The sequence below is a fragment of the Pseudoleptotrichia sp. genome (assembly GCF_057270515.1).
Window position 1 is genome coordinate 115,343 of sequence record NZ_DBHIXS010000003.1, and the last position, 115,343, is coordinate 230,685.

100 protein-coding genes and 1 tRNA gene (1 of these 101 cut by a window edge) are annotated in these 115,343 nt (G+C 31.7%); 11 read left to right on the forward strand and 90 right to left on the reverse strand.

Translation table 11 applies throughout. The annotated features are described in order from the left end of the window. From secF to ACO5J6_RS03675, 9 genes are all read right to left on the reverse strand, one after another. A protein-coding gene (gene secF, locus ACO5J6_RS03635; RefSeq protein WP_485642131.1) for a protein translocase subunit SecF crosses the window boundary here: on the reverse strand, positions 1-488 show its 5' portion. It extends 469 nt beyond the left edge of the window; only the first 488 of its 957 coding nucleotides appear in the window; the start codon lies at positions 486-488; its stop codon lies beyond the left edge, outside the window. After that, the gene (gene secD, locus ACO5J6_RS03640) at positions 488-1,690 is read right to left on the reverse strand and encodes a protein translocase subunit SecD (RefSeq protein WP_485642132.1); all 1,203 of its coding nucleotides are present in this window, start codon (positions 1,688-1,690) and stop codon (positions 488-490) included. Before secD ends, secF begins: the two co-directional genes overlap by 1 nt. Before the next feature lie 171 nt (positions 1,691-1,861). After that, positions 1,862-2,278 carry a Holliday junction resolvase RuvX gene (ruvX, locus tag ACO5J6_RS03645; RefSeq protein WP_485642133.1) on the reverse strand — a complete coding sequence of 139 codons (417 nt, stop codon included), beginning with the start codon at positions 2,276-2,278 and terminating at the stop codon, positions 1,862-1,864. An 84-nt stretch (positions 2,279-2,362) separates the two neighbouring features. Next, positions 2,363-4,978, reverse strand: coding sequence for an alanine--tRNA ligase (alaS, locus tag ACO5J6_RS03650; protein WP_485642134.1), 2,616 nt, complete (start codon positions 4,976-4,978; stop codon positions 2,363-2,365). A 184-nt stretch (positions 4,979-5,162) separates the two neighbouring features. Then, positions 5,163-5,897, reverse strand: coding sequence for an LPS export ABC transporter ATP-binding protein (lptB, locus tag ACO5J6_RS03655; RefSeq protein ID WP_485642135.1), 735 nt, complete (start codon positions 5,895-5,897; stop codon positions 5,163-5,165). Positions 5,898-5,925: 28 nt separating this feature from the next. Next, positions 5,926-8,103 carry an LptA/OstA family protein gene (locus ACO5J6_RS03660; protein ID WP_485642136.1) on the reverse strand — a complete coding sequence of 726 codons (2,178 nt, stop codon included), beginning with the start codon at positions 8,101-8,103 and terminating at the stop codon, positions 5,926-5,928. Further along, positions 8,103-10,736, reverse strand: coding sequence for a DNA mismatch repair protein MutS (gene mutS, locus ACO5J6_RS03665; RefSeq protein ID WP_485642137.1), 2,634 nt, complete (start codon positions 10,734-10,736; stop codon positions 8,103-8,105). The genes ACO5J6_RS03660 and mutS overlap by 1 nt, the downstream gene beginning before the upstream one ends. Before the next feature lie 237 nt (positions 10,737-10,973). Then, the gene (locus ACO5J6_RS03670; RefSeq protein ID WP_485642138.1) at positions 10,974-11,225 is read right to left on the reverse strand and encodes a hypothetical protein; all 252 of its coding nucleotides are present in this window, start codon (positions 11,223-11,225) and stop codon (positions 10,974-10,976) included. Positions 11,226-11,246: 21 nt separating this feature from the next. Then, positions 11,247-12,131: a tetratricopeptide repeat protein gene (locus ACO5J6_RS03675; protein ID WP_485642139.1), complete on the reverse strand. Its 885-nt coding sequence runs from the start codon at positions 12,129-12,131 to the stop codon at positions 11,247-11,249. A 156-nt stretch (positions 12,132-12,287) separates the two neighbouring features. On the opposite strand from ACO5J6_RS03675, the gene ACO5J6_RS03680 reads away from it, so the two are divergent. The 4 genes from ACO5J6_RS03680 (at position 12,288) to ACO5J6_RS03695 (ending at position 15,478) form a co-directional block, all read left to right on the forward strand. Beyond that, complete coding sequence (locus tag ACO5J6_RS03680) at positions 12,288-13,523, forward strand: DUF1576 domain-containing protein (protein WP_485642140.1); 1,236 nt, start codon at positions 12,288-12,290, stop codon at positions 13,521-13,523. Position 13,524: 1 nt separating this feature from the next. Then, positions 13,525-13,863 carry a hypothetical protein gene (locus ACO5J6_RS03685; RefSeq protein WP_485642141.1) on the forward strand — a complete coding sequence of 113 codons (339 nt, stop codon included), beginning with the start codon at positions 13,525-13,527 and terminating at the stop codon, positions 13,861-13,863. Positions 13,864-14,132: 269 nt separating this feature from the next. Next, complete coding sequence (gene ahpC, locus ACO5J6_RS03690; protein ID WP_485642142.1) at positions 14,133-14,699, forward strand: alkyl hydroperoxide reductase subunit C; 567 nt, start codon at positions 14,133-14,135, stop codon at positions 14,697-14,699. A gap of 146 nt (positions 14,700-14,845) precedes the next feature. After that, positions 14,846-15,478 (forward strand): thioredoxin family protein, encoded by a 633-nt coding sequence (locus tag ACO5J6_RS03695; RefSeq protein ID WP_485642143.1) that lies wholly within the window; start codon positions 14,846-14,848, stop codon positions 15,476-15,478. Positions 15,479-15,923: 445 nt separating this feature from the next. Here the strand turns inward: ACO5J6_RS03695 and ACO5J6_RS03700 are convergent, their stop codons facing one another. From ACO5J6_RS03700 to ACO5J6_RS03750, 11 genes are all read right to left on the reverse strand, one after another. Then, the gene (locus ACO5J6_RS03700; RefSeq protein ID WP_485642144.1) at positions 15,924-16,994 is read right to left on the reverse strand and encodes a MupG family TIM beta-alpha barrel fold protein; all 1,071 of its coding nucleotides are present in this window, start codon (positions 16,992-16,994) and stop codon (positions 15,924-15,926) included. Between the two features lie 142 nt (positions 16,995-17,136). Next, positions 17,137-18,942, reverse strand: a complete 1,806-nt coding sequence (gene pbp4b, locus ACO5J6_RS03705) for a penicillin binding protein PBP4B (protein ID WP_485642145.1) — start codon at positions 18,940-18,942, stop codon at positions 17,137-17,139. A gap of 139 nt (positions 18,943-19,081) precedes the next feature. After that, positions 19,082-19,870 (reverse strand): alpha/beta hydrolase, encoded by a 789-nt coding sequence (locus tag ACO5J6_RS03710; RefSeq protein ID WP_485642146.1) that lies wholly within the window; start codon positions 19,868-19,870, stop codon positions 19,082-19,084. A 5-nt stretch (positions 19,871-19,875) separates the two neighbouring features. Beyond that, the gene (locus ACO5J6_RS03715; protein ID WP_485642147.1) at positions 19,876-21,300 is read right to left on the reverse strand and encodes a PTS transporter subunit EIIC; all 1,425 of its coding nucleotides are present in this window, start codon (positions 21,298-21,300) and stop codon (positions 19,876-19,878) included. Positions 21,301-21,684: 384 nt separating this feature from the next. Continuing rightward, the gene (gene murQ, locus ACO5J6_RS03720; RefSeq protein ID WP_485642148.1) at positions 21,685-22,605 is read right to left on the reverse strand and encodes an N-acetylmuramic acid 6-phosphate etherase; all 921 of its coding nucleotides are present in this window, start codon (positions 22,603-22,605) and stop codon (positions 21,685-21,687) included. Between the two features lie 204 nt (positions 22,606-22,809). Continuing rightward, positions 22,810-23,541 carry a hypothetical protein gene (locus tag ACO5J6_RS03725; RefSeq protein WP_485642149.1) on the reverse strand — a complete coding sequence of 244 codons (732 nt, stop codon included), beginning with the start codon at positions 23,539-23,541 and terminating at the stop codon, positions 22,810-22,812. Between the two features lie 241 nt (positions 23,542-23,782). Continuing rightward, the gene (locus ACO5J6_RS03730; RefSeq protein WP_485642150.1) at positions 23,783-24,391 is read right to left on the reverse strand and encodes a DJ-1/PfpI family protein; all 609 of its coding nucleotides are present in this window, start codon (positions 24,389-24,391) and stop codon (positions 23,783-23,785) included. Positions 24,392-24,528: 137 nt separating this feature from the next. After that, on the reverse strand, positions 24,529-25,047 hold the full coding sequence (locus tag ACO5J6_RS03735; RefSeq protein WP_485642151.1) for a ClbS/DfsB family four-helix bundle protein: 519 nt from the start codon (positions 25,045-25,047) through the stop codon (positions 24,529-24,531). Between the two features lie 10 nt (positions 25,048-25,057). After that, complete coding sequence (locus ACO5J6_RS03740; RefSeq protein WP_485642152.1) at positions 25,058-25,690, reverse strand: GyrI-like domain-containing protein; 633 nt, start codon at positions 25,688-25,690, stop codon at positions 25,058-25,060. A gap of 18 nt (positions 25,691-25,708) precedes the next feature. Continuing rightward, positions 25,709-26,203 (reverse strand): GyrI-like domain-containing protein, encoded by a 495-nt coding sequence (locus ACO5J6_RS03745; RefSeq protein ID WP_485642153.1) that lies wholly within the window; start codon positions 26,201-26,203, stop codon positions 25,709-25,711. A gap of 392 nt (positions 26,204-26,595) precedes the next feature. Continuing rightward, positions 26,596-27,489 (reverse strand): helix-turn-helix transcriptional regulator, encoded by an 894-nt coding sequence (locus tag ACO5J6_RS03750; RefSeq protein WP_485642154.1) that lies wholly within the window; start codon positions 27,487-27,489, stop codon positions 26,596-26,598. 216 nt (positions 27,490-27,705) lie between these two features. Here ACO5J6_RS03750 and ACO5J6_RS03755 point away from each other — a divergent pair, with 216 nt between their 5' ends. The 3 genes from ACO5J6_RS03755 to ACO5J6_RS03765 all read left to right on the forward strand — a co-directional run bounded on the left by ACO5J6_RS03755 (position 27,706) and on the right by ACO5J6_RS03765 (position 31,792). Further along, positions 27,706-29,430 carry an ABC transporter ATP-binding protein gene (locus ACO5J6_RS03755; RefSeq protein ID WP_485642155.1) on the forward strand — a complete coding sequence of 575 codons (1,725 nt, stop codon included), beginning with the start codon at positions 27,706-27,708 and terminating at the stop codon, positions 29,428-29,430. Positions 29,431-29,527: 97 nt separating this feature from the next. Then, positions 29,528-31,261, forward strand: a complete 1,734-nt coding sequence (locus tag ACO5J6_RS03760) for an ABC transporter ATP-binding protein (RefSeq protein WP_485642156.1) — start codon at positions 29,528-29,530, stop codon at positions 31,259-31,261. Between the two features lie 117 nt (positions 31,262-31,378). Next, positions 31,379-31,792, forward strand: coding sequence for a hypothetical protein (locus ACO5J6_RS03765; protein ID WP_485642157.1), 414 nt, complete (start codon positions 31,379-31,381; stop codon positions 31,790-31,792). Between the two features lie 235 nt (positions 31,793-32,027). On the opposite strand, the gene mnmA is transcribed toward ACO5J6_RS03765, so the two are convergent. Then, a complete protein-coding gene (gene mnmA, locus ACO5J6_RS03770; RefSeq protein WP_485642158.1) occupies positions 32,028-33,125 on the reverse strand; it encodes a tRNA 2-thiouridine(34) synthase MnmA in 1,098 nt (365 codons plus the stop codon). A gap of 156 nt (positions 33,126-33,281) precedes the next feature. Here mnmA and ACO5J6_RS03775 point away from each other — a divergent pair, with 156 nt between their 5' ends. Beyond that, positions 33,282-33,857 (forward strand): TetR/AcrR family transcriptional regulator, encoded by a 576-nt coding sequence (locus ACO5J6_RS03775; protein ID WP_485642159.1) that lies wholly within the window; start codon positions 33,282-33,284, stop codon positions 33,855-33,857. Positions 33,858-33,978: 121 nt separating this feature from the next. Here ACO5J6_RS03775 and ACO5J6_RS03780 read toward each other — a convergent pair whose 3' ends face one another. The 30 genes from ACO5J6_RS03780 to ACO5J6_RS03925 all read right to left on the reverse strand — a co-directional run bounded on the left by ACO5J6_RS03780 (position 33,979) and on the right by ACO5J6_RS03925 (position 70,468). Further along, complete coding sequence (locus ACO5J6_RS03780; RefSeq protein WP_485642160.1) at positions 33,979-34,293, reverse strand: hypothetical protein; 315 nt, start codon at positions 34,291-34,293, stop codon at positions 33,979-33,981. After that, positions 34,293-34,505 carry a hypothetical protein gene (locus tag ACO5J6_RS03785; protein ID WP_485642161.1) on the reverse strand — a complete coding sequence of 71 codons (213 nt, stop codon included), beginning with the start codon at positions 34,503-34,505 and terminating at the stop codon, positions 34,293-34,295. The genes ACO5J6_RS03780 and ACO5J6_RS03785 overlap by 1 nt, the downstream gene beginning before the upstream one ends. Positions 34,506-34,628: 123 nt before the next feature. Further along, positions 34,629-35,651, reverse strand: coding sequence for a DHH family phosphoesterase (locus ACO5J6_RS03790; RefSeq protein ID WP_485642163.1), 1,023 nt, complete (start codon positions 35,649-35,651; stop codon positions 34,629-34,631). A 3-nt stretch (positions 35,652-35,654) separates the two neighbouring features. Next, the gene (locus tag ACO5J6_RS03795) at positions 35,655-36,320 is read right to left on the reverse strand and encodes a hypothetical protein (protein WP_485642165.1); all 666 of its coding nucleotides are present in this window, start codon (positions 36,318-36,320) and stop codon (positions 35,655-35,657) included. Positions 36,321-36,452: 132 nt separating this feature from the next. Continuing rightward, complete coding sequence (locus ACO5J6_RS03800; RefSeq protein ID WP_485642166.1) at positions 36,453-37,130, reverse strand: 5'-methylthioadenosine/adenosylhomocysteine nucleosidase; 678 nt, start codon at positions 37,128-37,130, stop codon at positions 36,453-36,455. Between the two features lie 217 nt (positions 37,131-37,347). Continuing rightward, positions 37,348-37,803 carry an FxLYD domain-containing protein gene (locus ACO5J6_RS03805; protein WP_485642168.1) on the reverse strand — a complete coding sequence of 152 codons (456 nt, stop codon included), beginning with the start codon at positions 37,801-37,803 and terminating at the stop codon, positions 37,348-37,350. 477 nt (positions 37,804-38,280) lie between these two features. Then, entirely contained in the window at positions 38,281-38,613 is a 333-nt protein-coding gene (locus ACO5J6_RS03810) for a hypothetical protein (protein ID WP_485642170.1), read from the reverse strand. A gap of 221 nt (positions 38,614-38,834) precedes the next feature. Next, a complete protein-coding gene (gene glmS / locus ACO5J6_RS03815; RefSeq protein ID WP_485642172.1) occupies positions 38,835-40,664 on the reverse strand; it encodes a glutamine--fructose-6-phosphate transaminase (isomerizing) in 1,830 nt (609 codons plus the stop codon). Positions 40,665-41,101: 437 nt separating this feature from the next. Continuing rightward, entirely contained in the window at positions 41,102-45,976 is a 4,875-nt protein-coding gene (locus ACO5J6_RS03820) for an autotransporter domain-containing protein (protein ID WP_485642173.1), read from the reverse strand. A 309-nt stretch (positions 45,977-46,285) separates the two neighbouring features. Next, positions 46,286-47,911 carry an autotransporter-associated N-terminal domain-containing protein gene (locus ACO5J6_RS03825; RefSeq protein ID WP_485642174.1) on the reverse strand — a complete coding sequence of 542 codons (1,626 nt, stop codon included), beginning with the start codon at positions 47,909-47,911 and terminating at the stop codon, positions 46,286-46,288. Between the two features lie 988 nt (positions 47,912-48,899). Further along, on the reverse strand, positions 48,900-50,537 hold the full coding sequence (locus ACO5J6_RS03830; RefSeq protein WP_485642176.1) for a malolactic enzyme: 1,638 nt from the start codon (positions 50,535-50,537) through the stop codon (positions 48,900-48,902). Between the two features lie 116 nt (positions 50,538-50,653). Next, a complete protein-coding gene (locus ACO5J6_RS03835) occupies positions 50,654-51,604 on the reverse strand; it encodes an AEC family transporter (protein WP_485642177.1) in 951 nt (316 codons plus the stop codon). 281 nt (positions 51,605-51,885) lie between these two features. Then, positions 51,886-52,896 (reverse strand): ketol-acid reductoisomerase, encoded by a 1,011-nt coding sequence (gene ilvC, locus ACO5J6_RS03840; protein ID WP_485642179.1) that lies wholly within the window; start codon positions 52,894-52,896, stop codon positions 51,886-51,888. A 164-nt stretch (positions 52,897-53,060) separates the two neighbouring features. Continuing rightward, on the reverse strand, positions 53,061-53,849 hold the full coding sequence (locus ACO5J6_RS03845; RefSeq protein WP_485642181.1) for an ABC transporter ATP-binding protein: 789 nt from the start codon (positions 53,847-53,849) through the stop codon (positions 53,061-53,063). Positions 53,850-53,930: 81 nt separating this feature from the next. Next, positions 53,931-54,989 (reverse strand): 3-isopropylmalate dehydrogenase, encoded by a 1,059-nt coding sequence (leuB, locus tag ACO5J6_RS03850; RefSeq protein ID WP_485642183.1) that lies wholly within the window; start codon positions 54,987-54,989, stop codon positions 53,931-53,933. A gap of 208 nt (positions 54,990-55,197) precedes the next feature. Further along, the gene (leuD, locus tag ACO5J6_RS03855) at positions 55,198-55,773 is read right to left on the reverse strand and encodes a 3-isopropylmalate dehydratase small subunit (protein ID WP_485642185.1); all 576 of its coding nucleotides are present in this window, start codon (positions 55,771-55,773) and stop codon (positions 55,198-55,200) included. A gap of 96 nt (positions 55,774-55,869) precedes the next feature. Then, positions 55,870-57,273: a 3-isopropylmalate dehydratase large subunit gene (gene leuC / locus ACO5J6_RS03860; RefSeq protein ID WP_485642186.1), complete on the reverse strand. Its 1,404-nt coding sequence runs from the start codon at positions 57,271-57,273 to the stop codon at positions 55,870-55,872. A 74-nt stretch (positions 57,274-57,347) separates the two neighbouring features. Next, on the reverse strand, positions 57,348-57,728 hold the full coding sequence (locus ACO5J6_RS03865) for a RidA family protein (RefSeq protein WP_485642187.1): 381 nt from the start codon (positions 57,726-57,728) through the stop codon (positions 57,348-57,350). 115 nt (positions 57,729-57,843) lie between these two features. Further along, entirely contained in the window at positions 57,844-58,686 is an 843-nt protein-coding gene (locus ACO5J6_RS03870; protein ID WP_485642188.1) for a metallophosphoesterase, read from the reverse strand. Positions 58,687-58,872: 186 nt separating this feature from the next. Continuing rightward, entirely contained in the window at positions 58,873-59,379 is a 507-nt protein-coding gene (locus ACO5J6_RS03875) for a DUF4865 family protein (protein ID WP_485642189.1), read from the reverse strand. Positions 59,380-59,404: 25 nt separating this feature from the next. After that, positions 59,405-60,913, reverse strand: a complete 1,509-nt coding sequence (locus ACO5J6_RS03880) for a 2-isopropylmalate synthase (RefSeq protein WP_485642190.1) — start codon at positions 60,911-60,913, stop codon at positions 59,405-59,407. A gap of 144 nt (positions 60,914-61,057) precedes the next feature. Continuing rightward, positions 61,058-61,765: an aspartate/glutamate racemase family protein gene (locus ACO5J6_RS03885; RefSeq protein ID WP_485642258.1), complete on the reverse strand. Its 708-nt coding sequence runs from the start codon at positions 61,763-61,765 to the stop codon at positions 61,058-61,060. 22 nt (positions 61,766-61,787) lie between these two features. Then, positions 61,788-62,537, reverse strand: a complete 750-nt coding sequence (locus ACO5J6_RS03890) for a class I SAM-dependent methyltransferase (protein WP_147004995.1) — start codon at positions 62,535-62,537, stop codon at positions 61,788-61,790. Between the two features lie 183 nt (positions 62,538-62,720). After that, positions 62,721-63,209, reverse strand: a complete 489-nt coding sequence (gene ilvN, locus ACO5J6_RS03895; RefSeq protein WP_485642191.1) for an acetolactate synthase small subunit — start codon at positions 63,207-63,209, stop codon at positions 62,721-62,723. Continuing rightward, positions 63,202-64,920: a biosynthetic-type acetolactate synthase large subunit gene (gene ilvB, locus ACO5J6_RS03900; protein WP_485642192.1), complete on the reverse strand. Its 1,719-nt coding sequence runs from the start codon at positions 64,918-64,920 to the stop codon at positions 63,202-63,204. The genes ilvN and ilvB overlap by 8 nt, the downstream gene beginning before the upstream one ends. 120 nt (positions 64,921-65,040) lie before the next feature. Next, positions 65,041-66,264: a threonine ammonia-lyase gene (gene ilvA, locus ACO5J6_RS03905; protein ID WP_485642193.1), complete on the reverse strand. Its 1,224-nt coding sequence runs from the start codon at positions 66,262-66,264 to the stop codon at positions 65,041-65,043. A 142-nt stretch (positions 66,265-66,406) separates the two neighbouring features. Beyond that, entirely contained in the window at positions 66,407-68,074 is a 1,668-nt protein-coding gene (gene ilvD / locus ACO5J6_RS03910) for a dihydroxy-acid dehydratase (RefSeq protein ID WP_485642194.1), read from the reverse strand. A 189-nt stretch (positions 68,075-68,263) separates the two neighbouring features. Beyond that, a complete protein-coding gene (locus ACO5J6_RS03915; protein WP_485642195.1) occupies positions 68,264-68,419 on the reverse strand; it encodes a LemA family protein in 156 nt (51 codons plus the stop codon). A gap of 251 nt (positions 68,420-68,670) precedes the next feature. After that, a complete protein-coding gene (locus ACO5J6_RS03920; protein ID WP_485642196.1) occupies positions 68,671-69,537 on the reverse strand; it encodes a CPBP family intramembrane glutamic endopeptidase in 867 nt (288 codons plus the stop codon). 289 nt (positions 69,538-69,826) lie between these two features. Next, complete coding sequence (locus ACO5J6_RS03925) at positions 69,827-70,468, reverse strand: YiaD family glycine zipper/OmpA-like lipoprotein (protein ID WP_485642197.1); 642 nt, start codon at positions 70,466-70,468, stop codon at positions 69,827-69,829. Between the two features lie 138 nt (positions 70,469-70,606). Here ACO5J6_RS03925 and ACO5J6_RS03930 point away from each other — a divergent pair, with 138 nt between their 5' ends. Continuing rightward, positions 70,607-71,542 carry a tRNA dihydrouridine synthase gene (locus ACO5J6_RS03930; RefSeq protein WP_485642198.1) on the forward strand — a complete coding sequence of 312 codons (936 nt, stop codon included), beginning with the start codon at positions 70,607-70,609 and terminating at the stop codon, positions 71,540-71,542. A gap of 68 nt (positions 71,543-71,610) precedes the next feature. Here ACO5J6_RS03930 and ACO5J6_RS03935 read toward each other — a convergent pair whose 3' ends face one another. The 4 genes from ACO5J6_RS03935 to guaB all read right to left on the reverse strand — a co-directional run bounded on the left by ACO5J6_RS03935 (position 71,611) and on the right by guaB (position 75,886). After that, positions 71,611-72,657, reverse strand: coding sequence for a 2,3-butanediol dehydrogenase (locus tag ACO5J6_RS03935; RefSeq protein WP_485642199.1), 1,047 nt, complete (start codon positions 72,655-72,657; stop codon positions 71,611-71,613). Between the two features lie 365 nt (positions 72,658-73,022). Continuing rightward, positions 73,023-73,733: a B3/B4 domain-containing protein gene (locus ACO5J6_RS03940; protein ID WP_485642200.1), complete on the reverse strand. Its 711-nt coding sequence runs from the start codon at positions 73,731-73,733 to the stop codon at positions 73,023-73,025. 45 nt (positions 73,734-73,778) lie between these two features. Beyond that, a complete protein-coding gene (locus ACO5J6_RS03945) occupies positions 73,779-74,375 on the reverse strand; it encodes a viral A-type inclusion protein (RefSeq protein ID WP_485642201.1) in 597 nt (198 codons plus the stop codon). A 41-nt stretch (positions 74,376-74,416) separates the two neighbouring features. Then, entirely contained in the window at positions 74,417-75,886 is a 1,470-nt protein-coding gene (gene guaB / locus ACO5J6_RS03950) for an IMP dehydrogenase (RefSeq protein ID WP_485642202.1), read from the reverse strand. Positions 75,887-76,509: 623 nt separating this feature from the next. Between guaB and ACO5J6_RS03955 the strand changes: the two genes are divergently transcribed. After that, on the forward strand, positions 76,510-77,364 hold the full coding sequence (locus ACO5J6_RS03955; protein WP_485642203.1) for a YitT family protein: 855 nt from the start codon (positions 76,510-76,512) through the stop codon (positions 77,362-77,364). 452 nt (positions 77,365-77,816) lie between these two features. On the opposite strand, the gene pepT is transcribed toward ACO5J6_RS03955, so the two are convergent. The 9 genes from pepT to ACO5J6_RS04000 all read right to left on the reverse strand — a co-directional run bounded on the left by pepT (position 77,817) and on the right by ACO5J6_RS04000 (position 87,903). After that, a complete protein-coding gene (gene pepT, locus ACO5J6_RS03960) occupies positions 77,817-79,046 on the reverse strand; it encodes a peptidase T (protein ID WP_485642204.1) in 1,230 nt (409 codons plus the stop codon). Between the two features lie 24 nt (positions 79,047-79,070). Beyond that, positions 79,071-80,465: a murein hydrolase activator EnvC family protein gene (locus ACO5J6_RS03965; RefSeq protein ID WP_485642205.1), complete on the reverse strand. Its 1,395-nt coding sequence runs from the start codon at positions 80,463-80,465 to the stop codon at positions 79,071-79,073. 9 nt (positions 80,466-80,474) lie between these two features. Continuing rightward, entirely contained in the window at positions 80,475-81,461 is a 987-nt protein-coding gene (locus ACO5J6_RS03970) for a cell division protein FtsX (RefSeq protein ID WP_485642206.1), read from the reverse strand. A 231-nt stretch (positions 81,462-81,692) separates the two neighbouring features. Continuing rightward, positions 81,693-82,619: a transketolase family protein gene (locus ACO5J6_RS03975; RefSeq protein WP_485642207.1), complete on the reverse strand. Its 927-nt coding sequence runs from the start codon at positions 82,617-82,619 to the stop codon at positions 81,693-81,695. Between the two features lie 12 nt (positions 82,620-82,631). After that, positions 82,632-83,441, reverse strand: coding sequence for a transketolase (locus ACO5J6_RS03980; protein ID WP_485642208.1), 810 nt, complete (start codon positions 83,439-83,441; stop codon positions 82,632-82,634). Between the two features lie 18 nt (positions 83,442-83,459). Further along, on the reverse strand, positions 83,460-84,773 hold the full coding sequence (locus tag ACO5J6_RS03985) for an MFS transporter (RefSeq protein ID WP_485642209.1): 1,314 nt from the start codon (positions 84,771-84,773) through the stop codon (positions 83,460-83,462). 77 nt (positions 84,774-84,850) lie between these two features. Beyond that, positions 84,851-85,939, reverse strand: a complete 1,089-nt coding sequence (locus tag ACO5J6_RS03990) for an alpha/beta hydrolase (RefSeq protein WP_485642210.1) — start codon at positions 85,937-85,939, stop codon at positions 84,851-84,853. 33 nt (positions 85,940-85,972) lie between these two features. Continuing rightward, positions 85,973-87,202 (reverse strand): nucleotidyltransferase family protein, encoded by a 1,230-nt coding sequence (locus ACO5J6_RS03995; protein WP_485642211.1) that lies wholly within the window; start codon positions 87,200-87,202, stop codon positions 85,973-85,975. Between the two features lie 419 nt (positions 87,203-87,621). Continuing rightward, positions 87,622-87,903, reverse strand: coding sequence for a cupin domain-containing protein (locus ACO5J6_RS04000; protein WP_485642212.1), 282 nt, complete (start codon positions 87,901-87,903; stop codon positions 87,622-87,624). A gap of 467 nt (positions 87,904-88,370) precedes the next feature. Here ACO5J6_RS04000 and ACO5J6_RS04005 point away from each other — a divergent pair, with 467 nt between their 5' ends. Beyond that, positions 88,371-88,901 (forward strand): outer membrane beta-barrel protein, encoded by a 531-nt coding sequence (locus tag ACO5J6_RS04005; protein ID WP_485642213.1) that lies wholly within the window; start codon positions 88,371-88,373, stop codon positions 88,899-88,901. Between the two features lie 404 nt (positions 88,902-89,305). Here ACO5J6_RS04005 and ACO5J6_RS04010 read toward each other — a convergent pair whose 3' ends face one another. The 26 genes from ACO5J6_RS04010 to ACO5J6_RS04135 form a co-directional block, all read right to left on the reverse strand. After that, complete coding sequence (locus tag ACO5J6_RS04010; RefSeq protein ID WP_485642214.1) at positions 89,306-89,860, reverse strand: hypothetical protein; 555 nt, start codon at positions 89,858-89,860, stop codon at positions 89,306-89,308. 2 nt (positions 89,861-89,862) lie between these two features. Beyond that, positions 89,863-90,975: a hypothetical protein gene (locus ACO5J6_RS04015; RefSeq protein ID WP_485642215.1), complete on the reverse strand. Its 1,113-nt coding sequence runs from the start codon at positions 90,973-90,975 to the stop codon at positions 89,863-89,865. Between the two features lie 409 nt (positions 90,976-91,384). Next, positions 91,385-93,292: a DUF2207 domain-containing protein gene (locus tag ACO5J6_RS04020; RefSeq protein WP_485642216.1), complete on the reverse strand. Its 1,908-nt coding sequence runs from the start codon at positions 93,290-93,292 to the stop codon at positions 91,385-91,387. A gap of 31 nt (positions 93,293-93,323) precedes the next feature. After that, on the reverse strand, positions 93,324-93,908 hold the full coding sequence (locus ACO5J6_RS04025; protein WP_485642217.1) for a LemA family protein: 585 nt from the start codon (positions 93,906-93,908) through the stop codon (positions 93,324-93,326). Between the two features lie 17 nt (positions 93,909-93,925). Next, a complete protein-coding gene (yihA, locus tag ACO5J6_RS04030; RefSeq protein WP_485642218.1) occupies positions 93,926-94,519 on the reverse strand; it encodes a ribosome biogenesis GTP-binding protein YihA/YsxC in 594 nt (197 codons plus the stop codon). A gap of 152 nt (positions 94,520-94,671) precedes the next feature. After that, positions 94,672-95,466 (reverse strand): LCP family protein, encoded by a 795-nt coding sequence (locus ACO5J6_RS04035; protein ID WP_485642219.1) that lies wholly within the window; start codon positions 95,464-95,466, stop codon positions 94,672-94,674. A 225-nt stretch (positions 95,467-95,691) separates the two neighbouring features. Next, positions 95,692-96,324: a dephospho-CoA kinase gene (gene coaE, locus ACO5J6_RS04040; RefSeq protein ID WP_485642220.1), complete on the reverse strand. Its 633-nt coding sequence runs from the start codon at positions 96,322-96,324 to the stop codon at positions 95,692-95,694. Between the two features lie 36 nt (positions 96,325-96,360). Further along, positions 96,361-97,842, reverse strand: a complete 1,482-nt coding sequence (locus ACO5J6_RS04045) for a tetratricopeptide repeat protein (RefSeq protein WP_485642221.1) — start codon at positions 97,840-97,842, stop codon at positions 96,361-96,363. A gap of 373 nt (positions 97,843-98,215) precedes the next feature. Further along, positions 98,216-99,256, reverse strand: a complete 1,041-nt coding sequence (gene mreB, locus ACO5J6_RS04050; RefSeq protein WP_485642222.1) for a rod shape-determining protein MreB — start codon at positions 99,254-99,256, stop codon at positions 98,216-98,218. Between the two features lie 47 nt (positions 99,257-99,303). Further along, positions 99,304-99,861 (reverse strand): ribosome recycling factor, encoded by a 558-nt coding sequence (frr, locus tag ACO5J6_RS04055; RefSeq protein WP_485642223.1) that lies wholly within the window; start codon positions 99,859-99,861, stop codon positions 99,304-99,306. A gap of 125 nt (positions 99,862-99,986) precedes the next feature. Beyond that, a complete protein-coding gene (gene pyrH / locus ACO5J6_RS04060; protein ID WP_485642224.1) occupies positions 99,987-100,700 on the reverse strand; it encodes a UMP kinase in 714 nt (237 codons plus the stop codon). A 47-nt stretch (positions 100,701-100,747) separates the two neighbouring features. After that, on the reverse strand, positions 100,748-101,629 hold the full coding sequence (gene tsf / locus ACO5J6_RS04065; protein WP_485642225.1) for a translation elongation factor Ts: 882 nt from the start codon (positions 101,627-101,629) through the stop codon (positions 100,748-100,750). A gap of 44 nt (positions 101,630-101,673) precedes the next feature. Next, entirely contained in the window at positions 101,674-102,330 is a 657-nt protein-coding gene (locus tag ACO5J6_RS04070; protein WP_485642226.1) for a tetratricopeptide repeat protein, read from the reverse strand. A gap of 163 nt (positions 102,331-102,493) precedes the next feature. Then, positions 102,494-103,294 carry a 30S ribosomal protein S2 gene (rpsB, locus tag ACO5J6_RS04075; protein ID WP_485642227.1) on the reverse strand — a complete coding sequence of 267 codons (801 nt, stop codon included), beginning with the start codon at positions 103,292-103,294 and terminating at the stop codon, positions 102,494-102,496. A gap of 492 nt (positions 103,295-103,786) precedes the next feature. Continuing rightward, positions 103,787-104,887, reverse strand: coding sequence for a succinate dehydrogenase/fumarate reductase iron-sulfur subunit (locus ACO5J6_RS04080; RefSeq protein WP_485642229.1), 1,101 nt, complete (start codon positions 104,885-104,887; stop codon positions 103,787-103,789). A gap of 538 nt (positions 104,888-105,425) precedes the next feature. Further along, positions 105,426-106,610, reverse strand: coding sequence for an elongation factor Tu (gene tuf, locus ACO5J6_RS04085; protein WP_485642231.1), 1,185 nt, complete (start codon positions 106,608-106,610; stop codon positions 105,426-105,428). 98 nt (positions 106,611-106,708) lie between these two features. After that, positions 106,709-106,784 (reverse strand) — tRNA-Thr (locus tag ACO5J6_RS04090). Between the two features lie 74 nt (positions 106,785-106,858). Continuing rightward, entirely contained in the window at positions 106,859-107,521 is a 663-nt protein-coding gene (locus tag ACO5J6_RS04095; RefSeq protein WP_485642233.1) for an HAD family hydrolase, read from the reverse strand. Between the two features lie 399 nt (positions 107,522-107,920). Next, positions 107,921-109,027 carry a GspE/PulE family protein gene (locus ACO5J6_RS04100; RefSeq protein ID WP_485642234.1) on the reverse strand — a complete coding sequence of 369 codons (1,107 nt, stop codon included), beginning with the start codon at positions 109,025-109,027 and terminating at the stop codon, positions 107,921-107,923. A 42-nt stretch (positions 109,028-109,069) separates the two neighbouring features. Then, positions 109,070-109,540: a viral A-type inclusion protein gene (locus tag ACO5J6_RS04105; RefSeq protein ID WP_485642236.1), complete on the reverse strand. Its 471-nt coding sequence runs from the start codon at positions 109,538-109,540 to the stop codon at positions 109,070-109,072. 10 nt (positions 109,541-109,550) lie between these two features. Further along, complete coding sequence (locus tag ACO5J6_RS04110; protein ID WP_485642238.1) at positions 109,551-110,156, reverse strand: L-threonylcarbamoyladenylate synthase; 606 nt, start codon at positions 110,154-110,156, stop codon at positions 109,551-109,553. Continuing rightward, the gene (locus tag ACO5J6_RS04115; protein ID WP_485642240.1) at positions 110,149-111,138 is read right to left on the reverse strand and encodes a ribose-phosphate diphosphokinase; all 990 of its coding nucleotides are present in this window, start codon (positions 111,136-111,138) and stop codon (positions 110,149-110,151) included. The genes ACO5J6_RS04110 and ACO5J6_RS04115 overlap by 8 nt, the downstream gene beginning before the upstream one ends. After that, positions 111,139-112,479, reverse strand: a complete 1,341-nt coding sequence (gene glmU, locus ACO5J6_RS04120; RefSeq protein WP_485642242.1) for a bifunctional UDP-N-acetylglucosamine diphosphorylase/glucosamine-1-phosphate N-acetyltransferase GlmU — start codon at positions 112,477-112,479, stop codon at positions 111,139-111,141. A 131-nt stretch (positions 112,480-112,610) separates the two neighbouring features. After that, on the reverse strand, positions 112,611-113,444 hold the full coding sequence (locus ACO5J6_RS04125) for a tRNA lysidine(34) synthetase (protein WP_485642243.1): 834 nt from the start codon (positions 113,442-113,444) through the stop codon (positions 112,611-112,613). 286 nt (positions 113,445-113,730) lie between these two features. Further along, positions 113,731-114,360: a tetratricopeptide repeat protein gene (locus ACO5J6_RS04130; protein ID WP_485642244.1), complete on the reverse strand. Its 630-nt coding sequence runs from the start codon at positions 114,358-114,360 to the stop codon at positions 113,731-113,733. 91 nt (positions 114,361-114,451) lie between these two features. Further along, positions 114,452-115,285, reverse strand: coding sequence for a helix-turn-helix domain-containing protein (locus ACO5J6_RS04135; protein ID WP_485642245.1), 834 nt, complete (start codon positions 115,283-115,285; stop codon positions 114,452-114,454). Positions 115,286-115,343: the final 58 nt, after the last annotated feature.

A 115,343-nucleotide genomic window follows, 5' to 3' on the forward strand; every position in this document is an offset into this window, starting at 1 on the left:
TGCAATACTGCCGCTACCCCTGCAATCGCATAGACAAACTCAAATCTTATAGTTATATAGACGATTATGAGTAAACTTCCTATAAGTAATGCAGTAAGAGCATTGGAAGTCAGTTCTTTCCCTATTGTAGGTCCTACAGTATCATATTTCACAAGCTCATATTTTCCCGTTTTTTCTGTCAATTTACTCAAAACAGTATTTTTCTGAGCGTCCGTCAACTGTTCCGTTCTAAGGACTATTGTATTATCTTCGGAATACTGAAGTCTTCGATTTTTCAACTGCGGCACTTCGTTCACAAGACTGTCCAATGTACTGTTTAATGCGTCTTTATTTATAGTTTGAGCGTACTGGAGCTGTAACAAATCTCCTCCTTTAAAATCAACTCCTAAATTCAGTTTTATTGTAAAGAAGAAAATAATTGAAATTAAAACCATTATTGCCGAAAAACCTAAATAATATTTTTTTAACTGTATAACTCTTAAATTCATTATTTTACTCCTTTCCAGAACAGCTGTTCTTTTTTTACTTTAAATAAAGATATTACAAGCTTAAATAATACTTTTGTTATAAACAGTGCAGTAACTATAGTAATAAGCACTCCCAGTGTAAGAGTAACTGCAAACCCCTTTACAGGTCCTGTACCGAAAAAGAATAATACGGAGGCCACAAGTAATGTAGTTATATTTCCGTCCAATATGGCAGGCAGTCCATTTTTAAATCCATGTTCCACGGAATCCTCAAGGGAATAACCTTTTCTAAGCTCTTCTTTTATCCTTTCAAAAGTAATGACATTTGCATCGACTGCCATTCCTAAAGTCAGTATAAATCCTGCTATTCCCGGCAATGTCAATGTAGCTCCTATCATACTGAAAGAAGCCAATACCAAAAATCCGTATATAGCCAATACTATATCGGCTATCAGTCCGGGTATTTTATAAACTCCGAACATAAATAAGGAAATTGCAATCATAGCTATTATACCTGCAAGTTTTGTCTGCTGTATGGACTCATTTCCTAATGTAGCTCCTACTGTTCTTGTCTCAAGTATTTTTATGTTTACAGGCAATGCTCCTGATTTCAACAGATTTGTCAATGCTTTTGCGTCTTCGACATCGGTCGTAGTTATAACTCCCTTTCCTCCGGGTATTTCCGAATTTATTTTTGGTGCAGACTGTTCTTTTCCGTCAAGCATTATTGCCAGCTGTCTGCCGATATTTTCCCTTGTTATTTTTGCAAACGTTTCAGCACCGCTATTATCTAATTCAAAAGCCACTTCAGGCTGTCCAAACTGTCCCTGCACGAGATTAGCATTTTTTATGGCAGAACCTTCGAGCAAAGTCGGTCCATACGTTCCGTCCTCATTTTTTATTTTAAATTCCAGTTTAGCAGTAGTACCTATCAAATCTATGGCTTTCTGAGGGTCTTTTATTCCTGCCAGTTCCACTATCAGCCTGTCAGTTCCGTTTATCTGAATTACAGGTTCCGAAACTCCCAGACTGTCTATTCTTCTTTCCACTATATCCCTTACTTTGTCCATAGTATCAGTCTCAACTTTTCCCTGAGCCTGTAATACTACGTAAGTTCCACCTCTTAAATCAAGTCCTAATTTTATTTTATTAGTGTATAATATCGCTCCCGGAATGATAATTATAGCTAATAATAAAATATAATGTATTGTTCTATTCTTCATTACTCGCCTTTCCACAAATATAAATTTGTTAATTTTCTTTGCTTTGTTTTAGTTGTTTGTTTTAATTATTTATTTTAATTTTATTGTTACTTTGATATATCTAAAATCTTTATATATCTGAAATCCTGTTTCCAAATCTTTTCATATTTGTTTTTTGTTTTATTTTTTATATTATTTTACTGTATCCAAATATTTCTGAAGTATTATTGATGCGGCTACCATATCTACAACTTTCCGTCTTTCTTTCCCATTTTTCTTTGAATAATTTTTGAGATAATGTTCGGCTTCGGTAGTTGTATATCTTTCATCTACCATAAATACTTCAATATTCGGAATATTTTTTTTCATCTCTTCGACAAATTCCTCCACTTTTTCAACTTGACGTTTTTTTGTTCCGTCAAGGCTTTTAGGAAGCCCTACGACTATTTTTTTAGTTCCCTCATCGTCTAATATCTCTTTTATTCTTTCAACAGGATTTACAAGATTTCTGTCTATCACTTCAAGGGCAGTCGCCAAAATACCCAAAGGGTCGGACTTTGCAACTCCTATCCTTACATCACCCACATCAAGTCCTATAAATTTTTTCATATTATTCCTCATTAATTTTTATCAATCTTTTTGCTAATTAATCTTTTCCAATTTCAATTAAATTTTTTATTAATTAGCTTTTTCTTATTGTGAAAGCTGTGAAACAATATATTCCTTACTTTTTTCAACCGCTTCTTTTACAGCCTGCCCGTTCTTACCTCCTGCCTGTGCAAAGTCAGGTCGACCGCCGCCATTTCCGTCGGCTGCCTGTGCTGCAACTTTTACAATATCTCCGGCTTTTATTTTTGAAATCAGATCTTTTGTAACTCCTGCTACAAATACCGCTTTTCCATTGTCAGAACCGAGAATAATTATACCGCTCTGGAGCTTTTCTTTTCCTCTGTCCACTATCTCTTTCAATTCATCAATGTTTTTATTTTCAAATGAAGCCTTTAATATTTTTATACCATTTACCGTTTCGACTTTTTCAAGTAATTCATTAATTTCGTATTTCACCAATTTTGTCTGTAATTGTTCATAAGCCTTGATGGCAGTTTTTGCTTCCACGATATATTTTTCTATGATATCTATGACACTCTTGTCATCTGTCTTAAGCATTTCCGCTATTTTGCCTATTTTTTCTTCCAGTCTGTTTACATAGCTCAAACTTTTATGTCCTGTAGTTGCCGTAATTCTTCTTACTCCCGAAGATATCCCTGTTTCAGACTCTATATTAAAGAGTCCAATTTCTCCCGTAGACTGAACGTGGGCTCCTCCGCAAAGTTCTATTGAAAAGCCCGGAATTTCGACTACCCTTACTATATCTCCATATTTATCCGAAAATAATGCCATAGCTCCTCTATTTTTTGCGTCCTGAATATTTTCATAATCTATTTTTGTTTTTATATTTGAAAGTATTACGTTATTTACTTCGGCTTCTATTTCTTCAATCATTTCCTTAGATATAGGCTCATAGTGAGAAAAATCAAATCTCAGTTTTTCATTATCTACGAGGGAACCTGATTGTTCTACATGAGTTCCCAGTTTTTCTCTCAACACTTTATGAAGAATGTGAGTGGCAGTATGATTTCTCTGAATGTCTTTTCTTCTTTCCACATCAATCATAAGATTTACAGATGTATTTTCCACAGGTACAATCCCTTTTATGACTTCTATCTGATGAATAAAGACATCTCTCTTTTTGACAACGTCCACGACTCTACCTTCAAATTCTCCGGCAGTTATTTTTCCTGTATCTGCGACCTGTCCTCCTGACTCAGCATAAAACGGAGTTCTGTCAAATATCATTTCATATCCGCTCATTCCCTCGCTTTTAGCCACATAAAGCACTTTTCCTTCATCTTCAAATTTTTCATATCCTGTAAATTCTGTTTTTCCATGTTTTTCAAAAAATTCATCTATAAAGTCGTCCTTAATCATATCAGAAATAGTAATTCTGCTTCGTTGAGACCTTGCAACCTGTTCTTCCAGTCTTTTTTCAAAATCTTCTTCCGATACTTCTATCCCCTCGTTATTTAGTATCAGTTTTGTCAGTTCAAAAGGAAATCCGAATGTATCATATAATTTGAAAGAAATTTCCGAAGACAGCTTTTTCCTGTTTTCCTTTTTTAGCTTTTCTATTTCTTCTGAAAGCATTTCAGTACCATTTTTCAATGTTGTTGAAAATCTTTCTTCCTCTATTTTTATTACTTTTTCTATATATTCTTTTTTCCCGACCAAATCAGGATAGCCCTCTTTCATGGTTTCCACAACATAATCTACCAGTCTGTAAAGAAATATGTCCTCTTTTTCAAATACTTTTCCTTTAGCTACACTCCCCACTCCGAAAGCTCTTCTTATTATTTTTCTCAGTATATATCCTCTTCCCTCATTGGACGGCAATACTCCGTCCCCTATTAGAAATACTGAAGCTCTTATGTGGTCAGCTATTATTTTTACAGCTTCATCGTGTTCTTCTTTTTTTATATCCAGAATTTTTTCAATCCCTTTTATGATAGGCATAAATAAATCTGTTTCAAAATTACTGCTTTTATTTTGAATAACTGAAGCTATTCTTTCAATCCCTGCTCCCGTATCTATATTTTTTTCAGGCAAAGGAACTAATGTACCGTCTTCAAGTCTATTCCATTCGGTAAAAACCAAATTCCATATTTCTAAAAACCTGTCTCCCTCATCTCCAGGCTTGGAGTTTATTTCTTCATTATTTTTTCCCATATTTTTCGTATCATAATAAATCTCGCTGCATGGTCCGCACGAACCTATAGGTCCTGCTGCCCACCAGTTGTCATCTTCTCCCAGTCTTACAAGTCTTTCTTTAGGAATACCTATTTCCTCATTCCATATTTTGTAAGCCTCATCGTCAGTTTCAAAAACCGAGACCCATAATCTTTCTTTATCAAGTTTCAGAACTTTTGTTATATATTCCCATGACCACTCGATAGCTTCCCTCTTAAAATAATCTCCAAAAGAGAAATTTCCCAACATTTCAAAAAAAGTATGATGTCTCGGTGTCTTTCCGACATTTTCCAAATCGTTTGTTCTTATACATTTCTGATATGTAGTTATTCTTTTAAAAGGGGCTTCCTTTTCACCTAAAAAAAATGGTTTAAAAGGTACCATTCCTGCTACCGTGAGCAATAAACTCTTATCGTCGGGTATTAACGAAGCACTTTCAAAATGCTTATGTTCTTTTGATTTAAAAAAATCAACAAAACTTTTTCTTAGCTCATTCCCTGTCATTTACTTTTCGAGATTATTATTTTATTGATTAAATTATAAAGATACTTTATTCAATATAAAATAATCCCGTCTCCTTTCTTTTATTTTTACTCTATTATTTTTTCTTCTATTTTTACAAGCATCTTAGATTTTACAAGTATTTTAAATTATAGCCCATTTCCCTTTTTTCTTCAAGATATTTTCTCTAATCCAATTTAAAGTTATCTCCCAAATAGACTTTCCTTGCTGTTTCATTATTGGCTATTTCTTCGCCTGTTCCTGATATAAGTATCGTTCCTTCCGCCATAATATAAGCTCTTTCAGTAATTCTCAACGTTTCCCTTACATTGTGGTCGGTTATGAGTATCCCAAGCCCTTTTTTCTGCAATTGTATAATGATATTTTGTATATCTTCCACTGCAATAGGGTCAACTCCTGCAAAAGGTTCGTCAAGAAGTATAAAATCAGGATTTGTAGAAATCGTCCTTGCTATCTCCACACGCCGTCTTTCTCCTCCAGAAAGGGCATATCCTAAACTTTTTGCCACATGAGACAGTTTGAACTCTTCTATCAGGCTGTTCATTTTAGCTATTCTTTCTTTTTTAGGAATTCCTCTCATTTCAAGCACTGAAACGATATTTTCTTCGACAGTCAGATTTCTAAAAACGGAAGCTTCCTGCGGAAGATAGCCGAGTCCAAGTCTTGCCCTTTTGTACATAGGAAAATTTGTAATATCTTCGCCATTATATGAAACTCTGCCGTTATTAGGTTTTATAATTCCCGTTATCATATAAAAAGTGGTCGTCTTTCCCGCACCGTTAGGTCCCAAAAGTCCTACTACTTCACCTTTTTCCATACTTAGACTGACATTTTTTACTACTTCCCTATTTTTATATATTTTTTTTAAATTATTCGCTTCTATGCTGATTTTTCTACCCATTATATCTCCCATTTCCACATTTTCATATCTAAAATTGTTTTTTATATTCAGTATTTTGATATTTCAGTATTGCTGTAAGCCCTTTTCCGTCAGAACCTGCCTTTGACCATGTTACCGGCACATCAATAGTACCTTTAGCTATATTGACTTTGACCGTATTCGGCAAATTCGCCCCTGTTTCAGACACATAAATATTTTTTGCTGCTCTTTCAAGCATTTCATTCACTGTTTCCACAGGAATATTTATATTAAAGACTTTTTCCCTTTCTTCGGAACCTGCCCTTAATACAGCTTTCAAAGTTACACTTCTCCCATTTCCGCCTAAAAACTCCTTATTAACCTTTCCCGTAACAGGCAGAAAATTCGAATTTGACGAAATCCATTTAATATTTACATTAGTTCCGTTAGAAGCGGTCATCGCTCTCAAAAGGTCTATTTTCCCTTTAGTGTTTACGTCATTCTGGGATACTGACAGTTTCTTTGTTATTTCTTCCACTGCTGCAACATCTGCGGCATTCGTCTTATTTGTGGCGACTGCACTGTTCTGAACATGATATTCCATTTTAATACTTCCGTCATTTTCAAGTATTTTTTTATTGATGTCATATACAGCTTTTTTGGAAGATATTTTTGTTTTTCCCTGATAAGAAACTACATTTCCGAGCAGAGTTACCATTTTATCTTTCATATTTACCGTTGCTTTATCCGCACTTGTATTCAGATTTACAAGTTGCGGTAATTTACTTACTATTTTTACGTTATTTTGGGCATTCCCTATTTCACTGTTCAAATCAAGATATAGAAAATTTGACGTCATCTGTGTTTCGTTTCTAAAATCAAGTATTACCTGATCTCTTGCCAGCACAAGATTTTTTGAAGTATCTATTTCATTATATTGAGAGTAGAGGTTCAGCTGTTTGTACACCATATGAACGTTTTCCTTGATTTCACTTCTTGTAATACTCATATCATTGTTACTGTGAGAAATAAAGTATACTTTTGCCGTATTCCCCTTAAAATGAACGGCTTCCGAATCTACAAGCTTTGTCGGATTATTCACAAAATCCTTTACATTCCCTCTTATTTTCCCGTTAATATTTCCGTCAAATCTAAATTCTTTTTTTTCAAAACTTCCCTGTCCTGTCTTTGAGTTTATTATATCTCCCTGAACACTCGTCATCACCATATTATTGGCAAATATATCTTTCGCTATCGTATTCATTGTTCCGTTTGAGCCTCTGACTGTAAAGTTCTGTTTTGTTACCGCGAAATTAGCCGTAAATGTCGTATCTCCCGTTTTAAACTGGTAAACAAGTCCGTTTCCGTTCATTTTATAGTCATCATAATTCATAGTATAATGCTGAGTTGTAGTCAAAACTTCATTTGCAAGGTCATATACCCCGCTCTGAAATGTTCCTGTAGAATTTCTCGGAAAATAAGTAAATTTACCGTTTCCGTCAGCATTGGCTATCTGTTTCAGTTCATCATAAAATACATGATTTGCCTTTACGTTCAAATCTTTGTTTTTATAATCCACATTTCCCGTAGCATCCACCTGTTTTTTCTCAATAAAATAAACGCCTTTATTTGCAGCAATATCACTTTTTTCATCTTTATATTTTACATTTCCTTCGGCTTCAGCCCTTTTATCTATGTCGTTATATACAACTTTGTCAGACTTTAGTTCTCTCGTTTCTTTTTTATATATTACATTTCCTGTACCTGTTATTTCCTGAAAACTCACGGTAGTTTGCACCTTATCCGCTTCCAGTTCGGTTTTATCTTCATTATTTACAACTTTTGTTCTCGTATTGGAAATAATAAGGTCTCCCTCTTTTTTATAGTCCACATTCTCTGTGAATATATTCCATTTATTGTCCTTTGTTCTTCCTACTACATTATTTTTCAAAGTAATATCCGACGTCGCTGTATTTACTTCGGCGTCTTTTGCGGATATAAGCATATTTTTTTTAAGTAAATCTATTATAACTCCTTTAAATCTTATAATTCCGCCACTCTGAGCCCCTCCAATCTGCTCATCTGCATATATGACAGCATCATCTTTTAATTTATATACAACGTTTTTTGCTTTCATTTCCTGTTTCATTTTTTCGACAGGAGTATTATCTATTTTTTTAAAAAATACTGCATATAAGAAATATAATAAGATAATCAGCAAGCCCCCGTAGGCTATTTTCTTCCACATTATTTTTTCTCCTCTAATTTTGCTTTTATTTCAGATAAAAATTTTAATGCTTCCATAGGTGTGATATTGTTTATATCTTTATTTTCAATACTGTATATGATTTCATCTGCAATCTCGTCCCGTTTATCTTCTATATAAAAATTAGAATTTGATTTTTCATAATCTTCTTCTATTTCAGAAATCTGACCGAAAAGAGAAAGCTGCTGAACGTCAATCGCTTTTTCCATTTGTTCTTTTCTCTGCTCAAGTTTGTGAAGTATCTTTTTGCTTTCGAGAAGTATCTCTTTAGGAATTCCCGCAAGCCTTGCTACTTCTATACCGTAAGATTTATCGGCTCCCCCTTTGACAATGTTTCTCAAAAACATTACTTTTCCTGACTTTTCTTCGACTTCTATACGGTAATTTACAATATTTTCATATCTGTTTTCCAAGTCCGTAAGCTCGTGATAATGGGTTGCAAATATTGTTTTTGCTCTTATTTTTTCATGTATATATTCTGAAATGGCAGTAGCTATCGAAACACCGTCAAACGTTGACGTTCCTCTTCCGACTTCATCTAGAATAATAAGGCTTTTTTCTGTAGCATTATTTATAATATTTGATACTTCGCTCATTTCAACCATAAATGTACTCTGACCTGTAAGAATATCGTCAGAAGCCCCTATTCTTGTAAGATATTTATCCACAATCGACAGTCTGGCTCCCGACGCAGGAACATATGAACCTATCTGTGCCATTATTGATATTAGTGCGACCTGCTTCATATAAGTGGATTTACCCGACATATTAGGTCCTGTAAGTACCGTAAATCTTTCTTTTTCAGTCAGCAGTGTATCATTTGATACAAAATCGGATCTGCCTATGAGCTTTTCCACGACAGGATGTCTGCCGTCCTTTATATCAATGGAAAAATCATCTGTAATTTCAGGTCTTATATAGTCATTTTCTATTGCTACCGTTGAAAATGATACAATCACATCAAGATAAGCCAGTTTTTCTGCAAGTTTTGTAAAATCTGCCTTATGTTCTTTTATTTTCCCGCTCACTTCTTTGAATAAATAATACTCTAAATCTTCTATTTTTGCCTTAGAATTTATAATAGTATCTTCATATTTTTTCAGTTCGGGAGTAATAAACCTTTCTGCATTGCTCAAAGTCTGTTTTCTAATATATGTATCAGGAACCATATGAAGATTTGATTTCGTAATTTCTATGAAATAACCGAAAACTTTGTTATATTTGATTTTCATAGTTTTTATCCCGGTAGCTTCTCTTTCCTTTTTTTCAATTTCTAAAAGAAAATCTTTTCCGGAATTCATTATACTGTGTATCTCATCAAGTTCAGCATTGTATCCTTTCTTGATTATGCCTCCCTCTCTGACTGTAAATGGTGCATTCTCATCTATACTCTCTTCAAGCAAATTGTAAATATCCGTCAGCACATCAGTGTTTATTTCATCCGAAAAATGAGTATTTCTCAATATATTCATTATTTCTATTGAAGCTTTTACCGTATTTTTCAAAGCGATTAAATCTTTCCCGTTTTCATTTCCGAATATTATTTTTCCCATAAGCCTTTCAAGGTCATAGACATTCTCAAGCTTTTCCTTCAAATCTTCACGCATAAGAATATTATCAATAAAAAATTGGACATCATTCTGTCTTTTGATAATCTCATCAATATCGAGCAACGGATTATTAATATATCTTTTTAAAAGTCTTGTTCCCATTGAAGATTTGCATTTATCAAGAACCCATAAAAGAGAACCGTAAAAAGTTTTCTCCCTCTGATTTTTAACAAGTTCCAGATTTTTTGCCGTTATGGCATTTATCTCCGCATAGTTGGAAACATTTAAATATTCTATCTTTTCAACTGTAAGGTCATTTTCTATCTGCATTGACATGGCATAGTCCAAAGCAATGGCAGCAGCCTCTATTACTGCTTTTTTATCTTTTATTCCGTAACTCTCAAGGGAAACTATATTAAAATAGTCCGCCAGCAGTTTTTCCGAATCACGCACCTTACTCACAATACTTACCGTTGCATTATTTTTTTGCACAAAATCATCAAGTTTTTCTTTTATAGTTTCATAAAAAGAATTTGTTACGAGTATTTCTTTCGGCTCTATTTTATTCAGCTCATTAAAAAGTCTGATACATTCAGGACTTTCTTCAATTTCCGTAACTTTAAATTCCCCCGTGGTAATGTCTATATATGCTATCCCTATTTTATCTTCATCTACCCTTATACTCAAAAGGTAGTTATTACTTTTGGAATCAAGGGAATCCACATCGATAATCGTTCCGGGAGTAATAATTTTTGTTACTTCCCTTTTCACTATTCCTTTTGCAAGCTTCGGGTCTTCAACCTGATCACAGATTGCAACTTTATATCCTTTGGAAATTAATTTTGCTATATAGGAATTTACCGAATGATATGGAACTCCCGCCATAGGAACATCCTCATCTTTTTCCCTGTTTCTCGACGTCAGTGTAATACCGAGTTCTTTTGAAGTTTTGATTGCATCTTCATAAAATACTTCATAAAAATCGCCCAGTCTAAAAAAAAGTATGGAATCCTGATGTTCGGATTTTATATCTTTATACTGTTTCATTAATGGGGTCTGTGCCATTATTTATACCTCTATTTCTAACTTGTTTTTATCATATAAGTATAGCATAAATTGTCTATTATTTCCACTGTATAGCTGAATTTTAAATTTTACAGCAAAAAAATTTTCCAATAAAAAATAATGCAGAAAAATAATAATCCATAAATGATATTTCTTAATATTTTTTACATTATTTTTATTTTTAAAAATCAGCTAACAAAACAAATCCATATCAAAGTTAAAATTAGATAACCGATCTTAATACAAGAGCGGAACATACCGATTTTTCCAATAAGAAGGAGGATAATTAAACATAATAGCCGCTCCCCATACAAAAGCCATTATTGAGAATATCATTCCCGCAATTGCTATTTCTTTCCGTTTTTCATTTTCTTTTCCTAAAAAACCTAACATTATACCGCTTCCCGCCAAAATAAGTCCGCCTGTACCCTTAGTAAAAAAAGTTATAAGTAATGAAATAATTCCTAAAATTAATGACGCAATTTCCATAATTTTTCTCCTTGAATTTTTTTATATCCCCAATTCTTTAAATTTTTTCAGATTTTCCTCATATAATTTTTTGTCTGAAGATTTTATCTTCAAATTTGCTTCCTTGACTGTAGTTATAATACTGTTTTTCATATCGTCTGCGGGATTTCCGTCAATATTCAGTTTTTTTATATAAGAATAATTATCAATAATATATTTCACAGTTTTTTCGTTATTTTCTAAATATTTATAATAAATCCACATATTCTGTTCAATAAGCTCCATAACACCGTAATCATCATAATAGCTGTAATATTCGGATTTTTCCGTTCCGGCAGTTTTATCCTTTTTATATTTTTTTATTGACATTTCGGCATTTCTTATAGACTCTTCAAATTTCCCCATTTTGCTGTATACGTTTGCTAAACCGCTATATCCTGTGGGAGATTCGGGAAACAATTTCACTATTTTTTCATAAATATCTTTGGAACGGGAATAATCACTATAAATTTCATAGTATATAAATGCCAAATCAAGATACAGACTCTGTTTTTTAGGATTAGCTTTTATAGCATTTTCATATGCTTCCGCTCCGTCAGGAAAATCATTATTCATCATATAATAATCGCCTAAAGCTTTCCATGCCATATAATTTCTTTTATCCAGTCTGACAGCTTCTAAATATATTTTCTTCAATTCTTCACTTTTCCAGTTTCTTTCTGTCATACTTTCTCCCCGTAAATAAGTATCTATAGACTTTCTATTTACTTTATACTGAATAAGTTCTTTTTTATCCTTTGAAAGATTGTCGGAAAATATTCCAAAACTTGTTAATATAAATATGATCATTATAATAAATTTTAAGCCTATTTTTTTGCCTTTTCCTTTTTCAGCGGTGAATTTTTGGATATTTTCTATCATTTTCATCACTTCCTCTTTAAGATTTATATTTCAATATTATCAGACAAACATTAAAGAAAAATGAGAAAAATATCGTCATATTGGCATTTCGATAAAATAATGCTATACTTAATAGTCAAAAATCGGAGAAACTAAGCTCAGGAAAGGAGAAAATCGGAATTTATGACAAAAGAAAAAAAACAGGAATATCTTATCATTACACTTTTGCCTTTTATTATGCTGATTTATTCTATTGTTTTATCAACTCCCTACAAATTAATCGAAGGAATGAAAAATATTCTTCTGTCTGACGGAATACTCATTACAGATTATTTTTTTGTGGGAGGAAAAGAAGCAGCTCTTTTGAATGCTTCTATTATTACACTTATAAACATTTACCTTTTATATAAAATGGATATGAAAATAAACGGACTGGTTATATCGGGAATATTCCTTATGCTCGGATTTTCCCTAATGGGAAAAAATATACTGAATATAATACCGTTCTATATCGGAGCATACTTATACGCAAAAATGAATAAAAAAACTTTTAAATCAGTTGCAATAGTATGTATGTTCTCTACTTCTCTTTCACCTTTTGTAAGTGTTATAGCCGAATTTTTCGGATATTCATTATTAGGGATTGCTGTTGCTCTTATTTCAGGTATAATTTTAGGATTTGTCATTCCTCCTATTTCCGCCCATGTTTTACATATACACGGAGGATTTAGCCTTTATAATACGGGATTTGCAGCAGGACTTGTCGCAATAGTGTCCTATTCTATCCTAAAAGCAGCAAAAGTCGAGGTTTCTTTTAAAAAAGACTTTACGGAAACAATGGATTATAGACTGTTAATACTGTTTTCAGCAATCTTTTTATTTTATATTATTTACGGATTTATAAAAAACGGATATTCTTTCAGTGGACTGAAAAGCCTAATCTCCCATTCGGGAAGGCTTGTCAGTGATTTTACCGTTACAGAGGGATTTTCTGTCGTTGTTATAAATATGGGAATACTCGGATTTTTATGTCTGGGACTTATTCTCATACTGTTTCCTATGTTCAACGGTCCTATTCTGTCAGGAATGATTACCGTTATAGCTTTTGCAGGTTTCGGAAAACATATAAAAAATATTTCCCCTGTAATAGTCGGTGTTATTATTGCATTTTACTTATTCAGGCAAAATACATCTCTTACAGCTTTTGCTATCACACTGTTTTTTTCTACTACTCTTGCCCCAATCAGCGGGAAATTCGGCATTTTTCCGGGAATAATTGCAGGCTTTCTGAATTACTGCCTTGTCTCAAATATAGGCTCTGCACATGGAGGATTAAATTTATACAATACGGGACTGGCAGCAGGTATCGTAGCAAGTATAAGTGTTCCCATACTTAATCTTTTTCAGAAAGGAGAATGAAATGAAAAAAACAAAAATAATTTCAAAAATAGTAAATGAGATAACTTCTTTTTATCTGGAAAAAGGAACTGAAAATTTTCAGATTAAAGTTGACAAAGCTCCTGAAAAAAATCAATACACTGTTTTTTCATACGGGCTGATAAGTCTATCCGAGAAAGAATATGAAAAAATAAAGAAAATGACAGCTATACACCATGATGTTGAATATGATGAATATTGGGAACTTATGGGAGAAGGAGAAAATTCCGATGAGCTTATTCTTGTTTCAAGAATTTGCGATTCTATTGAAATTAAATATGAAAACAGCATACTGGAGCTGATTTTAAAGAAAAATATATAAATATAAAATATTCTATTTAATTATTTTATTCAATTATAGCTTTTAAATATAACTTTTAACTATATAGTTTCTTTATAAAATATATGTTATTCAAAAGATTTATTATTCAAAATTTTATAATAAAAAATAGAAAATAGATATTATAAAAAATAGAAAATTAGCTAAAATATAAAATTAATTGACAAAAAGACTATTTTTATATATAATGTATTCAAAAGATTTTTGTAATCATTTTAAATTAAAAATAATAACATATAGGAGGAATTATAATGTCTTTAATCGGAAAAAAATTGGAAAACTTTACAGTACAGGCATATCATAATGAAGAATTTAAGGAACTGTCTTTTGAAAAAGATATGTTAGGAAAATGGAATGTTTTTGTATTCTATCCTGCCGACTTTACATTTGTATGTCCTACAGAGCTGGAGGACTTGGAAGATAATCACGAAGAACTGAAAAAATTAGGATTTAATGTTTATTCGGTAAGTACAGATACTCATTTTACTCACAAAGCGTGGCACGACCATTCCGACGCAATCAGAAAAGTTACTTATGCTATGATAGGAGACCCTACAATGGCTGTATCAAGAATGTTTGAAGTATTGAACGAAGAAACTGGACTTGCATTCAGAGGTACTTTCATAGTAAATCCCGAAGGAAAAATCGTCGCTTATGAAATAAATGACGAAGGAATTGGAAGAGACGCAGCAGAACTGGTAAGAAGAGCAAAAGCTGCAAAATTTGTCGCTGACAATCCGGGATTGGTATGTCCTGCCAAATGGAAAGAGGGAGAAGCTACATTAAAACCGGGACTGGATTTAGTAGGAAAAATTTAGTTGTTATTCAATAATAAATATTATAATAGTAAATATTATAACTGAACCGAAAATATTTTTTAAATTCATTTAATACTGATAATAAAGTTTGGATATAGAGAATATTTTCGGATTTTATTTAAAAAAAAAACTATAAGGAGAAAATTATGGCATTTTTAGATACTAATATAGTTGAACAGTTAAAAGGATATTTTGATAAGATTTCAGAGCCTGTGGAAATAGTGTCTTTTCTTGACGACAGCCAGAAATCATTGGAACTCAAAGCTTTTTTAACTGAGATAGATGAAATATCCGACAAAGTAAATTATACTGAAAAATCTTTTGGAGAAGATACTTCCCTCGAAGAAAAAGCGGGAATAACAAGACCTGTTTCATTTACTCTGCTTAAAAATAATGAAAAAACAGGGATAAATTTTTACGGTATTCCGGGAGGACATGAGTTTAACAGCTTTATTCTTGCAATTTTAGGACTTGCAGGATTAGGAAAAAAATTGGAAGAAGAACAGATAAACAGAGTTTTATCAGTCAATAAATCTTTAAATATCGAGACATTTATTTCATTATCATGTACTAAATGTCCTGAAGTGGTACAGGCGTTAAATCTTATCTCGTTAAGTAATCCTAATATTACCGCTTCATTAGTAGACGGAGGAGTATATCCAGAAGAAGTCGCGGAAAAAAATATTCAGGGAGTTCCTGTTGTATATATAAACGGAAAACAGGCTGCCGTAGGAGAGCAGACTGTTGAACAGCTTATCAATTTAGTTGTTAATGCTTAAAAAATTTGTAGGTGAATAATCATTACGTTTCTATAATTATTATGTTTATTATATTTTTTGTATTTTTTTAGCTGTTTCTTTTTTGCTTTTTATATATACTATCTTATGTTATAACAAGAAGTTACTTCTCCTTTTTTTATTCTAACATACAGACAAAAATTAGGCAAAAAAACTACACCCTCTATCTTGTGTCCAAGATTTTGGGTGCAGTTTATTTTGCTTTTTTTAAATTGCCAAATATATTTATATTTAATCAATCTATATTTTTGTAAATTTTTAAAAACAAATTTACTTTCCTTATGCTATTTGCAAACTTTTATAGCTGCTGAAATCATTTATAATAAAGATTTATAATAAAAATAATACTGAAAATATTTATTTACAAAATTTTACTCATTTGCTTAAATTATATATTCTTGAATTATACATTATTATACACTTTATTCTATATATTTTTTATAAATTCAAATTTTTTCAATATACTTATATAATCGAGTAATTCTATATCTTCTTCAACAACTTTTGATATGATACATCTTTTCTCATCTATTCCCAGATTTTTAAGAGCTATTTCCAGTTCTCCCTCGTATCTCATATATTTACTGTTACTTACAAGTATATCTCCTCTTTTTATAGGATTTTCAGTTGAAATTTTTTCTATGTCTATCTTGTATTTTGCGAGTTCTTTCGTTATATATTCACAAAATTTTTTTCTTGTTTCTCCTATATTTCCGTCAGAAACTGCTCTTACAACATATTCAGATGAATCTGTTCTATCCTGAAATATCCTGTCTGTCAGTATATCGCAACTATTTCTTAGAGGTATCACCCCCTTATTGAAATAACTGAATTCTTTCCAATGTTCACAAGACAAACCTATATCTCCTATCAGAATTATATCAGTATTCAAAGACAGCAAATCAAGGCATGATTTGAGAAATCTCATTTTACGGTGTTCTTCCACGGTAGGAAGTCCTTCGTATATAGGTTTTCTCAACTCATCTCCTTTTACAAACGCCATTGTTTTTATCCCGTATTTTTTATATTTTAAATTCTGTTCCAGCAAATATTCCCTTGAAACACCTGTAAATCTCTTAGGATAAAAATTATGCAGACTAAGTACATTGGAAAAATCTATTCCCTGTTTTTCCAAATATTTCAAATCTTCTTCCGTTACTGTACTCGCATTCAATACTATTTTATTCTTCTCCGAAAGTTTTAAAATCTCATCAGCAGTCAGTCCGTCATCTATTCTAAGATATATATTTTCCAAATTCAGATTTATTATATCTTTAGTCGTACTGTTTATATCCACTATCAGATTTAATTTTTTTTCAGTACAGAGCCTGATTATTTTTTCAAGCTCTGACTGTTTGTCAATTTTTTCTTCGGATATATTCAAAGAAGTAAATACATATTCAGCTCCTGATTTCACCGCTTTTTCTATAATATTTTCATTTTTCCCGATATCTGTACTTAGATAAACTGAAAATCCTGTTTCCACAATTTTTTTCATATTTATTTTTCCCATTTATTTTTTATTTTTTCTAACTTTTATTTCTTGGAATATTTTTTTATCTATTAATTTTGATATTTCCAATATAGAACAAAAAACATTTCAAAAAATATAAAATTATTGAAAATTTATATTTTTTATTCTATTTACTCAAATTCATTTTTTCAAGTTCTTCTTTTATCTGTCTGTATTCAGGGCTGATTTTTCCTGTTCTTTTATTTAACAGATTTATCAGTTCGACCGTATCTCTTACGTCGGCATTATTTCTATATTCAGGGTCAGTTTTTATAAGGTTGTATTTTCCTTTTATTAAATCTTCAAGAAGTCCGTTCATTCTCAAATCTGTATCCTTTTTACCGTTTTTATTTGAAAATGCGTCTATTATTATGGAACTTATTACGCCGTAATTAGTAGTATAGTAGTGATTTCCATAAAAATCATTAGGTTTTTTTGCAGGGTCTATTACTCTTGAATTTTTTGCATTTGTCAACAAAACAATAACTAAATTTTGCGACGGCTCTATAACTGTAAGCGTACCTGTCCAGCCTGTATGCCCTACCGTCTCTCTTGAAGCCAGTCCTGAAAATGCCCATTTATAAATAAAGTCTCCCTGTCTTCTCCAGCCCAGACCAAAACTTGAGTTTATATCTTTAGGTTTTGTAAAATTATCCAGTGTCGTTTTATCAAAAAATCTAATGTTGTCATATCCGCCCTCATTCACAATAATTTGTGCCAATTTTGCAACTTCATAGGCATTGGAAAATAATCCCGCATGTCCTGACACACCTTTCATTGAATAATAAGCTTTTTCATCGTGGACTTCTCCCTGAATGGTATATTTTCTCGCATTTATGAAATCTATCGTATTATCCCTTGTATTACCGTTTAATTCAGTTGCAGCAGTTTCATTTTTATTGATACCGTTTTTCAGCGGATTAAATGTCGTTCTTTTCAAGTTCAGTTTATTATAAAAATTTTCTTTTAAGTAAGTATCCAAATCTTGAGAAGTAACTTTTTCAACTATAAGCCCTAAAAGCATATAATCCACATCCGAATATTTTGTTGAAGTTTTCGGTTCATATATCAAAGGAGTTTTCATTATTGCTTTTACCACATTTTCCTTACCTATGGCATATAAGTCATTTTTCCCGTTGGGAATTCCGTCATCCTTATCGTACTTATCATTGAAATATTGAGGGTCAGGCGGAAATCCCGCCTGATGTTTCAATAAATCGCTTATTTGCACTTTTTCTTTATTATTTCCTTTAAATTCGGGATAAAATTTATAAACATAGTCATCAAGGTTCAGTTTTTTCTCCGATACCAGCTTCATTATAGCATAATTTACGGCATACATTTTTGTATTGCTCGCCAAATCATAGACAGTTTTATCGGTAACTTTCACTTTATCCTTTATTTCCGTACCGTCCTGATTATAGTTATTTACATAACCGTAACTGGATAATATTTCAAGGTTTCCGTCTTTTATGACCGCTATTTGAGCCGACGGAAGTCCCGCTTTTACTTCTGCCTTTATAAATTCATCAAGAAATTTTACAGTTTCATCATTATAGCTTTTTTCCTTTTTATTTTCAGTAATTGTCGGATAAGGAATTTTTACATTTACTTTACCGTTTAAATTACTAATCTGAAAAATATTCTTGTCATTTTTAGTTATTTTTGAAATATCTATTTTTTTTGTTCCTTTTCCTTTTAAATCATCGGTTTTTAATCTGATTCCGTTTATATAAATATCGGCATTATCAAAATTTTCATATTCTAAAATTATATATCCCTGATTTTTAAAAGCTTTAAATTCAAACATCTGGTTTGTAAGTATGGAGTCGTCAAAATTTTCCTTACTTACAGGAAAGCTTTTTTCTATCTGATAAGAATATATATTCAGAAATATCAGCATATTAATCAATATAAAAAATATTTTTCTCATAAAATGCACCTCCTGCTTTCCTAACTTATTTTTTGCTGAATTATAAGATTAATACTAAATTTTCAGAAAACATTTCACTTTTTTGAATTATTTCTATCGAACTTTTATATAAATCTTATCAGCTCCTGCCTGATATATCCTATTTTCGATTAAACATCTGATTGAAAAAATAAGTCTGGCTTTTTATGGAATTATCCCAATATTCCCAAGTATGTGCTCCGGGTCTTTCAATATATTCATGTTTTATATTCAACTCAAGAAGCTTTTTGTGCAGCTCTCTGTTAGGCTCTATGAAGAAGTCATCTACTCCGCAGTCTATTATAATATTGGATTTTGTTCCTATAAGTTGGTGAGATATATCTTTTATATTATATTCTTTCCAGTCGCTGTTCAGAACTTTTTCTATTCCCCAGTTGCCTTTATACTGTTCGGGGTCCATTCCGCCGCTCATACTTCCGATATTTCCGAAAACATCCTGATTTTTGATACCTATATAGAAAGCTCCGAACCCTCCCATACTCAATCCTGTTATTGCCCTGTGTTCCTTAGTCTTTGAAGTTGTATAATTTGTATCGATATAATTAACTAACTCTTTTGATACAAAAGTATAGTATTTTGAATCCTTTTTTATAGGACTGTCTATATACCAGCTGTCATAATTTCCGTCGGGTGAAACATAAATAATGTTATACTGGTCAGCCAATTTTCCTATGGAAGTTTTTTCAGGATAATTTTTATTATTTCCTGACCAGCCGTGCAAAACATATATAGTATTATAGCTTTTTCCTGCGGAATATCCTTTTGGTAAGATTACCGTTACAGGTATATCCTTTCTCATTGATTTACTGTATATTTTTATATCCTGTTCAACAAAGGCAAATCCTAAAAGTGAACAGAGAAAAAGTAAAAAGGCTATTATTTTTTTCATTTTCATCACTCTCCATATATTTCTTCTATTCTTTCATCATCCACTCCAAAGAAATAAGTTAAAACAAATCCTCCTGCATATGCTCCAAGCATTGCTATTATAAAGTATAGCCATGTTCCAGGAACTACTATCAGTAATCCGAACAATCCTGAAACTCCTTGGGATATAGTACCTAAATGAAATAATACCGCTAAAAATCCTCCTATACCTGAACCTAAACATGCTGTAATAAACGGTTTTCCTAAAGGCAGTGTTACTGCATACATCAGAGGTTCTCCTATTCCCAATATTCCTACAGGCAGAGCGTCCCTTGTCATATTTTTGAGTTTCTGACTTTTAGTTTTCATATAAATTGCAATTCCTGCACCAACCTGTCCTCCACCTGCCATCATAAGTATAGGCAATAAATAGTTAATTCCTTTTGTAGGTCCTTCAGGATTATTAAGCAATGTATGAATAGGTGTCAAAGCCTGATGTAGTCCAACTGAAACTAATGGTAAAAAACCTGCCGCAAGAATATATCCTCCCAATATTCCTAATTTATTATACGCAAAATCAAGAATACTAAATATTCCCGCTGTTATAAATGTTCCTACAGGCTGAATTATGAGTAAGGCTATAAACACACTTATAATCAAAGTCAAAAGTGGAGTAAGGAATGTATCAAGTATTACAGGAACTATTTTTCTAACCTGTTTTTCCAGATATGCCACTATTATACCCATAAATAATGAAGCAAGCAGTCCTCCTATACCGGGAGTAAAAGGTTTACCTGTAAAAGGGAGTATAACCGCACTCTTGTCCTCGACTTTTAAAAGTAAGGGAAGTACAGGATTTGCAACAAATATTGAACCTATAATTCCACCAAGTACTGCTGTTCCTCCAAATTCCTTAGCTGCATTCATTCCTACATATATGGCAAGATATCCGAACATAACAAAACCGACACTTTTTATGGCTGCAAACCACCATACGGTACTGTACGCATTTTTTGTCATAACATTTATAACATTTGTCAGTCCCATTATCAGTCCTGCCGCTATTATTCCGGGAAGCAGCGGAACAAATATATTTGCTATTTTTTGAAGAAATCTCTGAACAGGACCGTTATGTTTCTGTTTATTGACTTTTTTATTCTCATTAGCCACATCTTTTACATTAATGTCCGAATTATCGGAAAATCCCAAGGAAATCCCTGTAAGTTTTGAAAATTCATCGCCTACCGAATTTACTTTTCCCGGCCCTAAGACTATTTGTAAAGTATCGGCTTCCACAACATTCAGTACTCCCTCAACTTTTTTCAGTTTTTCTATATTTACTCCCTGTTTGACTTTCACTCTAAGCCTTGTCATACAGACCGCATTTGAAATGATATTTTCCTTTCCTCCTAAAATTTCGTAAATCTCTTTTGCAGTTTTTTTAGCATCCATAATCTTCTTCTCCTTTTTCTGAATTTTATTTAATTTTTTGCTTTTATTATTGCCTCTTACAATATATTTTTATCCCAATAATTTTAAATTTTATTTATTTTTGACTTTTATTATTTTGATTTTTTATCATTACATTTTTTAATTTCAATATTATCAACTATCATATGATATAATTTCTGTCATAATATATAAGAATATTATAATAATCAATAGGGTTGTCTCATAAAGTAAATAAAATTACCAAATCATAAATTCTATATATTTTACTATATTTATAAAATCAATAAAAATAATATCTGTTGATTTTTAAAAATATATAACATTTATGTTAGTAAAATTATTTTTGACTTATGAGACATCCTCATTATATTTTCAGCAAACTCCTTATTTTTTTTCATTTTTATCGGAATACTCATGTATTAATTTTGCTACATTGTTATCGTATTTTTCAAGCTTTTCCGTTGCAGTTTCCCTGTCTATGTCCAAGAGTATCATAGCTATAGCTGCTTTTACATCATTAGACGCCGCTGCCAGAATTTTTTCTGACGTTTCATAATCACTGCCTGTCGTTTTCATTATTATTCTTTTAGCTCTTTCAATTAATTTACTATTGGAAGTTTTTACATCAACCATATATCCCGAAAATACTTTTCCCATTTTTATCATAATGGCTGTTGAAATCATATTCAGTATCATTTTTTGAGCTGTTCCCGCTTTCATCCTTGTAGATCCCGTAACAATTTCAGGTCCTACGGTAACTTCTATAGGATACTGGCTCACTTTAGACAAATCGGAATTTTCCGAACAGGTTATACTCCCTGTAACTGCTCCTATACTGTTTGCATATTCTACCGCTCCAAGCACGTAAGGCGTTCTCCCTGAAGCTGCCAGTCCGATGACAGCGTCATTTTCAGTAAGGTTCAGACTGATTAAATCCTGTTTACCCTGCTCCTTATTATCTTCAGCATTTTCCTGAGCCTTAAATATAGCTTCATTTCCACCTGCTATTATTCCCTGAAATTTTTCAAATGAAACTCCGTATGTGGGAGGACATTCAGAAGCGTCGAGTATCCCCAGTCTTCCTGATGTTCCCGCTCCCACGTATATCACTCTCGTATCTTTCGTGTATTTTGAAAGTATAGCGTCTATCAGTCGGGAAATACTTGATAACTTTTTTTCCACACAAAATGCGACTTTTTTATCTTCTTCATTTATCCTTTTTATAATTTCGAAACTATCCTGTAATTCAATGTTTTTGCTGTTAGGATTGTTTTCTTCAGTAGACAGTTTACTAAGGTCAATCATTTTTATCACTCCTTCCATAATATTATAACCCGATTTTTGTTAAATGGAAGTCTTTTTGAAAATGATTTTCAAAAATTACAAAATAAAAAAGCCTATTTTTTTCAAAATAATAAAAAAAGGAATAGACATTTCATCTATTCCTAAGAAATACATTTTGTATCATTAAATAAAAGATTGAAAAATTTCAGTCCTTTTTATCTCAATTTATTGACTAAATTCATTCACTTCAATTTCTTCTATAGTCTCACTTTTTTTACTTTTCATTTTTTTGAATATTACTGTTCCTATGATTCCTAATACTGCCAATACTGCTACTCCAAAAATTATTCCTGTCAAGCCGTTTCCTGATTTATATTTGAACTGTATTTTGTCGCCCTCATAAAATGTAATTTCTTTCTTGGAATCAGCTATTTCTCCTGACTGATTTTCTTCGGAAATTATCTTTCCATTTACTTTAATTGTCAATTTTGCAATTTTAGAAGTTCCCATATCTACAATTATTTCGCCTTTTTCTTTTGTAAATATTTTTTTTGCTTCTACTTTGCTATCTTTATTTTCTCCATTTTTTCCCGAATTTTGACTTTGCTGACCTGAAAGATTTCCTGTAATATTAGAATTCTTTCCTCCTGTACCTATAAATTTAAGGATTTTTCTCAAATCATCTTCCGTTTTCCAGTTAATATCAACAGTATATCTGTCAGTCTCTTCATCACTGCTTTTCTCTTTTTTTAATGTATATTTTTCAATTCCCAGTTTGGATATCTCAATTTTTAACTGCTCTTCAGTTATTGCACCTTTCACTATCGCTATTTTTGAATTAGTAGTCCCTGAAAAATCCGAATTTATATTCATATCAGTTTCCACAGTTATACAGCTCTGTACTAAAAATATAATCATTGTAAGTAATGATAATTTCAAAATCTTTTTAAAATTCATAATTCAACCCTTTCATTATTAATTATTTGTATAAATCAAGATAATACATAATCTTTCATTGGTTTAATTATATCAAAAATAATCTAAAAAATAAAGAGCATAATTAATATGTTGATACATATATTATTTAGTTAAAAATTGTCTTAAAATTTTGAAATTTTACAATAAATACAGAAAAAATATATGTGTTGTTATCACTGCTATTATAACTTTTTTATTTCTAAATAATATACTATATCAATTATTTTTTCATCATCGCCTTATCAAACCCTATTGTATAAATATTATAAAATATCTCTATCATTTCTTCAGAAATATCTCCCAAAGCTTTCATTACATTGGCTGCAAAATGTACAGGACTGTCTCCTTTTGCAGTTACTATTTTCTTATCAATAACTGACTCTATATCTGTCTTTATATAATTTTGGGAATTTGTATAATTTTCATCATCTTTTATTTCTTCAAGGCTGTTTACAGTATGTCTACAGTCATTTAACAACCCGTTTACTGCAAGAAAATAAGCACCGTCGCAGATTGCACCTATTGTTTTTCCGTTATTCTTAATTTTTTTAACAAGATTAATGATTTTTTTGCTTATCCCTTTATCTAAATTTCTCCATGACTTGTCCGCTCCTATCAAAATAAGTCCTGCAACATTTTCAGATATTTCATCTATTGTAATATCAGGCAACACCTTTAAATTTCCAATTGATGTCTTTATTTTCTTATCATTTGAAGCATAACTGACAGTATAATTTTCAGTTATTGCCCTGTTATTTAATGCTGCTGCCAGAAATGCACTTTCCCAATCTGCAAATTTATCTAAAATTATAAAAACTATATTTTTCATCTATTGTTTTATCCTTTCTTATTATAATAAATAGTCCGTTTTAAAACTAAATAAAATTATTTTTGTAATAATTTTATTTTAAAAAACTATAAAAGAATTTGAAATATTATAAACTATACTATAAAAAAGTCAAATTTTTAATTTTTTTGATTTAATTTTTTCCATTTTCTTATTTTTGTCCTGAAAGTTTTAAAAGGAGCAACCGTATTTATGTGTATCCATTTCCAGACAGGCCAGTTACTTGATGTGGAAGAAGCCCATTGCCTTGCTCCTGTTTCAAACAACTCTTTTTCAGTATAGCTTTCTACTAAATCAATCATTTTTTCCACTGATATATTAAATTCTGTCATCAGTTTTTCCATAGAATAATCTTTATATTCCTCATAAAAGGACTTATAAAGATCTCCTAATTTATTCCATTTATATCCCTCCTTGGGAGTAACCACTTTTCCCCCTTTCTTTTCCTTTTCCTCCCATAAAAGTACAAGTTTCATCCAACCCAGCTGATAAGCTATCATCTGTGCAGGACTTCTATCCACTCCTTCTACCAAAGTATCTTTATTTTCATCTGTTATCTTTTCAAATTCGTCGATAAACAGTTTTGCTCTTTTATTTATCTCATTTATCAGTTCTTTTCTATTCAAATATTCCTGCATAATTATCTCCTTATTTTTTAACAGGTTGTCTTATCACTGTCTTTAATTTATCACTATTTGCCTTTCTTGGGTCGCTCAAATAAATTTCATGGTGATATCTTTCACCTGTTAAATCAATACTATATCCGCATTTTTGTGCAAAGTCATTCATTCTTTGAATAGTTTCAGGTTCATCATTATAAGAACCGATGTGCATACACTGTACACAAAGTCCTTCATCATAACTGAAAAACTCAACTTTTGAAAAATCCTTTTTCTTTTTTTCAGTTGCACACTTTATAGCCCATTTTACATCTTCCTTTTTAATAAAATCAGGCACTCTAATTAAAGAAATCCAGTTAAATAATTCCTTGTTTAACAGATAATTTTCATGCTTTACATTTTCCTGCCACCAGAGCCCTTCCAACGGAGGAACAACATATTCAAAGAAACCCTCAATCCTATATTCTGTTTTATAACTCATTTTAAGAGTATAGGCAACTCCATATAACATTTCAACTGCTTTCTGATATTCCCCCTCTTTTTCATTAGGATTTCCTTTTCCCCGTACTGCTATAAAATTTATTTTAGGAATTTCTATAATTTCAGGATTTCCCGACGGTTTATAAAATTTTTTAAATTCCTTTTTAAAATCAAATGCCATAGTTATCATCTCCTAATATTATTTTATGCTGATATAAATGTGAATTTCCATATTTTCATAGCTTTCACCTGATATTTCATAGTTGTCTTTAGTTATATATTCTTCAAAATCATAAGTATAATTTCTTATATCAGATTTTTCCTTTCCAAATTCTTCCCAAAATTTATACCAAAATTCTCCAACAGCCTTTTCAGGATTTCCAAAAATAACAAACTTTGCATATTTTCCCTCAGGAATTTCTATTTTTATCATATTTTCAGGAATTTCATCAGCTATACCTTTTACTTCACAACCTGTAAGACAGTCATATTCAAAGCCATTTTCATTACTGTAGTTATAATAAACTCCCATAAGATTACCGTTTTTTCTATCTTTTACATTTTTGACACCTTTTTCAGAATACAAATCTTTCCATAAATTCCAGATTGTATCATGTGCTGTTTTCTCTTCCTTTATTCTCGCCTTTAATCCAACAAGAGTTTTTTTACTGATTTCCACTATTTCATATTTCATAATTATACCACCTTTATTAATTTATTATTCCTCATTTTTTCTTTCTAACAATATATTCATATTTTTATCTATAATTGCTATCTCAAAGTTGCTCTTATGTTTCAAACTGATATACCAATCACTGACAAATGTTTCTTTAAAATTAAAATACTTTTTTATAAAATTTCCTATTTTTCTATGTTATTACCTAAAATTACGGGATAAAAGCTATTTCCTGTAATATTGAACTGATAAATTTTTATAGAAATGAAGTAACTGAAATCTTCCAGTTTTATCTTAAATCAGTTTCATTATAAAATAAATATCTCTCCTTTCTAAAATTTTCTATAATTATTATAATACAAAAAATATGACACCAGTGTGTCATATTCAAAATTTTATTTATAATTTTTTTACAAATAATTCTCTCTCATCTTTTCAATCTTATCTGATAAAATCTTCTTTATTCTTTCGGGTTCCTTTACTTTCAAATATTCTCCGAAAGAAAGCAAATATCCGTAAACCCATTCACTTTCAGGATTTTCTATTATAACTTCAAAATTTCCGTCTTTCATTTTATTTATATTTTCTTCCGAAAATTCATCATAGACACGATATGCCTGTGATTTATCTATCTCGACTATAACTTTTACTCTCTTTACTGCTTCCTTTTCATCATTTATCTCAAAATCTTCCATTGATTTATCAAAATGTTCTTCTGTTAAAGTCAGCTCTTTTATCCTGTTTATTTTAAACTGTCTGATACTTTTCTTCTCATGACAATATGCAAACAGATACCACGCCTTTTCTTTAAACCATATTTTCAGCGGGTCGGCAGTTCTTCGGGATTTTTCCCCTTTTGTATTATGGTATGTAAAATTGACCGTTTTTTTATTTAATATCGCTTTTTTTATATTTTCAAATAGGGTACTGTCCTCAGCTCCATATCTGGAAAAATCGATTTCTATCCAGTTATCTGATGATTTATTAAAAATCAGACTCATTTTTTCAAGAATTTCTTCCACTTCGGGATAACTGGCAGCTTTTAGACTTTGTAATGCGTACAATATTTCATTTTGTTCATCCTGAGAAATCAGAGTTTTATTTAAAACATAGCTTTCGAGCAGTCTAATTCCTCCATTTTTACCCCTTGAGGAATATACGGGTATCCCTGCAAAAGTTAGAGTTTCGATATCTCTGTACACAGTTCTTATAGAAACTTCAAAATGTTCAGCCAATTCTTTGGCAGTTACATTTTTCTTATTCAGTAATATATGAACCATTTCAAATAATCTGTTTATCTGCATATTTTTCTCCTAATATCGTTATATTCATATTAGATTATACCACATAAATACTTTATATTGACAAAATTCTGACAAATTTCTTACATATTTTTATTTTTTGAAAGTTTTTTTATTATACATCTACATTTTTTAATAAATATGAGGTATAATTTTAGTAGAAAATATTTTGATAATCAAAATATTAAAAAGAGCCTTTTAGTGAATGGAGATTTTTTTATGAACAATCTAAAATTTTTATTGAAACTTTCAGGACAGCATAAAATTAAACTTATCATTGCTGCCTTATTCAGTATAATCAGCACTACTTTATCAGCAATTCCTTATATTCTTGTATACAGGATTATTCTCGAACTTTTTAACGATAAAATTGATTACAGGAATATACAGTCTTTAGTATTCAAAGCCATATTTTTCATCATTTTAGGTGTCGCCGCACGTATTTTATCGGGAATATTCTCCCACATTTCGGCATTCAATATCCTTTATAAAATAAGGATTGACCTTATCGAACATATGTCAGGACTGAATATGGGTTTTTTTAAAAAAAGTATGACAGGAAAACTGAAAAAAATTATTAATGAAGATGTGGAAAAACTTGAAAACTTTATCGCCCATCAAATTCCTGATTTATCTTCGGCTTTTGTAACTCCGCTGATTTTTTTCGGAATTATGCTTTATTTTAACTGGAAGCTGTCATTAGTACTATTTATCCCTGTTATTTTAGGGATACTCGCCCAAAGCGGTATGTTTAAAAACTATATGGGAAAAGTGGACCATTTTTACAAACTTGTAGCAAAACTGAACTCTACAATTATGGAATATATAAATGCCATGAATGTTATGAAAGCATTTAATCTCACGGCAAAATCCTTTAAAGACTACAGGGACAACACTCAGGAATATGCAGATTACTGGGTAGAGCTTACGGAACTCGCAGTACCTTATTATTCAGCATTTCTCTGTCTTGTAGATACGGGAATGCTCTTTATTATCCCTATTGGTGGGATTATGCTCCTGAACAGTCGAATAACTGTTCCCGTCTATATTCTGTTTCTCTTGATGAGTACGATATTCTTAAATTCATTAAAGTCATTATTTGAACTTTCTCAAAATCTTTCTTTCCTTTTGAAAGGAATGGAAAAAATCATCGAAATTTTTGATGAAAAAGAACAGACATCAGGAAATATCAAATTTCCTCAAAATTTTTCCCAAGGTCTAAAATATGAAAACATTACATTTGCATACAATAAAGCTAAAGTTATAAATGACTTTACCTTAAATATTAAGGCAGGTGCTACAACAGCTCTTGTAGGTCCGTCAGGCTCGGGAAAAACTACAATAGGACTTTTAGCAGGAAGATTTTGGGACACAGATGAGGGAAAAATAACTATCGACGGCATAAATGTAAAGGATATTTCCTATGAAAGCCTTATGGATAATGTATCCTTTGTCTTTCAGGATACTTTTATGCTTCACGATACAATATATGAAAATATTCTAATGGGAAAAAATTATACCCGTGACGAAGTCGAAAACGCTGCTAAAAAAGCTCAAATTCATGATTTTATTATGTCATTGCCTGATAAATATGAAACAAAAATAGGTGAAGGCGGAATAAAATTAAGCGGAGGAGAAAAACAGAGAATTTCCATTGCCCGTGCCATTTTGAAAAATACCCCTATTGTCATACTTGACGAAGTAACATCTTATTCCGACATTGAAAATGAAGCTAAAATTCAGTCAGCTTTAAAAACTTTACTGAAAGGAAAAACTGCATTGATTATTGCCCATAGACTTTATACTATTAAAAATGCCGATAACATTGTTTTTATGAATAAAGGGAAAATTATGGAACAGGGAACTCACGATGAGCTTCTTAAAAACCGAGCCGATTATTGGCATTTATGGTCTCTATATAATGAAGAAAAACAGGAAAATTGACAGTACTAAACAGAGCTAAATAGAATGGATAAAATATTCAGATTATACTTTCAAAAAAATATTTCCATAAAAATTTTATAAAAAAAGGAGATAAAAAATGTTTAATGATATAAAAACCCTTTCAGGTAAGGAATTTAAACGTCTAAAAAAACCGATATTCTTCCTTGTTATAGACTCACTATTTTATATGATGAATTATATGATGTTCTATTTTACGATAGTCGACCTCATAACAAATATATTTACACTTCATAAAATTATAATTTACACTGTTATAATGCTCATTGCAAATATACTTAGATACCTATTCAACCGTGTCGGATATACAGGAATACAAAGTCAGGGAGCAAGAATTATTCAGGATTTGAGGCTTCGTATGGGAGATCATTTGAGAAACCTGAATTTAGGATATTTCAGCAAACATAATATAGGAAATGTTATAAATATTATAACTAATGATTTACAGGATTTTGAACATGTACTTACCCATAGTACATCCGAGCTTATAAAACTTTCCATATTGTCAGTATATTTATTATTGATTACTTTTGTCATTTCTCCGATTTTAGGGTTTTTTCAGATTGCTATTGCAGGATTTGGAGCTGTATTTATAACTCTCGGAATGAAAAAAAGCTCCAAAATAGCCTTAAATAAAAAACATACTATGGACAATGTCGTTTCACGTATGGTCGAATACATTTCGGGAATGGAGCTGTTCAAATCCTATAATCTTGCAGGGGAAAAGTTTAAAAGACTGACAAACAGCTTCAATGATTTAAAAAAAGAAAGTATCAATACTGAAATCGCTTTAGCTCCCTATATTCTTATTTTTCAACTAACCGTGGATATTTCCTTTGCCCTGCTTCTTTTACTTTCTACGCGACTGTTTATAGGCGGCTCCATTACTAAAATAATGTTTTTCTCATATATCATAATAGGACTTTCCCTTTCAAATATTTTAAAGGCATTTTCAGCCCAGTATGTACTCTTCCGATATATGAAGCTTGCAACCGACAAACTTATAAATGTATACAACGAAAAGGAAATTTCTTACGAATACGAAGTTATTCCTTTTAAAGATTATACTGTAAAATTTGATAATGTAAGTTTTGCTTATGAAAAGGACAAACCTGTACTGAAAAATATCAGTTTTGAAGCGAAACAGGGTACCACAACAGCTCTCGTAGGTTCTTCAGGTTCAGGAAAGACAACTGTTACAAACCTGATTGCAAGATTTTGGGACTGTCAATCGGGAGTTATCACCATTGACGGAGTTGATATCAGGAAAGTCTATCCCGAAGAACTGCTCACAAATATAAGTATGATTTTTCAGGATGTCTATCTTGTAAATGATACTATAGAAAACAACATAAAACTGGGAAAACCTGACGCAACCCGTGAAGAAGTTATTGAAGCCGCTAAAAATGCCAACTGCCACGAATTTATAACAGAACTGGAAAACGGTTATGATACTGTTGTAGGTGAAGGCGGTTCCACACTTTCAGGGGGAGAAAAACAGAGAATTTCCATTGCCAGAGCTTTACTTAAAGATACTCCGATTATTTTGCTTGACGAAGCTACCGCTTCCCTTGATGCCGACAACGAGTATGAAATAAGAAAATCTCTAAATAAATTGATCGAAAATAAAACAGTAATTACTATAGCCCACAAACTCAATACTATCAGGAATTATGACCATATAATAGTAATGTCGGACGGTATTATAGAAGAAAAAGGTACTCATGAAGAATTAATGGAAAATAAAGGCAGATATTATCATATGTACACCGAAATGAAAAAAGCACAAAGTGAAGAATACAGCCTAATTTGATAAAGCTCTAATTTTTTTCTGAATTACTTTGCCCGATAAACTGTAACTGACTATTGACAAATAAACTCTTTTATATTATCATAATAAAATAAAAATACAGAATAAGGAGAAGTATAAATGAAAAAAATAATCTTAATATGCTTATTTATGTTTGCTATGCTCAGTTTTTCAGCACCTGAAAGAGATAACAGGGGAGTTCTTATCATGGAGCCTGACGAATGGTTTCAAATGTTCGGAGACAATGCTAAAACAAATGGAAGATGTTCTTTTATCGGAGCTTCGATTATGCAGCTGGCTTATACAAGTGAAGGTAAAATGAAAGTATCTCAGGATGAAGTCTTTAATAATTTATCAGCGGTAAATGCTATGTTATATGACGAGGGATTACGTCATCCTTCAGGAGATAACAGCTTACTTTTTGAATACTACTATTTTAAAAATTGTCGTAAACTCACTGATAAAGACTTTAATTTAGTTGCTTCACCCAGCTTCAAAAAAGTATTTAGTGAAATTTATTCAACTTATAAATAAAAACATACGAAAAACATATTATTCATTTTATTCATTTGAAAAAAAATTATAATTATGTTTTTGTATTATTTCATCTATTTTTTTATAACGTTTTATAAAAAAAGGGGTTGTCTCATAAAGTAAATAAAATTACCAAATCATAAATTCTATATATTTTACTATATTTATAAAATCAATAAAAATATATAACATTTATGTTAGCAAAATTATTTTTGACTTATGAAACAACCCCTTTTTACTTTATAATCTTATCGATTACTCCTCCACCCAGACATTTTTCTCCGTTATAAGCAACGACTATCTGTCCTAATGTAACAGCTTTTTGAGGCTTGTCAAATATTACTTCGTATTCATTTTCATTAAGTTTATTAATCACAGCCTTTGAATCATCCTGCCTATATCTGTATTTTACCGTACAGTTTAACGGAAAAGTGATTTCATCTTTATTTATAAAATTAAAGTCTGTGGCTATCAACCCTTTAGAATACAGCACTAAATTATCCCCTTGAGTTACAACAAGTTCATTTTTCTCAAGGTCTTTATCCACGACAAACCACGGCTCTCCTGTCCCCTCTTTTGTGTTTCCTATACCTATCCCTTTTCGCTGTCCTATCGTATAGTACATCAGTCCGTTATGTCGACCTAATATCTTTCCTTCAGTATTTACAATATTCCCTTTTTTAGCGGGAAGATATTTACTCAAAAATTCATTGAAATTTCTTTCTCCGATAAAGCATATACCTGTACTGTCTTTTTTCTTTGCAGTTTTCAGATTATATTTTTCAGCTATTTCTCTAATTTGAGGCTTTGTATAGTTTCCCAGAGGAAACAGAACTTTTTCAAGCTGTTCCTGATTTAACTGACATAAAAAATAAGTCTGGTCTTTGTTGTCATCTACTCCCCTAAGCATCACGGACTTTATATTTCCGTCTTTTTCTTCGTGGATTATTCTTGCATAATGTCCTGTCGCCACATAATCTGCACCTATTTTCATGGCATAGTCCAAAAATGCCCTGAATTTTATTTCTTTATTACACATCACATCGGGATTTGGTGTTCTACCTCTTTTATATTCATTCAGAAAGTATGTAAAAACCTTATCCCAGTATTCTTTTACAAAATTTACCGAATAATAAGGGATCTCGAGCTGTTCAGCCACTGCAATAACGTCTTTATAGTCTTCTTCAGAAAGACAGACACCGTTATCATCTTTTTCTTCCCAGTTTTTCATAAATACACCTATTACATCATATCCCTGTTCTTTTAATAAAATCGCGGCAACAGAAGAATCCACACCTCCTGACATCCCCAATACTACTTTCTTATTTTTCATTTATTCTCCTATTCTTTATATAAATATTACTCCAACCAGCAAATTCAAAAATTAATCAAATGCAAATAAATCAAAATTAATTTATTCATAAAATGGTTGACAAACACATTCATTAAATTATAAAATTACTTAAAATACAATTTTAAGAGGCTGATAATGGATAAAATAACTGTTAAAAAAAACAATGTTATAAAAAAAAGTGCCAAACTTTTTTATTATAAAGGATATAAAAATACTGGACTTATAGATATTTTAAACGAATGTAAAATACCCAAAGGATCTTTTTACTATTATTTCAAAAACAAGGAAGAGCTCCTTTTAAGTGTTATCAGGTATCATACCGATAATCTTATAAAATTTTTTGCTCTCACTGTTGATGACCTTTCTATTTTTAAACTAAAAACCTTTTTTTATCAATATTTCACAAACATAGAGCATAATAAATTTCATGGAGGCAGTCCCCTCGGAAATCTCGCCATTGAGCTTGGAGATATAAACGAAACTGTGAGAAGCGAACTTTCAAAGTCTTATAATAAAATTGAAATCCGTTTTTCCTACTTTCTTTCTTCTTTAAAAATGGCTTATCCACGTAAATATTCAAATATAGAGCCTGAAATTTATGCAAGAATTCTGATTTCCCTCCTTGAAGGAACTATGCTGAAAATCAAAATTGAAAAAAATAATAATGCTATTAATGATTTTCTTGCTTTTTTTGACAAAATTTTTAAATAATATAAAAATTATGCTTATAATTTTTTTGTTAATTTGCTAAATTATAAACATTTTTTTATTGTATTTTATAATTTTTATATTTTATTTTTTATATTTTATAATTTTTGAAACAATTTTTTTATTAATAACTTCCTTTTTCTATTGAAACTATTTTACCGTCTTCCGTTATATGGGCAAGATAAAAATTATTTTTGCCGTACAGGATTACTTTCCAATTTCTATAACCTTTTTTGTATATTCCGACATTTTCAGAATATACGGTTTCTCCAAATTTTTTTTCTACTCCCTGAATTCCTATCTGAACTATAGAGTCCTTTGGTAAAACTTCGGAATCAGGCACTGTTCTTTTTCCTACTGACGAACAGCTGACCAAAAAAAGAAAAATAAATAAAAATATAAATTTTCTTATATTTAATAACTGATTTCTAATATTCATTAGTTATTTATCACCTCAAAATCTACATCAAAATGTATCTGATTTTTATTTTCATCTAAATAAGAAATTTTAATTTCTTTTAAAACCGTTCCCGGATTTTCAATAAGAAGTCTGTTAATATTTTCATTCATTTCATCAATTTTTTCAAAATGTCTTTTCAGTTCAGAATTGTTAAATCCTTTTAACTGCAAGTAATTAAACATATTAAACATACTTTCTCCTTCAGAATTGTTTCCAATTCTTTTTCTGTTTATTAACTTTTTATCACTTTTTTCTATGTATATTATAGCATTTTTAAAATTAATAAACAATCTCTAAATATAATTATTCAACTTTTATCCGACTTCATATTTTTCAAGTTTTTTCAGAATTTTTTCCAAAATCTCCGCAAATGGTAAATCTGTTTTAAATCCTGCCGCTTTTATATGTCCGCCGCCATTAAATATCGAAGCAATCTCATTTACATTGTATCTATCATTACATCTGAGACTTCCTTTAAATGTTCCGTTTTCTTCTTCTCTTATAAACAATGACAATTCGGAATCTTCTATTTTTAGGAGTAATTCCGCTATACCGTCCGTATCTTCTTTTTCTATTCCAAAACTTTTCATTTTTTCCTGAGACAGATAATAATAAATAAAATTATATTTTTCAATCATTTTATTATTTTTATACACATCTCCAAAAAGACTGACTTTTTTCCTTCCCATGGCAAAAATAATATTTGCAACTCTATGATTGTCTGCTCCTGCTTTCATTAATTCAGAACAGACTTTAAAAGTATTTGAGGTAACATTGTCATGCCTGAAATTTCCTGTATCGTTTATAATCCCCAAATATATAAAATCAGCGATTTCCTTAGTAAGTCCTATATCAAACAACTCTAAAAACTGATAAATCAGCTCTCCTGTGGAGGAAACATCTTCCACATAATTGAGATCCGCATGTTCAGTATTACTAATATGATGATCAATGTTTACAGATTTTTTACAATTTTTCTTTATTTCCAATACTCTGCCATATCTCTCAACGTTAGCACAGTCTAAACTTATAAATAAATCTGCTTTTTCATTTATCAAAGTATCATCATATCTTTCTATTAGTGAACTTTTCTCAAATTTTTCTATATATTTAGGTAATTCATCGTCTATTATTATTCTTATTTTTTTCATATCCGACAGATTTTTTATAAATTTTTTATTATATTCTTCCAACATCAATAAAAAAGCCAACACTGACCCTAAAGCATCTCCGTCAGGATTAGTGTGTGCTGTCAGAATTATATTTTTTGCCTTTAATATTTCATTTTTAATTTCTTCAAGTGTAACATTGCCCCTGTATTTTTTATCACTTAACATATTCTATTTTCCTGCCGTTCTCACTATATATTTATATGAAGCACCGAATTTACTTTTCACCTGTGCTTCCATTGCACTCAATGTCTGGGCATTATCCGTACTGGATGAAATCACTCTGTACATTGTTTTACCCGATGTTCCTTTTATAGCCTGTACTGAAAAATCCCCCCCCAGTTGAGCTGCAACTTTTTTGGCAGCTTCTTCTGTCTGTAAAGTTGCAACTTGAAGAAATTTTTTGTTTGTCATTTTCTGAGCCGTATTTTCTTTAGCTTTCTTAGCAGCTTCTTCTTTAGCTTTTTTATTAGCTTCTATTTCTTTATTTTTTTGTGCCAGCAAATCATTTTGTATCTTCTGGGCTTCTAAATCTTTCTTTTTTTGCTCTTCGGCTTTTTTAAGGGCGTCAGCTTTTTCCTTAGCTTCTTTTTCTGCTTGCTGCTGAGAAGCAGTCCCTGTTTTCTGCTCATCGGTTTTATTTGTATTATTCGGAGTTTCAGTAGTTCCGTTAGTGTTTTCAACGGTTTGGGTCTGCGTTACAGGCGGATTTACAGCTTTTATATCAGTTTGAGTATTTTCTGTTTTCTTGCCTTTATTTTCCGAATTATGAAAGTCATCCTTTCTTATATCGAATGTTTTAGTTACTTTTTCGGTATTTTTATTTTTTTCTTTCAAAAACTGCTTTCCTATTGAAAAAGCATATATAATAAAAGCAATTATCACTATCAGTCTGAGTATTTTAAAAAAATTCAAACGAAATCGCATATACATTTGAGGTCATCTTATAAGTTACCTCATCCTCCTTTTTTATTTTAATATTTCTTTCAATATCTCTTTGGAATTATTTGCCGCAAGCTCTACAAATGTATTGTACTCCATTCCCGCTTCATCAGACGGAGTATCCGAAATAGACCTTATAATAAGAAAATCTTTATCCAGTCTGTAACATACCTGTGCAACGGCAGCACTTTCCATATCTACACATAGAGCTTCAAATTCCTTACCAAGCTCTATTTTTCGTTCTTTTTCACCTATGAACTGTTCTCCTGTCAAAATTCTCCCGAAAAATGTTTTAAATTTATCATTTTTTATATTTTGAGCTTTTTCAAGCAATCTTGGGTTCGACTCAAAAGACCATACTTTCATTTGAGGAATTTGCCCCATTCTATAACCAAATTCAGTAGCATCAACATCATGATGAACAATGTCCGTTCCTATAACTACATCTCCCACTTTTATCTTTTTATCAAGAGACCCCGCAACCCCGGAAAATATTACCGTATTTATGTCATATCTGTATAACAGAGTAGTAGCCGTCATTGCGGCATTTACTTTACATATTCCCGACTGGACAAACACAATATCTTTACCACAAAATTTCCCTTTGAAAAAAGTCATTCCTGCCACTGTTTCTTCAATAATATCTGTCATTTCTTTTTTTACAGCTTCCGCTTCCTGTATTGTCGCTCCAATAATTCCTATCATTTTTTCTCCTATTTTTTTATATTATATTTATATATGTACTATATTTATCTCTATCTTTTATATCTGTCTCTATTTTCACTTTAATAATTTTATCAGTAATAATTTTATCAATTTCATTATTTTTTTTACTTTTTCTATATTTCTTCTATATTTCTTATTGTATCTTTATTTCAGTTTTGAAATTTATCTTTTATGACTTTTCTTCTTTTATCTCTTATTATTCAGCATATACGTATGCGTCTTTTACTTTGCAGGCTTTCACATCTCCGGTATTCAATACTGCTCTGAACTCCCATTTTTTATTTTTTTCAATAACGTCCGTACTGTCTATCGCATCTCCTACTTTTTCACCGTCTTTGTTAAAACACGGAATTTGAATACTTACATTTTCTTTTTTACTTCCGTTATGGGATAATGTTCCTATTACTACTGTTTTATTTCCGTCATTTTCGACTTTTGTTTTTGAAAACTTGTATTTTACACCTTTAGCTTCTATTTCTCCGTCATTTCCTCCGATAATTCCGCCTATTATATTGCCCGTAGCCTTGACTACCGCTCCCGTAACAGTTCCCGCTGCTTTGACTGTGCCTCCTACAACACTTCCCGCTGCTCCTACTACTCCGCATGAAGAAAGAAGTAAAACTATCCCTGCTACTGTCATCATTTTTTTCATATATACCAAATCCTTTCATTATTCACATAAAGTTTTTGGTTTATTTTATCATTTTTAGTATATAATTTTTATTTTATAATTCTTATTTTAATATTATAATAAAAATATTACTTTAAGTAAATATGTTTTTTCAAAATATTTTCCATATAAAAAGGATATGAAAAGAGACTGTTTCAAAAAAGAAAAAATAAAAATAAAATATATGAAAAATATATTTATTCATATTATTTTTAAGTTTTCCTTCTGAAACAGTCTCAATATTAAAATTTTACACTGATTACTCTTTTAAATCTATCTTGTATATTTTGAGATAATTTAAATCTATAAACATAAAAATTTAACTATAATATCTCAAGTTTTTCGATATGGTGCATACCTAAAGTTATGATTACTTCTGAAAAGGGTATTTCATATCAATCCATGAATTTTTCTCCCTTTTCTATATTTTGTCTTACTTCAGATATTTTTTACATAAATTTATTTTTTAAATTTATCAGTTACTTTATCAGCTAAGTCTTTTGCGCCTTCCACTGTTTTATGTAAAGTATCTTCTGCTCCCTTTTTTATATCCTGTACTATTTTGCTGTCTCCTAATTTTTTTGCCTCATCAACAGCTTTATCAGCCAAATCTTTTGCTCCCTCAACCGTTTTATTTATAACGTCCTCAGTCCCTTTCTTTATATTTTGAGCAACTTCACTTTCTGCAAATTCTTTTGTTTTATCAATAGCCTTATCAGCCAAGTCCTTTGCACCTTCCACTGTTTTATGTAAAGTATCTTCTGCCCCTTTTTTTAAATCATCAAAATTCATAAATATCCCTCCTATTTTTATCACTTCATTTTTATGTACTAATATTATACCTTATTTTTCTATTTTTTTAAACAGATTTTTTATAAACTATTACCGAACCGTTATTTTTTAAAATTAAACCATTCGGAATTTTAAATAATATAAGCAGCGAATAAAATAAATCTAAATACAACGCTCCTGCATTTAAAACACATAAAAATATTATAAATACACTTTTTATTTTATTCCACAGTTACCGACTTAGCCAAATTTCTCGGTTTATCGACATCATTTCCTTTGAGCCTTGATAAATGATATGCCAACAACTGATGAATTATTATTGAAAGAAATCCTGTATAGTCATCTTCTACATCAGAAATATAGAATACTTCGTCAGCTACTTCTTCTACCAGTGTATTTCCCTCTTTGGCGATAGCTATAACATAGGCACCCCTTGCAGTAACTTCTTTTATATTTGATACCGATTTTTCAAATAAATCGGACTGGGTAACATTAATTATCACAGGTACTCCGTCTTCAATCAAAGCTATCGTCCCGTGCTTCAGTTCCCCTGACGCAAAAGCTTCCGAATGAATATATGAAATTTCTTTTGATTTTAAAGCTCCTTCCACAGCAATGACATAATCAAGCCCTCTCCCTAAATAAAACATACTTGTTTGATTTTTAATCCTGTCAGCTACTGCTTCTATCCTGTCGGAATATTCCAACATCTTTTTTATATCTTTTTTCAGTCTGTATAGAGATTTTATATTATGCTCGTATTCTTCCCTTTTAATTTTTCCAAATTTATAAGCCATATCTGTAGCCAGCAAATAAAGAATTATCATTTGTGTAGTATACGCCTTTGTAGAAGCTACAGCAATCTCAGGCCCTGCCCATGTGTAAATCACGTGATCCGCTTCCCTTGCTATTGATGAACCCACAACATTTGTTATAGCTACAACTCTCGCACCATTTGTCTTAGCTTCTTTCAATGCCTCAAGCGTATCAAGAGTTTCTCCTGACTGACTTAATACTATTACAAGAGTCTTATCGTCGACAACAGGATTTCTGTATCTGAATTCAGAAGCAATATCCACGTCCACTTTTACTCTCGTTTTCTTTTCAATTATAAATTTTCCTACCAATCCCGCGTGATATGCCGTTCCGCAAGCAACAATATAAATACTGTTTATTCCTTGTAAATATTCTTTTGTAAGTCCTGCGTCATCAAAATTTATATTATTATTCTCATCCACTCTGCTGTTCAGTGTTTCAATCAATACTTCGGGCTGTTCATGAATTTCTTTTTCCATAAAAAATTCATATCCGCCTTTTGAGGCAGCTTCCATATCCCATTCAATATGTGTAATATCTCTTTCTATCTCCTGTCCTTCGGTATTCATAATTTTGACAGAATCTTTTTTTACTTCGACTATTTCATTATTTTCAATCAAATACACATCTCTCGTGTATTTCAATATAGCAGGTATATCCGACGCTATATAGTTTTCTCCTTTTCCAAGTCCAATAATAAGAGGACTTTCCTTTCTTACTGCTATTATCCTGTCAGGCTCATTCACGGACATAATTCCCAGTGCATAAGCTCCTTTTATAATCTTTATCAGCTTTTTCACGGCTTCAAGTAAATCCCCCTCATAAAGCTCATCCAGCAGATGAGTTACAACTTCGGTGTCCGTTTCCGAATTAAACTTGTATCCTTTTGCAATCAGCTCTTTTTTCAGCTCCAAATAATTTTCGATAATACCGTTATGAACTACAACCAATGTTTCATCTCTGTTAAAATGAGGATGCGAATTTTCATCAGAGGGTTTTCCGTGAGTTGCCCACCTTGTATGACCTATCGCCATTGTTCCTTTTAACGGCTCTTTATCCAATATATTAGCCAAATTTTTCAGTCTTCCCACTTTTTTTACTATGGAAAATTTTTTATCCCCCGTATTTACAGCTATTCCAGCTGAATCATATCCTCTATATTCGAGTTTTTCCAATCCGTCTAATACAAAATCTTGGGCGTTTTGCGACCCAATGTAACCTACTATTCCGCACATAGTCTACTCTCCTTATATAAAAAATTATGGAGAATAATCACTACAGTAATTTTGTTATTATGATTGCTCATAACTTTTGTATACTGTTGAGGTTGTGATAACCTAAAGAGCATCCGCCGATTATTTCGATAACTCTTTTCCCTCGTCGCCTTTTATTGAAAAAGGTCTGGCGCTTCTATTTATTTTTATTCTCCGATTGAGTTATTATAACAGAACCGCTGAAATTTTTCAACTTGGAAATGTTATATTTTAAAAGAAACTCCACTTTATGCATACGACGAAAACGGGAAACGGAAACTTGGAAATATTATATTTTAAAAAAAACTATCCTAAAAATAGAAATTTTTTCTATTTTCAGAATAGTTTCTTTTTTCTTTTTTATGTATGAGTAATAACATTAAAAAGTATATTTAGCCTCATAGTCCCCTTTTATATCCTTAGTATATAAGTCTGAAGCCTAAGCCTCCTCTTACATTTTTACCTTTAGTATCATATCCTGCATTCAGCGTTACTCCGAATTTTGAGTTATCCAGACCGATAGTCAAATCAGACTTAAAGTTTCCTCTTCTGTCTTCCTTATCCCTTCTTAAATCGTACCAGTCTGCCGTAGTTCCGGCTACTTTAGCTTTATTTTTCAGGCTGTCTACTTTTCCTAATTCCGTTTCATAGCCTAATCCTAAACCTGCTGTAAATGTAGCTTCTCTACCGAATGCTTTCTTAAAGTTGAATTCTATTCCTGCTTCAGGCTTGATTGAGTAATATCCGTCCGCCTTAACTTCCAGTCTCATTTCACCTGATTTTTCTTTTATTTTTCCTATTCTGCCGTATTCCAGCTTCAAGCTGCTGTAAGGTCTTATTACAAAATTTTCTCCTGTTCTGAATGATTTTGAAACTTCATTTTTCACTGCAACACCATAGCTGTTATAATTTGCTTTGGCATTAAAGATTTCATCAACAACAAGATATTTTCTGTCCATTTCATGTCTTGTAATATATCCCTCTGCCGATACTGTCCAATTCAGGCTGTTATTATGATCAAACGGTACAGATTTGTATACTCCGGCTTTCACCATTGTTTGATTTTCTTTTGATTTTCCAATGTCTTTAAATTTAAATCTGTTATTTACCGCTCCTGCATACCAACCTGATTTTTCTCCAAGTTTCACTGTTTCATTATCATGTATATAAGCTACACCGTAAGCATTATTTGTATAGTCTATAATACCTGCCGTATCACTGTTATATTCACCTTTTGCACCAAATGTCGTAATCTTGTTGGCTTTTTTGGATAGTGTTGACCAGTTTCTATTCAGCTTGTCAATTTCTTTATTCAGGATTTCATTTGTTGCAAACAGTCTTCTCTGCGTATTTGCATATTGATGACCTTTCATTTCATCCACAGCCTGTGCCAGAATATGACCTTCTCCTTTACCTAAATCATTTAACTTAGTAAAGATTTTCCATTCCCTGCTCTGCATGTTTTCTACTCCGTATCTTTGTTCAAGACCGTCCATAAAGTTATATGTGTTCTGCTCTTTAGCGAATGAAGTATAAGGTATTTTCGACAAGTATAATCTTGCAAAAGTATAGTTCGTATTTTGTGTAGGTGTTGCCATCCATGTCAAGCTGCTTGCTTTAGGAGTCCACTTAATTTCTCCTCCTGAGCTTCTACGGCTCACTTCCAGTATCGCCTCATTGTATGGAGCCAGAATATTCTGTCCTATTTCTATATCTTTGCTGTTTGAATATCTCGTAGCTTCCACTCCGAAAATCAGATTTACCCTTTTTAGTCCTGTCAAATGCTCAATTCCACGTATAGGATTTGTAAATCTTACCCCTGAAGTATCTACGTACATTCCGATTTCCGCCTGTCCTCCTCCAAGATTAGGTGTATGAATGTCGTAATCGGCTATATTCAGTACTGTATTTCCTACAGTTACCTGTGTAGCGTCAGGAGAATTTACCGTAGTATCTACTGTCGTCGGAGTAACTACATTACCCAGTCTTGTAATTGTTCCTACTGTATTTCCTCCTCCCGGAGTATAGATTTCCAGTCCTCTGACAGTTTTTCTTGTAGAAGTCAGAACCGTAGTTCTTGTTCTTTCAGAATTATCACCTGATACAGTAATGCTACTTCCAGGATGTTCTTCAAGAGAACCTCCTTTATAATAAACTCCAACACTGTCAGGAGCATTGATGATTATCTGTCCGTAATTTTTCAGAACGGAACCATTGAATGCGACTACACCTACGATACCCGTATTTTGTGGATTAGGTACAGTTTTAATCACACCGTAATTTTCTCCCACGGCATTATTATCAAGGTACATTCCCACTGTCTTTTTACCACTTAATTCGATTGTTCCTCTATTTATTGCCCTCGAACCTGAACCGCTGGCATACATTCCTATACTTTCATCGCCTGTTACCTGTATTGTTCCAAAATTTTCAACGGTACCGCTGCTTCTATCCAGATAACCTGCCGCCATTCCTATTCCGTAATATGATGTACTTGGGTCGGAAATCAGGTCAGAACCTCCTACTTTTATTGTAGGATGTATTCCCATTGTCGGGTCTCCATTTTGAGCGTAACCTGACACAGCGTAAATACCTACGTTTCCTTGAGTTGATCCAAAGTCAATATTTGCTAAGTTCTTCGTAGTTCCACTTGTATAAAGTCCATAGTTTTTACCGCCTGTAGCAGTCAGATTTGTATGGTTTACCACATTTGAGCTGTTATCTGCTACATAGGCAAATACTGCGTCTGTACCGAGTGTAGTACCGTTAGCGTCATTTATATCCAGCTGTGTTCCGTTTCCACGTACTACAAATCCGTATGAACTGTCGCCGATATTTAAATCAGCTGTACTGTTTATTGTCTGATTTGTTCCGTTTGAGAACAATCCTACAGACTGATTATTTCCAACAGTGATATTTCCTCCCAGTGTTACGTTTCCTCCTTGCGAGAATACTCCCATACCGTTATTTCCTGTCGAGATACTTCCTGTATTGTTTACACCGTAACCGTATATACCTATGGAATTGTTTCCTACTGAAATATTGCTCAAGTTTCTTACTGCATTATCCGTTTTTGTGTATATTCCTACATTGGCATTGTTTAAACTTGCAGGATTCCCTGACAATGTTATCGGATTTCTGTTTTCTATATCAGTATTTTCAGACATTATCCCGACTTCACTGAATGCTCCCGAACCTGTAATATTTCCTTTATTTGTAAACAGTCCACCGCCTTTAGTATATATTCCTACCATACCGCCTGTAGTATTTGTACTGTTATTCAGATTTATTTTTGCGTTATTTTCAGTGTTAGGCGTATCAGTCAATATTGCGATACCTGTACCGTTATTCGCTCCCGAATATTTATAGTTCAGAGTTCCTGAACCGTTGATTACAGTGCCACCGCCTGCATAAACTCCTACACCGTTTTCTTTAGTATCAAAACCGTAGTCGGTATTCAGATTGATAATACTTCTTTCAGCGTAAACACCTATTCCATTTGAGCCTACAGTAATATCGTCGTTACCTGTTCCTGATACGTTTATGATACCTCCGTTGCTTCCTTTTACTGCTATACCTACACCACTATTTCCCGTGGACACTCTACCTGTGTTATTTACCGTTATATCTCCCTGTGCTGCTCCGTCATTACTGTTGGCAAATATTCCAATAGAGTTGTCTCCTCCTGTTACAGTTCCGTTATTTGTTATGGAGATTTTCTTATTACCGTAAGTTACGGTACCTTTACTTACTCCCGCGATACCTGCTCCCGCACCTGATAAAGTTACGGTTCCGTTATTTATAATTTCACTTCCGTTTGCACCGTTCAGTCCTGCACCGTTATCTACGTTTACATTTCCTTCATTGACTATTTGTCCGTAGCTGACATTTATTCCCGCTACTCCTGCTGAAGATGTACCGCCTGTAACATTTACAGTACCTTTATTTATAAATCCTGATTCAGTATTTGACGCAGCATCCGAATTTGAACCCATTGAAAGACCTTTACCGTTTCCTGTAACTGTTTTTCCTGCGTTTATTGTTACTTTTTCTCTTTCCATAAGGATTTCATTAAATCTATCATTGACATCATTCAGATTTACATCGGCATTTACATCCAGTTCACCTTCCATAAGAGTACTCTTGAACTTGTTATTATTAGTAACAATATTCATATGGTGAAAATTCTGTAATCCTGCAAGATATGTCGCCATACCGCTGTTTCCTGTCCATACTACTTTTTCAGAACCTCTCAGTCCTTTGAATATACCTAAGTTGATATTACTACTTCTCAGCTGTACAGTTATGTTGCTCATACCCTGATATCTGTTTGAGCCTCCCGTACCTGCCGTATAGTCATTTTTCGCACCGTAAACCAGTATCCCGTCATGCATTTCGATTGTCGTTGCACCGTTAAATATTATTTTTCCTTCTTTTGCATAAAACGGTGCAGTATTTATATGGTCATTTTCCGTTGCTGCCAGTCCACGTGCCGCAGCATTATTTTTATTTGTAATAGTTCCTCCGCCAAAGTTTATAGTTCCTTTGTCAGCGTATAAGGCACCATTTGGTCCTGTATTTATAATATTGTTTGATCCGCTCAATGTTACCTGTGAGTTTTCTCCTTTAGCTATGGCAGCTATACCGTTTATTTTGAGATTATCCGCCATTTCTACTTTGGCTGTCTGTCCTGTAGCAGTTGTCAGAGCATATGCTCCTATGTTTTCAAACAGAGATTTTTTAACCTCGGCATTAGTTGTATCTGCCCATTCTTCCGTTGCTGTAACTGCACCTACAGTTTTTACGCTACTGTCTCCTTTAGCGTAAGCCACTATTGACTTATACCCTTTTACGTCAGTTTTCTTTTCAGCGGTAATTTTTCCTCCGTCTACCGCTGCATAAGCGATAGGATAAGAGTCAAATTCGCTCGTGATGTTTCCGCTCGGATCTCTGTATACAAAATGTTTATATCTTCCTGAAAGCAAGACGTCTACACCTATATTTACCTCACTTGCCTTACCGTCAAGAGCTGCCTGTGTGGCTGATGACATAGTCAGATTTTTATTTTTATTCCATTTTCCTGCGGAATATGCAATGATAGTCCCTGTCGCAGCTTCGTTTGCGTTATCATCATCAGTAATTTTGATAGAAGTAGCAGTACCTAAATAATCTTTTAAAGTAGTAGTCTTTATAGGTACGGTAGTATTTCCCGTTTCATCCGAGTTTGCATTTGTATGATGACTGTTCTGTGTACGTGCCACATCCATTATAGTTCCGTCACCCGCAGCGAGCATAACTCCGTTTCTTGAGTATTTTCCGAACTGTATGTCTATGTCATTTATCTGCAACGAATGTATAGGGTCAAAATTATATTGAGTAGTCCATGCTCCTGACGGATCTGCTCCTAAATCTTCCTGCGGCTTGATCCCGGGACGCTGTCCTGTTGTGGAGTATATACCTACGTTATTTTCTACGTATTTATTGTCTCCCCCTGCAAGGTTTCCCTCAGCTGTCTGCTCTGTACCTCCTGCTATGTTCAGTTTGTTACCGATAATACCTTTTGCTCTTATTTCTCCCTGATATATTCCTATTACGGATTTATCCTAGAAGTTATGACCTCCATTATTCTCCCATATATATCTGTTTGGTGCGTTGGCAGTATCATTTCCGAAGAACATTATCATATTTTTATCTCCGTAAGATTCAGGAGCTACATTTAGCTTAAATGACGGTGTCATCCCGTTTTCACGTGTGTTGTCAGGTTCTATTACTCCTACTCCTGTCTTGCTTTTCAACAGGTTTGCATAGTTTGCGGCATATCCCAGTCCTGAAAGCACAACGTTTTCAGCTCCTTCCAGTCTATATGTACCCTGACTGTCTATATTGAATGTGCCCTGTGCCCCTACAAATGAATATACCATATTTTTTCTTGTTTTCAAGTCCGCATCCACTTTACCTAACAGTGCTCCACGCTGTCTTCTTCCCCAGTAATCTGTATTGACCCTGTTTATCGCCTCATAAGATGACGGGAAGATAAGAAATACTGTATTTTCATTTCCCCTAATATCTACCGAAACATTATTTAGTCTTAATTTTCCTGCCTGCCATGTTTCTATAGAAATAAAGGCGGCTCTTCCTCCAAGATATCCTTTTACGTTATCGATAGTACCATTCCATACTGTATGGATAGCTACTTGTCCATCTCTATTATTTTCTGTTTTTCCGGCTCCTCCTACATTACCTGCAGCGTATATTGTAAAATCTTTTAAAACAAACCCATGAGGAGCCCATTTATCATTAGCATAAAGAAGGGATTGAAAACGCGGATTTTCAGGCAACACCCCTCTTAAATCATCTCCCTGTCTATCTGTATATTCCAATTCTCCTGTTACCGCATTAGGTCTGTATCCTCCATATATCATACTTAATTTTCTGGGTGCCCATTCAGTAGTAAGCGGTCCGTCATTTGTACGTCCATATGCAATATTACGGTTAATAGTGAATCCAAAATCCGTAAACGGATTTGCTATAGGTGCAGGCAAATCTACAGGGCTTATAGTTACATTTACCGGAGATGGATTTAATGGTGCCGGAGACGGTAAGTTTACATTCAGTGCAGGTAAAGCAGGTGAATTTATCGGCGGTAAATTTAGATTTGGTGCCTGTTTATTTACATCTTTAGGCACTATTCCCGCACTTACAGTGATTTCCACTGTAGGCTCTGCCGTATTTTCAAGGTCAAGCTCTGTCAGGTTGTATTTATTATTCAGACTGTTCTGAAAATACCTTGCCGCTCCTGTGGCTCTTTGAAACATTCTGTTTTCATTTTCCCTGTTTTTATCATTTTTTCCTTTGTATGTACCTCTCCAGTTGTTATAAGTATAACCCGTTCCCCATTGCCAAGTATTCCATGGCATTTTTATTACCTGATCTCCTTGTTCCATTAACTGTATCAGCTCAAGATTTGCATTTCTGAGCAGTCTGCTGTTTTCCTTTTTTGTCCTCCTGAACGTGTTACGCATATCGCCTATTGACGCATTCAGGTCTTTTCTTGTTTGACTTATCGCACTTTCCGTATTTTTTACCTGAGGCGATGTCAATGTATCTGAAAATGACAGCATTCCCATTAATAGAAAACTTAAGAGTAATCCTTTTGTATATTTTACATTTTTACTTTTTTTGGCAAAAGCTCTCAAATCTTTCTCCATTTTTTTGAGATTATTACTCATCTTTTTCACTCCCTTTCAAAAGAATTATTTATTATAAAAATTAAACAACTAATTTAACGAGATCTCATATATATTATTAACTTTAATGTATTGCCTGTTTAAATATAAACTTATTTCATATGATTTATTAATAGAATTGGATAACAGAATTTATATATACTATTGTAAATTTTAAATTACTTAGTTTTTTCGTTTTATTTTCTTAGTATAATTTTATTAAGATTATACCAAAAAAAATGAAAAATACAAACTAATTAAAAATTTTATGAAAATTTCTCTTAAACATTCAATTTTACTAACTTTTTATCTAATAATATATATCCTTTTTTTAAATTTAGCTCTTTATTTTAAAAAAAAATTTTGGAATTTTCAAGTTTTTTTATTCACATAATATAGTCATATAATATAATATTTATGAGGTGTATAATACATACCTTCATCTATTAAATTCAATATAATATTGAGAAATTTAAAATAATTTGTTATAGTTAGAAACAATTCACTATCTATATCATATAAATTAATTATTTTTAAAACAAACTATTTTTTAAACTTATAAAATAGTTTCATTATAATTTCTTTTTATGTGATATTTAACTATATTTCTTATTGCTTTTCTATTGTTCTTTCTATCTTTTTATCTATCTTAATTTTTTTATCAGAAAATATTTTTTTTATTTATTTTTGGAATTACTGTATATACAAAAATATTTCTTCTATTTATATTCAAGCTATATTCAAAAAATTTTTATATAAAAAAGTACTTTTATGATTATATTTAGATTTTTATATACACAGAAATATTTTTTCTATTTATATTCAAAAAATTCTTATATATAAAAAAACATCTCTTAGGAGATGTTTCTAATTTTTATAAATATTTTTTATCTTAACTCATTCAAAACTTATTCAAATTCAAAGATTTTATTATTTTATTTATATTTCGGGGTATATCTAAATTTTTATTTTAGAGATTTTACCATTTCTTTTATTTTTCAGAAGTATACTCAGGTTTCCATTTCAAAGATTTTATCGCCTGTTTTATATCTTCCACGGGTTCTTTGTTCAATTTTTCCTCCAAAGCACATTTTCCTACTGCCAATGCCACAGTTTCTGAAAATTCCGCCAATCCTGATACAGGTGGAAGGACTGCTGCCCCCTTTTTAGAAAAGTCTACTATTCCTGTTATAGAGTGAGCTGCCGCAGAAATCATTTTATCGGTCAAAATTTTTGCCTTTGAAGCAAGCACCCCAAGACCTAATCCGGGATAAATTAAAGCATTATTTGCCTGTCCGATCTCATAAGTTATCCCTTTATATTCGATAGGATTGTAAGGCGTTCCCGTAGCGATAAGAGCTTTTCCGTCTGTCCATTCGAGTAAATCCTGAGCCGTAGCCTCTGCCAGTTTGGTAGGATTACTCAAAGGAAATATAATAGGACGCTCTTTATAGGAAGTCATTTCCTGTACAATCTCTTTTGTAAACGCACCTGAAACAGTGGAAGTCCCCACTAAAATTGTAGGACATATTGCTTTCACAGCTTCCGTAAGATTAGTTAACTCATTCGCATTGGAAAATTCCGAACGTTTACGGGCAAAAGGTTTCTGCTCGGGTGTCAAATCATCCATATCATCAAACAATAACCCTGCTCTATCGACTAAATAAAATCTTTTATAAGCCTCTTCTTCCGAAAGCCCCTCCTGAACCATTTCATCAAAAATACGTTTTACAATTCCTGTTCCCGCACTTCCTGCACCGTAACACATATATATCTGATCTGCAAGTTTTTCTCCTGTAATATTCAATGCTCCTAAAATCCCTGCCAATGTTACAATTCCTGTTCCCTGAATGTCGTCATTAAAAGTAGCTATTTTATCTTTATATTTATTTAAGATATTTGCAGCATTGGAGCGACCAAAATCCTCCCAGTGAAGATATAAATCGGGAAACATTTTTACTGAAGTTTGCACAAACTTATCCACAAAATCATAATATTTATCTCCTCTGACACGTTTATGACGATTTCCCAGATATAGAGGATTATTAAGTAAAGTTTCTCGGTCTGTTCCCACATCAAGGATTACAGGAAGCACATTTTCAGGATTTATTCCTGCGGCAACAGTATAAACTATAAGTTTACCGACAGAAATATCAACACCGTTTACTCCCCAATCTCCTATCCCCAATATTCCTTCAGCATCGGTAGCTACTATCAGTCTTATATCTCTATCATCTGCGGCATTTCTCAATGTTTCTTCTATATTTTCAGGCTCATTTATAGAGAGAAAAGCTGCATTTTGAGGATTTATAAATAACTCGCTATAATTTTCAATGCTTTCCGCAATCAAAGGAGTGTAAATAATAGGCATAAATTCCACAATATGCTTACTGAACAGATAATAAAACAATGTTCTGTTAGTATTGAAAATCTCCATTAAGAAATGACGCTTTTCAATAAGGGTACTCTTTTTCTGAAACTGCCCGTAGGCTTGCTCTGCCTGTTCTTCTATAGTCTGTATATATGGAGGTAATAAACCTGTTAAACCAAATTTAGCTCTTTCTTCTTTTGTAAAAGCCGTTCCTTTGTTCAGGAAAGGATTATTTAGTATTTCATATGACTTTTTCATATTTTCATCTCCTTATATATTTAACATATATTTTAATTTTTTATCATTTTAAAAATTATTATTTTTAGTTTTTCTAAATTTTATATTCTCAAGTCATATATTTTAATTTTTTATTATTATTTTAAAAACATCATCAGAACGGGTATAATCAATGCAAATAAAATTGTACTCGTAGTTACCACATTTGTAGCGTATTTCACATCTCCGCCCGATTCATTTGCCAAGATAGGCAATACAGCAAATACAGGTGCTGCCGACTGTATTACATAAGTCTTTGTATCAAGGTCGGTTAGATTTCCTCCCAAACTGCTGCCTATCATGAGTAATAATATCATTACAGCAGGAGATAATATAAATCTTCCCACAAGAGCGAGAATTGTATCTTTATCAAACCTTATATTTCTAAGTCGTGCGTCAGCGAGGACAATACCTATATACATCAGCGACAGCGGAGTAACTATATTTCCTATGTACTGCATTGTCGAATTAATCATTTTAGGCATTTTAATATTAAAGGCTAAAAGCAATAATGCTACTATAAACCCTATTAATGGAGGAGAAAATATCTTTTTCCAGTTTACACCCTTTTTTTTGTCATCCACATCGGGAGTATCATTTGAAACGAGAAACGCTCCAAAAGTCCATATAGATACTGTGTTTGTTATATAATACATAAGATAATAAGGTAAGCTCTGTTCCCCAAACAGCTCAATATTCAGAGGCATTCCTATAAATATTGTGTTCGCATTTACAAAAGCGTTTATAAATATCCCCTTTCTGCCTGTTTTTATCCTAAACACTTTGACCATTATAATTGCGATTATGTAACCTATTATAAATGAAGCAAAAGTATATACAAGCCTGTCCGACATTGAAAATAAAGTATCCAATGTCAAATTACGTGAAACAGCAACGTATATTGAAGCAGGAAGAGCAATATTTGTTATCACTTTTGAAACATTTTCACTAAAACTGTCATGAAACCAGTCTTTTTTCCTCAATATATATCCTATTGCAATCATAAAAATTATAGGAAATATACTTTCCAGAGACTTAAAAAAAACCATTTTACTATTAACTCCTTTCTATATTATTAATTTAACTATTTTTCTATCTTTGATTGCTCCAACATTTTAATTGTTTTATTATTACAGTATATTATACTAAAAAAGACTGAAAAAAGTCCAGTCTAATTTATTTTATAACTTTTATTTGTATTTTTCGACTATAATTCAATTGTAATATTTTATCAAAGCCCTTTTATTATAGTGTCTTATAAAATATATTACAAGTTCATTTACAATATTAATGTTTTTTCGCCTTTTTATTTGCAATACTCACAGAAATATTATTTCTTGATCCAGCTCATGAGTTTTCTAAGCTCTGCTCCTACTTTCTCCACATCATGTTTAGCAAATTCTTCCCTTTTGGCTTTCAGGAAAGGCTGCCCTGCTTTAGAGTCGGCAAGAAAATCATCAGCAAACTTACCTGACTGAATATCTGCCAATATTCCCTGCATTGCTTTTTTAGTTTCAGGAGTGATAATCTTAGGCCCTGTAATGTAATCTCCATATTCCGCCGTATTTGAAATGGAATTTCTCATTGTAGCAAGCCCTCCCTCGTAAATCAGGTCTACTATCAGTTTCATTTCGTGTAAGCATTCAAAATAAGCATTTACAGGGTCGTATCCTGCTTCTACCAGTACTTCAAATCCTGTTTTCATCAGCTCAACAACTCCACCGCATAAAACTGCCTGTTCTCCAAATAAATCTGTCTCTGTTTCCTGCTTATAAGTAGTTTCAAGTATCCCCGATCTTCCTCCTCCGATACCCGAAGCCCACGCGAGAGCAATATCTTTAGTATCTCCGCTCGGATCCTTTTCGACTGCAATAAGGCAAGGTACTCCGCTTCCTTCCTGAAAAGTTCTTCTTACAAGATGTCCCGGTCCTTTAGGAGCTACCATAAATACATTTATATCTTCTCTCGGTTTTATTTTTCCGAAATGTATGTTAAATCCATGTCCAAATCCTAAATATGCTCCCTGTTTCAAATTAGGTGCCACATCTTTTGCATAAGTGTCAGCCTGTAATTCATCAGGAATTAAAATCATAACTACATCTGCGTCTTTTACAGCTTCAGAAGTCTCTTTCACTGTAAATCCTGCTTCTTCAGCCTGATTCCATGACTTTGAACCTTTTCTAAGCCCCACTGTTACATCCATACCGTTTTCTTTCAAGTTTAATGCATGTGCATGCCCCTGTGAACCGTACCCCAAAATTGTTATTTTTTTCCCTGTCAATTTGTTCAAATCACAGTCCTTGTCATAATACACCGTTGTTCCTAAAATATTTCCTGCCATTTCTAAATCCTCCTAAATTTATTTTTTATTATTTTATACTTATGAAATTTGTCTAATTTATTGACGATTATTCCATTCATATAAATATTATAAGTGTTATAGTTTAAAAAGTCAACAATCTAAACCATATATGTTTTTGTTATTCAATATAAACAATATATATACTATCTTATAATTAACCATGGTCTTTCATTTTCCCATTCAACTCTGACATTCATTCCAAACATTTCTGACAATAGAGTTTCTGTCAGTATTTCTTTTTTCTTTCCTTGAGCCATAATTTTCCCATTATTCAATAATGCCACATGAGTTACCGAGGATATAATTTCCTCTATCTGATGAGTTACATATATAAAAGGTGTGCTGTTTTCTTTTTTAGAGTTTTCTTCAAGGACTGATAAAAAGTATTCTCTCGATTTTATATCAAGGCCCGAACACGGCTCATCGAGTATCAGCAAATCAGGCTCATTCATAAATGCCCTTGCAAGCAGAGTTCTCCTCTGTTCTCCTTGGGATAATGTTGAAAAATAGCTGTCTTTTATATATGAGATTTTAAAATCTTCTATTATCTTTTCAGCTTTTTTCCTGTCTTCTTCGGTTACTTCCTCGTATATCCCTATAGAGCTGAATTTTCCTGATATTACCACATCTTTCAGTTTTTCTCTGTTCAATGTCCCGAGAAAATTATTAAGAGAAGAACTTACAAACCCTACTCTTCTTTTTATATTTTTCCATACATAATTTCCAAATTTATGACCGAAAACTCTTATTTCTCCTGTTGTCGGAAATATATATGCAGGTATCATTCCCAAAATTGTTGATTTTCCCGAACCGTTTAATCCCAACAAAGCCCAGTTTTCATCTTTATTTATATGCCAGTTTATTCCATTTAGAATGATTTTTCCGTCTCTTTTAAATGTAACATTTTCATAATGCACTATTTCTTTACTCATTATTTTTCCTTTTCTGAAAATATCTTTTTTATATCAAAATAACATCGAAATTTGGGAAATTTTTATAATAACTCAAATCGTCTAAATTCTTTCAACTATTTCGTCTCCCATTTCTTTTGTCCCGACTTTTTTCATTCCTTCCGTATAAATATCCGCTGTCCGATAACCGTCTTTCAATGTTTCTTTCACAGCATTTTCTATTGCACGGGCTTCATCAGGCAAATCAAAGGAATATCTCAACATCATTGCGGCAGAGAGTATCGTAGCAATAGGATTTGCAATATCTTTTCCCGCTATATCAGGAGCCGAGCCATGACTCGGTTCGTAAAGACCTATTTTTCCGTCTCCTAAACTTGCTGACGGCAGCATTCCGAGCGAGCCTGTCAGCATTGAAGCCTCATCGGATAAAATGTCTCCGAACATATTTTCAGTCAGAATTACATCAAACTGTTTAGGATTGGCAATCAGCTGCATTGCAGCATTATCAACATACATATGAGAGATTTCAACTTCAGGATAATTTTTTCCAACTTCCTCTACAATCTTTCTCCACAATTTTGAAGTGTCAAGGACATTGTGTTTATCCACACTTGTCAGCTTTCCGTTTCTTAATTTTGCTATTTCAAATGCTTTTATAGCAATTCTTTTGATTTCCTCTCTTGTATAAGATAAAGTGTCATAGGCCTTTTCTTCGGAATATTCCCTCTGTCCGAAATATAGTCCTCCTGTAAGCTCTCTTACTATCATAATATCAAGACCGTTTCCAACTATTTCCTCTTTTAAAGGGCTGGCATTTTTCAATGACTCAAATAAAATTGCAGGTCTTAAATTAGTGTACACTCCTAATTCTTTTCTTATAGCAAGAAGTCCTCTTTCGGGTCTTTTCTGCGGGTCAATATTATCCCATTTATATCCTCCGATTGCCCCCAGTAAAACTGCATCGCTATCTCTACACACCTGAATTGTCTCATCAGATAATGGAATACCGTACTTGTCTATAGACTCACCGCCTAAATATCCCCGAATATACTCAAATTTATGATTGAACTTTTTTCCGATTTCATCTAAGACTTTCATTGCCTCATCGACTATTTCGGGACCTATTCCGTCCCCTTTTAATATTGCAATTTTATATTCCATTTTTACCGCTCCTTTCATATTTTAAAATTTTATTAATCTATTTTTATACTATCATATTATTTTTTAAGTTTCAATTTCTAATTCATTATTTATACTTCACAATTTCTTTAGAAATTTCATCAATATTCTTTTAGTAGGCATAACATTTATTTTTTCACATATAATATTAAATACTTACTAAAATTAGTATTATTTCCTATATTAAAATTTATTTATGACTCTCCTCATACTTCCTGATCTCGTCTTCATGTTCCAGCGTCAGTCCAATTGAATCAAGTCCCTTGAGTAATCTCTGTTTCCAGCTTTCTTCCAGTTCAAAGAAATAATCCTTTCCATTTGCGGTAAGTTTATTATTTTCCAAATCCACAGTGATTTCCGTATCACCCGAAAGTGCAGCTAACTCAAGCCTGTCGGCTAAAGGCAATGTTATCGGTAAATGTCCGTTATTCAGCCAGTTCATATAAAATATTCCCGAATATCCTCCAGCCACAATCACATGAAAACCGTAATCCTGCAACGCCCATGCCGCATGTTCCCTACTCGAACCGCAACCAAAATTTTCTCCTGTAATCAGGATTGTTCCATTTTTATATTCAGGTTTGTTTAAATTAAAGTCCATATTGTCGGTTCTGTCCTCGTTATATCTCCATTCATCAAACACATATTGTCCAAACCCCGTTTTTTCAATACTTTTTAAATATTGCTTCGGAATCAGCTGGTCAGTATCAATGTTATCATTCATAATGGGGACTATCGTTCCTGTATATTTCGTAAAAGGCTTCATCTTTTTTCTCCTTATTTCTATTGATATTTATCATTTTTAAATTTAAAAATATATCATCTTGATATTTTTCGGATACACTTTAATCTTTATAAAAAATCATTTTACTTCGTCAAGATTTCTTACATCTACAAATCTACCGTAAATCGCTGCCGCAGCTGCCATTGCAGGACTTACCAGATGAGTTCTGGCTCCTTTTCCCTGACGTCCTTCAAAATTTCTGTTGGAAGTCGAAGCACAGTGTTCTCCCGACGGTATCAAGTCGGGGTTCATCCCAAGACAAGTAGAACAGCCCGCTTCCCTCCACTGAAATCCCGCATCTTTCAGTATTTGAGCAATCCCGTTTTTTTCGGCAGCCCTCTTGACTACCTGTGAACCCGGAACTACAACTGCTGTGATATTCGGAGCAACTTTTTTTCCTTTTACTATTTTTGCAACAATTTCCAGATCGCTTAATCTTCCATTTGTACACGAACCGATAAATACATGCTTCAACGGTATATCAAATGGAGAACCTCCCGGCTTAAGCCCCATATATTCATATGCTTTTTTATCATTATGGTCTTTTATTTCAGGAAATACATCCGTTATATTTATCCCCATTTCAGGATTTGTACCCCACGTTACTTGCGGAGCCAATTCAGATACGTCTATCTTTATATGTTTGTCAAAGGCTTCTACAGTATCCGTATACAGTTCTTTCCATTCGGCAACTTTTTTTTCAAAGTCCTCTCCTTTTGGAGCAAATCTTCTCCCTTTCACATATTCAAAAGTAGTTTCATCAGGTGCTATAATTCCTGATTTACCACCTCCTTCAATGGCCATATTGCAAATAGTCATTCTTTCTTCCATTGAAAGATTTCTTATTGTATCTCCAAAAAACTCAAAGGCATATCCGTTTCCAAGTCCGATACCGTACGTTTTTATAATATGCAGGATTATATCTTTTGCGTATACGCCTTTCTGTAATTTCCCTGTTATCTCTATCCCCATAGTTTTAGGTTTTTTTTGCCAGATTGTCTGGGTCGCGAGAACGTGTTCGACTTCACTCGTCCCTATCCCGAAAGCTATCGCACCGAATGCACCGTGAGTAGCGGTATGACTGTCTCCACAAACTACCGTCTTACATGGCTGTGTAAGTCCCTGTTCAGGTCCCACCATATGGACAATTCCGTTATTTTCATTGAACATATCTACAAGTTCAATGCCAAATTCTTTACAATTGACAGCAAGTGCGTCCAATTGAGCTTTGGATATTTTATCGCGTATGTTCATCCTTTGGGACATTATTGTCGGAGTATTGTGGTCCATTGTACCGAATGTCAAATCAGGTCTTCTCACTTTACGTCCTGCTATTCTTAATCCTGAAAAAGCCTGCGGAGAAGTTACTTCATGAATTAAATGCAAATCTATATAAAGTAACTGAGCTTCTCCCGATTTTCCCGTAATTACATGTTTCTCCCATACTTTATCAAATAAAGTTTTAGGTTCCCCTGCTGTCATTTATTTTTCCCTCCAAATTTTTCTCTATAAGTTTTTTCTCTAATTTTTTTTGTTTATAAATTTTTATTTATTACCTAATCAATAACTGCACTCACTTCTATTTCTATCATTAATTCCTTATCAATTAACGATGATACCTCTACCATTGTTGCAACCGGTTTAATATTCCTAAAAAATTCTCCGTGTGCCTTTCCATATTCTTCCCATTTTGAAATATCCGTAACAAACATTCTTGTTCTAACGACATTTTCTAATCCCAATCCTTCCTTTTTAAGAATTTTTTTTATAATTTCAAGAATATATTTTGTCTGTTCATAAGCATTCCCTATTGCATAAGGCTTTCCGTCCTTGATAGCTGTTGTTCCTGCTATTTCAAAAACATTTCCTATTCTTACTGCTCTGGAATATCCTACAATGTCCTCCCACGGAGAATTTCCACTTATATTTTTTCTCATTAATTTAACTCCCTTCAAATTCTTATACTCCTCTTACTTTTTCAATAATAATACCTATATTAATAATATCCACATTCTACTTTTTTAAAAATATCATAATAAGACTTTCTCTTTTTTAGGCTCTTTTCAGCTCAAATATGACTATTTCAGGTTGCGCAAAAAACCTTATGAACATCTCAAGAAAAGCTCCTCCCAATCCTGAAGTAATATAGATTTTATGTCCGCCATACTCTTTCATTCCATATCCGTATTTCTTTTTATTTTTTATCGCCGAAACAACGATTTTTCCAAAAAACGTTACTTGTCCGCCGTGAGTATGTCCCGCTAAAGTTATATCGGATTTTCCTTTCTGTTCATCAGTCATATCTTCAAAATATTCAGGATTATGTGTCATAAATATTACAAAATCTTCTTTTTTTGTACCTTCAAGAGCCTTTTCAGCATCAGGATTTCCGTGCCACAAATCTTCCACTCCTGCGATATATATACTTTGACCGTTTACAGTAATTTTCCTATTTTCATTTGTAAGAAGATTAAAACCGAGTTTCTGCATATTAGCAGCTGTTTCTTCCGTACCGGGATACTCATGATTTCCGTATATTGCATACACTCCCAGTTCGGGAACTTTTATATCCTTAGCATCCTCATAAAACTTAGGAATATTCTTCTCCCAAGTAGCATAGTCTCCGCCTAAAAGGATCATATCCTTTTTTTGTTTATTAATAAGCTCAATCGCTTTTTTCTCCTGCCTTGCATTGTACCTTGCCATTGTATCATACTGAAAATCGGCGACGAACAGTATCCTTTTCCCGTCAAATGCTTCGGGAATATCTTTGGATTTTATCTCTATTGTCCTTATTTTTATATTTCGATATTCATAATGTGAATACACCAAAAATATCACAATTAATCCTAAAAAACCATATAAAATTCTAAGAATCCAGCTTTTTATTTTCATTTTTTCTCCTTTTAGCTTTTTATCTATATTAAAACTATAATAAAAACTAAATTTAAGTTCTTAATATATAGATATAGATTAATATTTTTACTCTTAAAATTTATTATAAATTTATATTTACTGTTTTTATAATACTTATTCTATAATACTCATTCTTTGTTAATATTATAATCTTATTTCCAATTATCATTGAGAAATATGCAATACCTCGTATAATTTTGAATTTTCTTTTTCATAAGGAATATCCTCAAAAAAATAATATTCTGTATATTTCCATTTTTCAGGATTATATATTAGTGCTTTTCCAATAATTTTATTATCTGATATAGAAAATTCCATTTTTTTCATTTTTTCCATTGGTTTTATTTCGCTTTCTATCTCCAATAAATATTTTGCTTTAGAAAAGTTATCTTTAAACTCTTGTAGTAATGGTATCCCTATATTTATAGTTTGCCAACCAAAAGAATTTAAAATATTATCATAAAATCCGTCAAATATAAATTTATTCATTCCTTTATTATCTTTCCAAATATATAATGGAGAATATTCTTTATTTTTTTCAGATATTAAATACGTTTTAAAAAGCAAATCTTCAAATCTATCTGTCTTAAAACCATTTTCTTTTACTCTTTTTCTAATATTATTCATATCAAAATCATTAGGAAGTTTGATTTTATATTGCATCATTATCATATCTTTTGTTCTCCAATATTTTAAATTAATTATTATATAATCTGTTTATACCATTTATATATGCCTCTATACTTGCCTCTACTACATCCGTACTTTGTCCTCTACCGATAAATCTGTTTCCGTTTTTTTCAATAATTACAACTACTTGTGCCTGAGCGTCGGTATCTCCCGTTATTGACTCCAGTTTGTATTCTTCCAGTACAAATGTATCATTTACAGCCAAGTTTATCGCATTATATGCAGCGTCTACAGGACCGTCTCCAAGAGCTTCCTTGACTTCCGTTTTTCCGTCCAATGTAACGGTTACTTCGGCTTTTGGCTTTCTGCCCTCTTTTCTCGAAATTTCAAAATGATTTAATATTATTCTTCCCTCGATTTTTGCCGCTTCTCCTGCTACCAATGCTATTATATCCTCATCTAACACATATTTTTTCTTATCTGCCAACTTTTTAAATTCGGAAAATAAATCTTCTATCTTTTTTTCCTCAATGTGATTAAATCCTAATGAATTCAGCTTTTGAACAAAAGCGTGTTTTCCTGAATGTTTTCCAAGTACCAGACTGTCAGTGTTTCTTCCTACCGTTTCAGGCTTCATAATTTCATAAGTTTCAGGATTTGCCAAAACTCCATGCTGATGAATTCCCGACTCATGGGCAAAGGCATTTGCTCCGACTATTGCCTTATTAGGCTGCGTAGAAACTCCCGTCAGCAGACTGACCAATTTGCTTGTAGGATAAATCTGTTTTGTATCGATATTTGTATAATATTCTTCAAATAAATCTTTTCTCGTCTTTAAAATCATTACTATTTCTTCGAGAGAAGTATTTCCCGCTCTTTCTCCGAGACCATTTACTGTACACTCAATCTGTGTCGCTCCTGCCTGAATGGAAGCTACCGAATTTGCTACCGACAAACCTAAATCATCATGACAGTGTACGGAAATATCCACATTCTCAATTCCTTTTACATTTTCCCTCAAATATTTTATAAGCTCGGACATTTCATTCGGTGTTCTGTATCCTACAGTATCAGGTACATTAAGGGTAGTCGCCCCTGCCTTTATTGCTTCCTCATACACTTCCACCAAAAATTCTTTTTCAGTCCTTGTAGCATCTTCCGAAGAAAACTCAACATCATTTACGAAAGATTTTGCATAAGCTACCATTTCCCTAACTCTGTCAAGTATTTCCTCTTTTGTCATTTTCAGTTTATATTCCCTGTGTATCGGAGAAGTTGCAATAAACGTATGTATTCTTGGTTTTTTTGCATTTTTCAGAGCTTCCGCCGCAGTTTCTATATCTTTTTTTACGGCTCTTGCCAGACTTGTTACTATTGAGTTATTTACATTTTCGGCAATCAGTTTCACTGCCTCAAAATCTCCGGGAGAAGCCACCGCAAAGCCCGCTTCTATTATATTCACACCCAGACTTTCGAGCTGTTTTGCAATCCTCAGTTTTTCCTGTGCATTAAGGTTTACTCTCGGTGTCTGTTCTCCGTCTCTCAATGTCGTATCAAATATTTTTATCTGTTTCATACTTAGCTCCTTTCATTTTTTACCAAATCTTAAACTTCTATCACAATTTTGCAATATTCAATATAATTTATGCTAACTTACATTCCCAATAAAAATATTTTCTCTATTATATATCAGATTATTTATTAACTGTTAATACTCTTCCTAATTTTCATTTTTATAATCTTTTATGGAATAGATTGCCGCCTGTTCCGCATGAATGAGTGCCGTATCAAATAGCGGAACATCGGTATCCTCATTTTTTATGAGAAGACCGATTTCAGTACAGCCCAGTATTATCCCCTCGGCTCCTTTCTGTTTAAGAGTTTTCACAATTTCTAAATATTTTACCTTTGATTCAGGATTTATAATTCCAAGACAAAGTTCATCGTATATTACCTTATTTATAATTTCTATATCATTTTTATCAGGAATTATAACATTTATTCCCTTTTCAATAAGTTTTGATTTATAAAAATCCTGCTCCATTGTATATTTTGTACCAAGTAATGCTATGTTTTTCATTTTCTTTTCCAATATTTTTTCTGCTGTCATTTCAGCAATGTGTAATACGGGAATGGAAATTCTCTCTTTAATCTGATTAATAACCTTGTGCATTGTGTTTGTGCAGATAACTATAAAATCTGCCCCCGCTTTTTCCAAATTATATGCAGCCTCTCCCAAGATTTCTCCACTTTTTTCCCAGTTTCCGTTTGCCTGACATTTTTCTATATCATAAAAATCCACACTATACATTATACATTTTGCTGAATGAAGCCCTCCCAGTTTGTTCTTAACAGTTTCATTTATTACTTTATAGTAAGTCATACTGCTTTCCCAGCTCATTCCTCCTATTAATCCTATAGTTTTCAAATTCATCTTCCTTTCAAATTATCTATTCTTTTACAGCCTCAAATCTCAATCTCACATAATCAGCCAAAATTTGTCCATTTTCGTTTCTTTCCAGTTCTTTTTCAACTTTTTCAGTTATTTCATCAATCAGTTTTTCATGCATTTCCACCGGAACGTTTACAAGAGCAGGTGCAGAAAAAGTTTGCAGCCATCCTTTTATCCCGGTTGGAAGCAAAGTAGGACGGGGAAAGCTTATCATTCTTTTTACTTTCAGTCCATATTTTTCAAGTAATTCCGTTTTTTCTTCCGGAGTTGGAAAAAACCAGCATTTTTTAGCTTTCAAGTTATGTTTTTCTACAGTTTCAAAAATAGCATTTTCTATTTTTTCCACGTTTCCTTTACGACCTGTCTCGGCTACAAAACGTCCGCCTTTTTTCAAGGCTCGAGCTACTCCTTCCATCACTTTCTCTGGATTAGTCATCCAATGTAGCGCCGCATTGGAAAAAATCGCATCAAACTCATTTTCAAATTTCATATTCTGTGCATCTCCCTGTATGGCTTCAATCCCAATTTTTCTTGCCGCTTCAACAAATTTCTGACTTCCATCAAGTCCTAAAACTTTGCACCCATATTCAGTAATTTTCTTAGTCAATACTCCATCTCCACAACCTAAATCCAAGATATACTCATCTTTTTGAGGATTTAACCATTCAATCAGGTCTTCTCCATAAGTTGATACAAAACGTGCATTTTTCTCATATTTTTCTTTTTCCCAATGTTGACTTATTTTCATTTTACTCAATTCCTTTCCGTTTTTGTTTTTTATACTTTTCAGCAACACTTGATGCTAAACTCATTTTAAAAACAGAAATAAGATTTTATGATATTTATATTGAACTCTATAAAAAACTGCTTTAACTTATATCCTTTGTTTAAATAGGAAATAGTATAAAATAATTAAAAATATAAACACTAACTACATCTTTTCTCCCCTGCTCATTGCAGTAACTCCTGTCTTTGCCATTTCCAGTATTCCGTAATTTCTCATTATTTCCACAAAACCTCTTAATTTCTGAACATCTCCAGTAAGCTCTATTATTAGGGAAGTTGGCGAAACATCTAATATTTTTCCCCTATAAATATCAGCTATCTGGACTATCTGAGACCTTGTTTCGCTGTCAGATTTTACTTTTATGAGCATGAGCTCCCGTCTTATCACATTTTCAACAGGAAACACTTTTACTTTTACTACGTCTACTATTTTATACACCTGTTTTTGTATCTGGTCAAGAGATTTTGCATCTCCGTCCACGGTTAACGTGAGTCTCGCATATCCTGCCTTATTTGTTACACCTGCTGTCATCTTATTTACAAAATAACCTCTTCTATTAAATAATGACATTATTCTGGCAACTATTCCATTAGTATTTTTTGCAATTATAAGAATTTCATGTTCCTTATTCATTTTCAAGCACCCCTCTCTTGCCTACCATTTGAGCTACACTTGTCCCCGCAGGTATCATCGGATATACATTTTCTTCTTTTTCCACTATACAGTCTATCAATACACCTTCATCACTGTTTATAAGGTCTTTCAACTTATTTTTCAAATCTTGCTTAGTTTTCAGCTGTACTGATTTAATCCCATACGCTTCACCTATTTTTATAAAATCAGGGTTGTAGTCCAGATTTACAAAAGAATATCTTCTGTCATTGAATATTTCCTGCCATTGTCTTACCATTCCTAAGAATGAGTTATTTATAATCAAAATTTTTACAGGAAGTTTATACTGTTTTATCATCATAAGTTCCTGAAAAGTCATCTGAAACCCACCGTCTCCAACTACAAGCACGACTTTTTTATGAGGCATTGCCACTTGGGCACCTATTGCGGCAGGAAGCCCAAATCCCATAGTTCCCGCTCCACCTGACGTTACTATCGTATCAGGATTTGTATAAGTGATAAATTGAGCAGCCCACATCTGATGTTGACCTACATCGGTTACAATTATTGCATCTCCTTTAAGTATATTGTTCAACTCCTCTAATACTTCCTGCGGAATGAGCTTATCTTGAGAAACTTCCCTGTATACAAGAGGATATTCTTTTTTCCATTCTTTTATTTTATCCACCCACTCTTTATGTTTTAACTGCTCCAGTTCCTTATTCAGCTCAGTTAATACATTCTTCAAATCTCCGACTATAGGTACATCTGCTCTTTTGTTTTTCTCTATTTCAGCAGGGTCAATATCTATATGTATGATTTTTGCTTTAGGGCAGAATTTTTCAGGATTTCCCGTAATTCTGTCATCAAATCTTATTCCTGCGGCAATTATAAGGTCTGCTTCATCAGTAGCATAATTGGCATATACCGTTCCGTGCATTCCCAGCATTCCGAGTGATAATTCATGGTTACCCGAAAATGTTCCCAATCCGAGCAGTGTCATTGTAACAGGAGTATCCGTCTTTTCTGCAAACTCCCTCAAATCTTCCGAAGCTTTTGCTTTCAAAATTCCTGCTCCCGCTATTATCAGCGGTTTTTTAGCTTCCTTTATCAATTTTAAAGCTCTTTTTATCTGACCTTGATGTCCTTTATATGTAGGGTCATACCCTTCAAGATTAAATTTTTTTTCATATAATTTTTCAAATTCCTGATAAGTTATTTTCTGTAATTGAATATCTCTCGGAATATCAATCAGTACCGGTCCGGGTCTTCCTGTAACCGCTATATAATATGCTTCTTTTATAATTCTCGGTAAGTCCTTTATATCCTGTATTAGATAGTTCATTTTTGTTATAGGTACTGTTATTCCTACTATATCACTTTCCTGAAATGCGTCTTTTCCCAATAAGGAACTACTGACTTGCCCTGTTATGGCAAGCATGGGAATAGAATCCATATGTGCTGTCATTATTCCGGTAACAAGATTTGTCGCTCCCGGTCCTGATGTGGCAAGACATACTCCAATTTTCCCTGATACTCTCGCGTATCCGTCAGCTTCGTGGGCTGCTCCCTGCTCATGCCTTGCAAAATAATGGTTTATCTTATCGTATTTATAAATTTCATCATAAATGGGAATTACTGCACCTCCCGGATATCCGAATATATCTTTTACACCCAGTCTGTGCAAACATTCCAGTACAATTCTCGCACCGCTAATCGTTTCAGTACTCATTTTTTCAACCACCTTTCAGTTAAATGTTTATTATATTATTTCCTTTTTTTATTTTTATTCTTATACTTTATTCTTATACTTTATTTTTTTCTGATGTTTATTCCTGTTTCATTTTATTCATTATTCTTCTACCGTTTCCTGTGAATTTAGCCTTTTCACTTCGTAGCCTTCTTTTTTAAAACTTTCTATTATTTTCTTTATATGCTCTTCTCCGTTTGTCTCGACTGTTACTTGCAGCTCCACTTCATGAAATCTGTCAAGATTCTTAAACTGATTGTGATCAAGCCTTATTACGTTGGCATTTTCCTTAGCAAGTATTTGGGATACTGCTACAAGTTGTCCCGGTTTATCAGGCAAATCCACTGAAAATTTAAATATTCTCCCTCTTACTACAAGTCCTTTATTTATCATTGATGATATTGTCAGAACATCAATATTTCCACCACTTAGTATGGAAATAATCTTTTTCCCTTTTTCTTTCAGTTTTTTCAATCCTGCAACAGATAAAATCCCCGCATTTTCAGCAACAATTTTATGTTTTTCAACTAAAAGCAGAAAAGCTTCCATTAATTCATAATCCGACACTGTTATAATCTCGTCTACATACTTTTTTATATAATCAAAATCAATATTTCCTATCCTTTTTACAGCTGCACCGTCTGCAATGGTACTGGCTTCTTTCAATTCGGTAACTTTTCCTTTTTCAATGGATTTCAATGCACTGGCAGCTCCCTCAGGTTCCACCCCTACTATTTTTATTTGCGGATTTTTCATTTTTGCCGCCGCTGCAACACCCGAAATCAGTCCTCCCCCACCGAGAGGCACCATTATAATGTCTGTATCAGGTAATTCTTCCAGCACTTCGAGGGCTATTGTTCCCTGTCCCTCTATCACATCTTCATCATCAAAAGGGTGTATAAATATATATCCCTCTTTTTCCTGAAGTTCTTTAGCTTTCTGAAATGCTTCATCATAGACCTCTCCCGATAAGATTACTTCTGCTCCGTATTTCCTTGTAGCTTCTACTTTTATGAGAGGGGTATGTTTCGGCATTACTATTACAGCTTTTATCCCTAATTTCTGCGCTGCGAGTGCCACTCCTTGAGCATGATTTCCGGCTGAAGAGGCTATAACTCCCTTTTTTTTCTCCTCTTCCGTAAGTTTCGATATTTTATTATAAGCCCCCCTTATTTTAAAGGACCCTGTTCTCTGTAAATTTTCAGGTTTTATATAGACCTCATTTCCTGTTTCTTCTGAAAATACACTGCTATGTATCAGTTTTGTTTTTACTATTACAGTTCCCAGTCTTTCCCTTGCTTCCATAAATTCATACAATTTATGCATCTCTTCACCTCTTACATATCTCTTATTTATTTTTTCTAAAAATTATACTTTCTTAAGTAAAATTCCATATGTCCCGTAATTCTTACACATATATCTTATATGCATATATATTAGATATACTTCTATTTTTAAATTTATCGGCTTAATCTTCAAATACTTCTATTGCACCTTCAGCCGCTGATGATACGTGCATTGCGTATTTTCTCAAATAACCTTTTAAATTTGGTTTATAAGGTTTCAGTTCGGATTTTCTTCTTGCTATTTCTTCATCTGACAGCTTTACATTCAGTTTTCTTGCGGGTATGTCTATTTCTATTATATCTCCGTCCTGTACTATTCCTATTGTTCCTCCCGAAGCAGCTTCAGGCGACACATGTCCTATGGAAGCTCCCCTTGTAGCTCCTGAAAATCTTCCGTCAGTGATAAGGGCTACGTCCTTATCAAGTCCCATTCCGGCTATCATCGCAGTAGGTGCCAGCATTTCTCTCATGCCCGGTCCTCCTTTGGGACCTTCATATCTTATGACTACTACATCTCCTGCCACTATCTTTCCTGTTTTTATAGCTTCTACAGCGTCTTCCTCGCAATCGAAAACTTTGGCAGGTCCCGAATGAACAAGCATTTCCCTATCAACTGCACCCTCTTTTACTACACTTCCGTCTACTGCAAGATTTCCTTTAAGTACGGCTATTCCTCCTGTTTCATAAGCAGGATTGTCCCACGGCCTTATTACATCATCATCATTTATAAAGGCTTCTTTTGCGAGTTCTCCCTGTGTCTGTAATGCTACCGTTTTAGCATCTGCATGAAGTCTCCCGTTTTCGAGCATTCTTTTCATTACTCCTGTAACTCCTCCCGCTCTGTAAAGGTCCTCTATAAAGTATTCTCCTGACGGTGAGAGTTTGCATAGCTGTGGAGTTTTCTTAGCTATTTCATTAAAATCATCAAGTGTCAGTTTTACTCCCGCTTCATGAGCTATCGCAGGAAGATGTAATGCCGTATTTGATGACCCTCCAAGAGCCATATCCATTGCAACTGCATTTTCAAATGCTTCCTTTGTCATTATATCTTTAGGTCTTAAATCCTTTTTCAACACTTGAACTATCTGCATTCCCGCTTTTTTTGCCAGTCTCAGTCTTTCAGAAAACACCGCAGGTACCGTCCCATTTCCGGGAAGTCCCATTCCAAGTGCCTCTGTCAGACAGTTCATAGTATTTGCAGTATACATTCCTGAACACGACCCGCACGTAGGGCATGCCATATCTTCGACTATATTCAATTCTTTTCTTGTTATAAGCCCTGCCTCATATTCTCCTACAGCTTCAAAAACATTGCTCAAACCGACTTTCTTGCCTTTATACACTCCTGCCAGCATTGCTCCTCCACTTACAAACAATGACGGTATATTGAGCCTCGCAGCTGCTATAAGCATTCCCGGTACTACTTTATCACAGTTAGGCATAAATACTATTGCGTCAAAAGGTGTTGCCATTGCAGTTGCTTCTATAGAGTCTGCTATTATATTTCTCGTTACAAGGGAATATTTCATTCCTATATGGTTCATCGCAAGTCCGTCGCATATACCTATAGTATTAAATTCCATAGGTACGCCTCCTGCATTTCTTATGCCGTCTTTCACATACTGAACCAGTGTTTTCAGATGAATATGCCCGGGTATTATCTCATTAAATGAATTGGCTATACCTATCAGAGGTTTTTCCATTTCATCACTCGTAAATCCGAGCCCTTTCAACAGCGACCTGTGTGGAGCTCTTGCTGCTCCTTTAGTTAAATTGTTACTTCTTGACATTGATTTCACTCTCCTAAAAATTTTTATGTAATTTTTTATTTTTTAAACAAGGTTTTTCTAAAACAAAAGGCGACTTATTCAAATCGCCTTAAAAGTTTTATACTAAGATTTTTATACTTTCCAAGAATTTGTTGAAATTATGCTTGTAATTTATAAATTACTTTTTCGGTTTTATCTCATTAACATCTTTTAATAGTAGTCTTTTTTCTTTATTACCGATTTCATTTCAAAATCATTCTCGGAAACTTTCAAGGCTGAAAATTGTAATTTTTTCACGACTATGAGTCCTAGAATTTGAATAATAATTATCAGTAATAATATGACTAAAATTGATGTTAAAAACATTCTTCTCTCCTTACTTTGTAATTTACTTTATTTTTTACAAAATTATTCTATCAGAAATAAATATTAATGTAAAATATAGGTTTTTTATATTATAGATATATATTATAAATAAATAATTTGATTTATTATTATTTTCTTTTATTTTCAATTTTCAAAAAATCATTATGTTTTTTAAAAATTTATAGTCTATTCTATTCACAATCTATTTTATTTTCTTTAAATCTTTCCTTTTTTATTCTGACACACACAATTTATAAATACCACAAATAGAAATTAGTAAGAAAGATTACTAATATCATAATAAGAAATATAGCATTATTCTTTAAGAATAAAGTCATATTTTTTTTATCTTCTATGCTCAATCTGAATATGGAAAATATCATAATATATTTCTTTTTTATTATTCCAAAAATAGAAATTACAATTAACGCTAATGATAAAACAGCTACAAACCATATTATCATTTCATCAGGCATTTTATTATAATAGAATATACTTCCCATACTGGAATTCAAATTCCACACCATATGCAATAAAACAGAATATCTTAACGAATATCTATATGCAACATAGGAAAAAATTATTCCTAAAAAAATTGTTATTATAACTTTTTCTATCTCTGTATGTGCCAAACCAAATAATACTGAGTTTATTATTATTGCAGTTTTATACCCATACTCTTTTAAATCATTCATTATTACGCCACGAAATATCATCTCTTCTATAATAGGTGCTATTATTATGGTTGAAAACAAAGTCATATTAACATAAAGTGTAGGATAATCAGGTAAAATACTATTGTCGTTACTTTCTATTTTTAATTTAAATACAAAAAATACTATACCTATTATTGCCGTAATTAACGCCATTAGTGCAAAACATCCAATAAAACTTCCTATATTCATTTTTTCTTTAGTTACAAAATATTTTTTCTTTTTATTATTCCTTATAAAATAATAAATCATTGGAATATCTAATATATATGCCGTTGATCTATAAATTATAGCTAAAGTAATCTTATCTGAAGAACCTGTCATTTTCTCTATTACAAATCCAACTATAACTCTTAAAAAATCTATTGTAATCAAAAACATAGAAATATTAACTATCTTTTTCATTCCACTTTTCAACCCCTTTTTTTCATATATATCTTTGTTCTAATATTTTTTTATTTTTAACAAATTATCGTTTGTTATTTTCATCCCAATAATATATCAAAAAACAAAAACAGTCAATATTTCTTTTAAAAAATTTGACTGTTTTTTATATTCTATTATTATTGTAATGCTAAATACGGCTTTATTTTATCATAATAATACAATAATTAATTACAATTAAAAATCAGTTATGATTAGGGGAATTTAATTTCTCAAATTTTGTATTGTTATTATTAAAATATAATTTTTATTACTGCTTTGCAACTATTTTTATTTCAACTCTTCTGTTTTGAGCTCTTCCGTTTGCTGTGGAATTACTTGCAACAGGCTGTTTACTTCCATATCCTACTGAAGTTACTCTCGAACCTGCAACTCCCGCTCCTACTAAGTAAGCTTTTACCGCTGCTGCTCTGTTTACCGAGAGAGGATTATTTATAGAATCATTACCTGTACTGTCAGTATGCCCTGAAACTACTATATTTGAATCAGGATATTTTTTCAACACGTCAGCTACTGAATTAAGCGAACCTGTAAATCTTGATTTTATTACGCTGCTGTTTGTATCAAATGTAATATTTTCAGGTGCAGTAAGTTTGATTTCCCCTTCTCCTGTTCTTTCTACTTTTACTCCTGAACCGTCCAGTTTATTTTTCAGTTCTTTTTCCTGTCTATCGAAAATATTACCGATTACAGCTCCTACTGCTGCTCCTCCTGCTGTTCCTATAAGTGTTCCTTTAGTATCTTTTCCTATTGCTTGTCCTATTACCGCACCGGCAGCAGCTCCAATTCCTGCTCCTATTCCTGTTTTACTTACTTTTTTCGTACCGTCAGGTGCTGTTGTACATGAAATAGCTAATAAAGTCATCATTAATAATGCTAATATTTTTTTCATTATTTTTCCCTCCTATGTCATTTTTAAGTTTATTCCTCTTATTCAAGATGATTATATAAGATAAAACGGATTATTCTTATTTGATTTGACTTTGAAAACAATTTGTGATATAAAGCTAATGAAAGGAAAAATATAAAAATGAAAATATATACATCTCCTATGGCAGGATACACGGATTACTCCTATAGAAAAATATTGAAAAAATTCAATCCTGACCTTATTTTTACAGAAATGATAAACGCTCATCTGTTAAATGAAAATGATAAAACTACGGAAAAAGAGCTTTTAAAATGTGATGATAAAACAAATGAAGGAGTTCAAGTATTCGGCAGTGATAAAAATGAGATTATAACCGCTTTTCTTAAACTGGAAGATATGGGTTTTAAAAACATCAATCTGAATATGGGTTGCCCTCAAACTAAGATTATAAAAAACGGAGCAGGTTCGGCATTATTGCCTCAAGTCGATTTTATTGATGATTTGCTGAATGAACTGAAAAATAAATTAAATAGTAAAACAAAACTGTCAATTAAAATTCGTATCGGATACAGAGATTTTTCCTCTCCTGAACTGTATATTGATTTAGCAGGAAAATATCATCTTGATTTTATCTGTATCCATGGAAGGACGAGAGAACAGCTTTATACAGGCAATGCCGACTGGGATAAAATTTCTAAGCTTAGTCATCGCCCCAGAAACACGGATTTTATAGGCAATGGAGATTTATTTGATACTGAAACGGTTATTTTTTTTATGAAAAAATCAAATCTCGACGGTATTATGCTATCTCGAGGGATTATCGGAAATCCATGGCTTATTTCTCAAATAAGAGAAACTCTCAACGGCGGTAAAATAACTACTTTTCCTGATTTTAAAACCGTAAAAAATACTATACTTGAACATATTTCTCATTTAATAGAAAATAAAGGAGAAATAGTAGCCGCCCTTGAGATAAATAAATTTCTCCAGCCTTATTTTAAAAATTTTATGACGGAAAGCTTCAGAAAGAAATTGAAAGAAATTATTATCGAAAAAAATATAAAGAAAAAAATCATAAGTATCTCCGAACTTTAAAATATAAATAGGACTGTTTCAAAAAAGAACAGCCCTATTTTTTTGTATTCCAAATTATGCTTCAATCTCTATTTGGGAGACACGAGGATTTTAACTTGACTTTTTTCTTTAACTAAAGCCTCAAATCCTTCGTTTACTATATCGTCTACTTTAATATGTTTTGTTACAAGCAAGTCTTTTGAGAAATATCCTTGACCCATCAACTGTAATACATTAGGGAATACATCACGATAAGCGATAACTCCTTTCACTGTTTTTTCCTGAATTACAATTTCATTAGGATGTATAGGAGCTGTAGTTTCCCATATACTTACAACCATTAATTCTCCGTCTTTTTGAGGTACTTCTAAAGCCTGCTGCAATACTTTAGGCACTCCTGTAACTTCATAAGAAACGTCTACTCCGCCATTTGTTTTTTCTCTTATTTCTTTTACTGCATCAACTTTTGAAGGATCTACAATTATTGCACCCAATTTTTTAGCTTTTTCCTGTCTTTCAGGAGAAAGTTCCACGGCGTAAATTTCTGTTGCTCCTCCTGCTCTTAATGCGTCTACGATTAAAAGTCCTATAGGACCGCATCCGAATACTGCCACTTTATCTCCTGCTCTAAATTTACTTTGACGTACTGCATACAAAGCAACTGCTGCCGGCTCAGTCAATGCTCCCTGTTCATAGTCTATATTATCAGGAAGTTTATGCGCCTGGTCTTCATTAACTACCACGAATTCGGAAAATCCTCCTCCTCCGCCTCCAAGTCCGATAAATGTAAGGTTAGGATCTAAATTATATTTACCTTTCAATCCGTCCTTAGCAACAATCGGCTCTACGGTTACACGGTCTCCTACTTTGAATTTTGTAATACCTGCTCCTGTTTCTACAACTTCTCCACTAAATTCATGTCCCATAGTTATAGGTGCCACTTCTTTAGTATAAGGATGTGGAGTTCCTACAGGAATAAAAATAGGTCCTCCTAAATATTCGTGCAAATCACTTCCGCAAATTCCGCAATATTTTACGGCAATTTTAATTTGCTGTTCTCCCACTTTAGGAATTTCCACTTCTTCAACACGTACATCTTTCTGTTTGTACCATCTTGCAGCTTTCATTTTTGACATTTTGTATTCCTCCATTCAAAATTTATTTATTAATATATTATACCTTGATTTTTCCAAGTTTCAATATTTAAAATCAAATTACTTTTTTCATTTTGATATGCTGTTTTATATAATTTGGTATTAATTCTTTAAAATTGGCTGAATTATTACTGTTACTAAATTTTCGTGATTAAATTTTAAATGTTTTTAGTACTAATTTTCTTATAGAACCTTTTTTTGAAGTTTTATTTTTCCTTCTTCAATACGATATTTTAAACTTTATATTTATTCCGTTTCTGTAATATTTTATGTAATATTTTATGTAAAATCCTCATTTTTTTATTTTTATTATTTTTGTCAAGTTTTATCAAACTTCATCAGAAATTTTAAATCAGTTCTATAGTATCTTCGTTTTTAGTCAACAGCTTTAATGCTGCTATTTTTGCTCCAAGTTCCTTTTCCGAATATTCAGCTATCATTTTCAGTGCCTTTTCAATATCTTCATTTCTTTCAGAGTTCACATATTCTATTACTACAAAAGCTTTCTTTGTATTTTCGGTAATCATTGTTCTTTGACCGTCTCTCCAGTTAAAACAACGACATACAGCTCCCTTATCATCTCTGTAACATACTTCCCCGTCCAGAGTAGGAGAATTTTCAGTATCTCCAAGGGCGTAAAATTCATCATTTCCCGCAGTTACTCCAAGTACAAGGTTCCCTTCAAAAGTTTCTATATCTTCAGCACCTACAGGCAGTCCATATTTTAGCGAAGCAGAATTATAAATATCGACTAAAGGACTGATAGTAGAAATTCCCGCTCCTTTTTCCACCCTTTTTAATAGTGCTTCAATACTGGAACGAACTCCTTTTTTAGTTTTAAATTTCTGGTATGCTTCCCTCCAAACTGAAATAGCCGGATTTTGGCTTAACTGAGCTTCTGTAAGATGTTTTTTGGCTTCTTCGTTACTTTCTTTTAAAAGTTTTATTACATTTTCAGAAGATGCTCCCGAATTATCGACGTTATCAAGCAGCAGTACGCCCACATTTGCTTCAGGGAAAATTTCCCAAAAAGACTTATCTACAATAAATTTACTCATAATTTTATCAAGACCTGTAAAAAGCCCTTCTCCTTTCCAAAAAATTTAATAGCTGTCTACAACCTTTCTCTGTTCTTCATTCAAGACTTCCCGTATTTTTTCATTTCTGACATTTTTTAAACTGTCATATCGGGATACAAAATCACTTTCAGACAGACGTTCATCTTTCAGTTTATTGACTTCCCTCTTAAAGTCCCTATCCTGCTTCAGGATTTCGGATTTCTGTTCATTTGTCAGATTTAAATTATCCAGCAGATTTTTAATCTTGTCATTTTTTTCTTCAAATTCTAATTTTTTTCCATTTATATATTTATTAAAAGCTGTTAATTGCTCAAAAGATAAAACTTCCGCAACTTTCATATATCTTTCCTTTTCTATTTTTCCTATCTGTTCTTTTTTCCCTTCAAAAGATTTCAACTGTTTTTCTATTTTTTCCGCTTTTCTCTGGTAATTATCAAATATTTCCGATAATTTTTTCTGCTGTTTTTGATTTGCATTTACTGCCTTAAATATATCTTTTTTAGAAATTTTTACAATATAGACTTTGTTATAATAATCCTCATAAGAATATGATAAATTTCCGATACTTAAAATCAATATTGCTAAAAATAATATCTTTCTTAAATTTTTAGTATTCTTCATTATAATTCCTCTTTCAATAGTTTTTCTTTTAATAATTCCGATTAGTTTGAAGTATTGTAATTAGGTGCTTCTTTTGTAATAATGACGTCATGAGGATGACTTTCTTTCAATCCTGCATTTGTTATTTTTACAAATTTTCCGTCTTCTTTCAGTTTTTCTATAGTAGGTGTTCCGCAATAACCCATTCCTGACCTTAGTCCACCACACAATTGATAAATCGTATCTTTTAGCGCTCCCTTAAAAGGCACCATTGATTCAATCCCTTCAGGAACCAGTTTTTCAGTTGCAGACTCCAGCTGAAAATATCTGTCGCTGCTTCCTCTTTTCATTGCTGCGAGAGAACCCATTCCCGCATATGTTTTAAATTTTCTTCCGTTATAGATTATTTCTTCTCCAGGTGCTTCATTTGTTCCCGCCAGAAGTCCTCCGAGCATTACGCAGTCGGCTCCTGCCGCTATTGCTTTTACTATATCTCCTGACAGTTTTATTCCACCGTCGGCTATAAGTCCTATAGATTTTTTTTCACAGACTTCTGCTATTTCAAGTATAGCACTTATTTGGGGAACCCCTACCCCTGATACTACCCTTGTAGTACATATTGATCCCGGTCCTACGCCTACTTTTACAGCATTTACTCCTGCTTTTATAAGGTCAAGGGCAGCTTCTTTGGTTACTATATTTCCGCCAATCAAATCCAAATCGGGAAAAGCTTTTCTTATCTCTTTTATTTTATTTACCACTCCTTTAGAATGTCCATGAGCCGAGTCTACAGTAATTATATCTACCCCTGCTTCTATCAGTGCTTCTACTCTTTTCAGAGTATCACTTCCTATTCCTACAGCAGCCCCTACTCTCAATCTTCCATGAGTATCTTTACACGCATTAGGATAGTTTATTTTATTATCTATATCTTTTATAGTTATCAGACCTTTGAGCTTTTTCCCCTGAACAATAGGCAATTTTTCAATTCTATGTTCAAGCAGAATCGCTTTTGCTTCGTCAAGAGTAGTACCTACAGGAGCAGTTATGAGATTTTCTTTTGTCATCACTTCTTCCACTTTTAATGACAAATCTTCTCTGTATTTCAAGTCCCTGTTAGTAATAATCCCTTTCAGATTACCTTTCTTATCAATGACAGGCAATCCAGAAATTTTATAAGTTCTCATCAAATTATTTGCTTCCTGTAATATTGAATGTTCCTCTAAAGTTACAGGATTTGTTATCATTCCGCTTTCATATCTTTTTACTTTTTCGACTTCATCCGCCTGTCTTTCGATTGTCATATTTTTATGAATAAAGCCTATTCCACCTTCTCTGGCAATGGCAATAGCCAGTTGGGATTCAGTTACCGTATCCATAGCCGCACTCATAATCGGAATATTTAGTTCCAGTTTTTTTGTAACTTTAGTTTTTAGAGACACTTCATGAGGTAAAACATCCGACGCCTGAGGAATTAACAGAACATCATCGAAAGTTAATCCGTCCATTACTACTTTAGATTTTTGACCCATTTTATTTTCCTCCTTCTAATTTTTCTGTCTGTATTTTCTTATTTCGGGTACTGTTATACTATATATTATAGTATTATAGCATAAATAATACGGAAAATACAAAAATTTTATTTCCTGTTTTTATAATTTTTTTCTATCTTTATCTCATTTTTTATTCCATATCTTATTTTATAATTCTAATTTTATAATTTTTCTCTATTTTTTCATTTCATATTCTACTTTTCTTATTTTGTATCTTATTTTATAATTCTATAATTCTAATTTTATAATTTTTCTCTATTTTTTCATTTCATATTCTGCTTTTCTTATTTTGTATCTTATTTTTATAATTTTTTCCTGCTTTTTTCAGTCTATAAGTCTATATATTATTTATATACTATTATTTATACACTATTTTTTAGCGGATTTTTCTTAATTTTTTCCAATGTTATAACAATATCTATTATCTACATGCTATATATTATTTTTTCAATATTCCAATTCTATTTTTCATTTTTTTTGTTTTATTTATATTTTATCAATTTTTTATCATAAATTTCGAAAAATTTCCTTGACATTAAAGGCTTAAATCAATATAATACTATATCAGAATATTATAATAAATAACAGGAGTTAATAAATTTATGGATAAGAAATTTTTTAAGGTTTTTAAAGAATATTTATTTATAGGAATTGGAGTTATTCTGCTTTCTTTCGGGCTTCATTTTTTTTTATTCCCTAATAAAATAGCCAGCGGTGGAATTACTGGATTTGCCTTGATTATAAATCATATTTTTGGAATATCGAACAGTCTTATTGTAACTATAGGAAATATTATACTATTTACGCTTGGATTTATGCTTATTAGCGGTAATTTTGGAATAAAAAGTATTTATGCTGCTATCCTTTTGTCAGTCGTACTTCTAATTTTTGAAAAATTTTTCCCTCATCATTCCTTGACAAATAATTTGACTCTTGCCACTATTTTCGGGAGTGTATTCGGGGCATTAGGCTCAACAATAGTCTTTACTTATGATGCTTCCACAGGAGGTACGTCCATTATTGGAAAAATAATAAACAAATATTTTGGTTTGCGGCTTGGAATGTCTAATTTTATAGCCGATGCATTTGTTACTGTTCTGGCTATGTTTGCTTTTGGAGTGGAGCTTGCTCTTTTCGGTTTGTTGAGTGTGTATATATCAGGATATATGGTCGATAAATTTATAGACGGGTTCAATTCGAGAAAACAGATTTTCATAGTTACTGAAAATAAAGAAATTATTGTAGAATATATTTTGAGAGATTTTAACAGAGGGTGTACCGTATTCAGCGGAAAAGGGGGCTATTCGGGAGTTTCAAGAGATGTGTTGATGACGATACTCGACAGAAGACAGTTCATTCATCTTAGAAAATTTTTAAAAGTCAATGACCCCACTGCTTTTGTAACAGTTACTGAAACTACAAAAGTGTTTGGATTAGGCTTTGACCCGTTAAAATAATTAAATTGGAATAATTTAAGAATTATTTTTGAAGTTACTGTAAAATGATTTCAAAATTCAAATTATAAAATTAAAATTTAATAATTAAGTGGAAATAGTCTAATTTTTTTAAATTTGTCAAAATTAGAAATTATAAAGTTAAAACTTGCAGTTATAATAAAAACATCTTTCTTTTATTCTAAGAATTTTACTTATAAAAAACAATTATTTGTTATTGAAAAAATGAAAACTCACTATTACTTAGACAGTCTATTTTTTCCATAATTTATTTTATGTCTTATGTTCGTAAAATTTAAAACAATTTCAGAAAAATGTTTTTATTATTGATTTTTTTATTAAAACTTTTTTTATTTCTGTATTTCCTTTTTATTTCGATTGTATTTCATTCCGTTATATTTCTGTTCTTTAATTTCTTTCAAGTTAATTTTTCCTGAATTATATTTCTAATTCAATTAATTTTTTTCAGCAGTCAGTTTTACTATTTCTATAATCGTATCGGTAGCTTTCACCATACTTTCAAGTGCCACAAACTCGTATTTCCCGTGGAAATTTTCCCCTCCTGCAAATATATTAGGTGTCGGAAGTCCCATAAAGGAGATTATGGAGCCGTCAGTACCTCCTCTTATAGGTTTTATAATAGGTTTAATATTCAGATTTTCCAATGCTTCTCTTGCAATATCCACGACATACATATGGTCTTTGATAATATCTCCCATATTGTAATACTGGTCTTTGATAATGACTTCCACAGTATTTTGACCGTATTTTTTATTTATCTTTTCTGCCACTTTCCTTGCAAATTCTTTTTTATCTTCAAATTTCTTCTTATCATGGTCTCTTAAAATATAAGTCAGTTCCGCATCTTCGCAATTGGAAGTTATTCCGTCTAAGAGATAAAAACCTTCATACCCTTCGGTTTTTTCAGGAACTTCATCTTCAGGAAACATAGAAGCTAAATCAATTGCTATCAAACTTGCATTTTTCATTTTTCCTTTGGCTGTTCCGGGGTGTACACTTTTCCCTTTTATTTTATAAACTGCCGATGCCGCATTAAAGCTTTCATATTCAAGCTCTCCAACAGGTCCTCCGTCCATTGTATAAGCAAAATCGGCACCAAATTCTTCTACGTTAAAATTATCTGCTCCTCTTCCTATTTCTTCATCAGGTCCAAAAGCCACTTTCACTGTTCCGTGTTTTATTTCAGGATGATTTACAAGATATTTCATCGCTTCCATTATTTCTACGATACCCGATTTATCATCGGCTCCGAGTAAAGTCGTCCCGTCTGTAGTAATTACCGTCTGTGAAATATATTTTTTCAGGTCGGGAAAATCTTCCACAGACATTGTAATTCCTAATTCCTTATTTAATATTATATCTTTTCCGTCATAGTTTTCTATAATTTGAGGATTTACATTTACAGCATTGAAATCCGCTGTATCCATATGAGCCAAAAATCCCACTACAGGAACTTTTTTATCGATATTTGAGGGTAATGTACCATTTACAAAACAGAAATCGTTTATATATACGTTTTCAAGTCCTATTTCTTCCAGTTCTTTTTTCAACAATTTCGCAAACTCAGTCTGTGAAGGTGTAGACGGTATAGTCTCACTTTTTTCATCGGATCTTGTTTCAAATTTTACATATCTTAAAAATCTTTCTTTCAAAGTATCATACATTGTTATTCCCTTCTTTCTTTTATTTTATAGATAACCCATTGGATTTACTATATTTACTCCTCTACGAGTTTCAAAGTAAAGATTAGGCTGATGAGTAGTCTGGTCTCTTCCTAAAGAACCTATAGTTTGACCTTTATTTACTTTTGTACCTTTAGATACTGATACTCCTGCCAAATTTCCGTAAACTGTTACGAGTCCCCCATGATCTATTATGACAACTCCTCCCAGATTATTCAATGAACCTGCATATATTACCACACCACTGTCAGCAGCTTTTACTGCCTGTCCTGCCGAACCTCTTATCTCAATACCGTTACTTTTCAATCCTGCCACTTTCTCCTGTCCGTAGCCTACGACTATGGAGCCTTTGATAGGCATCATGAGATTTCCGGTTCCTTTAGGTACCTGAACTGCCGGCGTTTTGGAAGTAGATGTCGATCCCGTATTTGTTTTATTACTTGCAGTTGTTTTTGGAGGAGTAGTTTTCTGTCCTGCAAGGTCATCATTCTGTCTTTCAGAATTTGCTTTTTTCTGTGCTTCGGCATCCCTTCTAATTCTTTCAGCTTCCTCCTGTTTTCTCTTTTCTTCGGCAGCTCTCTGCATTGCCAGTTCTCTTTCTCTGATTGCTCTCTGGATAATAGCCTGTATCTGTGCATTCAGTCTTTTCTTTTCTGAAATTAACTGATTATTATTAGTCTGTATTTTTCTATTTTCAGTATTAAGAACTTTTTGCTTTCCTCTAAGTTGGGCTATTAAGACATTTTTTTCTTTTTTAGCCGCATTCAGTTGTCTATTTTTACTTTCAAGTTCTGCTCTCGCTGCGTTCACTTTCGAAGCTTCAGCCTGATTTCTGGCTTTTATACCTTCTTCCCTCTGCTTCTTACTTTCCACACCTTTTTTAGAGTCCTCTACACCCTGAATATAGTCTGTCTGTTTATTTAAAAGTATTTTCAGGTCATGGGTCATTTTTGTCTGTTGTGCCGAATTGGAAGTCCCTACGGCTGCTGCCATATCTCTGTTTCTTCTGATTTTATCCCACGTTTTTATTTTCTTGTAAAGGTCTTCCTTGTTTACATTTATTATTTCAGTATCTCTGTTTATTTCAGAAATATTTTTTCTGATATTTTCGTTGTTTACTCCTATTTGTCTCAATATTTCAGTATATTTTCTTTCAGCTGCGTTGTATTCAGCTTGTAATCTTGCAATATCTTTATCAAGTTTTTTTACTTGAGTTAAAGTCGCATTTTCAGTATTCTTATATTTTGAGATTTCAGTCTTATTTTTATTGATTTTTTGATTATTCTGATCAACCTGATTGTCAATCTGTTGTATTCTTTTCTTATTTTCCTCTATTTGGTCCGCAAAAATCAGAAATATCGTACAAATAAATAATGAAACTTTTAATATATTCTTTTTCATCTTTACTCCTTATTTTTTCTCATCTCCGGTTTTATTATTGAAAAAAGATTTTACATTTAAGGTTGTCTCATCTTTTTTATCATTATCTTTTTTTTCTTTTTTGTCATTTCCACTATTTCCGCCATTTTTATTATTTGTATCTTTTATTCTGTAATATCCGTGTAACCCTATAAAGTTTGAGAAAAGTGTTATTATAACTCCTACTAATAATGAGATAAGATAAATTCCCCATAATTCTTTCGGTGTGGAATTACCTATAATTCCCGAATGTAATATATTGATACCTTCGACGATAAATTTCTGAAGTTTCCAGAAAACCAGGAAACCTGCTATGGACGAAAGTACAATCAATATTATTCCTTCAAGAAAATAAGTAAACTTGATAGCTGCACCTGACACTCCCGTAGCTACCATATCTCTTATTTCCTTTCTTCTCAATTTTACTCCAAAACTTGTAATATTCATTATCAGTATTGATGCTATAACTATTGAACCTATACCTCCGAATAATATAAGCGTGTCAAGACTTTTACTAAATTTATTTGTTTTTTCGATTGTCTGAGTTCTCATATCCAGTTCAGTTACTTCAGGATTTTTAAGCAGTTCTTCTTTTAAAAGATTTACATTTGCATCTTTACTGATAAATATGTAAAAACTGTCCTGTAATGGGTTTTCCTCTTCGGACAAGTCCACTTTCAATTCATCTTCAAGTAATTCCAAAGCACTTTCCTTGGAAGCAAATTTTATTGACTGGATACCTTTTATTTTTATAAGTTTCCCTTGAAATGCTGAAATTTCATTTTCGGTCATTGCTCTTACATAGACTATTGCCTGATTTGAATTTTCCATTTTTGCTTTAAAATCATTCAGATTAAATACACCAAAAATAAATGTATCCAATAATACGAATATTGTTATTAAAGAAATTAATGATGAAAAAAACAAGCCTTTCTCCTTACTTATATTTTTAAAAGTTTCTTGAATAGGACTAAACATTTGTTACTACCTCCATTATTTATTAATACAACTATTTTTCTCTATATTTTTCTTATTCCATTATACGTTTTATTCTTTTATGTATTTTACAGATTACAATATTACATTGTGTTAATTGCACTATGTTATATTATTATATAATATTATGTTACCACCTATTATATAATTAGTCAAAATATTATTTCATATTATTTATTCTATTTATCTGTTCTTACTTATATCATCTGTAAATTATCTGTTTTTCAATACTATTTCTGCTATATCTTTTGCCCTTAGTTTATAATTATTCAGCATTGTTTCTCCGTCGGCACTTTGTCCGAACACATCATATATACCGTGTTTTATAACTTTTACAGGATATACTTCTGACAGATATTCCGAAACTGCACTTCCCAGTCCGCCAACAACTGAATGTTCTTCACTTGTTACAATGAATTTACATTCTTTTGCTGCTTTCAATACGGCTTCATTATCCAAAGGTTTTATAGTCGACATATTTATTACTCTTGCTTTTATCCCTTCTTTTTCAAGGAGTTTTGCAGCTTCCATAGCCTCATACACCATAAGTCCCGTAGCTATGATTGCCACATCATTTCCTTCAGTCAATGTTACAGATTTTCCTATCTCAAAATTATAGCTGTCATCAAACAATACAGGGATATTCAATCTTCCCAGTCTGATATATACAGGTCCCTCATATTTTGCAGCTGCCATTACAGCTTTTTCAGTTTCAACTGCATCGGCAGGAGACAATACTACCATTCCCGGCAATGATCTCATAAGTGCCATATCTTCCACAGACTGATGTGAACCTCCGTCTTCTCCTAAAGAAATTCCCGCATGAGTAGGACATATTTTCACATTCAGTTTCGGATACACGATACTGTTTCTAATTTGGTCAAAAGCTCTTCCGGCTGCAAAATGTGCAAAAGTTGAAGCAAAAGGTATTTTGCCCGTAGTCGCAAATCCTGCCGCCGTACCCATAAGGTCTGCCTCTGCTATTCCTACATTTATATGTCTTTCGGGAAACTCTTTTTTGAAAAATACTGTCATTGTAGATTTTGATAAATCTGCCTCCAATACTACTACATCCTTATTTTCTTTTCCTAATTTAACCAACGCCTCTCCGTAGGCTTGTCTTGTCGATTTTTTTTCCATATTCATAACCTCCTATTGTAATTCTTCCATTGCTTTTTTATACTCCTCATCATTAGGAGCCGCACCGTGGAATCCTGCATTATTTTCCATAAATGACACACCTTTTCCTTTTACAGTCTTAGCAACTATTACTGTAGGTTTTCCTTTTACTGTTCTCGCTTCTTCAAGAGCTTTTATTATCTCATCGTAATTATGCCCGTCAATCTGTATGACATTCCAGTTAAATGCCTTAAATTTATCAGCTATAGGAGATACCCCCATTACATCCGATACTTTTCCGTCAATCTGTAAATTATTGTAATCGACTATCGCAACAAGATTATCAAGGTTGTAATGAGCCGCAGTCATAGCTGCTTCCCATATTTGACCTTCCTGCAATTCTCCGTCGCCTAATATTGTATAAACTCTGTAGTCATTACCATATATCTTTGCACTCAGAGCCATTCCATTTGCCACTGACAGCCCCTGACCAAGCGAGCCTGTCGACATTTCAACACCTGAAAGTTTTTTCATATCAGGATGTCCTTGCAGAGGAGACCCCCATTTTCTCAAAGTAGGTATCAAATCTTTGCTTACATAACCTTTTTCTATCAATGAAGCATAAAGAACGGGAGCTGCATGTCCTTTGCTCAATACAAATCTGTCCCTATTTTCATCTTTAGGATTTTGAGGATCTACATTCATTTCTTTCCAGTATAATACAGCCATAATATCGGCTATCGAAAGGGATCCTCCGGGATGACCCGATTTAGCCCTGTAAATCATTTCAATAATGTCTTTTCTAAGCTCTTTCGCTTTTTCTTGCAACTCTTTAATTTCCATAAAAACCTCCATAAAATTTTAATCTTCTTTTTTTAATTTGTAGAAAAATAATGATATCCCAAAAAGTATTAATGCTATTGTCAAAGTACTTTTTACGCCTAAACCTGTAGCGACTTTCAAACCTTTTTCATTAGATATGCTCCCTATTGTAATCACTAATGAAACAACTATTTGCTGTACAAGAAAAGCCAACTTTAAAAACAGTCCCTGTATTCCGAATAAAAAACCTTCAAGACTGACTTTCTCATTTTCAGAAAGTTTTACGGATATTTCACTTAACATAGCCTGCGGAAAAATAAAAGCGGAACCGCTAAGTCCCATGCCGCATATGATGAACATGATGTATGCAATACTTCCCAATCCTTTATTTACGAAAAGTAATCCCGTTGTTCCAAATATTAAAAGTGCAATATCTAATATCAGTATTTTTTTATAACTATATTTTTTGCCCAATTTATTTGTAACAGGAAATAAAATTCCCGCTACTCCGAATAATATAGCGGATATTATTGTCATCTGACTTATCGGAAGTTCCATTATTATTGTTAAATAATAAGTCAATACTCCTCTCAATATGTTAAATCCGCTAAAGAAAAAGAAAAAGCCCGCAAAATAAAGCACTATTTCCTTTTTCATCAGATACTTCAGAGATGACTTAAATCCTATCTTTTCATGGACTTCATTATCTTTAACCAGTTCCTTTTCTTTCAAAAAAAATACACATATATAAATACCTATTATCGCAAATATTGTCAGTATAATTACAGTTTTTCTTATTCCTATTTCAGTATTTTCTCCGCCTAACATCTTTATCATATATCCTGGTAGAATTAATGCTATCCCTGTAAATATAAGCCTGAAAGCGGACTGTACTGTAGACAGGTTCAGTCTTTCATCTTTCGTCCTTGCCAAATCAGGAATTAGAGCATTATAAGGCCCTCCTACTAACGTGTAAGCTGTAAAAAATAGACCTCCTACCACTGACAGGTATATGAGTGTCAACATCTGTGATTCCTTGGGAGGGAAAAAATACATAATCATAAGTATTCCGAGAGGCAGTCCGCCTATCATCATAAAAAAAGACCTTTTCCCAAATTTTGATTTTGAATTATCCGACCAGTATCCCACTAAAGGATCGGAAATCGCATCTATAAGTCTCGCAAATAAATATGCCATTACAAGATATTCAGGCTTTAAAAGGGGTACCAGAAACTTTTCTGTAGCAGGCGGCAAATAATAATAAGATAACCATTGATTATAGAGTTGATCCAATATAAAGTATGAAACTCCTATTCCGTATATCCAGTAAGTTTTTTTAGTCAGTCTCGACATATAATTTTTTCACCGTATCTTTCTTTTTCTATTTTTTCGTCTTTTAAATTTGTATTCTAATTTTTTAATTTTTTTCACTACTCATAGTCAAAATCTGAAAAATTTTCATAATCTCCTGTTTCTTTTTCTTCATTTTTATTCAGACTTCCTCTATCAGTTTTAGTTTGTTCGATTTTTTCAATATTTTCATCATTATTCACAATAAAACTGTTTTCATCGAGTTCCCCTTTAAGGAATTTGCCTACAGCCTCCGTATACTCTTCCTTATATTCAGGATAAACCCTTGTATGTGAGCCTTTTTCAAATACTCTTAGATATATATTTTTATATTGGGCTATATCATTATATTCTTCCATAAGCATACCGTAAGTAGTAGCTTTATCGCTTTTCGTCTGAATAATGAGAGTCGGTATTCTTCTCAATAAATAGGAAAGCTTTAGTTTATCAAGCTTGTTTCCTACTCTTAAATTGAATACTCTCGTTACTACACTGACAATAAACTTTGGTACTCTCCTTTTGGCAGCATCCTGTTTAACTCTTTTTCTAACATTGGAAATAGAACTGTCGAGTATTATTTTTTCGACTTTTATCCCTTTTTTTCTAAGCTCATTACTAAACATCTTGGCAGCTATAGCGGAACCCATTCCTCCTTGAGAAAATCCGTAAAGAATAAAGTTATTTTTCCCGTATTTATCGTGCAGCATTTCCATAGTATGATAAATATCCTGCCCGAAACAGTAACCCATTTTAGTTTTTGCTTCGTCAGACTTTCCCGAGTTTCTCAAATCAGGTATAAAAAAACTGTATTCATTTTCAAGCCCTGTATCTTTAAATATTTGCAGATATTGCAATACAGCCAGTCTGTTTACTCCTCTTCCATGGGAGATTATGATTACCCTGTCATTTTTTTTATTGTCTATGAGCCAACCGTATAGCTGTATTTTGCCTGACTTATAAGACACTTCCTTATAACTGAAACCGTAATCCATAGGATTTACTTTTTCTTCAATGCTGTATTTCTGTCTCAATTTTTTGTTATTATAAACCTCATCCAACGTTACTCTCGGATATTTTTCTATCTGATTTAAAAAATATCTTATTGATATATAAGCCACTGCAAAGAAAAATATCATAAATAATACATTGACAGCTATTAATATTCCCACATTTCCTCCTTTTATACTTGAACAGTTTTATATTTATTCAGTTACTTTAATTACAGGATTTAATCTTTCTTTTTCACCCAGAAGTAACTCTTTTAATAAAAATCCGTTTTTTTCAACAAATATTTTTTCCCTGTTTATTTTTTCATTCTTATCTATATCTTTCCAGTTTACAAAAATTTTCTTCTGATTTTCCTGGTTATTCTTATTTTCTTTTTTTATTTTTTTTAAATATCTCTGTCCTTTATTGTTAAAGCCTAAAACTCTTACATAATCGACTTTAAAATCTAAAGATATTTTGGTTATATTTAAAATAATATTTATTATAATTCTCTCTATTCTTTTTATTGAAAAATTTCTTGATTTGATATTTTTTATGAATTCATTGTAATTTGAAGATTCTTTTAGTCTATTGTATATTCTAACATAAATTTCCTCTGTCATATCATATATTTTTATTATTTCTTTCTTTGAATACGTTAAAAATTTATATTTCAGAAATTTAAAAATCTCACTTTTTAAAAACTGTCCGTTAATTTTTTTTTCTTTTCTTTCTTTTAGCTTTTTTTCTATTATTTTATATGTACTCTCTGTAACAAACCTTTTTATTTCCTCGAAATTTATATTTTTATTTTTTTCCAGTTCATTTCTTATAAACGAAGCACTTGCTATATTAGAATTTTTATCTTTATTCATTTCGAGTTCATTGTATCCGGCAATCTCCCTTTTTATAATATAGGGTCTTATTTTCAATTTTTCATTTTTTATAGCCCTTATATATTCAAGCCCCAATATATTATTTGATTTTACAATATCTTCAAATCCATATTCCGCTAAGGTGAGTTTCTGAGACGTACTGTAACTGTTCCCTTTTTTTATATAATTCATCATTTTTTCTTTATAGTCTTTTTTCACTTGAATTTCTGTTATTTTTTCGAGCTTTTCGATATTTTCTTCTTCGGCACCGAAAACTTGGATATCCATATCAAGATAATCTAAAATCTTAGTTGACATTTTAGAAAAAATTTCGGCATTCTGAACCGAGTAATATAAAGGCAGCTCAACTACCAAATCTATTCCGTTTTCAAGTGCAGCTTCTGTTTTCTCCCATTTATTTAGAAAAGACATTTCACCTCTCTGAACAAAATCCCCACTTACAACTGCAACTATAAACGTGTCTTCCCCAAAAATTTCCTTTATTTTATTTATTTGATATAAATGTCCATTATGAAACGGATTATATTCAGCTACAATTCCTATTTTCATTTTTTCCCTTTTTATTTTTTATTTTTTATATATACACTATCTTGAAGTTTTCTTTTGATATTTCTGTTATTAAATTTTTTATATATATACTTTTTATATATACTATCCATATAAATACTGATTTTTTAATTTTCAATTTATTCCAGAATAATTTTTAATAATGAGTAAAATAACAATCAAAAATTATTCAGCAAAAATTCGAATTTCATATTTCCCCTTATTATATCGTCTTTAACTTAAAAGACCTCGCAGCAGCAAGGTCGTCTTTATCTTCTCAACAGATACTTTTTTGATTACCCTGATCGCACACCTTACGAACAGAATCTTTTGTTTTTTTTATTCTACATTAAAAGCCTTAATTTGTCAACTTCATATTTTTTGAGTTTCCTTTTTTACATACAAATTTTACATATAAAAGACTATTTTTTAACAAGAGTTACATTAAATTCCGTATCTTCCAAAGCAGTCCCTTTTACAAAATTAGCACCATCAAAATTCAATATATCTCCCGGCACAAGAGCATATTTTTCAGTATCATTCAAAAATATTTCCATTTTTCCTTTCAAAACTGAAAAAATTATATCATCTTCCGCATGATTATGAGAAGGAATTAACTCTCCTGCCTTTAAAATCTTCTTTACCACCTTAAAATTGTTTCCGCTAAAAATAAGTCCTGCTTCGGTTTTTACTGTTCCAACCATTTATATCACCTCTTAATTTTTTTTATTTTAGAAAAATATTATTATACTATATTACTTGAAACAATATTTCAAACAATATTTTTCTATGTTTATATTATACAATTCTATCAGCTTATTTGCAATAATATAATTTTTTTGCTTTTTTGATTAAGTTCATACTAATTTTTTTTGAAATATCTGACAATTTAATTTACAAATTTAATTTTTTTCATTCTGATTATTCAGCCTAAAATCATATATAGACATATACTTTTTATATTTAAAACATTTAATATAAATTTACTATATTGCTATTCATCTCATTTTTTTATACTTAAATAAAAAGTATTTGTATATTTTTTTCTAACCGGCTTATAAGCTGTCCAGTGTAAACTTGCCATAGATAAAAACAGGGAGTATCCTGTATTTATCATATATTTATGAAATTAATTAAGATTTGTTCGTTAAGACAAAGAAAGGCGGAAAAAATGAAAAAAACATTATTAGGACTATTTTTAGTGCTTGGAGCTGCTTCTTTCGCAAACAGTAAAATTGAGATTAAAGGTGCTTGGGATATGGGCGGAAAATATTATTTCAAAAATTCTTCAAGAAAGGCTAAAGGCAATGCCGGAGAAGTAGGAGCTGAATACAGATACGAAGTTATACCGGGACTTGAGCTGGGAGCAGGTTCGGCTTATCAGTTTCACAGTAAATTAAAACAGGAAAAAGGAAAACTTTATAATTCTGTTCCGATATACGTTACTGCAAAATACAGCTTTGATACAAATTCAACTATAAAACCATATGTAAAAGGAGATTTAGGATATTCCATAAACACTGATGATGCTAAAGACGGACTTTATTATGGTGTAGGCGGCGGAATAAAATTCAATAACCTTAACGTTGATGTTATGTATAAAGAAAATAAAGGAAAATATACTGTAGGGTCAAAAGACTACAAAGCTGATTATAGAAGAGTGGCTCTTGGTGTAGGTTATGATTTTAATTTAGGTTATTAATAAAATGTTATTAATAAAATAAAAATAGTCTCCAATTTAAACTAATAAAAAATACAACTGAATATTAACTATAAACTCCGGAGAGAAATCTCCGGTTTTTTAAATGTATTCTTTTCAGTACATATTTAATACATAGTTTTCCAATTAAAATATAGTGTTCATCACCCGCTTCAAAAACATCCGTATAATCTCCCGAACATCTGTATAATATAAATATCATTATTATCCCCAATATTAAATGAAATAATAACCTTTTAGGTTCCAATGCCTTATTCATCTTACTATGAGCCCTTTCCAAAATTATTTTTAATTATATCTAAGTATTTTTCCTGAAAATTATAAAAAGATTTTTTACGTTTATATTTGATATTTATAACTATATTTTTAATTTTATTCAATAATATTTAATACTCTATCCCTGAATAATTACGTACCACTTCCCCATATTTATATAAAAATTGCTCTACCGTAAGCATATCATTTTTTATTCCTTTATCTGAAAGTATTATATTCTGTCCATCCTGAGATAATCCTGTCAGATATTCCCCTGTCTTTAAATCTAAAACAAAATACCCCGCACATTGTTTTTTTGAATATTCGGGATTGTCAGTTTTTTTACTTTCATTTTCATTTTTATATTCCATTTCTCTATCATACTCAAATCCATAAAAATATTCTTTATTTTCATCATATCCCGCCAAAAGAAATTTTCCGCAACTTTTTATGGGTTTAGTATATTGTCCTTTTTTATTATAGAAGAAATCTTCGGGTGTTGTTTCATCTCCATAATTTCTTTCTCCTGTTACTTGGAAAATGTATCGTTCATTATCTATTTTAAAAATATATGTGTAATTCCCTGTCAATGTATATAGAAAATATATTAATATTCCTCCTAAAAGTAGATGAAATAATATTTTTTTGAAGTTCAACACTTTTTTCATTTTATCGGTCCTTTCCAAAATTATCTTGTTCCTCCATTTTTATTTCTAACTACATTTGAATAGCCTCTTCTCATTTTTTCAGATATTTCTGATATATTTTTTACTTTAAATTTTACATTTTTTGGAGTTCCTTTTGTCATCATATCAAAGGGTCTTCCGTTTTTCAATTCAGTATCTTTATTATCTGCATTAGCTAAATCCACAACATCATCAAAACCGTCCTGCAAATAAGGAGTAAAATCAAGATTTACTATATATTCTCCATTTTTCTTTTCAAGTGTACCTTTAATATCCTTAAATCTTATTTTTGTATTTCCCCATTCAAAACCTCCCGCAGCTTCTAAATTAATAGGATAATTTAATTCTTCATATCTAATTGGAATACTTTCTCCCTCTTTCATTTTTTTAGCTTTTATTTCCATTTCTTCGCCAATTTTCCTTAATCTTTCAGAGATTCCTGCTTTTACAGCCGTTAAATTCATTATCCTTTTGTATTCTTCAGAAAACTTTTCTAAATACAATACTGCATCTTTATGTTTTTGAGCTTTCTCATTTCTTTCCAGATAGAAATTTCTCACTTCATTATTTGCTATATAAAGTCCTAAATATACACTTTTAAATCCGGTAAATACTTTTCCGGAAGCATTTTTCAAATGTCTTTCCTTTTCTTCTAAAGTTTTGGCATTTTTCCATTTTTTTATATCTTCTGCCATTAGTTTATCTTTATTTTCCAAGTTTCCTTTATACAATTCTCCTAAAGTTTTTCCAAAAAATAATACAGGCTTTGCAACAACATTCTTAAATAATTCTTTACCTTCTTTTACTACTTTTCCCATTATTCTACTTTCTTTTTTGTCAGTTTTACATACTTTAAGTTTTCTAAAATCAAGTGTTTTTAGAGGATTTTCTTTAATTACTGAACTGCAATTTTGTAATAATGTATTTTCAGGTTCTGATTCTGACCTTGTTATTTTATGTTTTATTATTTTTTTAGCTTCTATCGCTAATTTTGGAATAGTTTTCTTTTCTCTATGAAGTCCCATTAAATCTTCCATAGTTCTATCAATGTTATCTAAACTGTCATGCTTCTCTTTTTTAGATAACACTTTATTTTTTCCCTTTGATTTAGACATAACTTTCTCCTTTTTCATACAATTTTTAGTATCTTTAAAAAAAATTTATGAATTATTTATATATTCTTATTTTACTATAAAAAAGCATATTCTGTCAAATTTTAAAATAAATTTATTATTTTATATCTTATAAAAATAAAACTATTTATATTATAAATTTATTTATATTAATTTGTATTAATTTGTATCAATTTATGCCAATTCATAATAATTACAACAATTTATAAAACATAACAGTCATGTAAATATCTTCCTTTTATTAATAGCATTTTGAATAACTTTATTATAACGAAAGATGTACTTTGTTTCAAACTTACATTTCCGCACTTGTATAGTAATTGGTTTTATGTTTCGCATGCTTTGCGTACTCAACTGACTAAAGTCAATAATAAAAAAAGCTGATAGTAAACTACCAGCTTCCTCCGCCTCCGCCGCCGGAACCTCCTCCGGAAAAGCCGCCTCCACTTGAGAAACCGCCGCCACCAAAGAAAGTATTGTCAGAGCTTCTTGAACTTTCATTTCTTTCCCGTATAATCTTATTTTGCGCTTCATTATATTCTCTTGAAATCATATTAGATAAATAGAAATCATTATACGAACTATAGTATATTCTTCTATTTATGTTGGAATATGTACTTTCATCAAAGTTATATAATTTTATCGTATTTTTTATTAATTTTACTGCTTCATTTTTTACTCCCAAAGCTACCGCATAAGGCAAAATAGATTTAAAATATGCGACCAGCTCATCCACATCATTAAATTTCATAATCTGATTTGCTTCGGCAGTTTTTATGTACATTTTCATTCCGTCCAAATATTCTTTTTGTCTTATTCCTTCGTTCGTATATTTTCCTATGACCTTGGAGTAAAAGAGAAACATTGAAACTATTATTGTTACAACTATAAAATTTATAATACCGAATATAGTTGAAGCAATTATGACTATTATTCCAATAACGACGGTCATAGACATACTGCTGATCTTAAAAATTTTTCTTATAATAGAGCTTATAATCGAACAAATAGTATTTAATATAAATATAATAACCAAACCTATTTCAAGACCTCCCATTGAAATTATAAAAGATGTTATTATACCTAAAGTAAACGGAAATTTGAAAGCATTGTTTTCCTTATAAATTTTATCTCCATATCTGCTTTCAAGCAATGATATTATTTCCTGTGCAGCTAAATAAAGTCTTTTTCCGTCTTTAAATATATTTTCCTTGTCATCCGAGAGGGCATTTAAAAGTTTTAATTCTTCACGAGGCAAATTCGGCTCCGCTATGCTTTTTATTAAAGTATATTTTACATTTTTGCCGTTTCCCTCTTCATCCTCTGCTTCAACATATCCTTTTGATAATAAAGATAACATTCCTACTATCAATAATTCTTTAGGCTCTCTCTCCTTATTAATATATGCGGCATACATAGGAGAAATATCTTTCGGAGGGTTGAATTCGGGAATAACAGCTTTTTGGGACGGATCTTTTCCAAACAGATACCATGTAATAAATCCGTATACGGCTAAAACAAGAATTATTAAAGTTCCTATTATTATCAAGGGTTCAGCATAGTAAAGAGTTATCAATTTATCTATAAACGTCGGACTTATTTTATCCGTCTTTAAATTTAGAAGAAAAGTCATTCCGTTATAAGGTCCCAGAACTTCTTTAGTTTCAATTTTTATAATGCCGCTATCCTGAATTATATTATAATTCTCCTCATTTTTTCCAAAGCTTCCTGTATAAACTTCCAGTTTCTGTATTTCATTTTTTTCTATAGACTTTGCATCTGCAAATTTTATATCTACATTTGCTTTTTCAATAGGCACTCCCCAAAACTGTCCTATGGGATTAAAATATATCTGATAAATCCCGTCTTTTTCAAATACGGAATTATAGATAGTATAATTAAATTCATATCTGTTTATACCCACATCTACATATCTGTCTGCCGAACCTACCCTATAGGATATTCCTCCTGCTAACCGTTCAGTTTCATATTTTTCAGGTTCTCCGTTTCTTTTTATCGAGTGCATTTTTATCCGTGATTTATAAACATCTACACCGTCTTTTTGTGATTTTAGGGGTATATCTCTATAAATCCCGTGTTTTAACACATCAAAGTCATAATCTATTATTTCATTCACAGTCAATGTACCGTTTTTATTTATCTGTATTGTAACATTATAATTTTTTATTGACTCGGCAATTAATGTCTTTGCATTTAAAAAGAAAATACCTACTGATAAAAGCAGTATTATAAGACTATTTTTTATTTTTTTATTTTCTAAAAATTTTATAAATTGCATAGCTGCTCTCCTTAATGGGATTTATTTCAATTTAAAATTTAACTTCAGGTGCTTTTTCAGCTCCTTCGGCAGCATTAAAGAATTCAGCTTTCTTAAACCCTAAAAATCCTCCTAATATATTATTTGGAAATGTTTCTACAAAAGTATTTCTATCCCTTGCCGTTCCGTTATAATATTTTCTCGAACTCTGAATTTCAGTTTCTATTTGCGATAATTGGGACTGTAAACTTAAAAAATTCTCATTTGCTTTCAAATCAGGATAGTTTTCCTGCAACATCATTATTGATCTCAATGTTTTTGTCATTTCATTTTCTATTTTCTGAATTTTTTCAATATTATCAATATCCTTTGTATCTATAGACATCATTTGGCTTCTTAATTTTACTACATTTTCCAAAGTTTCTTTTTCGTGTGTAGCATATCCCTTTACAGTATTTACAAGATTAGGTATTAAATCCAGTCTTTTCTGGAGATAAACTTCTATTCCACTCCAACCTTCTTCATTCAGATTTTTCAATCTGATATATTTATTATAAACTCCTACTCCTATTAAAACCAAAACTGCTACTATTGCTAAAATCCATATAAACACTGTTGCTAAAATCCATATAAACATTATAATCACTCCTCTGTTTATTTTTTATTATTTTCTTTTATTTTTTTATATATAAATTCAAGTAATTCATCTTTTCCTGTATTTTTTAGTGCCGAACTGAAAAATACATCATCATTACTGAATTCCAACTTTTTTCTTATCTCTTTCAGCTGTTTGGCTTTCTCATTATTGGACAGTTTATCCGATTTTGTAAAAATAATATAATATTCTATATTATAATGTTCAAGCCACCTCAACATTTCCATATCTTCATTTGAAGGAATTCTTCTTAAATCCAGTAATAAAAACACTACTTTTTCCCTATCAGACTTCAGATAGGTTTCTATCGTATTTCCCCAGCTCCTTTTTACAGCTTCAGGTACTTTGGCAAAACCGTATCCCGGCAAATCCACAAAATATATCTCATTATCTATCAAAAAATAATTTATAAGCTGCGTCCTTCCCGGCGTTTTACTCGTTCTCGCCAAATTCCTCCTGTTAGTAAGAGAATTTATAAGAGAAGATTTACCGACATTTGACCTTCCGATAAAAGAAAACTCTATTCCTCTTTTTTCGGGATAATCTTTTTCATGAACTGCCGATTTTATAAATTCCGATTTTTTTATTTCCAAAATTTTCTCCTTTTACTTTATTATCTCCATATATTATTTCTGCCCTATTATCCTGCTTTATTATTTTTTCTTTATTTTTTTGCTTTACTATTTTCTTAATTTTATCATTTTTATTTTGTTATTTTCACTTTACTATTTTTTCATTATTTTTATTAAAAATTTATTTTAAAATCTCTTCTGGCTTCTTCCAAAGAATTCTGATCAGGAATAAAATACCATACTCCATTTATCATTTTACCGTCGCCTTTTATTTCATGCTGTTCAATATTTGACTTATTTATAAGTACAGCGGGTAATGCCGCTATTGCTTTTAAAGGATTGAAAGATACTTCCATTTTTTCCTGCATATATGAATATACCCCCGGAATGTATTGCCAACCTGCGGGTGAAATAAGTTTTTTAGCTATGCTTTGTATAACTTGTCTCTGTCTTTCATCTCTTTTAAAAGCACTGTCAGTTTTTCTATGTCTTGTATATGCCAAAGCTCTCGGTCCTTTGATATTATATGCCTGTCCTTCTTTAAACGTTTCATGATCTTGCGTAAAAGAATGATTTGAAACTATATCCACCCCTCCGATTATATCAGTCAGAGTTATAACATCATCAAATCTGAATACCACACTGTAGTTTATTTTAGTATTTAATAATTCTTCCACTGCCTTTATAGTACATTTGCTTCCTCCAAAAGCAAAAGAGTGATTTATTTTATCAACTTTTCCGCCTTTTTCACAGGGAACGTCCGTATAAGTATCTCTCGGAACAGACACCATTTGAATTTTGGCAAGGAGCGGTGTTACTTTCAGCACTATTATCCCATCACTTCTTGAACCTTTTATAGGCTGATTAGGTCTGGCATCACTTCCCAAAATCAGAACATTGAAAGGTATACTTAACCACCCTACAAATGCGACTAACAGTAATAAAATTAAATTTCTTATCGATTTCATCTTTAGCACCTCTTTTGACTTCTTTTTATACACTTTTGTATATACTTCTTATATTTCATATCTAAATTTCTTTAAATTATTCCGACTTATTTTTCTATAAAATTTCATTATAAAAGATTTTTATTTTTTATAATTTTTTATAACATTATATCATCTTTTAATCCCAAGCCTCTTGGTTCTGAAAAACTTTAAAATATTTTAAAAAATTTTAAACTATATAATTTTTTAACTTTTATTAGAACCTGAATTATTCTTCAAGCTCTCTAAAAATTTTTCAACTTTTCTTCTTAGCCTTTTCAGATTTCTGTTATTACTTATTATGTAATCACTTTTTTCCTTTTTTTTCTCTATATCTATCTGCGAATTTATAATATTGACAGCTTCTTTCTCAGTCCTGTTATCCCTTTTTATAATTCTTTTTATTTGTGTTTTTCTGTTTGCATATACTAACAGTACAATATCAAACTCTTTTTCCAGACTAATTTCAAATAACAGAGGAACGTCTACTACTACTATTTTATTATCTTTTTTTAAACTTTCGGTTTCTTCCTTCATTTTTTTTAAAATTAAAGGATGCATTATAGAGTTTAATATACTCACCTTTTTTTCATCTTTGAATACTATTTGTCCTAATTTATTTCTTGAAATTTTCCTTTCCTTACTTTTTTCTTGTCTTTCCGCTTCCTCTTCCAGTATCTCTTTTCCAAATTCTTCAACCAGTCTGTTTATCACTTCGGGATAATTAATAACTTCTCTTGAAATTATATCCGTATCTACAACAGGAATTCCCTTTTCCCTGAATATTTGGGCTACGGTACTTTTTCCAGTACCTATTCCTCCTGTCAATCCTATTATCATAATTTCTGCCTCTATTTTTTTATTTTTTATATATTTTTACTCCATTCCGTCCAGCATTAGTTTAGCATCTTTATCTCCATTCAACGCTGCCTGTTTTAAATACTTTTTCGCTGTTTCCTTATCTCCCAAATCATAATAAGAAACACCCAGATTATAGAGGGCATTTTTATTTCCCGCTTTATTCAAAGCTATCTCAAAATATTTTATAGCTTCTTTAGGCTGCTTCAATTGAGAATAAATCAATCCTGTATTATAAGCATTTTCATTCATTCCATAATTATCAACTAAAGTTTTATAATATTTCAATGCTTCCTGAAGTTTTTTCTGTTCATAATAAAGTATCGCAAGGTTATTCATAGCTTTAGTCAATTTGCCTTTTTCTATAGCTTTCAAATAATATTTTTCAGCTTCTGTCTTATTATTAGCCATATCATACGAAAGAGCAATGTTATAAAGCAGTTCAGGGTCATTAGTTACTCCCTCCATACTTTTCAATATATCTGCCGCTTTTTCGCCCTGACCTTGAGCCTGATACAGATAAATCAGATTATAAGCCGCTTTCTGTTTTTCACCCGAATTCATAGCTTCTTTATAATATTTTTCAGCTGAATTATAATTTTTCATTTTCTCATAAATTGTTCCTAAATTCAATGCGGCTTTTCCTGTTTTATTTTTATTATACGCACTCAGGAAATATTTTTCAGCTTCTTTCAATTTTCCCGATTTCTCATAAAGTACAGCTAAATTATAGGCAGCCGTATCGTCTTTCTCCCTGTCTACTGCAAGTTTATAATATTCTTCAGCTTTTTTAGTGTCTTTCAGTTCATCATATAAAAGTCCTATCCTGTAATATCCTCCTTTTACTCCTTTGGACAATGCCTTTTCGAAATATTTTATAGCATTTCTGTTATCATTTTTTTTCTCGTATAACACTCCTAAGTTATAAGCAGCTTCAGGATTGTCATACTTATCCGCTGCTATTTTATAATTTTTTTCAGCTAAGACAAGATTTCCCGTTTCCATATACAGGCTGCCCAAATTGTCATAAGAGTCTTTATCTCCTCTGTCTACTGCCATTTGAAAATATTTTATAGCCTCATTTTTCTGTTTCATTTCCTCGTATATCAGTCCTAAATTATACATTGCGTCCACATTTTTAGTTTTTTCTATAGACTGTTTATAATTTTCTATTGCGAGATTTTTATTTTTATTTTTTGAATACAAATATCCAAGTTTATAATACGCTTTTGACTGTCCTAATCTTACAGCTTCCTTATAATATTTTTCAGCCTGTTTAGTATCATTCAACGTATCATATAAAACTCCAAGATTATACGCTGTATCTCCGTCAGCTTTTTTTAAAAAGGATTGTTTGTAATATTTTTCAGCTTCCTTATAATTTTTTTGAGTATGGTATTTCAATCCTGTATTAAAAAGCTCTTCGGATGATAATTCTTCCGAAAAAGAATTAAACGCTGCTACTAAAATTATTATTCCTAATATGATTTTTCTTTTCATAAAACCTCCAAAATAATATTTGTCTTATTTATATTTTTATTTTACACTTTTTACTTATTTTTTTGCTTATTTTATATTTCTTTTTTACTTATTTCATATTTTTTACCTTAAATTTGTTTCCACATTGATTATTTTCTTTCCAACTAATAGTATCATTTTTCTTTTTAAATTTCTACAAAAATTATTTTATAAATAAAAAAAATTTATATCTTTCAATTTAAATATCTTACAATAATTGTGACTAATTAAAAAAACTCTCTTAAAAACAGAAAACATAGAATAAAAACTATATTTACTAAATAAATACAGCTTTTTATACTTTATCCTTTGCTATTTCTATTTTTAAGAAAGTTCTTTAACTTATTTGATTTAATTATATTTCCCTCATTTCAAGAGTTCTCATAAGTTTTTTATTATCAAATGCAAGTCCTCCACCCATAACAACTGACTCCAATGAATTTGAAGACCTGTTTATAGGGATTTGAACTTTTTCTTCTATTAATTTATCAAAATTTCTCAAAAGTGAGCCGCCACCTGTCAGAACCACTCCGTTATTCAGTATATCTGCTGACAGTTCAGGAGGACATTTTTCTAAAACTTCTTTCAAAGCATTTACTATTTCATCTATTGAATCCTGAATAGCTTCTCTGACCTGATTGGAATTGATCTCAATCAATTTAGGTACACCTGTAGATAAATCTCTTCCTTTTATAGTGGCAGTCATATTTTCTTCGCCAACTACAGGCATTGCAGTTCCTATTTCTTTTTTTAGATTTTCTGCAGTTTTATCTCCTATAAGCAAATCAAATTTCTTTTTCACATATTTTATTATATCGTTATCAAAATTATTTCCCGCAACTCTTATTGATTTGCTTGCTATAATTTCATCAAGGGAAAGAATTGCAATGTCAGTAGAACCTCCACCAATATCAATGACTGTATTTCCCTCCGGCAAAGAAATATTTACTCCTGAACCTAAAACTGCGGCTCTTCCCTCTTCTATAAGATATATCTTTTTGGCACCTATCGCTGCATCAAAAATTGCTCTTCTTTCAATACTTGTAACCTGTGCAGGAACACAAATCATAATTTCAGGCTTGAAAGGAGAACCTCCATATATACTTTTTACAAATATATTCAGCATTTCCCTTGTAGCATCTATGTCTGAAATAACTCCCTCATTCAGAGGTCTTATTACAGCCAAACTTTCCGATGTTTTTCCTAACATATTTTTTGCTTTGGTTCCTATCGCTACTATTTCTCCTGTTTTTTTATCTTTTACTAAAATAGACGGTTCATTAAGTACAATCCTCTTTTTCTGCTTGTCATAAATTAAAACATTTGATGTTCCCAAATCAATTGCAATACTTTTTTTCATCCTAAAAAAATTAATAAATCTTGTAAACTTGGACATTGCTGACTCCTTTTATTTTTAAGTTTTCTTTACTAATCTTACATTTTTTAAACTTTTAACAATTCTTTTTCTTTTTTTGATAATACTTCATCTATAGAAGCAATAAACTTATCTGTCATTTTCTGGACTTTTTCTTCTCCCGATTTTAGTTCATCTTCTGTAATTTCACCGTCTTTTTCAAATTTTCTAATTTTATTATTTACGTCTTTTCTGACATTTCTGATTGCAACTTTACCTTCTTCGGCTTCTTTTTTTACTAATTTTACGTATTCTTTTCTACGGTCTTCCGTTAGTTCAGGAACTACAAGTCTTATGATTTTTCCGTCATTTGAAGGATTAAATCCCAGATTTGCCTGTAAAATAACTTTTTCTATCGCAGGAATTATAGATTTATCCCACGGGTCTATTGTCAATAATCTTGCTTCAGGAGCTGAAACAGTTCCTACCTGATTTAGAGGTGTCATTACTCCATATGCTTCTACACTTACTCCGTCAAGCATAGAAACACTTGCTCTCCCTGCTCTCACATGAGAAAATTTATCCTTTGTACTTTCTAAAGCTTTTTGCATTCTGTCTTCTGTTTCTTTCAAAATATTATCCAACATTTTATACCACCTTATTATATACTTTATTTTAAAGAGTTACAACTAAATTTTCATTATTTTTTCGAATTTTCATTTTTTATTTTAAAATTATGGCTTTTTTTAAAAATTCGATTTTTATCAATTTTCTATTCACTTACAACTAATGTTCCTATTTTTTCCCCTTCAGCCATTTTCAATATATTTCCCTCATCCAAAGCATTGAATACAATTATAGGCATTTTATTTTCCTTACACAAGGAAAGAGCAGCCGTATCCATTACTCCTAAATTTTTTGAAATGGCTTCATCATATGTTACCGTATCATATTTTACTGCATTTTTATGTTTCATAGGGTCCTTGTCATAAATACCGTCTACTTTTGTACCTTTGGCAAGTATATCCGCATTTATTTCCAACGCTCTCAATGCACCGCTTGAATCAGTAGTAAAATAAGGGTTTCCCGTTCCTCCTGCAAATATTACAACTCTTCCTTTTTCCAGATGTCTTATAGCCCTTCTTCTTATAAAAGGTTCTGCTACTTGCGGCATTTGAATGGAGGTCAACACTCTTGTCGGTATGTCAAAATGCTCTATAGCATTTTGAAGAGCCAGACCGTTCATAATAGTAGCCAGCATTCCCATTGTATCTCCTGTTACTCTGTCCACTCCTTTGGATGTTCCCGTAGCTCCCCTAAATATATTACCACCGCCAATAACTATTGCAACTTCAACCCTTTTATCATGTACTTCTTTTATCTGCCTTGCAAAACTTTCAAGAACTTCATCGGAAAATCCGAATTCTTTATCCCCTGCAAGAGCTTCACCACTTAATTTCAATAATATCCTTTTATATTTAAGCATTAGAGCCTCCCAATCTAAAAAATAAGGGGATTTTAATCCCCTTTATTCTAATTTCCTGCCATTGCAGCAACTTCAGCAGCAAAATCTGTTTCATCTTTCTCTATTCCTTCTCCGACTTTAAATCTGTCAAAAGATATTACTGAGAGAGGGGCAACGAATTTTTCAATAGTCAAACTGTCATCTCTTACATATTTTTGATTTACAAGACAATTTTCTTCATAGAATTTTCTCATTTTTCCTTCCAATATTTTTTCTACTATATTAGCAGGTTTTCCTTCCTGTTCCAGTTGATGTCTCGCAATTTCTTTTTCTCTTTCCAAGTCTTCTGTCGTAACCTGTTCGGAATTCAAATATTTAGGATCCATAGCCGCTATATGCATAGCAACTCCTTTAGCCTTTTCAATATTTTCAGATGTAGCTTCTCCTGACATATTTACTAATACTCCTATTTTCCCTCCTAAATGGATATAAGTTTCTACAAATCCGTCAGTTTTAACTAATTTCAATCTTCTGATGTTCATATTTTCCCCTATTTTAGCTATTAATTCTGTCAGAACATCATCTATTTTTTTACCTTCCAATTGTAATTCTTTTAATTCATCTTCACTTGTTACGTCATGCTCAAGTGATAACTGAACTAATTTCTCTCCAAATGATTTAAATTCATCATTTTTAGCAACAAAATCCGTTTCAGAGTTAAATTCAAGGATAACTCCTTTTTTTCTGTCAGATGAAACTGCACCAAATACTAATCCTTCTGCAGCAACTCTTCCTGATTTTTTAGCGGCTTTCGCTATCCCTTTTTCTCTTAACCAGTCGATTGCTTTTTCTATATCTCCACCGTTTTCTTCCAATGCTTTTTTACAGTCAAGCATTCCGGCTCCTGTTCTTTCTCTCAATTCTTTAATTAATGCTGTTGTAACTGCCATTGTTACTTTCCTCCTAATTCTATTTTTAAATTTCTTATAAAAACTTACATTATTGGCCTCGAATTTCTAATTTTTTTCAGTAAATCTTTTATATCACTGATTGCATGAGGACTTTTCTCTTCTTCAGCTATTTTTAATGCTTCTAATGCATATTTTTCTGCTAATTTGTATCTTCCTGTATTACTATATTCTAATGCTAACCTAAACAGTGAATAAGGGTTTCCTAACATTGCTTGCGTTTTATGAGCTCGGATTTCCTTGAGTTTTTCATGTGTCATATGATTTATCTTTTTTATATATTTTTCTGCTTCTTTTTCTTTACCTTGGTCATAATATAAAAGACATAGAGAATATATCCCGGTATCAACATTACCTAATTCTATTGATTTTAAATAATATTTTTCTGCTTCTTCATAATTATCTTGAAAATCATAATAATATCCTAACTGTTCATAAGCAAAAGAATCATCCGGATACTTTTCAATATATTTTTTCATTAATAAAACTAAATTTTTATAATCTTTTTTTCCGGCAAAAGATGTCATTTTTTCTTTAAAATCTTTTTTTTCTCTCGAATACACATGAATAAGCTGCCCTATTCCTATATAATAATTTTTCATAAGCTCTATTATAGTTTCTTTCTGATTAGAAAAAATACTTAAACTCATTAATAAAAATAATTGAATAAAGATTTTTTTCATGATTTTTTTCCTCTCGTTTTTATCTGTTTTATATATCTTTACTTATTTTATACGTCAGAAAATCAATAGTATAAATCTAAAATTTTAATATTTTTAAAATTATTATTTTTACAGGAACAGGGGAATGATACTATTCCCCTTATTACTATTTCAACTTTTTTTATTATGCTTCAGTATTTTCTTCATTAGTTTCTTCAAATATTTCTTCTGTTATTTCTTCGGAAAATTCTTCATTTACAGAAGCTTCAGAGTTTTCTTCACTATCAACAAAGCCTTCTACTCCACCATTTCCTTCAACTGCTGCATTTGCAATAACTTGTGCAAATAATTTAACCGATCTTATAGCGTCATCATTTGCAGGTATTTTATAAGTTACCAAATCAGGATCCACGTTAGTATCGATTAATGCTATTACAGGTATTCCCAATTTTTTAGCTTCTTCCAATGCTAAAAATTCTTTTTTGATATCTACTACGAATAATGCCGCAGGCAATTTATTCATATTTTTAATTCCACCAATATTTTTAGACAACTTAGCCATTTCTTTTCTTAGCAATCCTGCTTCTTTTTTAGTATATGCTGTATCCAATGTTCCGTCAGAGTCCATTTCTTCAAGCTCTTTCAGTCTTTTTACTCTTGTTTTTATAGTGTTAAGGTTAGTTAAAAGTCCTCCAAGCCATCTGTTATTAACGTAAAATCCTCCGGCTCTTTCAGCTTCTTCCTTAATTGCGTCTTGAGCTTGTTTTTTAGTCCCTACGAATAATACTTTTCCGCCATTTTCAGAAATTTCTCTTACAAATTCATAAGCTTTTTCTGTAGCCGTCAATGTTTGATGTAAATCCAGTATATGAATTCCGTTTCTTTCTGTGAAAATATAAGGTTTCATTTTAGGATTCCATCTTTTTGCCTGATGTCCAAAATGAGCTCCTACTTCTAATAATTGTTTCATTGTGATTACTGCCATTTTTCCTCCTATTTTATTTTGGTTTTTCTCCCACTTATCTTTGAAAGACAGATTATCTATCGATAACACCCTATCTTTAAATATAACAAAGTGTGATTTATAATCAGATTATTTTATCACTTTTTATAGTACTTGTCAATTACTTCGCTTATTTTTTCTATCTTTATTCTTAAATTTTAAATCTATAATCATTTTTTAAATATCATTTTTAATCTACTATGTTTTCAATTTTTTACTTAATTTTTCATTCTTTTAACTTCTTCAATATTAATATTGTTAAACTCATTTTATTATGATTTTATACTTATATCTTCACTATTAATTTAATTTAATATTTTTCTGTATTTATATATCTTTATTTATATCTTTATTTTTATAAATTCTTACTTTATTTAATTATCAAAATTTGTTCTGAAACATTTTTTCTAAAACAAAAAAAGAGAGACCTTAATCTCTCTTTCTTATGTTATTTGATTAGTTATTTAACATTAACTATTTAACTGTTAATCCAACACCTAAACCTGCTCTAAATTCGTTTGTTTCAGTAGTATGTCTTTTATCATCAGCTTTATTAGGATTTACTCCACCATGTTTGTTTTGTTCAGTTTCTCTATGTAATGGTCTGTATTTTATAAATGGATTAATTGATATTTCTCCAACAGGAGTATCAAATGATGTTTTATATCCTAAGTTTGTCCATACTGAGAAGTTATTTACATATCCTGATTCAGCTGTATGTCTTTCCCATTCATTTTCTAAATTAAGTTGTCCATAGAATCCTGCAAATGAAGGAGTTGTATAAGTAGCTCCTACAATGTAATCTAAGTAAACACTTGACTTAGCTTCTTTACCTGTAGCTACTAATTTACCTTTTCCGTCTCTCATATGGTTATTTAATTCAACATAGTATCCTAAAGAACCTGCTCCATTTTCGAAGAATTTCCCTTCAGTAGCAAGGTCAAAATTTAACCCCCAACCTTCAGTTTTTCCTCTTTGGAAAGCATTTCCTTTATAAACATAGTCTGCATCTTTTTTACCGTTATTGTTGAAGTATACAGCTTGTAATTTAGTAGATATACTTTGTCCAAGTACATTTACTCCAAATGTTGGTCCGAAGTAGAATTCGTTTGATTGACCATTAGTTTCTTTGTGAGTTTGTTTTGAACCGGAATATGATGATTTATGAGTCCATCCTAAAACTGTTCTTGTTTCTAACGAACCTATATTCAAAGCTTTTCCAAACTCTAAATTAGTTTCCCAGCCTCCTTCTCTTCTAGCTGAATCTAAATTCTCACCGTTAGTAGCATATTTATAGAATCTGTCTTTATCATTTTGAACTTTGAATTTTGCATCAAGTCCCCACTCATCTACTAAGTTAAGTTCTCCTGAAACAACATTTCTCCATCTTAATCTTGTTTTATTTCTTTTTTTGAATCCTGCATTTCCTATTTCATTAGCTTTTGCTCCATCTTTATCTGTCCATCCTTGTCTTAATTCTGTAGTAGCTTTTATACTTTTCAGAACATCCTGATCAGCAGAAGCTATACCAGATACAGCTAATGTTAATGCTAATAATCCTAACAATTTTTTCATAACTTTTCCTCCTAATAATCTTTTTAAAATTTATTATTTTCTAACAACCTATTGGTATTCTAACATAATATAAAGTTTTTGTAAAGTTTTTTTTGCCTTTTATTCAAATATTACTACTGTTATTTTACTATTCTGTTATGTATTTAATGTTTTAAACAGCATATTTTATCGTATTGAAACTAATTTCTCTATCTTAAAATATTATATATAATATATATTTTAATTTTCTTATAAAATTAAAATTTTATATCATTAGAAATTTACTTAATTTTTATTTTATATTTTCCAATCAAATTATTTTTTATAATTTCTGTTATTTTTTCATTTCTATTTATTTCTGATATTTTTTGAATTTGCAAAAAATACTCTAAAAGAACTAATCAAAAAGAAATAGAAACAACTTTCCGGAAGTTCTCTCTTGAATTTATCAATATGACTTAATAGAATAATCTTAAATCGAAAAATAGTGCAGAAAATAGATATTCACATATTTGTGATATTTATTTTTAACTACACTATTCTTTTATTCTAAATTATATTATTTAACGATAGTCGCAACAACTCCTGAAGCTACCGTTCTTCCACCTTCTCTTATCGCAAATCTTAATCCTTCTTCCATTGCTATCGGGTGTATCAGTTCTACCGACATCTCTATGTTATCTCCCGGCATTACCATTTCTACTCCCTCCGGTAAGTTTACTTCCCCTGTAATATCTGTCGTTCTGAAATAGAACTGAGGCTTGTATCCTGTAAAGAATGGTGTGTGTCTTCCTCCTTCATCTTTCGTAAGTACATATACTTCCGATTTGAATGATGTATGTGGACTTACTGAACCCGGTTTCGCCAATACTTGTCCTCTTTCCACTTCTTCTTTCTTTGTTCCTCTTAACAATGCTCCTATGTTATCTCCTGCCTGTCCTGAATCCAGTAATTTTCTGAACATCTCTACTCCTGTTACTGTCGTTTTTGCTGTAGGCTTGATTCCAACTATCTCTACTTCTTCTCCTACGTTTACTACTCCTCTTTCTACTCTTCCTGTTACTACTGTTCCTCTTCCTGTTATTGTGAATACATCTTCTATAGGCATAAGGAATGCTTGGTCAATCGGTCTTTCAGGTGTTGGTATGTAGCTGTCTACCGCTTCCATAAGTTCCATTATTTTATCTTCCCATTGTCCTTCTCCGTTCAATGCTCCTAATGCTGAACCTTTTATTATAGGTATTTCGTCTCCTGGGAATGAGTATTCTGTAAGTAATTCTCTTACTTCCATTTCTACCAGTTCCAATAATTCTTCGTCATCTACCATATCAACTTTGTTCAGGAATACTACTATGTAAGGAACTCCAACCTGTCTTGCAAGAAGGATGTGTTCTCTTGTTTGCGGCATAGGCCCGTCAGCTGCTGATACTACAAGTATAGCTCCGTCCATTTGTGCTGCCCCTGTAATCATATTTTTTACATAGTCGGCATGGCCTGGACAGTCAACGTGTGCATAGTGTCTTTTGTCTGTCTGATACTCAATGTGTGCAGTGTTGATTGTAATTCCTCTTTCTCTTTCTTCAGGTGCCTGGTCGATGTTTTCAAAATCTACTTTTTCAGCCAATCCTTTGTCTGATAATACTTTAGATATAGCTGCTGTCAATGTTGTCTTACCGTGGTCTACGTGTCCTATCGTTCCAATGTTTACGTGTGGTTTACTTCTCTCAAATTTAGCTTTTGCCATTATCTCTTTCCTCCATATATTAAATTTATAATTTTATTTTTACTGATTATATCATATGTATAAAAAAAATGCAACTTAATTAGCTGCTTTTCTTAAAGTGGTGCCGCTTGTCGGACTCGAACCAACCACCTACTGATTACAAGTCAGTTGCTCTACCAGATGAGCTAAAGCGGCAACAAAATTATTATATTAAAAACTTTACAATTTGTCAATAAGTATTTTTATTTTTTATCTCTTATTTCCAGAAATTATTTCCAGAAAAGAATATCTATTATTGTCTTTTTATCCGGCATTCCCTCTATTTTTTCTCCTTTTTTTATCCAGTATTTTTTCATGGCAATATCAAACAATGGCTTATCAGCCAAACTGTCCGAATAAAATTTTGTTATTTCATATTCTACGTTATTTTCGTCCGCCCATTGATTGAGTTTATGTACTTTTTCAATCCCTTTATTATTTTCTCCCTTTATTTTTGAGATAAATTCTTCTGATTTTCCTTTTTCAAAATCTGTTCCGAAAACAATATCATAACCCAATGATAATAAAAACTTATCAATGAGAAATGTAGGAGTTGCAGAACTCACAATAACAAGTTCCGCTTCTTTTTTATTGTTTTTCAGTTCTTCATATGTCCACTTATAAATTTTTTTTGAATATTCTTTCCAGAAATCATCTATTATTTTTTGAATTTCTTCAGGAGAATGCTTCTCAAGAAAAACATAAAATCTTTCTTTCAGTTGTTTCAGATTTATAACTTTTATCAAATACAGAAACACTTCTTTTAAATACAAAAAAGAAAACATTAATGCTTTCATCGGATATTTTTTAAAATAATAAGTAAAAAAATTTGTTCCTGATTCTCCGCCATATATAGTTTTATCAAAATCATATACAATTATATTTTTTTTCATATCTCTTCTTTCTACTGTCTAATTCTTTCTATTATTTATTAATTTTTTTAATTTTTCTTCTTTTATTTGATTATTTACTTATTTTCCAATACTACTTTTATATTACTTATTTTTCCAATATTTATTCTTTTATTATTTATCTCTACTAATTGTTCAATTCTGTTATTTTCGATACTATTTTTATATTATTTATTTTTCCAATATTTATTCTTTTATTATTTATCTCTATTAATTATTTAGTTTTTTGATATTTATTTTAATAATTCCATTTTCTTTTTTAAATTCTCTTCTTTTTTCTTAATTTTTTTAGATTTTTAAAAACTCATTTTTTATTTTCAAAATTTTATTTTAAGATTTTATTTCAAATTTATAATATTTCAGGATTTTAATTTCAAAATTTTATATCAGAAAATCAATAACATCTTTTTCAAAAATCAGATTGTTTCTTACTTTTTCTTTTATATCTTCTTCAAAATCAATAAAATTATCACTTTGATTTTTTTTCAATTTATTTTTATACTCATAACTCGAATTTTCTGATTTAAGAATATTTTTTATTTCTTCGTTTATCATCAATGTTTCATTTATGGAAATTCTTCCATTATAACCGTTCCTGCAATGTTTACAGCCTTTTCCTGAGCAATGAAAGCATTTTCTGCCTGTAAGTCTTTGTCCTATCACTCCTATTAAAGCATCCAATATAAGATACTTAGGTATCCCCATATCCATAAGTCTTGTAACAGTCGAGATACTGTCATTTGTATGAATAGTGGCTATTACGAGATGTCCTGTCAATGCTGCTCTTACTGCTATTTCAGCAGTAATTTCATCTCTTATTTCCGAGATTACTATTATATCAGGGTCATTTCTAAGAGCATTTCTTAATATTTCTGAAAAAGTAATTCCTATTTCTTCATTTACTTGAACCTGTACTATTCCTTTCACTCTGTTTTCAACAGGATCTTCTACGGATATAATTTTCTTTTGTCCGTTATTAAGTATATTGACCATTGACATTAAAGTAGTTGATTTTCCTGAACCTGTAGGTCCGCTTACAAGTATAAGACCGTATTTTCTTCTTAACATTTTTTTCAGACTTTTTCTACTTTTTTCTGAAAATCCTAAAGTTTCAAGTTCCGTATTTTCAAGATAACTTTTTAAAATTCTCAAAACTATACTTTCCCCATTGACCGTAGGCATAAATGCAGTTCTTATATCATATTTTTCATTATTTAATACAAAAGAGAAACTCCCGTCCTGAGGTTTTCTCTTTTCAGCTACATTCATTTCAGATAAAATTTTTATTCTGGAAATTATTTCAATCATATTTTTGGCTAATATGCGTCTGTCTATTTTTTCATATAATCCGCTAATTTCCCTTAAAATCCCGTCTATCCTGAATTTTATTTCACTTTCTTCATTATTATGCTTTATATGGACATCACTTGCCCGTTCAGCTATTCCTGTTTCAAGAATAACATTTACATAAGATATAACGTTTTTCATTGTCCTCAACCTTCCCTTTTCCCTTGTTTTATAATTTATCAGTTATTTAACCGCTGTTGTTTTCCCCAATTCTTCCAGTGTCATTTCATTTTGTTTTCTCAATGTTTTATATAATCCCTTTTTCAAAAAATTATACCATTTGAGCTTAGTTTTCATATTATCTATCCCTTTTATTGTTTCTCTTATTTGAAGTTTTAGAAAATCCAGTTCTTCGAATGATAAAGAAACATCTTTCGTTTTTTCTTTTTTATTTTCCTTAGTTATTTTAATTTCTTTTTCCAAATAACCAAAAAATTGAAAAATATTCGGAAGTTGTTTTTCATAAACTTTCATCTGTTTTTTCATTTCTTCGATTAATTTAGTTAAATAACTTCTTGTGCTTTTCCCCAATGTAACTTTTATTTTTCGCTTTCCTTTACCTATTTTTTGAACAAGCTGATTCATTTTAGCTTGTGCCTTTACATTGACAAGAGTCATATCATTTATTGTATTCGGATTTACCATTTTTGCCATATAATTTTATTTATCCTTTCATCAACTTTTTTATATTTTCAATAGGAACATTTCCCTTTCTTAGAAGCTCTATTTCTCCGTTTTCATATTTTACTATTGTAGACGGTTTTCCTGTAAGTGTGCTTTCATCTTCTATTACACAATCAGCCTTTTCACGGATTTCCTCATTCAAACTGTTTAATCGTGTAACAGGATTCTCACCTGAAATATTTGCACTCGTAGTCAGGACAATTCCACCTGCATTTTTTATTATTTCAAGAGCTGTTTTATTTTTGGGTATTCTTACTCCGATTGTTTCAAGCTCCTCATCAAATTTTCGGGTAAATTTCCTGTCAGCTTTAAATATTACTGTCAGTTCTCCCGGCCAGTATTCTCTTAAAACAGGACTAATTTTATCCATATTTTCCGATGTTTCATCAATCATTTCATTAAGATTGGAAATATCGTTAATTAGAGCTATTATTTTTTTTGAGAAATCTCTTTTTTTTATTTCATATATTTTTTCAATAGATTTTTTCAGAGGAACTGCACCTAATCCATAGACAGTATCTGTTGGAAATACTGCAATTCCTCCATTTATCATAATTTCTGCCACATTTTTTATATTTTTATTCATTTATCTTTATTTCTCTCTCTTCGGCAGGCATTTCAAACAAATCACTTATTGCTTCGTTCCAATATATCCTTTTTATTGTTTCTGCGAACATTTTACTTGTTGTAAGTATTCTAAGTTTATCAAACATTTTGTCTTCGTGTATCTCAATACTGTCTGTAACTACGACTTTGTTCAAAGGAGAATTTTTAAGTCTTTCTATTGCAGGTCCTGAAAATATTCCGTGAGTAGCGCAGGCATATACTTCAATAGCTCCTTTATCTTTTAATGCTTTGGCAGCATTACATATCGTTCCTGCAGTATCTATCATATCATCTATCAGTATAGCTTTTTTACCCTCTACATCTCCGATAATGTTCATCACTTCCGACTCATTGGCTTTCGGTCTTCTCTTATCTATTATTGCAAGGGGAGTATGCAACCATTTGGCAAGACCTCTCGCTCTTTTCACGCCTCCCACATCAGGAGAAACTACTACTGTGTCTTCGGGGTGAAATCCGTAATTTATAAAATGTTTAGCCAAAATAGGCAATGCTTCCATATGATCTACGGGAATATCGAAAAATCCCTGTATCTGTCTTGCATGTAAATCCATTGTTATAACTCTGGTAGCTCCCGCAACTGTAAGCAGATTTGCCACAAGTTTTGATGTAATCGGCTCTCTCGGACTCGCCTTTCTGTCCTGCCTTGCATACCCATAATAAGGGATTACTGCGATAATCTCTTTTGCCGACGACCTTTTCAGAGCATCAATAAATATAAGCAGCTCCATTATATTTTCATTTACAGGTCCCGATGTGGACTGTATAATAAACGCTTTACATCCTCTGACACTTTCATTAGGCTTTATAAATATTTCGCCGTCTGCAAATTTTATAAGTTGGACAGAAGTCAGTTTCATATCTAGATGCTGAACTATTTTTTCAGCCAATTCTTTGTTTGATGAACCCGCAAAAATCTTAATCTGTTCGCTTGAAGTCTCCATTTATTCTTTCCACCCTTCTTTATTTGTTTGTCTTGCTCTTCCAAATGCCAATGTTTTTTCAGGTACTTTTTTCGTTATTGTCGAACCTGCCGCAGTAAAGGCTTTTTCTCCTATTTCCACCGGGGCGACAATAGTCGAATTACTTCCAATAAACGCATTTTCTCCTATAATTGTCTTATGTTTATTCTTCCCGTCATAATTACATGTAATTGTTCCTGCTCCGATATTGGTATTTTTTCCGATTTCCGCATCTCCCAAATAAGTTAAGTGTCCGGCTTTTACTCCTTCTTCCAATACTGATTTTTTTATTTCTACAAAATTTCCTATATGTACATTTTTTTTCAGATGTGTATTAGGTCTTATATGAGCAAAAGGTCCTATAGTTACCCCGTCATCCAGTTCGGACTGCTCTATAAGCGAAGCTTCTATTTTGACATTGTCAGCTATAATGGAGTTTTCTATCCTTGTGTTACCTAAAACTGTACAACTTCTGCCTATTTTAGTATTTCCCTGAATAATTACATTAGGATAAATCACTGTGTCTTCTCCTATTTCAACTTCTTCCTCTATGTATGTTGTATCAGGGTCTATGAGTATTACTCCGTCATCCATAAGTTCCATATTTTTTCTATATCTTAGGATTATTCCCGCCTGAGCAAGTTGAGCTTTGGAGTTTACACCTAAAACTTCATCTTCATCTTCTATTTGATAACTTTCAACTTTGTATCCCCCTGCAGAAAGAAATTTTATAGTATCGGGTAAGTAATATTCCCCTTTTATATTGTTATTGTCTATTTTTTCAAGGGATTTTAAAAGGCTTTCATATTTGAAAATATAAACTCCACAGTTTACTTCTTTAATTTTTTTCTGTTCCTCCGTTGCTTCTTTTTCTTCAATAATGTCCACAACATTTCCGTCTTTTTTTATTATTCTCCCGTATGCAAAAGGATTTTTCATTTTACATGACAGAAGTATACAGTCAAGTTCCTTTTCATAAAATATTTCTTTCATTTTATTTATAGTTTCTTCTCTCAACAAAGGAGTGTCTCCGTACGTTATCAGAACATCATCTTTATATTCTTCTATTTTCTCCTTTGCAATGAGTACAGCGTGTCCTGTTCCCAACTGTTCTTTCTGTTCCACATATTCAATATCTCCCATTGATTTCAGCACTTCGTCTTTTTTATGCCCTAAAATGAATATATTTTTATCGACACCTGTATTTCTAAGCAACTTTAAAACTCTTTTTAGCATCGGCATTCCGTTTACTTCGTGCAATACTTTCGGCTTCTCGGATTTCATTCTTGTCCCTTTTCCCGCAGCCAATATTAAAGATAACATTTCTCCTCCTCATTTGTGTTATATTTTATAATTTCTCATATTATATTAAAAATTTTATTTCAGATTAAATCTCTCTATTGTTTTTTGATTATATCAATTTTTTTATTTTAATTCAACGGTTCATTTGGAATTTATTCCCTGTCATTTTTATTTCCGCGAGTATATCCTAAAACATAATCCAGATTTATATTTTTCATAGAATTGAAAATACTCTGTTTAATTCCGGGATTTTGCTCTTCAAGGCTCCTTAGCAGTTCTTTTACTTCCCTTCTTTTACTTGAAGTTTTTCCCGCTTCTATTGTACATCCACAGTTCATCGGTCTTATTCCGTTTTCTTTGGTATAATCTATTATATCTGCTTCTCTTACATAAATCAGGGGTCTTATTAACGAAAGATTGCCCAAAGAAGATTTCACTTTCGGTGTCATTGTCTTTACTGTTCCTGCATAAAGTATATTTATCATTGTAGTTTCTATCATATCATCAAAATGATGACCTAAAGTCAATTTATTGTAACCGAATTCCTCAACTTTTCTGTAAAGTATTCCTCTTCTCATTTTTGCACATAGAAAACATGGGTAATCCTGTGCTTTTTCATTAGCTATCTCCCATATATTTGTATCTATTATTGCACAATCTATATTTAAATTTTCCAGATTTCTTTTAAAATTATTTAAATCTGATTCTCTAAATCCGGGATTTAAACTCACTGCTTTAAATTCAAAATTTTTACTTTTATCTTTTTTCAACTCATGAAATAACTTTACAAGCAGCAGGCTGTCTTTCCCTCCTGATACACCTATCGCTATTTTATCTCCGTCTTCTATTAAATCAAAATCATTTATGGCTTTTACAAACTTTGCCCATATGGATTTTTTATATGTTGTCCTGATACTGTTTTCTATTTCGCTGACTTCTTTCATAGGACCGTCAGGTATGATTGCCTCACAGACTAAATTTACCATTTTATTTTTTTCTCTCCTTGTATTGTATTTTATTGTGTGTTTATTATATTTTATATCATTTTTATATCATTAAATTATAAAGTTCATAATTTAGTTATTTTTCTGCTTCACTTAGACAATTTTTTCTAAAATTTGATATTTTTTGATATTTTATTTTTTAATACTTTGTATATATTGACTTTCAATTCTTGATGTTTTTTTATTCGATATTTTTTCAAATTTTAAATCTTAAATCGATTTTCTTTTTTAAAGAAAATCGAGCCGTTCAAACGACCCGCTTTCTCCTTTATATATTGAATGCCAGCTTGTCAGATGTTATGAGATGTTTCTGCTCATCAAGTTCAGCATTGCATTGTCCTGTTGTGTTACATTTATTTTCTATATATTTTATTTTTTCAATCAGCCCTTCATCTCTTGAGTCGATTTCAAGAGCAGCTTTAAACTCTTTCAATGCTTTTTTATGTCTACCCATATGCTCGTATTTTCTTGCAAAATCAATATGTGCAGTATACATATCAAAATCAAGGAAAATTGCCAAATCATAGCAGTCTACAGCATCGGAAATTCTCCCTCTTCTGGAAAAAATATTTCCCAGCAGGAATAGTACAAAAGGCTCAGCTTCATTTAAATCAAGAGATTTATTCAGATTTTCTTCAGCTTTGTCAAGCTGCTCATTTTCATAATATAAATATCCTAAAAATGCTCTTATTTCATGATTTACAGGTTCTAACTCGACCAGTTTTTCATATATTTCTATTGCTTTATCATTTTTTTTCAAAGCATGATAAATAGAAGCCAATGTCTGCAATGCTTCTACATCGTCAGGATTTTCTTTGATTTTATTTTTATACTTTTCCAACATTTCCTCATTATTGTTGTTATATCTGATTTCTCTAAAAATTAATGTCTCCAACATGCTGTTTCAACTCCTAAATGGTCTTATATGTTTAATTCTATCATAAATATCACTTTTAGTAAACATTTTTTACTGTATTTTGGTATATTTTTTATCCTCTACTTATTTTTCTGTAAATATGTGGAGAAACTCCAAAATATTTTTTAAAAATTTTTGTAAAATAATTTGCATCTTCGATACCCACATATCTGCATACATCAGATATTCTGTCATCTGTTTCAAGAATTCTTCTGGCAGCGACAGTCATCTTGATTTCCATGAAAAATTTATTAGGAGATTTTCCCGTGTGTCTTTTAAAAAGCCTTCTGAAAGAAGCCTCACTGATATCAGATATTCTACAGTAATATTCTGTGGAAAATTCCCTAGAAGGATTATTTATCATATCATTTACAATCGTCTGTACTCTGCTGTCTATTTCTCTGTTATAGTACTGTATTTTACATGTTCTGCTTTCACCTTTTTCTTTTGAAATATTTATAAGATAGCCTACTATTATTTCGAGATATCCTCTCAGAACAAATGACATCCCCGGCTTATCGCTGTTCTTTTCTTTTATCATGGAATAGAAACAGTTGATGATAAATTCATCCTCACAATTGATTTGCGTATCAAAATTCATTATTTCAGACCATATTTTTAGTCCATGTATCGAATAGGAAGCGGTAAATCTTACACTTATGAAAGAAAAATGATTTGAAGTGGACATACACTGAAGATTACAGCTTTCAGGTATATAAACAATATCATTCCTGCTGACATTATAGATGTTTCCGTCTATTACAAACTTAGCCTCCCCTTCTACTATAAATCTTATCATGGAATACGGAACTTTTTCTTCCTCAAATTTCCAGTCCCTGTTAAAAGTATATATATCCACATAAAGGAAAGCAAGATGAAACGCTTTCATTAATGAATTAGTTTCCATATTCTATTTCTCCTGCTATTATTTTATACTAATTATACCCTAATAAAGTTTATAAAAC

Bases quoted from the DNA above. Each gene is read 5' to 3' on its own strand.
- secD (WP_485642132.1), bottom strand. From the start codon at position 1,690: ATGAAGAATAGAACAATACATTATATTTTATTATTAGCTATAATTATC.
- ruvX (WP_485642133.1), bottom strand. From the start codon at position 2,278: ATGAAAAAATTTATAGGACTTGATGTGGGTGATGTAAGGATAGGAGTT.
- alaS (WP_485642134.1), bottom strand. From the start codon at position 4,978: ATGACAGGGAATGAGCTAAGAAAAAGTTTTGTTGATTTTTTTAAATCA.
- lptB (WP_485642135.1), bottom strand. From the start codon at position 5,897: ATGGGTAGAAAAATCAGCATAGAAGCGAATAATTTAAAAAAAATATAT.
- ACO5J6_RS03660 (WP_485642136.1), bottom strand. From the start codon at position 8,103: ATGTGGAAGAAAATAGCCTACGGGGGCTTGCTGATTATCTTATTATAT.
- mutS (WP_485642137.1), bottom strand. From the start codon at position 10,736: ATGGCACAGACCCCATTAATGAAACAGTATAAAGATATAAAATCCGAA.
- ACO5J6_RS03670 (WP_485642138.1), bottom strand. From the start codon at position 11,225: ATGGAAATTGCGTCATTAATTTTAGGAATTATTTCATTACTTATAACT.
- ACO5J6_RS03675 (WP_485642139.1), bottom strand. From the start codon at position 12,131: ATGAAAATGATAGAAAATATCCAAAAATTCACCGCTGAAAAAGGAAAA.
- ACO5J6_RS03680 (WP_485642140.1), top strand. From the start codon at position 12,288: ATGACAAAAGAAAAAAAACAGGAATATCTTATCATTACACTTTTGCCT.
- ACO5J6_RS03685 (WP_485642141.1), top strand. From the start codon at position 13,525: ATGAAAAAAACAAAAATAATTTCAAAAATAGTAAATGAGATAACTTCT.
- ahpC (WP_485642142.1), top strand. From the start codon at position 14,133: ATGTCTTTAATCGGAAAAAAATTGGAAAACTTTACAGTACAGGCATAT.
- ACO5J6_RS03695 (WP_485642143.1), top strand. From the start codon at position 14,846: ATGGCATTTTTAGATACTAATATAGTTGAACAGTTAAAAGGATATTTT.
- ACO5J6_RS03700 (WP_485642144.1), bottom strand. From the start codon at position 16,994: ATGAAAAAAATTGTGGAAACAGGATTTTCAGTTTATCTAAGTACAGAT.
- pbp4b (WP_485642145.1), bottom strand. From the start codon at position 18,942: ATGAGAAAAATATTTTTTATATTGATTAATATGCTGATATTTCTGAAT.
- ACO5J6_RS03710 (WP_485642146.1), bottom strand. From the start codon at position 19,870: ATGAAAAAAATAATAGCCTTTTTACTTTTTCTCTGTTCACTTTTAGGA.
- ACO5J6_RS03715 (WP_485642147.1), bottom strand. From the start codon at position 21,300: ATGGATGCTAAAAAAACTGCAAAAGAGATTTACGAAATTTTAGGAGGA.
- murQ (WP_485642148.1), bottom strand. From the start codon at position 22,605: ATGATTGACCTTAGTAAACTGTCTACTGAAGAAAACAATCCTAACAGC.
- ACO5J6_RS03725 (WP_485642149.1), bottom strand. From the start codon at position 23,541: ATGAATTTTAAAAAGATTTTGAAATTATCATTACTTACAATGATTATA.
- ACO5J6_RS03730 (WP_485642150.1), bottom strand. From the start codon at position 24,391: ATGAAAAATATAGTTTTTATAATTTTAGATAAATTTGCAGATTGGGAA.
- ACO5J6_RS03735 (WP_485642151.1), bottom strand. From the start codon at position 25,047: ATGCAGGAATATTTGAATAGAAAAGAACTGATAAATGAGATAAATAAA.
- ACO5J6_RS03740 (WP_485642152.1), bottom strand. From the start codon at position 25,690: ATGGCATTTGATTTTAAAAAGGAATTTAAAAAATTTTATAAACCGTCG.
- ACO5J6_RS03745 (WP_485642153.1), bottom strand. From the start codon at position 26,203: ATGAAATATGAAATAGTGGAAATCAGTAAAAAAACTCTTGTTGGATTA.
- ACO5J6_RS03750 (WP_485642154.1), bottom strand. From the start codon at position 27,489: ATGCAGATAAACAGATTATTTGAAATGGTTCATATATTACTGAATAAG.
- ACO5J6_RS03755 (WP_485642155.1), top strand. From the start codon at position 27,706: ATGAACAATCTAAAATTTTTATTGAAACTTTCAGGACAGCATAAAATT.
- ACO5J6_RS03760 (WP_485642156.1), top strand. From the start codon at position 29,528: ATGTTTAATGATATAAAAACCCTTTCAGGTAAGGAATTTAAACGTCTA.
- ACO5J6_RS03765 (WP_485642157.1), top strand. From the start codon at position 31,379: ATGAAAAAAATAATCTTAATATGCTTATTTATGTTTGCTATGCTCAGT.
- mnmA (WP_485642158.1), bottom strand. From the start codon at position 33,125: ATGAAAAATAAGAAAGTAGTATTGGGGATGTCAGGAGGTGTGGATTCT.
- ACO5J6_RS03775 (WP_485642159.1), top strand. From the start codon at position 33,282: ATGGATAAAATAACTGTTAAAAAAAACAATGTTATAAAAAAAAGTGCC.
- ACO5J6_RS03780 (WP_485642160.1), bottom strand. From the start codon at position 34,293: ATGAATATTAGAAATCAGTTATTAAATATAAGAAAATTTATATTTTTA.
- ACO5J6_RS03785 (WP_485642161.1), bottom strand. From the start codon at position 34,505: ATGTTTAATATGTTTAATTACTTGCAGTTAAAAGGATTTAACAATTCT.
- ACO5J6_RS03790 (WP_485642163.1), bottom strand. From the start codon at position 35,651: ATGTTAAGTGATAAAAAATACAGGGGCAATGTTACACTTGAAGAAATT.
- ACO5J6_RS03800 (WP_485642166.1), bottom strand. From the start codon at position 37,130: ATGATAGGAATTATTGGAGCGACAATACAGGAAGCGGAAGCTGTAAAA.
- ACO5J6_RS03805 (WP_485642168.1), bottom strand. From the start codon at position 37,803: ATGAAAAAAATGATGACAGTAGCAGGGATAGTTTTACTTCTTTCTTCA.
- ACO5J6_RS03810 (WP_485642170.1), bottom strand. From the start codon at position 38,613: ATGAATTTTGATGATTTAAAAAAAGGGGCAGAAGATACTTTACATAAA.
- glmS (WP_485642172.1), bottom strand. From the start codon at position 40,664: ATGTGCGGAATAGTAGGTTACATTGGGTCGCAAAACGCCCAAGATTTT.
- ACO5J6_RS03820 (WP_485642173.1), bottom strand. From the start codon at position 45,976: ATGCTCGCTGCGGGTGACGGAACTATAATGGATGTGGCACGTACACAG.
- ACO5J6_RS03825 (WP_485642174.1), bottom strand. From the start codon at position 47,911: ATGAGTAATAATCTCAAAAAAATGGAGAAAGATTTGAGAGCTTTTGCC.
- ACO5J6_RS03830 (WP_485642176.1), bottom strand. From the start codon at position 50,537: ATGAAAAAGTCATATGAAATACTAAATAATCCTTTCCTGAACAAAGGA.
- ACO5J6_RS03835 (WP_485642177.1), bottom strand. From the start codon at position 51,604: ATGGTTTTTTTTAAGTCTCTGGAAAGTATATTTCCTATAATTTTTATG.
- ilvC (WP_485642179.1), bottom strand. From the start codon at position 52,896: ATGGCAGGAAATATTTTAGGAACAACGGTGTATTATGACAAGGACTGT.
- ACO5J6_RS03845 (WP_485642181.1), bottom strand. From the start codon at position 53,849: ATGAGTAAAGAAATAGTGCATTATGAAAATGTTACATTTAAAAGAGAC.
- leuB (WP_485642183.1), bottom strand. From the start codon at position 54,989: ATGGAATATAAAATTGCAATATTAAAAGGGGACGGAATAGGTCCCGAA.
- leuD (WP_485642185.1), bottom strand. From the start codon at position 55,773: ATGAAGCCTTTTACGAAATATACAGGAACGATAGTCCCCATTATGAAT.
- leuC (WP_485642186.1), bottom strand. From the start codon at position 57,273: ATGACAGCAGGGGAACCTAAAACTTTATTTGATAAAGTATGGGAGAAA.
- ACO5J6_RS03865 (WP_485642187.1), bottom strand. From the start codon at position 57,728: ATGAGAAAAAATATAAGTGGAAATTCTCCGTGGGAGGACATTGTAGGA.
- ACO5J6_RS03870 (WP_485642188.1), bottom strand. From the start codon at position 58,686: ATGAAAATAAAAAGCTGGATTCTTAGAATTTTATATGGTTTTTTAGGA.
- ACO5J6_RS03875 (WP_485642189.1), bottom strand. From the start codon at position 59,379: ATGATAATGATGCAATATAAAATCAAACTTCCTAATGATTTTGATATG.
- ACO5J6_RS03880 (WP_485642190.1), bottom strand. From the start codon at position 60,913: ATGAAACAGATAAAAATATTTGATACGACATTGAGAGACGGAGAACAG.
- ACO5J6_RS03890 (WP_147004995.1), bottom strand. From the start codon at position 62,537: ATGAAAATAAGTCAACATTGGGAAAAAGAAAAATATGAGAAAAATGCA.
- ilvN (WP_485642191.1), bottom strand. From the start codon at position 63,209: ATGAATAAGGAACATGAAATTCTTATAATTGCAAAAAATACTAATGGA.
- ilvB (WP_485642192.1), bottom strand. From the start codon at position 64,920: ATGAGTACTGAAACGATTAGCGGTGCGAGAATTGTACTGGAATGTTTG.
- ilvA (WP_485642193.1), bottom strand. From the start codon at position 66,264: ATGCATAAATTGTATGAATTTATGGAAGCAAGGGAAAGACTGGGAACT.
- ilvD (WP_485642194.1), bottom strand. From the start codon at position 68,074: ATGTCAAGAAGTAACAATTTAACTAAAGGAGCAGCAAGAGCTCCACAC.
- ACO5J6_RS03915 (WP_485642195.1), bottom strand. From the start codon at position 68,419: ATGTTTTTAACATCAATTTTAGTCATATTATTACTGATAATTATTATT.
- ACO5J6_RS03920 (WP_485642196.1), bottom strand. From the start codon at position 69,537: ATGAAAAAGATAGTTAATATTTCTATGTTTTTGATTACAATAGATTTT.
- ACO5J6_RS03925 (WP_485642197.1), bottom strand. From the start codon at position 70,468: ATGAAAAAAATATTAGCATTATTAATGATGACTTTATTAGCTATTTCA.
- ACO5J6_RS03930 (WP_485642198.1), top strand. From the start codon at position 70,607: ATGAAAATATATACATCTCCTATGGCAGGATACACGGATTACTCCTAT.
- ACO5J6_RS03935 (WP_485642199.1), bottom strand. From the start codon at position 72,657: ATGTCAAAAATGAAAGCTGCAAGATGGTACAAACAGAAAGATGTACGT.
- ACO5J6_RS03940 (WP_485642200.1), bottom strand. From the start codon at position 73,733: ATGAGTAAATTTATTGTAGATAAGTCTTTTTGGGAAATTTTCCCTGAA.
- ACO5J6_RS03945 (WP_485642201.1), bottom strand. From the start codon at position 74,375: ATGAAGAATACTAAAAATTTAAGAAAGATATTATTTTTAGCAATATTG.
- guaB (WP_485642202.1), bottom strand. From the start codon at position 75,886: ATGGGTCAAAAATCTAAAGTAGTAATGGACGGATTAACTTTCGATGAT.
- ACO5J6_RS03955 (WP_485642203.1), top strand. From the start codon at position 76,510: ATGGATAAGAAATTTTTTAAGGTTTTTAAAGAATATTTATTTATAGGA.
- pepT (WP_485642204.1), bottom strand. From the start codon at position 79,046: ATGTATGATACTTTGAAAGAAAGATTTTTAAGATATGTAAAATTTGAA.
- ACO5J6_RS03965 (WP_485642205.1), bottom strand. From the start codon at position 80,465: ATGAAAAAGAATATATTAAAAGTTTCATTATTTATTTGTACGATATTT.
- ACO5J6_RS03970 (WP_485642206.1), bottom strand. From the start codon at position 81,461: ATGTTTAGTCCTATTCAAGAAACTTTTAAAAATATAAGTAAGGAGAAA.
- ACO5J6_RS03975 (WP_485642207.1), bottom strand. From the start codon at position 82,619: ATGGAAAAAAAATCGACAAGACAAGCCTACGGAGAGGCGTTGGTTAAA.
- ACO5J6_RS03980 (WP_485642208.1), bottom strand. From the start codon at position 83,441: ATGGAAATTAAAGAGTTGCAAGAAAAAGCGAAAGAGCTTAGAAAAGAC.
- ACO5J6_RS03985 (WP_485642209.1), bottom strand. From the start codon at position 84,773: ATGTCGAGACTGACTAAAAAAACTTACTGGATATACGGAATAGGAGTT.
- ACO5J6_RS03995 (WP_485642211.1), bottom strand. From the start codon at position 87,202: ATGAAAATAGGAATTGTAGCTGAATATAATCCGTTTCATAATGGACAT.
- ACO5J6_RS04000 (WP_485642212.1), bottom strand. From the start codon at position 87,903: ATGGTTGGAACAGTAAAAACCGAAGCAGGACTTATTTTTAGCGGAAAC.
- ACO5J6_RS04005 (WP_485642213.1), top strand. From the start codon at position 88,371: ATGAAAAAAACATTATTAGGACTATTTTTAGTGCTTGGAGCTGCTTCT.
- ACO5J6_RS04015 (WP_485642215.1), bottom strand. From the start codon at position 90,975: ATGTCTAAATCAAAGGGAAAAAATAAAGTGTTATCTAAAAAAGAGAAG.
- ACO5J6_RS04020 (WP_485642216.1), bottom strand. From the start codon at position 93,292: ATGCAATTTATAAAATTTTTAGAAAATAAAAAAATAAAAAATAGTCTT.
- ACO5J6_RS04025 (WP_485642217.1), bottom strand. From the start codon at position 93,908: ATGTTTATATGGATTTTAGCAACAGTGTTTATATGGATTTTAGCAATA.
- ACO5J6_RS04035 (WP_485642219.1), bottom strand. From the start codon at position 95,466: ATGAAATCGATAAGAAATTTAATTTTATTACTGTTAGTCGCATTTGTA.
- coaE (WP_485642220.1), bottom strand. From the start codon at position 96,324: ATGATAATAGGATTGACAGGAGGAATAGGTACTGGAAAAAGTACCGTA.
- ACO5J6_RS04045 (WP_485642221.1), bottom strand. From the start codon at position 97,842: ATGAAAAGAAAAATCATATTAGGAATAATAATTTTAGTAGCAGCGTTT.
- mreB (WP_485642222.1), bottom strand. From the start codon at position 99,256: ATGTCCAAGTTTACAAGATTTATTAATTTTTTTAGGATGAAAAAAAGT.
- frr (WP_485642223.1), bottom strand. From the start codon at position 99,861: ATGTTGGATAATATTTTGAAAGAAACAGAAGACAGAATGCAAAAAGCT.
- pyrH (WP_485642224.1), bottom strand. From the start codon at position 100,700: ATGCTTAAATATAAAAGGATATTATTGAAATTAAGTGGTGAAGCTCTT.
- tsf (WP_485642225.1), bottom strand. From the start codon at position 101,629: ATGGCAGTTACAACAGCATTAATTAAAGAATTGAGAGAAAGAACAGGA.
- ACO5J6_RS04070 (WP_485642226.1), bottom strand. From the start codon at position 102,330: ATGAAAAAAATCTTTATTCAATTATTTTTATTAATGAGTTTAAGTATT.
- rpsB (WP_485642227.1), bottom strand. From the start codon at position 103,294: ATGGCAGTAATCACAATGAAACAATTATTAGAAGTAGGAGCTCATTTT.
- ACO5J6_RS04080 (WP_485642229.1), bottom strand. From the start codon at position 104,887: ATGAAAAAATTGTTAGGATTATTAGCATTAACATTAGCTGTATCTGGT.
- tuf (WP_485642231.1), bottom strand. From the start codon at position 106,610: ATGGCAAAAGCTAAATTTGAGAGAAGTAAACCACACGTAAACATTGGA.
- ACO5J6_RS04095 (WP_485642233.1), bottom strand. From the start codon at position 107,521: ATGAAAAAAAATATAATTGTATATGATTTTGATAAAACTATATATGGC.
- ACO5J6_RS04100 (WP_485642234.1), bottom strand. From the start codon at position 109,027: ATGAAAAACGTTATATCTTATGTAAATGTTATTCTTGAAACAGGAATA.
- ACO5J6_RS04105 (WP_485642236.1), bottom strand. From the start codon at position 109,540: ATGGCAAAAATGGTAAATCCGAATACAATAAATGATATGACTCTTGTC.
- ACO5J6_RS04110 (WP_485642238.1), bottom strand. From the start codon at position 110,156: ATGAATAAAAATATAAAAAATGTGGCAGAAATTATGATAAATGGAGGA.
- ACO5J6_RS04115 (WP_485642240.1), bottom strand. From the start codon at position 111,138: ATGGAGACTTCAAGCGAACAGATTAAGATTTTTGCGGGTTCATCAAAC.
- glmU (WP_485642242.1), bottom strand. From the start codon at position 112,479: ATGTTATCTTTAATATTGGCTGCGGGAAAAGGGACAAGAATGAAATCC.
- ACO5J6_RS04125 (WP_485642243.1), bottom strand. From the start codon at position 113,444: ATGGTAAATTTAGTCTGTGAGGCAATCATACCTGACGGTCCTATGAAA.
- ACO5J6_RS04130 (WP_485642244.1), bottom strand. From the start codon at position 114,360: ATGTTGGAGACATTAATTTTTAGAGAAATCAGATATAACAACAATAAT.
- ACO5J6_RS04135 (WP_485642245.1), bottom strand. From the start codon at position 115,285: ATGGAAACTAATTCATTAATGAAAGCGTTTCATCTTGCTTTCCTTTAT.